The 114237-nt window shown below is 73.9% G+C and carries 99 protein-coding genes and 1 pseudogene; 53 read left to right on the top strand and 47 right to left on the bottom strand.

Translation table 11 applies throughout. From position 1 onward, the window contains the following. Positions 1-585 precede the first annotated feature (585 nt). From guaA to ABT238_RS19610, 3 genes and pseudogenes are all read left to right on the top strand, one after another. The gene (guaA, locus tag ABT238_RS19620; RefSeq protein WP_350570602.1) at positions 586-2181 is read left to right on the top strand and encodes a glutamine-hydrolyzing GMP synthase; all 1596 of its coding nucleotides are present in this window, start codon (positions 586-588) and stop codon (positions 2179-2181) included. Between the two features lie 197 nt (positions 2182-2378). Then, positions 2379-3002: pseudogene (locus ABT238_RS19615) on the top strand (DoxX family membrane protein); the annotation flags it as partial. A gap of 42 nt (positions 3003-3044) precedes the next feature. Then, a complete protein-coding gene (locus tag ABT238_RS19610; RefSeq protein WP_350570612.1) occupies positions 3045-3479 on the top strand; it encodes a QcrA and Rieske domain-containing protein in 435 nt (144 codons plus the stop codon). Positions 3480-3491: 12 nt separating this feature from the next. On the opposite strand, the gene ABT238_RS19605 is transcribed toward ABT238_RS19610, so the two are convergent. Both ABT238_RS19605 and ABT238_RS19600 read right to left on the bottom strand, forming a co-directional pair. After that, positions 3492-3710: a hypothetical protein gene (locus ABT238_RS19605; protein ID WP_350570600.1), complete on the bottom strand. Its 219-nt coding sequence runs from the start codon at positions 3708-3710 to the stop codon at positions 3492-3494. Continuing rightward, positions 3707-5233 carry a PspC domain-containing protein gene (locus ABT238_RS19600; RefSeq protein WP_350769700.1) on the bottom strand — a complete coding sequence of 509 codons (1527 nt, stop codon included), beginning with the start codon at positions 5231-5233 and terminating at the stop codon, positions 3707-3709. The genes ABT238_RS19605 and ABT238_RS19600 overlap by 4 nt, the downstream gene beginning before the upstream one ends. 285 nt (positions 5234-5518) lie before the next feature. Between ABT238_RS19600 and ABT238_RS19595 the strand changes: the two genes are divergently transcribed. From ABT238_RS19595 to pcrA, 3 genes are all read left to right on the top strand, one after another. Then, positions 5519-6883, top strand: coding sequence for an ATP-binding protein (locus ABT238_RS19595; RefSeq protein ID WP_350570610.1), 1365 nt, complete (start codon positions 5519-5521; stop codon positions 6881-6883). Continuing rightward, positions 6876-7553, top strand: a complete 678-nt coding sequence (locus ABT238_RS19590; protein ID WP_350570597.1) for a LuxR C-terminal-related transcriptional regulator — start codon at positions 6876-6878, stop codon at positions 7551-7553. Before ABT238_RS19595 ends, ABT238_RS19590 begins: the two co-directional genes overlap by 8 nt. A gap of 83 nt (positions 7554-7636) precedes the next feature. After that, positions 7637-10273, top strand: coding sequence for a DNA helicase PcrA (gene pcrA / locus ABT238_RS19585; RefSeq protein WP_350769696.1), 2637 nt, complete (start codon positions 7637-7639; stop codon positions 10271-10273). Positions 10274-10304: 31 nt separating this feature from the next. Here the strand turns inward: pcrA and ABT238_RS19580 are convergent, their stop codons facing one another. Beyond that, positions 10305-11174 carry a M23 family metallopeptidase gene (locus ABT238_RS19580; protein ID WP_350570594.1) on the bottom strand — a complete coding sequence of 290 codons (870 nt, stop codon included), beginning with the start codon at positions 11172-11174 and terminating at the stop codon, positions 10305-10307. Between the two features lie 312 nt (positions 11175-11486). Here ABT238_RS19580 and icmB point away from each other — a divergent pair, with 312 nt between their 5' ends. After that, complete coding sequence (gene icmB / locus ABT238_RS19575; RefSeq protein WP_350570593.1) at positions 11487-11894, top strand: coenzyme B12-dependent isobutyryl CoA mutase small subunit; 408 nt, start codon at positions 11487-11489, stop codon at positions 11892-11894. A 93-nt stretch (positions 11895-11987) separates the two neighbouring features. On the opposite strand, the gene ABT238_RS19570 is transcribed toward icmB, so the two are convergent. Both ABT238_RS19570 and ABT238_RS19565 read right to left on the bottom strand, forming a co-directional pair. After that, entirely contained in the window at positions 11988-13610 is a 1623-nt protein-coding gene (locus tag ABT238_RS19570) for a DUF5691 domain-containing protein (RefSeq protein WP_350769677.1), read from the bottom strand. Between the two features lie 60 nt (positions 13611-13670). Further along, complete coding sequence (locus ABT238_RS19565; RefSeq protein WP_350769670.1) at positions 13671-14996, bottom strand: SWIM zinc finger family protein; 1326 nt, start codon at positions 14994-14996, stop codon at positions 13671-13673. A gap of 200 nt (positions 14997-15196) precedes the next feature. Here ABT238_RS19565 and ABT238_RS19560 point away from each other — a divergent pair, with 200 nt between their 5' ends. The 5 genes from ABT238_RS19560 to sucD all read left to right on the top strand — a co-directional run bounded on the left by ABT238_RS19560 (position 15197) and on the right by sucD (position 22446). Next, the gene (locus ABT238_RS19560; protein WP_350570590.1) at positions 15197-16291 is read left to right on the top strand and encodes an ATP-binding protein; all 1095 of its coding nucleotides are present in this window, start codon (positions 15197-15199) and stop codon (positions 16289-16291) included. Between the two features lie 73 nt (positions 16292-16364). After that, positions 16365-18716 (top strand): DUF5682 family protein, encoded by a 2352-nt coding sequence (locus ABT238_RS19555; protein WP_350769654.1) that lies wholly within the window; start codon positions 16365-16367, stop codon positions 18714-18716. A 68-nt stretch (positions 18717-18784) separates the two neighbouring features. Beyond that, positions 18785-19990, top strand: a complete 1206-nt coding sequence (locus ABT238_RS19550; RefSeq protein WP_350570587.1) for a VWA domain-containing protein — start codon at positions 18785-18787, stop codon at positions 19988-19990. 379 nt (positions 19991-20369) lie between these two features. Next, positions 20370-21542, top strand: coding sequence for an ADP-forming succinate--CoA ligase subunit beta (gene sucC / locus ABT238_RS19545; RefSeq protein WP_350570585.1), 1173 nt, complete (start codon positions 20370-20372; stop codon positions 21540-21542). A gap of 19 nt (positions 21543-21561) precedes the next feature. Then, the gene (gene sucD, locus ABT238_RS19540) at positions 21562-22446 is read left to right on the top strand and encodes a succinate--CoA ligase subunit alpha (RefSeq protein ID WP_350570583.1); all 885 of its coding nucleotides are present in this window, start codon (positions 21562-21564) and stop codon (positions 22444-22446) included. Positions 22447-22526: 80 nt separating this feature from the next. Here sucD and ABT238_RS19535 read toward each other — a convergent pair whose 3' ends face one another. Beyond that, the gene (locus ABT238_RS19535) at positions 22527-24788 is read right to left on the bottom strand and encodes a LuxR C-terminal-related transcriptional regulator (protein ID WP_350769616.1); all 2262 of its coding nucleotides are present in this window, start codon (positions 24786-24788) and stop codon (positions 22527-22529) included. Positions 24789-24923: 135 nt separating this feature from the next. Between ABT238_RS19535 and ABT238_RS19530 the strand changes: the two genes are divergently transcribed. After that, the gene (locus ABT238_RS19530; RefSeq protein ID WP_350769602.1) at positions 24924-26345 is read left to right on the top strand and encodes a cell division protein PerM; all 1422 of its coding nucleotides are present in this window, start codon (positions 24924-24926) and stop codon (positions 26343-26345) included. Positions 26346-26452: 107 nt separating this feature from the next. Here ABT238_RS19530 and ABT238_RS19525 read toward each other — a convergent pair whose 3' ends face one another. Beyond that, positions 26453-27106 carry a hypothetical protein gene (locus tag ABT238_RS19525; RefSeq protein WP_350570578.1) on the bottom strand — a complete coding sequence of 218 codons (654 nt, stop codon included), beginning with the start codon at positions 27104-27106 and terminating at the stop codon, positions 26453-26455. 379 nt (positions 27107-27485) lie between these two features. Between ABT238_RS19525 and purN the strand changes: the two genes are divergently transcribed. Both purN and purH read left to right on the top strand, forming a co-directional pair. Continuing rightward, the gene (gene purN / locus ABT238_RS19520) at positions 27486-28145 is read left to right on the top strand and encodes a phosphoribosylglycinamide formyltransferase (protein WP_350570577.1); all 660 of its coding nucleotides are present in this window, start codon (positions 27486-27488) and stop codon (positions 28143-28145) included. Further along, positions 28142-29722: a bifunctional phosphoribosylaminoimidazolecarboxamide formyltransferase/IMP cyclohydrolase gene (purH, locus tag ABT238_RS19515; protein ID WP_350570575.1), complete on the top strand. Its 1581-nt coding sequence runs from the start codon at positions 28142-28144 to the stop codon at positions 29720-29722. Before purN ends, purH begins: the two co-directional genes overlap by 4 nt. A gap of 61 nt (positions 29723-29783) precedes the next feature. Here purH and ABT238_RS19510 read toward each other — a convergent pair whose 3' ends face one another. Beyond that, on the bottom strand, positions 29784-30545 hold the full coding sequence (locus ABT238_RS19510; protein ID WP_350570573.1) for an RDD family protein: 762 nt from the start codon (positions 30543-30545) through the stop codon (positions 29784-29786). Positions 30546-31097: 552 nt separating this feature from the next. Between ABT238_RS19510 and ABT238_RS19505 the strand changes: the two genes are divergently transcribed. From ABT238_RS19505 to ABT238_RS19480, 6 genes are all read left to right on the top strand, one after another. After that, complete coding sequence (locus ABT238_RS19505; RefSeq protein WP_350570571.1) at positions 31098-31952, top strand: bifunctional methylenetetrahydrofolate dehydrogenase/methenyltetrahydrofolate cyclohydrolase; 855 nt, start codon at positions 31098-31100, stop codon at positions 31950-31952. 44 nt (positions 31953-31996) lie between these two features. Then, on the top strand, positions 31997-32416 hold the full coding sequence (locus tag ABT238_RS19500) for a DUF3017 domain-containing protein (RefSeq protein ID WP_350570569.1): 420 nt from the start codon (positions 31997-31999) through the stop codon (positions 32414-32416). A 203-nt stretch (positions 32417-32619) separates the two neighbouring features. Beyond that, complete coding sequence (locus tag ABT238_RS19495; protein WP_350570568.1) at positions 32620-33612, top strand: malate dehydrogenase; 993 nt, start codon at positions 32620-32622, stop codon at positions 33610-33612. Between the two features lie 142 nt (positions 33613-33754). Next, positions 33755-35080: a hemolysin family protein gene (locus ABT238_RS19490; protein ID WP_350570567.1), complete on the top strand. Its 1326-nt coding sequence runs from the start codon at positions 33755-33757 to the stop codon at positions 35078-35080. A 30-nt stretch (positions 35081-35110) separates the two neighbouring features. After that, complete coding sequence (gene trpS / locus ABT238_RS19485; RefSeq protein WP_350570566.1) at positions 35111-36151, top strand: tryptophan--tRNA ligase; 1041 nt, start codon at positions 35111-35113, stop codon at positions 36149-36151. 56 nt (positions 36152-36207) lie between these two features. Next, entirely contained in the window at positions 36208-36702 is a 495-nt protein-coding gene (locus ABT238_RS19480; RefSeq protein ID WP_350570565.1) for a 2'-5' RNA ligase family protein, read from the top strand. 66 nt (positions 36703-36768) lie between these two features. Here ABT238_RS19480 and ABT238_RS19475 read toward each other — a convergent pair whose 3' ends face one another. Both ABT238_RS19475 and ABT238_RS19470 read right to left on the bottom strand, forming a co-directional pair. Beyond that, the gene (locus ABT238_RS19475; RefSeq protein WP_350769546.1) at positions 36769-39288 is read right to left on the bottom strand and encodes a CDP-glycerol glycerophosphotransferase family protein; all 2520 of its coding nucleotides are present in this window, start codon (positions 39286-39288) and stop codon (positions 36769-36771) included. 196 nt (positions 39289-39484) lie between these two features. Then, complete coding sequence (locus tag ABT238_RS19470; protein ID WP_350570562.1) at positions 39485-43060, bottom strand: bifunctional glycosyltransferase/CDP-glycerol:glycerophosphate glycerophosphotransferase; 3576 nt, start codon at positions 43058-43060, stop codon at positions 39485-39487. A gap of 148 nt (positions 43061-43208) precedes the next feature. Here ABT238_RS19470 and ABT238_RS19465 point away from each other — a divergent pair, with 148 nt between their 5' ends. Together ABT238_RS19465 and ABT238_RS19460 are read left to right on the top strand one after the other, a co-directional pair. After that, on the top strand, positions 43209-44207 hold the full coding sequence (locus ABT238_RS19465; protein WP_502884373.1) for a glycosyltransferase family 2 protein: 999 nt from the start codon (positions 43209-43211) through the stop codon (positions 44205-44207). A gap of 90 nt (positions 44208-44297) precedes the next feature. Further along, on the top strand, positions 44298-45290 hold the full coding sequence (locus ABT238_RS19460) for a YihY/virulence factor BrkB family protein (protein WP_350769536.1): 993 nt from the start codon (positions 44298-44300) through the stop codon (positions 45288-45290). Positions 45291-45315: 25 nt separating this feature from the next. On the opposite strand, the gene ABT238_RS19455 is transcribed toward ABT238_RS19460, so the two are convergent. Continuing rightward, the gene (locus ABT238_RS19455; protein ID WP_502891449.1) at positions 45316-46539 is read right to left on the bottom strand and encodes a D-alanyl-D-alanine carboxypeptidase family protein; all 1224 of its coding nucleotides are present in this window, start codon (positions 46537-46539) and stop codon (positions 45316-45318) included. A 141-nt stretch (positions 46540-46680) separates the two neighbouring features. Between ABT238_RS19455 and ABT238_RS19450 the strand changes: the two genes are divergently transcribed. Next, positions 46681-46938: an SCO4848 family membrane protein gene (locus tag ABT238_RS19450; protein ID WP_350571179.1), complete on the top strand. Its 258-nt coding sequence runs from the start codon at positions 46681-46683 to the stop codon at positions 46936-46938. 105 nt (positions 46939-47043) lie between these two features. Beyond that, positions 47044-48702 (top strand): hypothetical protein, encoded by a 1659-nt coding sequence (locus ABT238_RS19445; RefSeq protein WP_350769526.1) that lies wholly within the window; start codon positions 47044-47046, stop codon positions 48700-48702. Between the two features lie 67 nt (positions 48703-48769). Here ABT238_RS19445 and ABT238_RS19440 read toward each other — a convergent pair whose 3' ends face one another. The 4 genes from ABT238_RS19440 to sdhC are packed head-to-tail and all read right to left on the bottom strand — an operon-like array spanning position 48770 to position 52221. After that, on the bottom strand, positions 48770-49543 hold the full coding sequence (locus tag ABT238_RS19440) for a succinate dehydrogenase iron-sulfur subunit (protein ID WP_350554621.1): 774 nt from the start codon (positions 49541-49543) through the stop codon (positions 48770-48772). Further along, positions 49543-51285, bottom strand: coding sequence for a succinate dehydrogenase flavoprotein subunit (gene sdhA / locus ABT238_RS19435; RefSeq protein WP_350571175.1), 1743 nt, complete (start codon positions 51283-51285; stop codon positions 49543-49545). The genes ABT238_RS19440 and sdhA overlap by 1 nt, the downstream gene beginning before the upstream one ends. Before the next feature lie 55 nt (positions 51286-51340). Further along, positions 51341-51832: a succinate dehydrogenase hydrophobic membrane anchor subunit gene (locus ABT238_RS19430; RefSeq protein ID WP_030300556.1), complete on the bottom strand. Its 492-nt coding sequence runs from the start codon at positions 51830-51832 to the stop codon at positions 51341-51343. A gap of 8 nt (positions 51833-51840) precedes the next feature. Continuing rightward, complete coding sequence (sdhC, locus tag ABT238_RS19425; protein ID WP_093861779.1) at positions 51841-52221, bottom strand: succinate dehydrogenase, cytochrome b556 subunit; 381 nt, start codon at positions 52219-52221, stop codon at positions 51841-51843. A gap of 266 nt (positions 52222-52487) precedes the next feature. Here sdhC and ABT238_RS19420 point away from each other — a divergent pair, with 266 nt between their 5' ends. Next, complete coding sequence (locus tag ABT238_RS19420) at positions 52488-53276, top strand: hypothetical protein (protein ID WP_350769506.1); 789 nt, start codon at positions 52488-52490, stop codon at positions 53274-53276. Between the two features lie 26 nt (positions 53277-53302). Here the strand turns inward: ABT238_RS19420 and ABT238_RS19415 are convergent, their stop codons facing one another. The 3 genes from ABT238_RS19415 to ABT238_RS19405 all read right to left on the bottom strand — a co-directional run bounded on the left by ABT238_RS19415 (position 53303) and on the right by ABT238_RS19405 (position 56637). Then, entirely contained in the window at positions 53303-53788 is a 486-nt protein-coding gene (locus ABT238_RS19415; RefSeq protein ID WP_350571172.1) for a 2-oxo-4-hydroxy-4-carboxy-5-ureidoimidazoline decarboxylase, read from the bottom strand. Between the two features lie 345 nt (positions 53789-54133). Continuing rightward, positions 54134-55801, bottom strand: coding sequence for an alpha/beta hydrolase (locus ABT238_RS19410; protein WP_350769496.1), 1668 nt, complete (start codon positions 55799-55801; stop codon positions 54134-54136). Positions 55802-55878: 77 nt separating this feature from the next. Further along, entirely contained in the window at positions 55879-56637 is a 759-nt protein-coding gene (locus tag ABT238_RS19405) for an SDR family oxidoreductase (protein WP_350769488.1), read from the bottom strand. A gap of 105 nt (positions 56638-56742) precedes the next feature. On the opposite strand from ABT238_RS19405, the gene ABT238_RS19400 reads away from it, so the two are divergent. From ABT238_RS19400 to ABT238_RS19365, 8 genes are all read left to right on the top strand, one after another. Continuing rightward, positions 56743-58359 carry an acyl-CoA mutase large subunit family protein gene (locus ABT238_RS19400; RefSeq protein ID WP_350571169.1) on the top strand — a complete coding sequence of 539 codons (1617 nt, stop codon included), beginning with the start codon at positions 56743-56745 and terminating at the stop codon, positions 58357-58359. 232 nt (positions 58360-58591) lie between these two features. Then, positions 58592-59845: an amidohydrolase gene (locus ABT238_RS19395; RefSeq protein ID WP_350769478.1), complete on the top strand. Its 1254-nt coding sequence runs from the start codon at positions 58592-58594 to the stop codon at positions 59843-59845. Positions 59846-60123: 278 nt separating this feature from the next. Continuing rightward, positions 60124-61185, top strand: a complete 1062-nt coding sequence (locus ABT238_RS19390) for a BMP family lipoprotein (protein WP_350571166.1) — start codon at positions 60124-60126, stop codon at positions 61183-61185. A 214-nt stretch (positions 61186-61399) separates the two neighbouring features. After that, positions 61400-63061, top strand: a complete 1662-nt coding sequence (locus ABT238_RS19385; protein WP_350571165.1) for an ABC transporter ATP-binding protein — start codon at positions 61400-61402, stop codon at positions 63059-63061. A gap of 5 nt (positions 63062-63066) precedes the next feature. After that, positions 63067-64224, top strand: a complete 1158-nt coding sequence (locus tag ABT238_RS19380; RefSeq protein WP_350571163.1) for an ABC transporter permease — start codon at positions 63067-63069, stop codon at positions 64222-64224. Further along, complete coding sequence (locus tag ABT238_RS19375; RefSeq protein WP_350571162.1) at positions 64221-65486, top strand: ABC transporter permease; 1266 nt, start codon at positions 64221-64223, stop codon at positions 65484-65486. The genes ABT238_RS19380 and ABT238_RS19375 overlap by 4 nt, the downstream gene beginning before the upstream one ends. Beyond that, positions 65486-65881 (top strand): cytidine deaminase, encoded by a 396-nt coding sequence (locus ABT238_RS19370; protein ID WP_350769449.1) that lies wholly within the window; start codon positions 65486-65488, stop codon positions 65879-65881. The genes ABT238_RS19375 and ABT238_RS19370 overlap by 1 nt, the downstream gene beginning before the upstream one ends. A gap of 117 nt (positions 65882-65998) precedes the next feature. Next, entirely contained in the window at positions 65999-67276 is a 1278-nt protein-coding gene (locus ABT238_RS19365) for a thymidine phosphorylase (RefSeq protein ID WP_350769440.1), read from the top strand. 30 nt (positions 67277-67306) lie between these two features. Here the strand turns inward: ABT238_RS19365 and ABT238_RS19360 are convergent, their stop codons facing one another. Together ABT238_RS19360 and ABT238_RS19355 are read right to left on the bottom strand one after the other, a co-directional pair. Beyond that, a complete protein-coding gene (locus tag ABT238_RS19360) occupies positions 67307-67861 on the bottom strand; it encodes a Uma2 family endonuclease (RefSeq protein ID WP_350571158.1) in 555 nt (184 codons plus the stop codon). A gap of 554 nt (positions 67862-68415) precedes the next feature. Beyond that, a complete protein-coding gene (locus ABT238_RS19355; RefSeq protein ID WP_350571156.1) occupies positions 68416-69714 on the bottom strand; it encodes an MFS transporter in 1299 nt (432 codons plus the stop codon). 105 nt (positions 69715-69819) lie between these two features. Between ABT238_RS19355 and ABT238_RS19350 the strand changes: the two genes are divergently transcribed. From ABT238_RS19350 to ABT238_RS19340, 3 genes are all read left to right on the top strand, one after another. Beyond that, complete coding sequence (locus ABT238_RS19350) at positions 69820-70773, top strand: LysR family transcriptional regulator (RefSeq protein WP_350571181.1); 954 nt, start codon at positions 69820-69822, stop codon at positions 70771-70773. A 170-nt stretch (positions 70774-70943) separates the two neighbouring features. After that, a complete protein-coding gene (locus ABT238_RS19345; protein WP_350571155.1) occupies positions 70944-72092 on the top strand; it encodes an adenosine deaminase in 1149 nt (382 codons plus the stop codon). A 209-nt stretch (positions 72093-72301) separates the two neighbouring features. Further along, on the top strand, positions 72302-72661 hold the full coding sequence (locus tag ABT238_RS19340) for an ATP-binding protein (protein ID WP_350769423.1): 360 nt from the start codon (positions 72302-72304) through the stop codon (positions 72659-72661). A gap of 82 nt (positions 72662-72743) precedes the next feature. Here ABT238_RS19340 and ABT238_RS19335 read toward each other — a convergent pair whose 3' ends face one another. After that, positions 72744-72926 carry a PspC domain-containing protein gene (locus ABT238_RS19335; RefSeq protein WP_350571153.1) on the bottom strand — a complete coding sequence of 61 codons (183 nt, stop codon included), beginning with the start codon at positions 72924-72926 and terminating at the stop codon, positions 72744-72746. 977 nt (positions 72927-73903) lie between these two features. Further along, positions 73904-74827, bottom strand: a complete 924-nt coding sequence (locus tag ABT238_RS19330) for a quinone oxidoreductase family protein (protein ID WP_350571151.1) — start codon at positions 74825-74827, stop codon at positions 73904-73906. Positions 74828-74924: 97 nt separating this feature from the next. On the opposite strand from ABT238_RS19330, the gene ABT238_RS19325 reads away from it, so the two are divergent. After that, a complete protein-coding gene (locus tag ABT238_RS19325; RefSeq protein ID WP_350571150.1) occupies positions 74925-75359 on the top strand; it encodes a MarR family winged helix-turn-helix transcriptional regulator in 435 nt (144 codons plus the stop codon). 3 nt (positions 75360-75362) lie between these two features. Here ABT238_RS19325 and ABT238_RS19320 read toward each other — a convergent pair whose 3' ends face one another. Further along, positions 75363-76193, bottom strand: a complete 831-nt coding sequence (locus tag ABT238_RS19320) for a MerR family transcriptional regulator (protein ID WP_350769409.1) — start codon at positions 76191-76193, stop codon at positions 75363-75365. Between the two features lie 122 nt (positions 76194-76315). Here ABT238_RS19320 and ABT238_RS19315 point away from each other — a divergent pair, with 122 nt between their 5' ends. Beyond that, positions 76316-76789: an Lrp/AsnC family transcriptional regulator gene (locus ABT238_RS19315; RefSeq protein WP_350571147.1), complete on the top strand. Its 474-nt coding sequence runs from the start codon at positions 76316-76318 to the stop codon at positions 76787-76789. Positions 76790-76843: 54 nt separating this feature from the next. Here the strand turns inward: ABT238_RS19315 and ABT238_RS19310 are convergent, their stop codons facing one another. The 3 genes from ABT238_RS19310 to ABT238_RS19300 are packed head-to-tail and all read right to left on the bottom strand — an operon-like array spanning position 76844 to position 77561. Continuing rightward, a complete protein-coding gene (locus ABT238_RS19310) occupies positions 76844-76966 on the bottom strand; it encodes a hypothetical protein (protein WP_350571145.1) in 123 nt (40 codons plus the stop codon). Further along, positions 76963-77199 carry a hypothetical protein gene (locus ABT238_RS19305; RefSeq protein WP_350769396.1) on the bottom strand — a complete coding sequence of 79 codons (237 nt, stop codon included), beginning with the start codon at positions 77197-77199 and terminating at the stop codon, positions 76963-76965. Before ABT238_RS19305 ends, ABT238_RS19310 begins: the two co-directional genes overlap by 4 nt. Continuing rightward, complete coding sequence (locus ABT238_RS19300) at positions 77196-77561, bottom strand: ATP-binding protein (protein WP_350571142.1); 366 nt, start codon at positions 77559-77561, stop codon at positions 77196-77198. Before ABT238_RS19300 ends, ABT238_RS19305 begins: the two co-directional genes overlap by 4 nt. Positions 77562-77787: 226 nt before the next feature. On the opposite strand from ABT238_RS19300, the gene ABT238_RS19295 reads away from it, so the two are divergent. The 5 genes from ABT238_RS19295 to ABT238_RS19275 all read left to right on the top strand — a co-directional run bounded on the left by ABT238_RS19295 (position 77788) and on the right by ABT238_RS19275 (position 81635). Continuing rightward, positions 77788-78681 carry a helix-turn-helix domain-containing protein gene (locus ABT238_RS19295; RefSeq protein WP_350571140.1) on the top strand — a complete coding sequence of 298 codons (894 nt, stop codon included), beginning with the start codon at positions 77788-77790 and terminating at the stop codon, positions 78679-78681. A 10-nt stretch (positions 78682-78691) separates the two neighbouring features. Then, positions 78692-78892 (top strand): DUF397 domain-containing protein, encoded by a 201-nt coding sequence (locus tag ABT238_RS19290; protein ID WP_350571139.1) that lies wholly within the window; start codon positions 78692-78694, stop codon positions 78890-78892. Between the two features lie 28 nt (positions 78893-78920). Further along, complete coding sequence (locus ABT238_RS19285; RefSeq protein WP_350571138.1) at positions 78921-79319, top strand: hypothetical protein; 399 nt, start codon at positions 78921-78923, stop codon at positions 79317-79319. 467 nt (positions 79320-79786) lie between these two features. Continuing rightward, positions 79787-81124, top strand: coding sequence for an AAA family ATPase (locus tag ABT238_RS19280; RefSeq protein WP_350769368.1), 1338 nt, complete (start codon positions 79787-79789; stop codon positions 81122-81124). A gap of 4 nt (positions 81125-81128) precedes the next feature. Beyond that, on the top strand, positions 81129-81635 hold the full coding sequence (locus tag ABT238_RS19275; RefSeq protein WP_350571136.1) for a hypothetical protein: 507 nt from the start codon (positions 81129-81131) through the stop codon (positions 81633-81635). A 6-nt stretch (positions 81636-81641) separates the two neighbouring features. Here ABT238_RS19275 and ABT238_RS19270 read toward each other — a convergent pair whose 3' ends face one another. After that, complete coding sequence (locus tag ABT238_RS19270) at positions 81642-82532, bottom strand: FAD-dependent oxidoreductase (protein WP_350769355.1); 891 nt, start codon at positions 82530-82532, stop codon at positions 81642-81644. Between the two features lie 330 nt (positions 82533-82862). On the opposite strand from ABT238_RS19270, the gene aspS reads away from it, so the two are divergent. Further along, on the top strand, positions 82863-84152 hold the full coding sequence (gene aspS / locus ABT238_RS19265) for an aspartate--tRNA(Asn) ligase (RefSeq protein ID WP_350769351.1): 1290 nt from the start codon (positions 82863-82865) through the stop codon (positions 84150-84152). An 86-nt stretch (positions 84153-84238) separates the two neighbouring features. Here the strand turns inward: aspS and ABT238_RS19260 are convergent, their stop codons facing one another. After that, complete coding sequence (locus ABT238_RS19260; RefSeq protein ID WP_350571972.1) at positions 84239-84754, bottom strand: hypothetical protein; 516 nt, start codon at positions 84752-84754, stop codon at positions 84239-84241. 324 nt (positions 84755-85078) lie between these two features. Between ABT238_RS19260 and ABT238_RS19255 the strand changes: the two genes are divergently transcribed. Genes ABT238_RS19255 through ABT238_RS19245 form a run of 3 tightly spaced genes read left to right on the top strand, consistent with a single transcriptional unit; the run spans position 85079 to position 87696 of the window. Further along, a complete protein-coding gene (locus ABT238_RS19255) occupies positions 85079-86734 on the top strand; it encodes a hypothetical protein (RefSeq protein ID WP_350571971.1) in 1656 nt (551 codons plus the stop codon). After that, on the top strand, positions 86731-87375 hold the full coding sequence (locus ABT238_RS19250; RefSeq protein ID WP_350571970.1) for a PhzF family phenazine biosynthesis protein: 645 nt from the start codon (positions 86731-86733) through the stop codon (positions 87373-87375). The genes ABT238_RS19255 and ABT238_RS19250 overlap by 4 nt, the downstream gene beginning before the upstream one ends. A gap of 6 nt (positions 87376-87381) precedes the next feature. Then, positions 87382-87696: a ribosomal protein L7/L12 gene (locus ABT238_RS19245; protein ID WP_350571969.1), complete on the top strand. Its 315-nt coding sequence runs from the start codon at positions 87382-87384 to the stop codon at positions 87694-87696. Here the strand turns inward: ABT238_RS19245 and ABT238_RS19240 are convergent. The 4 genes from ABT238_RS19240 to ABT238_RS19225 all read right to left on the bottom strand — a co-directional run bounded on the left by ABT238_RS19240 (position 87659) and on the right by ABT238_RS19225 (position 91090). Continuing rightward, positions 87659-88252, bottom strand: a complete 594-nt coding sequence (locus tag ABT238_RS19240) for a VanZ family protein (RefSeq protein WP_350571968.1) — start codon at positions 88250-88252, stop codon at positions 87659-87661. The genes ABT238_RS19245 and ABT238_RS19240 overlap by 38 nt on opposite strands. A 178-nt stretch (positions 88253-88430) precedes the next feature. Further along, positions 88431-88832, bottom strand: coding sequence for a hypothetical protein (locus ABT238_RS19235; RefSeq protein ID WP_350571967.1), 402 nt, complete (start codon positions 88830-88832; stop codon positions 88431-88433). After that, a complete protein-coding gene (locus tag ABT238_RS19230; RefSeq protein WP_350571966.1) occupies positions 88829-90343 on the bottom strand; it encodes an ATP-binding protein in 1515 nt (504 codons plus the stop codon). The genes ABT238_RS19235 and ABT238_RS19230 overlap by 4 nt, the downstream gene beginning before the upstream one ends. A 69-nt stretch (positions 90344-90412) precedes the next feature. Further along, complete coding sequence (locus ABT238_RS19225; RefSeq protein WP_350553901.1) at positions 90413-91090, bottom strand: response regulator; 678 nt, start codon at positions 91088-91090, stop codon at positions 90413-90415. Positions 91091-91392: 302 nt separating this feature from the next. Between ABT238_RS19225 and ABT238_RS19220 the strand changes: the two genes are divergently transcribed. Further along, positions 91393-92367 (top strand): SigE family RNA polymerase sigma factor, encoded by a 975-nt coding sequence (locus ABT238_RS19220; RefSeq protein WP_502891448.1) that lies wholly within the window; start codon positions 91393-91395, stop codon positions 92365-92367. Between the two features lie 248 nt (positions 92368-92615). On the opposite strand, the gene ABT238_RS19215 is transcribed toward ABT238_RS19220, so the two are convergent. From ABT238_RS19215 to deoC, 4 genes are all read right to left on the bottom strand, one after another. Next, positions 92616-93254: a uridine kinase family protein gene (locus ABT238_RS19215; RefSeq protein ID WP_350571965.1), complete on the bottom strand. Its 639-nt coding sequence runs from the start codon at positions 93252-93254 to the stop codon at positions 92616-92618. A 208-nt stretch (positions 93255-93462) separates the two neighbouring features. Further along, entirely contained in the window at positions 93463-94365 is a 903-nt protein-coding gene (locus ABT238_RS19210) for an aldehyde dehydrogenase family protein (RefSeq protein WP_350571964.1), read from the bottom strand. Then, positions 94358-95857, bottom strand: a complete 1500-nt coding sequence (locus tag ABT238_RS19205; protein ID WP_350769269.1) for an aldehyde dehydrogenase family protein — start codon at positions 95855-95857, stop codon at positions 94358-94360. Before ABT238_RS19205 ends, ABT238_RS19210 begins: the two co-directional genes overlap by 8 nt. A 5-nt stretch (positions 95858-95862) precedes the next feature. Then, complete coding sequence (gene deoC / locus ABT238_RS19200; protein ID WP_350571962.1) at positions 95863-96849, bottom strand: deoxyribose-phosphate aldolase; 987 nt, start codon at positions 96847-96849, stop codon at positions 95863-95865. Between the two features lie 130 nt (positions 96850-96979). Between deoC and ABT238_RS19195 the strand changes: the two genes are divergently transcribed. Next, entirely contained in the window at positions 96980-97666 is a 687-nt protein-coding gene (locus tag ABT238_RS19195) for a PH domain-containing protein (RefSeq protein WP_350571961.1), read from the top strand. 73 nt (positions 97667-97739) lie between these two features. Here ABT238_RS19195 and ABT238_RS19190 read toward each other — a convergent pair whose 3' ends face one another. The 6 genes from ABT238_RS19190 to ABT238_RS19165 all read right to left on the bottom strand — a co-directional run bounded on the left by ABT238_RS19190 (position 97740) and on the right by ABT238_RS19165 (position 105981). Next, complete coding sequence (locus ABT238_RS19190; protein WP_350769253.1) at positions 97740-99464, bottom strand: phospho-sugar mutase; 1725 nt, start codon at positions 99462-99464, stop codon at positions 97740-97742. Between the two features lie 283 nt (positions 99465-99747). Further along, a complete protein-coding gene (locus ABT238_RS19185) occupies positions 99748-100569 on the bottom strand; it encodes a purine-nucleoside phosphorylase (RefSeq protein ID WP_350571959.1) in 822 nt (273 codons plus the stop codon). A 124-nt stretch (positions 100570-100693) separates the two neighbouring features. Next, on the bottom strand, positions 100694-101788 hold the full coding sequence (locus ABT238_RS19180; RefSeq protein ID WP_350769248.1) for an NlpC/P60 family protein: 1095 nt from the start codon (positions 101786-101788) through the stop codon (positions 100694-100696). A gap of 21 nt (positions 101789-101809) precedes the next feature. Further along, positions 101810-102292, bottom strand: coding sequence for a poly-gamma-glutamate biosynthesis protein PgsC/CapC (locus ABT238_RS19175; protein ID WP_350571957.1), 483 nt, complete (start codon positions 102290-102292; stop codon positions 101810-101812). Continuing rightward, positions 102289-103692, bottom strand: coding sequence for a poly-gamma-glutamate synthase PgsB (pgsB, locus tag ABT238_RS19170; RefSeq protein ID WP_350769244.1), 1404 nt, complete (start codon positions 103690-103692; stop codon positions 102289-102291). The genes ABT238_RS19175 and pgsB overlap by 4 nt, the downstream gene beginning before the upstream one ends. A gap of 9 nt (positions 103693-103701) precedes the next feature. After that, the gene (locus ABT238_RS19165; RefSeq protein ID WP_350769240.1) at positions 103702-105981 is read right to left on the bottom strand and encodes a HAMP domain-containing protein; all 2280 of its coding nucleotides are present in this window, start codon (positions 105979-105981) and stop codon (positions 103702-103704) included. Positions 105982-106207: 226 nt separating this feature from the next. Between ABT238_RS19165 and ABT238_RS19160 the strand changes: the two genes are divergently transcribed. After that, positions 106208-107179 carry a hypothetical protein gene (locus tag ABT238_RS19160; RefSeq protein WP_350769237.1) on the top strand — a complete coding sequence of 324 codons (972 nt, stop codon included), beginning with the start codon at positions 106208-106210 and terminating at the stop codon, positions 107177-107179. Positions 107180-107189: 10 nt separating this feature from the next. Here the strand turns inward: ABT238_RS19160 and ABT238_RS19155 are convergent, their stop codons facing one another. Further along, on the bottom strand, positions 107190-107627 hold the full coding sequence (locus ABT238_RS19155) for a gamma-glutamylcyclotransferase family protein (RefSeq protein ID WP_350571953.1): 438 nt from the start codon (positions 107625-107627) through the stop codon (positions 107190-107192). Positions 107628-107705: 78 nt separating this feature from the next. On the opposite strand from ABT238_RS19155, the gene ABT238_RS19150 reads away from it, so the two are divergent. Continuing rightward, positions 107706-109160 carry an NAD(P)H-quinone dehydrogenase gene (locus tag ABT238_RS19150; protein WP_350571952.1) on the top strand — a complete coding sequence of 485 codons (1455 nt, stop codon included), beginning with the start codon at positions 107706-107708 and terminating at the stop codon, positions 109158-109160. 236 nt (positions 109161-109396) lie between these two features. Next, positions 109397-110365 (top strand): DeoR/GlpR family DNA-binding transcription regulator, encoded by a 969-nt coding sequence (locus ABT238_RS19145; protein WP_502884408.1) that lies wholly within the window; start codon positions 109397-109399, stop codon positions 110363-110365. Between the two features lie 146 nt (positions 110366-110511). On the opposite strand, the gene ABT238_RS19140 is transcribed toward ABT238_RS19145, so the two are convergent. The 4 genes from ABT238_RS19140 to mmpB all read right to left on the bottom strand — a co-directional run bounded on the left by ABT238_RS19140 (position 110512) and on the right by mmpB (position 114216). Then, on the bottom strand, positions 110512-112284 hold the full coding sequence (locus tag ABT238_RS19140) for an acetyl/propionyl/methylcrotonyl-CoA carboxylase subunit alpha (protein WP_350769230.1): 1773 nt from the start codon (positions 112282-112284) through the stop codon (positions 110512-110514). Positions 112285-112527: 243 nt separating this feature from the next. Beyond that, the gene (locus tag ABT238_RS19135; RefSeq protein ID WP_350769227.1) at positions 112528-113304 is read right to left on the bottom strand and encodes a hypothetical protein; all 777 of its coding nucleotides are present in this window, start codon (positions 113302-113304) and stop codon (positions 112528-112530) included. 141 nt (positions 113305-113445) lie between these two features. Next, on the bottom strand, positions 113446-114045 hold the full coding sequence (locus ABT238_RS19130; protein ID WP_350572558.1) for a nucleoside triphosphate pyrophosphatase: 600 nt from the start codon (positions 114043-114045) through the stop codon (positions 113446-113448). 45 nt (positions 114046-114090) lie between these two features. Then, entirely contained in the window at positions 114091-114216 is a 126-nt protein-coding gene (gene mmpB, locus ABT238_RS19125; protein ID WP_350572557.1) for a morphogenic membrane protein MmpB, read from the bottom strand. Positions 114217-114237 lie beyond the last annotated feature (21 nt).

The following is a 114237-nucleotide window of genomic DNA, read 5'->3' as shown; positions in this document are numbered from 1 at the left end:
GGACGCCGGGGCGGTCGGCGGAGGGCGGCGGCGATGATCACGGTGTGTAGCGGCGCTGGCCGGAGTGCACGGGGGACGCGCACGGGGGACGCGCACGGTGGCGCGGGGACGGTGAACGGGGTGCGCCGGGATCGCGGCGGGTGCGGCGGCCGGCTCCGGGCGTCCCCGGCGGCCGGCCGCCCCACCTCCCTGGTCCAGTCGCGGCCGGGTTCGCTGTCCCCTGCTGGCCGGCCGCAGCACCCGCGCGCGGTCCCACGGCGCGTCGCTCCCCGGCCGGGGCCGGTTCTCCGCGACGACGCCACGCGCGCCGGTGGACTGGGGTGAGCTCCACGCGTGGTCCTGCAGTGCCGTACGGAGGCGCCCTGGCCGGGGCGGGGCGACGCGTCTGGCGGGCGCGGCACGGTCGTACGGTCTGTCCGGAGCAACGAACCGGCCGCCGCGACGGTCACGGTCGCCGGGGCGGGCAGACGAGTGAAACCGGCCAGCCCGGTAGACTCGGTGGCAGACCCCCGCCCGTCGCCCGCCGTGCACCTTCCGTAGGGCGCGCCGCGCGACACCTTTCGTACCGCTGCCGGAAGGCCGTCTGTGTCCTCTGCTACTCCCGTCCAGTCCGTACCTGAGACCGACACCGTCCTGGTGGTCGACTTCGGTGCCCAGTACGCCCAGCTCATCGCCCGTCGGGTGCGTGAGGCCCGGGTCTACAGCGAGATCGTGCCGAGCAGCATGCCGGTCGCCGAGATGCTCGCCAAGAACCCGAAGGCGATCATCCTCTCCGGCGGTCCCTCGTCGGTCTACGAGCAGGGCGCGCCGCAGCTCGACCGCGCGATCTTCGAGGCCGGCGTGCCGGTCTTCGGCATGTGCTACGGCTTCCAGCTGATGGCCAAGACGCTCGGCGGCACCGTCGACAACACCGGCGCCCGGGAGTACGGCCGCACCCCGCTGACCGTCTCGCGCACCGGCTCGACCCTGTTCGAGGGCGTCCCGGCCCAGCACTCGGTGTGGATGTCGCACGGCGACGCCTGCTCCGCGGCCCCCGAGGGCTTCACCGTCACCGCCTCCACCGACGTGGTGCCGGTCGCGGCCTTCGAGAACGACGAGGCCCGCCTCTACGGCGTCCAGTACCACCCCGAGGTGCTGCACTCCGACCACGGCCAGCAGATCCTGGAGCACTTCCTCTACCGCGGCGCCGGCATCGCCCCCACCTGGACCACCGGCAACGTGGTCGAGGAGCAGGTCGCGGCGATCCGCGCCCAGGTCGGCAACAAGCGCGCGATCTGCGGCCTGTCCGGCGGCGTGGACTCGGCGGTCGCCGCCGCCCTGGTCAACAAGGCCATCGGCGACCGGCTGACCTGCGTCTACGTCGACCACGGCCTGATGCGCAAGGGCGAGACCGAGCAGGTCGAGAAGGACTTCGTCGCGGCCACCGGCGTGCAGCTGAAGGTCGTCGACGCGCAGGAGCGCTTCCTGGACGCGCTGAAGGGCGTCAGCGACCCTGAGGAGAAGCGCAAGATCATCGGCCGGGAGTTCATCCGGGTCTTCGAGCAGGCGCAGGCCGAGATCATCGCCGAGGCCGGCGAGCACGGCGAGTCGGTCGACTTCCTCGTCCAGGGCACCCTGTACCCGGACGTCGTGGAGTCCGGCGGCGGCACCGGCACCGCCAACATCAAGTCCCACCACAACGTCGGCGGCCTGCCCGAGGACCTGCAGTTCGCGCTGGTCGAGCCGCTGCGCAAGCTGTTCAAGGACGAGGTCCGGATGGTCGGCCAGGAGCTGGGCCTGCCGGAGGAGATCGTCCAGCGCCAGCCGTTCCCGGGCCCCGGCCTGGGCATCCGGATCGTCGGCGAGGTCACCAGGGACCGCCTGGACCTGCTGCGCGAGGCCGACGCGATCGCCCGCGAGGAGCTGACCGCGGCCGGCCTGGACCGCGAGATCTGGCAGTGCCCGGTCGTCCTGCTCGCGGACGTCCGCAGCGTCGGCGTCCAGGGCGACGGCCGCACCTACGGTCACCCGATCGTGCTGCGCCCGGTGTCCTCCGAGGACGCCATGACCGCCGACTGGTCGCGTCTGCCGTACGACGTGCTGGCCCGGATCTCCACCCGGATCACCAACGAGGTCCGCGACGTCAACCGCGTGGTGCTGGACTGCACCAGCAAGCCGCCGGGCACCATCGAGTGGGAGTGAGCACTCCCCGTCCCGGCCGGTCCTGACCGGTTCTGAACACCCGCGCCGTCGTCCCCGTACCAAGGGGGCGACGGCGCGGGTGTTCGGGTTCACGGGGAGGGCCCTCCGTGGGCCCTCCCACCGAAAGCGCGCATCAGCGGGCAGAATGCGTCCGGACCTGTCAGGCGGTGGCGGGCCGGTGAGGGAAGGTGTGGGGAATGGCGGAGGCCAGCAGCTCCGTGGCGGCCGGGTCGGGAACGGCCGCCGGAACCGGGGCCGGGACCGCGGGTGACGGCGCGGCCGGGTCGGGTGCGGCCGGGCCGTCCACGGGCCCTTCGGACGGCGCGGGCCCGGCTGGCGCGGCCGCCCGGATCGCCGCCTGGAAGGCGGCCGGCTCGCGGCTGGCGCTGCTGCCGCTGCGGCTCTTCCTCGGCGTCACCTTCGTCTACGCGGCGCTCGACAAGCTCTCCGACGGCCACTACCTGGCCGGGGCCGTCGACCCGGCCTCGTTCGTCTCGCAGACCCGGGCGGTCAAGGGCTCCAGCCCGATCGACTTCCTGCTCGGCCCGGCGCTGGACCACCCCACCCCGTTCGCCCTGCTGGTCGCCTTCGGCGAGCTGGCGGTGGGCCTGGGCACCCTGCTCGGCCTCTGGGGCCGGCTCGCCGCCGTCGGCGGGGCCCTGATCAGCCTCACCCTCTGGCTCACCGTCAGCTGGAGCGTCTCGCCGTACTACCTCGGCAACGACCTCGTCTACCTGATGGCCTGGACGCCGCTGGTGCTGGCCGGCACCCCGTACCTCTCGGTGGACGGCTACCTCGCCCGGCGCTCCGCCCGGGACCGCCGCCGCGGCCTGAGCGAGGACCACGTCCGGCGCCGGGCCCTGATGGACGGCGGCATCGCGGCCGTCGCGATGGGCGGCGCCGGGCTGCTCACCGGCTCGCTGACCGCCACCTTCGGGCGGGACAGGCCCACCGCGAAGGCGAAGCAGTCCGCGGCGCCGGCCGCGGCGCCGGTCACGGTGGACGCCGCGAGCGTCCCGGTCGGCGGCTCGGCCCAGGTCAAGGACCCGGCCAGCGGCGACGCCGTCTACGTGGTGCAGCCCAAGGCGGGCCAGTACTGCGCGTTCTCCTCGGTCTGCACCCACTCCGGCTGCGCGGTCGACGCACCGAAGGACGGCAAGCTCTACTGCCCCTGCCACGGCTCCCGGTTCGACGCGGCCACCGGCGCGGTGCTGAACGGCCCGGCCACCAGGCCGCTGCCCAAGTACCGGGTCACCAAGGAGGGCGACAAGCTGCACCTGGGCCCGCTGGAGGCCTGACCCCGGGAGGGCCTAACCCTCCCGCCCGGGCTCCTCGGGCCGGGAGCGCCGGACCGCCGCCGCCACCGCCCCGGCCAGGCCTCCCAGGCCCAGGACGATGAAGGTCACCGGGATGACGATCCGGCCGTTCACCGAGACGTCGTTCACCGCCGCCACCAGGTAGAGCACCGCGATCGCGGTGAACAACCCGCCGGCGATCAGCGAGAACAGGTCGAGCTGGTGCTTCCTCACTGCTGGACCACCTTGATGCTGCCGAGCCCGACCTTCAGCGTGAGGTCGAGCGTGCCCTTGGATGTCTGTCCGTTCACCGGGAGCAGCTGGTAGCTGCGGTCTCCCGGGCCGTCGTCGGACGGCTCGCGGTCGGCGAGGCGGACCTCGACCAGGCCGATCTCGCTGCGCACGTTGACCGTGACGCTCGACGGCACCGTTACGGTGAGGTCGCCGACGCCCAGCTCGACCGTGGTCGCCAGGGCCGTGCCGGCCGGGTCGAGCGTGCCGAGGTCCAGGTGCGCCGAGCCGACCCCCAGCGTGTACTTCGGCTGCAGCTCGGCGGTCGTGGCGACGGTCCAGGTGCGGTCGCCCGCGAAGTTCCGGGGCGAGACCGAGGACTGGCCGACCGCGGTCAGCGCGACGGTGAGCAGCAGGCCCGGGACCACCAGCCGGCGGGCCCGGCCGAACTTCGCGCCGACCAGCAGGGTCAGTCCGATCACCAGCAGCGCGGTGGCCAGCACGCTGCCGGCCCGTACCGTCGCCCCGCCGTCGGTCGAGGCCGACCAGACGGCGCTGGCCGCGCCCACCGCCAGCAGCAGGCCGATCAGGCCGAGCGGGGAGCGCTCGCGCCGGTGCACCACCACGGGCGGGCGCGGCGCGGCCGGCGGGACGGGCCCGGCCTCCTTGCGCAGCGGGTCGCCCTGCGGCAGGTCGGTGCGCTGCCACCACGGCCGGGCCGGGGCACCGGGCGGCGGGGTCGCGGCGCCGTCGTACGGGTTGCGCTCGGGGTGGCGCGGGTCCCACAGGTAGCCGGACGGGCCGGGGTGCGGGGTGTCGGCGGGGACGGTGCCGGCGGCGCGCGCGGCGGCGTGCCGGGCGCGGGCCTCGTCGTCGGCGGCCGGCTCCTCGCGCGGCCAGCGGTAGCCGCTCGCGGCGCTCCCGGCGGTCGCGGCGGGGCCCCCGGCGGCAGCGGGGTCGTCCGGGAAGTACCGGTCGTACGGGCCGCCCTGCGGCTGGCCGTAGCCGTGGACGTGGCCGTGGGGGTGGTGGTGCCGGCGGCGGCCGCGGACCCGGCCGCCGCGCCGGCGCTCGGGGTCGTAGCGGACGGCGAGGAAGACCAGCCCGGCGAGCAGCAGCAGCGGGAACAGCTGGCCGCCGTCGCCCATCGAGGAGAAGAAGACGCCGGTGCCGATCACGGTCAGCAGCACCGCGCCGACCGACTGGCCGTCGACCCGGCCGGTGAGCACCCGCTGGAGCTCGGTGCGGCCGGAGCGGGCGGCGCCCTTGCCGTCCGTGCCCGGCTCGGTCGGCACGATCAGCCAGGCCAGGCCGTACAGGAAGAGGCCGAGGCCGCCGGAGAGGCAGAGCACGACCGTCACGACGCGGAACACCACCGGGTCGATGTCCAGGTGCCGGCCGAGGCCGCCGCAGACGCCGGCCACCACGCGGTGGTGCTCGGCCCGGGTCAGCGGGGGTCGGTCCGGCGCGGGTGGGGCGCTCGTCCCGGCCTCGTGGAGCTCCTCTGCGCGGTGGTCTTCGGTCATGCCACCATCCTGGTGGGTGCCGCGCCCCCGCCCCAACCGGTCCCGTCCCTGCTCGGACCCTGACTTGTCCCTGAGAAGGGTCAGGGTTCCCGCACGGGCAGGGCCGGGCGTGCCCGCGGGGGGACCCTTAGGGCCACACCCTGATGCGTCCGGGTCCGCCCGCGTGGAACCATCGGTGCCGTGGCAGCACCCGGTTCCGACTCCCGCCCCCTCGCCCCCGAGCCCGCGCCGCCCGGGGGTGGCGACCCGACCGCTCCCGCCGACGGGAAACCGCCCTACCGCCGGCTGTACCGCAGCCCGCAGGGGCGGATGCTCGGCGGTGTCGCGCACGGGCTCGCCGTGCACCTCGGACTGCCCGTCAGCTGGGTGCGGATCGCCTTCGTGATGCTGTTCTTCGCCCAGGGCCTCGGCGGGCTGCTCTACGCGGCGTTCTGGTTCGTGGTGCCGATCGGCATCGGCGAGCCCGCCCGGCGGGGCGGCGCGCACTGGGTGTACGTGAACGGCGCCTTCGTCCCGGTCGGCTCCTGGCAGGCGGGCGGCGGCGGGGAGCTGAGCAAGGACGGCCGGCGCGGCGGGTGGATCGGCCGGCTGCGCGAGGTGCTGCAGCACGCCCTGCGGGGCGAGCCGGTCGAGGCGGGCGAGGGGTCCGGCGCGTCCGGCGCCGCCGCGGGCCAGCGGCAGGGCGGGCTGGGCCAGCTGGCCGCGCTGGTGATGCTGGTGATCGGCGTGATCGCCCTGCTCAACGCGCTCAACGTGCAGACCGCCAAGCCCTACACCTGGCCGCTGCTGGCGATCGGCGTCGGTGTGGCGCTGGTCTGGCGGCAGGCCGACGACTCCCGCTGGCAGCGCTGGTTCGGACTGGAGGAGGGCGAGAAGCGGCGCGGCGCCTACACCCGGGTCGGCGCGGGCGTGCTGCTGGTGGTGGCGGGCATCATCGCCTTCCTGGCCACCCAGGGCGGCGGCTCGACGATCGGCTCGGTGATCGAGGCCTCGCTCGCGGTGCTGGCCGGCGTGCTCGTGCTGGTCGGCCCGTACGCGCTGCGGATGTGGCAGGACCTCGGCGCCGAGCGCACCGCCCGCATCCGCGCCCAGGAGCGCGCCGAGATCGCCGCCCACGTGCACGACTCGGTGCTGCACACCCTGACCCTCATCCAGCGCCGCGCCGAGGACCCCAAGGAGGTCCTGCGGCTGGCCCGGGCCCAGGAGCGCGAGCTGCGGCTGTGGCTCTACCGCCCGGAGGCGGTCGCCGAGCAGGCGCCGGACACCATGGCGGAGAGCCTGCGGGCGGTGGTCGCCGAGGTCGAGGACCGGCACGGCGTCCCGGTCGAGGTGGTGATCGTCGGCGACTGCCCGATGGACGAGCGGATCGCGGCGCAGATGCAGGCCGCGAGGGAGGCGACGGTCAACGCGGCCAAGTACGGTGGCGGGGGACCGGTCCAGGTCTACGCCGAGGTCGAGGGGAGGACCGTGATGGTGTTCGTCCGCGACCACGGCCCGGGCTTCGACCCGGACACGGTGCCCGAGGACCGGATGGGCGTACGCGAGTCGATCCTCGGCCGCATGAAGCGCAACGGCGGCACCGCACGGGTGCGGCCGGCGCCGGACGGCGGGACCGAGGTCGAGCTGGAGATGGAGAGAGCGAATGACTGAGGCAGCGCCGGAGCGCCGCGCGCGGGTCGTGCTGGTCGACGACCACCGGATGTTCCGGACGGGGGTACGGGCGGAGATCGGGCGCACCGAGGCGACCGGGATCGACGTGGTCGGCGAGGCCGACGACGTGGAGTCCGCGGTCCGGGTGGTCGCCGAGACCCGGCCGGACGTGGTGCTGCTGGACGTCCACCTGCCCGGTGGCGGCGGCGTCGAGGTGCTGCGCCGCTCGGCCGGGCTGATGGGGGACCCGGGGGGAGTCAGGTTCCTGGCGCTCTCGGTGTCGGACGCGGCGGAGGACGTGATCGGCGTGATCCGCGGCGGCGCCCGCGGCTACGTCACCAAGACGATCACCGGGACCGACCTGGTCGACGCGATCTTCCGGATCGCCGACGGGGACGCCGTCTTCTCGCCCCGGCTGGCCGGCTTCGTGCTGGACGCCTTCGCCGCCACCGACACCCCGCCGGTGGACGAGGACCTGGACCGGCTGACCCAGCGCGAGCGCGAGGTGCTGCGGCTGATCGCCCGCGGGTACGCGTACAAGGAGATCGCCAAGCAGCTGTTCATCTCGGTCAAGACGGTGGAGAGCCACGTCTCGGCGGTGCTGCGCAAGCTCCAGCTGAGCAACCGGCACGAGCTGACCCGCTGGGCCACCGCGCGCCGGCTGGTCTGACCGGCGCGTCCGCGACGAGCCCGCCCGGCCCCGCCGAGGGCCGGACGGGCTTGTCGGCGGGTGGCCATAGACTCGTCAGTGCCATGAGTAGCCTCTTTGACGACCTCCCGCTCCCCGGTTTCGAGGCCCCCGCCGCCGGGTCGAAGCAACCCGCGCCGCCGATCGACGAGGAGCCGCCGCCGTACGAGGACGACGTCCCGTACGACGCCTTCGAGGAGGCGATCCCGGACGGGCTGTTCCACACCGACCACGCCGCCGAGGCGGAGCGGGACGCCTGGTACCGCAACGGCGCCGCCCGGCCGGTGATCGACCCGGCCGCGCTGCTGGAGGGCATGAACGACCCGCAGCGCGAGGCCGTGCTGCACGCCGGCTCGCCGCTGCTGATCGTGGCCGGCGCCGGCTCGGGCAAGACCAGGGTGCTCACCCACCGGATCGCCCACCTGCTGGCCGCGCGCGGCGTGCAGCCGGGCGAGATCCTGGCGATCACCTTCACCAACAAGGCGGCCGGCGAGATGCGCGAGCGCGTCGAGCAGCTGGTCGGCCCGCGCGCCCGGGCGATGTGGGTCTCCACCTTCCACAGCGCCTGCGTGCGGATCCTGCGCCGCGAGTCCAAGCTGCTCGGCTTCACCTCGTCGTTCTCGATCTACGACGCCGCCGACTCGCAGCGGCTGATGGCCCTGGTCTGCCGCGACCTCGACCTGGACCCCAAGCAGTTCCCGCCGAAGTCCTTCACCGCGAAGGTCAGCAACCTCAAGAACGAGCTGATCGACGAGGAGACCTACGCCGACCAGGCCGCCAACCCGACGGAGAAGAAGCTCGCCGAGGCGTACTTCCTCTACCAGCGGCGGCTGCGCGAGGCCAACGCCCTCGACTTCGACGACATCATCATGACGACGGTGAACCTGCTCCAGGCCTTCCCCGACGTCGCGGAGCACTACCGGCGGCGGTTCCGGCACATCCTGGTCGACGAGTACCAGGACACCAACCACGCCCAGTACACGCTGGTCCGCGAGCTGAGCGGCGGCGCGGCGGCCGACGCCCCGAAGCGCACCGTCGACGGCGACTGGGTCGACCCGGCGGCCGGCCGGCTCGCCGAGGTGCCGCCCGCCGAGCTGTGCGTGGTCGGTGACGCGGACCAGTCGATCTACGCCTTCCGCGGCGCGACGATCCGCAACATCCTCCAGTTCGAGGAGGACTACCCGAACGCCACCACGATCCTGCTGGAGCAGAACTACCGCTCCACCCAGACCATCCTGAGCGCGGCCAACGCCGTCATCGAGCGCAACGCCAACCGGCGCGAGAAGAAGCTCTGGACGGCCGGCGAGGACGGCGAGAAGGTCGTCGGCTACGTCGCGGACGACGAGCACGGCGAGGCCCAGTTCATCGCCGACGAGATCGACCGGCTCACCGACGCGGGCACGGCCAAGCCCGGCGACGTCGCGATCTTCTACCGCACCAACGCGCAGTCCCGCGTCTTCGAGGAGGTGTTCATCCGGGTCGGCCTGCCGTACAAGGTGGTCGGCGGGGTGCGCTTCTACGAGCGCAAGGAGGTCAAGGACGTCCTGGCCTACCTGCGGGTGCTGTCCAACCCGGAGGACACCGTGCCGCTGCGCCGGATCCTCAACGTGCCCAAGCGCGGCATCGGCGAGCGGGCCGAGGCGATGGTCGACGCGCTGGCCGCGCGCGAGCGGATCTCCTTCGCGCAGGCGCTGCGGCGGGTCGACGAGGCGTACGGCATGGCCGCGCGCTCGGCGAACGCGGTGAAGAAGTTCAACGCGCTGATGGCCGGGCTGCGCCAGGTCGTCGAGTCCGGCGCGGGCCCCGCCGCGGTGCTGGAGGCGGTGCTGGAGGAGACCGGCTACCTCGCCGAGTTGCAGGCCTCCACCGACCCGCAGGACGAGACCCGGGTGGAGAACCTCCAGGAGCTGGCCTCGGTCGCCCTGGAGTACGAGCAGGACCCGGGCGAGCGCCCGGACGCGGGCGAGGACGGCGCGCCGCCGGTCGGCTCGCTGGCCGACTTCCTGGAGCGGGTGGCGCTGGTCGCCGACTCCGACCAGATCCCGGACGAGGACGAGGAGGGGCAGGGCGTCATCACCATGATGACCCTGCACACCGCCAAGGGCCTGGAGTTCCCGGTGGTCTTCCTGACCGGCATGGAGGACGGCATCTTCCCGCACATGCGGGCGCTCAACCAGGTCAAGGAGCTGGAGGAGGAGCGGCGCCTGGCGTACGTCGGGCTGACCCGGGCGCGGCAGCGGCTCTACCTGACCAGGTCGGTGCTGCGCAGCGCCTGGGGGCAGCCGTCGTACAACCCGGCCTCGCGGTTCCTGGAGGAGATCCCGGAGACGCTGGTGGAGTGGAAGCGCACGGGGGCGGCCTCGGCGCCGGCCTCCCGGGGCTTCTCCTCGGGGTCCTCCTGGGGCGGGAGGTCCTCGGCCGGGGGCGGCTCCTCGCGCGGGTCGGCCCAGGGCTCGCGCGGGTCGGCCGCCGGGGCCTCGCCGAAGGCGGGCTGGGGGCAGTCGGCGCGGCGTTCGGGCGCGGCGGTGGAGCGGGAGGCGGTCGCGCTGGCGGTCGGCGACCGGGTCACCCACGACACCTTCGGGCTGGGCACCGTGGTGGCCACCACCGGCGTCGGCGACAAGGCACAGGCCACCGTGGACTTCGGCTCGGAGGGGCGCAAGCAACTGCTGCTGCGCTACGCGCCGGTCGAGAAGCTGTAGGGCCCCGGGCCGGTCGGCCCGCGCTGTCCGTTCAGCGCGGGTCGAGGCCCTGGGCGAGGAACCAGGGCAGCGGGTCGACGGGCGCGCCGCCGCCGGCCGGGCGGATTTCGAGGTGCAGGTGCGGGCCGGTGCTGTTGCCGCTGCTGCCGACGAAGGCGATGACGTCGCCGGCCTTCACCGTGCCCTTGCGGATCTTGTACGAGCGCAGGTGGCAGTACCAGACCTCGGTGCCGTCGGCGGTCTTGAGGATGGTCATGTAGCCGTACGACGGATTCCACTGCGTGCGGATGGTGCCGTCGGCGACGGCCATCACCTGGGTGCCGCCGTCCACCGGGAAGTCGATGCCGGTGTGCCGCTTGGCCCAGTGGGTTCCGGCGGCGCCGAAGGCCTCGCCGACGCCGTGCTGGGCGACCGGCATCGAGATCGCGGGGCGCTGGGGCGCGGGCGGCTGGTCGGTGGCGGCGGTCTGCGCGGACGGCTGCCCGTTCGGGCCGTTCCGGCCCGCCGGGTCGGCCGCGCCGTCCTGGGTGCCGGCGAGCGGCTGGCGGGCGTCGCCGCGGGAGGCGGTCTGGTCGGCCTCGCCGGCGGCCAGCGCCTGCTGGGCGGCCTGCGCGGCCCCGGTCTGCGCGGCCCCGGTCTGCGCGCCGTCCGGGGCATCGGCGGCGGTGGCCTGCTCGGGGACCCGGCCGGCGGCCTGGGCGCGCTGCTGGTCGGCCTCGCCCTGGACGGTGACGGCCGCGGCGGCGGCGACGCCGAGCGCGGCCACCGAGGGCAGGGCGACCCGCAGCAGCGCGGTGCGGGTGGCGGCCTTGGCGGCGTCACGGCGCTGCGCCCGGGACTGCTCGCGGGCGGCGAGGCGCAGTTCCGCACGGGTCGGGCGAGCGGCTGCTTCGGGAGCCATCGCGGCTGCCTCCTCGGTGGGCCTCGGGCGCGTCGGCGGGCGGGTAGCGGGGGGTAAACGACCGTGACTGTAGCCGGAAGCCCGACATCCGGACAAAAGTCCGGTTGTCAAGGGGCTGGGGGTGTGCGGTTGCGGGGTAGAAGAGAGGAGGGGCGGTGGGCGGTCCTGTGATTTTCCCCTCGTCTTGAGGGGCGGTGCGGCCAACCGCGGCGGGTGACGCTACCCTCCCCTCAGATTGGTTATTGCTCGTTAACCTCGCCCGTGCCCCACAAGGTCCGGTGGGGGATGGACGACGAGGTCCGGGAGGCAGTGATGGGTGTGTCAGGACCGATCCGCGTGGTGGTCGCCAAGCCGGGGCTGGACGGCCACGACCGCGGCGCCAAGGTCATCGCGCGCGCCCTGCGCGACGCCGGTATGGAGGTCATCTACACCGGTCTGCACCAGACGCCGGAGCAGGTCGTCGACACCGCGATCCAGGAGGACGCGGACGGCATCGGCCTGTCGATCCTGTCGGGGGCGCACATGACGCTCTGCGCGCGGGTGCTGGAGCTGCTGAAGGAGCGCGACGCCGAGGACATCAAGGTGTTCTGCGGCGGGATCATCCCGGACGAGGACATCGTCGAACTGAAGGCGATGGGTGTCGCCGACATCTTCACCCCGGGCACGCCGACCGGCGACGTGGTCGCCTGGGTCGAGGCCAATCTGCGCGCCGCCGGCTGACAGCCGCCGAGGGGCCGGTGCCGGACGACGTCGCCGTCCGGCACCGGCCCCTTCGTCTGCGGGCCTCTTGGCGGTCCTCCGCGCGTCGTCCGGTCAGGCCGCCAGTTCGGCGAGCATCGCCTCGCGGAAGCGCAGCGTCCCGGCCAGCCGGGCGAAGGTCTCGCCCCAGGCGGTGGCGGGCGCGGCCCCGGCGGCCAGTGCCTCGACCGCCTCCGCGCTCTGCGGGGAGAGCGCGCGCTCGGTCATGCCGAGCACCCCGCTGTGGCTCCACGGGTAGGCGCCGGAGGCGGCGGCCCGGGCCAGCGCCTCGACCACCGCGGTGGACAGCGGCGGCGTCCAGGGGGTGGCGCAGGCACCGAGCAGCTGGAAGGAGTCGCCGAGGCCGTGCGCCTCGATGAAGGCGGCCGTCCAGGCGGCCCGTTCGGCGGGCGGGAGCACCGCGAGCAGCTTGGCGGGGGCGCCGGTGGTGCGGGCGGGGCGCCCGGGGCCGGGGACCGGCGCGGGGCCGAGCAGGGCGCGCGCCCAGCCGGCGTCCTGCTGGCGGACGGCGGCCCGGGCCCAGGCCTCGCGCAGGTCGTCCGCCCAGGTGCTGCTGGTCTCGTCGATGGCGTCGCCGACCCGCAGGGCGAGCAGCCGCTCGGGCGTCAGGCCGGTGTGCCCGGACCAGAGGGAGAGCGGAGCGGCGGCGATCACCTCGCCGAACCACCACGCCCGTTCGCCGCGCCCGGTGGGCGACTTGGGCGGTATGCCGTCGCGCTGCATGGCCGGGTCGCAGGAGGCGGGCGGGGTGACCAGCAGGTGCGTGCCATGGCCGGAGAGGCGCACGGCGGCGCGGGCGCGCTCGGCCATCCGGGTAGCCAGCGCGGAGCCGGGCAGGGTGGAGAGCAGTTCGGCGGCGGTGGCCCGGACGTTCTTGCTGCGGTCGCCGAGCGCGGCCTCCAGGAAGTCCTCGTCGGCGAGCGAGAGGCCCTCCTGGAGGGCGTCCAGGAACAGCAGCCGGTCCTCGGCGCGCTCGGTCGGCCAGGTGCCGCGCAGCAGCGCGAGGCCGGCCGCCGGGTCGCGGCGGCGGAGCAGGGTGAGGTGGGTGACCCGCTCGGCGAACAGGCCCTCGTGCCACAGGTGGTCGCCCTCGGCGGGCGCGGCGTCCTGCGTGCCCGCGGCGTCCGGGGCCTCCGGGGCGGGCACGGGCTCCTGCGCGGGCACGGGCTCCTGGGCGGCGCGCTGCACGAAGCGCCAGTCGGCGTTGCGCTCGGCGAGCCAGCGGCCGAGCGGACCGGCCAGCGCCACCGCGTCGGGCCGCAGTTCGCTGCGGGCGCGGGCGGCGTCCAGCAGGGCCGGGACACTGGCGGCGGGCACCCGGTAGCCGCGCTCGCGGGCGGTCGCGAGCCACTGCGGGAGCAGCTCGCCGACGTTGGCGAGCACGCCGTTGCCGCCGCGGGTGGAGAGCAGCAGCGAGAGCCGGCGCGCGGCGGCGGGCGGCAGTTCGGGGCGCGGGTCCTCGGCGGCCGGCCGGTCGGCCGGGGCGGCGGCCGGGGCGGGCAGCGCGCCGGCCCGGCGGCGGACCGTCTCCAGGGCGGCGAGTTCGAGCAGCGCGGCGGCCGGGTCGGCACGGTCGACGGCGCCGTCGTACGGCGCGGCCGGGCCGGGCGCGGGGAGCGGGCGGCGGTCGGTGCCCAGCAGGGCGGTGGTCTGCAGGGACTCCCAGGGGTCGGGCACGGGGCCTCCTCCTCCGGTGGAACGGGTGTGGGGTGGACGTCGGGCGGGGACGGGGCCGGCTCAGGCCGTGGTGAGGCCGATCGGGCGGCCGTCCCGCCCCCAGGCGGTGACCGGCGCGAAGCCGCGGTGGCCGTACTCGCCGAAGACGGTGAGCGGGCGGCCGGTGGAAACGGCGGCGAGCCGCCAGAGCGCGGCCTCCGGGACGGCGGCGCGGTGCAGCGGCACGGTGTGCCGGCCGTCGGTGAGGTGCCAGCCCTCCTCGGAGAGCACCGGGACGACCTCGGTGAGCACCGTCGGCCAGGCGTCCAGCCACGGGTCGTCGGCCACCGCGGTGCCGTAGCCGGCCACCGCCTCGGCGACGGACAGGCCGGGCGGCAGGCCGTCGGGCACCGGCGCGGGGGCGCCGTGGCGGGTGCCGAGGACGGCCCGCAGCGGGCGGGCGCCGGGGTGGAAGGCCAGCTCGGCCTCAACCACCTGGCCGGTGGGCAGGGCGAGTTCGGGGGCCTGCCCGGGGCGGCCGAAGGCGATCAGCAGGGCCGGGCGGCCGGTCTTGGCGCCGCGCAGCCAGAGCCGGCGGGTGGTCAGCCTCTCGTCCGTGCCCCCTTCCATGGGAGACGTGCGGCTGCCGAGGACCTGCCAGCGGTCCCGGACGGTCGGGCCGGCCAGCAGCTCGGCGGTCTCGGTGGTGTAGCCGACCCGGGCGCGGACCGTCGCGGCGAGCGGCGCGGGCAGCTCGTCGAGGCGGGTCGCGGCGGTGGCGAGCAGATGGAGCATCGCGTACTCCGCCAGCAGCCCCTGCTGCGGCACCGCGTCGAGTTCGCGGACCCGGGTGGCCAGCCCGGGTGCCTGGGCGTCGACCATGCGGGCCGCGACCTCCTCCCACGGGCCGGCGGTGGACTGGTCGGCGAGGCCGTGCCGGACCCGGTCGGCGAGCCGCAGCCGCAGCTCGGCGGCGCCCGCCGCGACCCGGGCCGAGCGCTTCTCGGCCCGGCGGCGGGCGGCGGCCGGGTCGGCCGGGGCCTCGGCCCGCACGGCCCGCTGCTCGGCGCGGTCCTGGCGGCCCTTCAGCCACGCGGCGGCCCAGTCGGTGGGCTCGGCGCCGTCGGGCACGGAGCCGGGCGAGCCGCTCCAGAGCAGCAGCAGCCCCAGGGCGTGCTTGCAGGGGAACTTCCGGCTCGGACAGGTGCACTGGTAGGCGGGCGTGGCGAGCTCGACGACCGTGCGGTACGGCGTGCTGCCGCTGCCCTTGCACTCGCCCCAGACCGCGTCGCCGTCGGTGCCCGCGGCGGACCAGGGCGCGGGCGCGGACAGCTTGGCGGCGGCCTTCTTCGAGGCGGCGTCGGGCGCCAGGGACAGGACGTGTTCGGTGCTCCAGCGTTCCTCCATGGCCACGACGGTAGGCGGCGGCACTGACAGTCGGTCCGGCCGTCGCGCCGCCGCCGGGGAGACCGAACTGAGGTCCGGTCAGGATTGTCAGTGGTCCGGTGCATGGTGGTTTCCACAGGCCGGGACGCCGGCCTGGCTCCCCCCGATCACCCCGTCGCCCGGGCATCCGTGTGCCCGGCGGCCGACCCGAAGGAGCCCCGATGACCGACGTCGTGACCGATGTCCTGCGGCAGCACGCCGAGGACGCGTTCGCCGCCGAGCTGACCGCGCTGGCCGCCCAGGACGACCGTCCGCGCCCGGAGCGCTGGAAGCTCTCCCCGTGGGCCGTCGCCACCTACCTGCTCGGCGGCGAGCTGCCCGACGGCACCGTGATCACCCCCAAGTACATCGGCCCGCGCCGGGTGGTGGAGGTCGCCGTCACCACCCTCGCCACCGACCGGGCGCTGCTGCTGCTCGGCGTGCCGGGCACCGCCAAGACCTGGGTGTCCGAGCACCTCGCCGCGGCGATCAGCGGCGACTCCACGCTGCTGGTGCAGGGCACCGCCGGCACCCCCGAGGAGGCCGTGCGCTACGGCTGGAACTACGCGCAGCTGCTCACCAACGGGCCGAGCCGGGAGGCGCTCGTCCCCTCCCCGCTGATGCGGGCGATGGCGGACGGCCGGATCGCCCGGGTCGAGGAGCTGACCCGCATCCCGGCGGACGTCCAGGACAGTCTGATCACCATCCTGTCCGAGAAGACCCTCCCGATCCCGGAGCTGGGCACCGAGACCCAGGCCGTGCGCGGCTTCAACGTGATCGCGACCGCCAACGACCGCGACCGGGGCGTCAACGAGCTGTCCAGCGCCCTGCGCCGCCGGTTCAACACCGTGGTGCTGCCGCTGCCCGGCTCGCTGGAGGAGGAGGTCGAGATCGTCAGCCGCCGGGTCGAACAGCTCGGCCGCTCCCTCCAGCTGCCCGAACTGCCCGGCGGTGCCGAGGAGATCAGGCGCGTGGTGACCGTCTTCCGGGAGCTGCGGGCCGGCATCACCACCGACGGCCGGACCAAGGTGAAGACCCCCAGCGGCACCCTCTCCACCGCCGAGGCCATCTCGGTGGTCACCAACGGCATGGCGCTCGCCGCCCACTTCGGCGACGGCGTGCTGCGGGCCGGCGACGTCGCGGCCGGCGTGATCGGCGCGGTGGTCCGCGACCCGGCCGCCGACCAGCAGGTCTGGCGCGAGTACGTCGAGGGCGTGGTCCGCGAGCGCGACGGCTGGAAGGACTTCTACCGCGCCGCCCGTGAGAACGCCCGCTGAACGGCACCGCCGTGCACCGCACGACCGTGCACCGCACGACCGCAAGCTCGGAAGACCCGGGAGGGAGAGCGCGATGAGCGCAGAGGTGACGCTGCTCGGCGTCCGGCACCACGGGCCCGGCTCGGCCCGCTCGGTGGCCGCCGCGCTGGAGCGGCTGCGACCGGACGCGGTCCTGGTGGAGGGGCCGCCGGAGGCCGACCCGATCCTCGGGCTGGCCGCGGAGAAGGACATGGTGCCGCCGGTGGCCCTGCTGGCCCACGCGGCCGACGACCCGGCCCGCGCCGCGTTCTGGCCGTACGCCGAGTTCTCGCCGGAGTGGGTGGCGATCCGCTACGCCACCGACCTCGGCGTCCCGCTCCGCTTCATCGACCTGCCGGCCGGCTTCACCTTCGCGGACGCCGCGCAGGCGGACGGTGACGGCGGCGCCGACGGGGAGGACGGCGCCGACGGGGAGGACGGCGACCTGCCGCGCGACCCGATCGCCCGGCTCGCCGAGGCCGCCGGCCACGACGACCCGGAACGCTGGTGGGAGGACGTGGTCGAGCACCGCCGCCCCGGCGGCGACGAGGACCCGCTCGCGCCCTTCGCGGCCGTCGCCGAGGCGATGACGGCGCTGCGCGAGGACGGCGGCGCGAGCCGGCGCGACGAGCAGCGCGAGGCGTACATGCGCCAGCAGATCCGCGCCGCCCGCCGGGCCGGCCACCAGCGGATCGCCGTGGTCTGCGGGGCCTTCCACGTCCCCGCGCTGGCCGCCATGCCGACCGTCGCGCACGACCGCGCACTGCTCGCCGAGCTGCCGAAGAAGGTGCGCACCGAGATCACCTGGGTGCCCTGGACGCACCGCCGGCTCTCCCAACTCACCGGCTACGGCGCGGGGATCGTCTCCCCGGGCTGGTACCACCACCTGCACCGCACGGACGGCGACCCGCTGCCCGGCTGGCTCACCCGGGTCGCCGGCCTGCTGCGCGCCGAGGACCACCCGGTCTCCTCCGCGCACGTCATCGAGGCCGTCCGGCTGGCCCGCACCCTCGCCGTGCTGCGCGGCCGACCGCTGGCCGGCCTCACCGAGACGCTGGACGCCGTCCGCGCGGTGATGTGCGACGGCTCGGACGTCGCCCTCGCGCTCGTCCGGGACCGGCTGGTGATCGGCGACGCGCTCGGTCAGGTGCCCGACGCCGCGCCCGCCGTCCCGCTCCAGCGCGACCTCGCCAGGCTCCAGCGGACCCTGCGGCTCAAGCCCGAACCCACCGCGCGCGACCTCGACCTCGACCTGCGCAAGGAGACCGACGCGGCCCGCTCCCGGCTGCTGCACCGGCTGCGCCTGCTCGGCGTCGACTGGGGCGCGCCGACCCGCTCCGCGGTCGGCTCCACCGGCACCTTCCGGGAGAGCTGGCGGCTTTGCTGGCAGCCCGAGTTCGCCGTCCGGATCGCCGAGGCCGCCCAGTGGGGCACCACGGTCGAGCGGGCCGCCGTCGGCAAGGCGGTCGGTACCGCCCGGGCCGCCGTCGAACTCGCCGAGCTCACCGGGCTGGTGGAGAGCTGCCTGGTGGCCGGGCTGGCCGAGGCGCTGCCCGCCGTGATGCGGGTGCTCGCCGACTGCGCCGCCCTGGACACCGATGTCGCCCACCTGGCCGGCGCGCTGCCCGCCCTGGTGCGCGCGCTGCGCTACGGCGACGTCCGGGGGACCGACCACGGCGCCCTCGGCGAGGTCGCCGGCGGCCTCGCCGACCGGATCTGCGTCGGCCTGCCGCCCGCCTGCACCGGCCTGGACGCCGCCGGGGCGGCCGCGATGCGCGGCCACCTCGACGAGGTGCACGGCGCGATCGGCCTGCTGGACGGGCCGGACGGCCCCGCCGCCGGACTCGCCGACCGCTGGGCCGCCACCCTGCGGGCGCTCGCCCGGCGCGAGCCCTCCGGCGGACCGGCCACCGGGGTGCCCGGCCTGCTGCGCGGGCGCGCCGTCCGGCTGCTGCTGGACGACGGCCGGCTCGACTCCGCGGAGGCCGGACGGCGGCTCGGCCTGGTGCTGTCCGCCGCCAACAGCCCGGCGGACGCGGCCGGTTGGATCGAGGGCTTCCTGACCGGCGGCGGCGCGCTGCTGCTGCACGACCCCCGGCTGCTCGGCCTGCTCGACGGCTGGCTGACGGGTGTTCCGGCGGAGGTCTTCACGGACGTGCTGCCGCTGCTGCGGCGGACCTTCGCCACCCTGGAGGCCGGGGTCCGGCACACCGTCGGCAGCCGGGTGGCGGCCGGCCCGCTCGGCCCCGGCAGTGCCGAACCGGCCGGGGAGGGCGTCGAGTTGGACCGGGTGCGGGCCGACGCCGCACTGCCCGTGGTCGCCCTGCTGCTCGGGCTGCCGGGCGGGACGGCGGAGCCGGGCGGGCACCTGCGGATCCCCCGGCAGGCCGAGGGCCGCGACACCTGACGGAGGCGGCCGTCCCGTTCCGGCCGCCTCTCCCTTCCGACCACAGACCACACGCAGAGGAGCCCCCGATGGCAGTCACCACCCCCGGCGCCGCGTCCGCCACCGACCCCGGCACCTCCGCCGACGAGCGGCTGCGCCGCTGGCGGCTGGTCCTCGGCGGCGAGGCGGACGGCACCGGCCGCACCCTGGGGGGCCGGGACGCCGCGATGGACGGCGCGCTCGCCGCGCTCTACCGCGGCGCCGGCGAGGACGGCCGGGCCGGGCAGCCGCGCTCCGGCCGCCGCGGCGCCGGCCTCGGCGGCTCGGCCCCGCAGGTGGCCCGCTGGCTGGGCGACATCCGCGAGTACTTCCCCTCCACCGTCGTCCAGCTGATGCAGCAGGACGCGATCAGCCGGCTCGGGCTGGAGCAGCTGCTGCTGGAGCCGGAGATGCTGGAGGCCGTCGAGCCGGACGTCCACCTGGTCGGCACGCTGCTCTCGCTCAAGCACGCGCTCCCCGAGACCACCCGGGAGACCGCCCGTGCGGTCGTCGGCCGGGTGGTCGCCGACCTGGAGCGCCGGCTCGCCGACCGCACCCGGGCCACCCTGGGCGGCGCGCTGGACCGCAGCGCCCGGGTCAACCGCCCGCGCCACCGCGACATCGACTGGGACCGCACCATCCGGGCCAACCTGAAGAACTACCTGCCCGAGCACGGCACGGTCGTCCCCGAGCGGCTGGTCGGCTACGCCCGCGCCCAGCGCGCGGTGAAGAAGGACGTCATCCTCTGCATCGACCAGTCCGGTTCGATGGCGCCGTCCGTGGTGCACTCGGCGGTGTTCGGCGCCGTGCTCGCCTCGATGAAGAGCCTGGACACCCGGCTGGTGGTCTTCGACACCTCCGTGGTCGACCTCACCGAGCAGCTCACCGACCCGGTCGACGTGCTGTTCGCGACCCAGCTCGGCGGCGGCACCGACATCAACCGGGCGCTCGCCTACTGCCAGTCCCGGATCACCCGGCCGGCCGAGACGATCGTCGTGCTGATCAGCGACCTCTACGAGGGCGGCATCCGCGACGAGATGCTCAAGCGGGTGGCCGCGATGAAGGCGGCCGGCGTCCAGTTCATCGCCCTGCTGGCGCTCTCCGACGAGGGCGCGCCCGCCTACGACCACGCGCACGCCGCCGCGCTGGCCGCGCTCGGCGCCCCGGCCTTCGCCTGCACCCCCGACGTCTTCCCGGAGATCATGGCGGCGGCGATCGAGAAGCGCCCGATCCCCGTCCCGGACCAGGGGGTGTGAGACGGGGCACGGGGCCGGGACTGTGAACGGAGCTGTCGGCCCGGCCGTCAACGCGACGGAGCCAGCCTCACCCGGACGGCGGAACCCGGGGCGCGGCCGGGCGGGGACGCCCGTCCGGGCGCCCGGCGTACGCCCCCTAAACTGTCCTGTGACGGTTCTCACCAAAGACGGGCAGGCCTCGGGCGAAACACGCCCGTCGTACGGGGATAACCTGCCAGACGGACGTGACGCGCGTGTTGATTGACGTGTGCGCCCGTGGCTGTGTGGGCCGCAAGGCCGTACTTCTGCGTACCCGCACCGCCCCGACGACCCGCAGCGAAGATCCTGCCGTGGCACGCTCGTAGAGACACAATCCGCGACCACGAACAAGGACAAACACGTGGACCTGTTCGAGTACCAGGCGAGGGACCTCTTCGCCAAGCACGGCGTGCCCGTGCTTGACGGCGATGTCATCGAGACCGCCGCAGACGCTGCCGCCATCGCGGAGCGCTTCGGCGGCCGCGCCGTCGTCAAGGCTCAGGTGAAGGTGGGTGGCCGAGGCAAGGCCGGCGGCGTGAAGCTCGCCGCCGACCCGGCGGACGCCGTCGCCAAGGCCGAGCAGATCCTCGGCATGGACATCAAGGGCCACACCGTGCACAAGGTGATGCTGGCCCAGACCGCGGACATCCAGGAGGAGTACTACGTCTCCTACCTGCTCGACCGCGCCAACCGCACCTTCCTGGCCATGGCCAGCGTCGAGGGCGGCATGGACATCGAGGAGGTCGCGGCCACCAAGCCCGAGGCCCTCGCGAAGATCGCGGTCGACGCGAACGAGGGCGTGACCGAGGCCAAGGCCCGCGAGATCGTCGAGGCCGCGAAGTTCCCGGCCGAGGTCGCCGACCAGATCGCCGATGTCCTGCAGACCCTGTGGACCGTCTTCATCAAGGAGGACGCCCTCCTGGTCGAGGTCAACCCGCTGATCAAGTCCGGCGACGGCAAGATCATCGCGCTCGACGGCAAGGTCTCCCTGGACGAGAACGCCGACTTCCGCCAGCCGGAGCACGAGGCGCTCGAGGACAAGGCCGCCGCCAACCCGCTGGAGGCCGCCGCCAAGGCCAAGGGCCTCAACTACGTCAAGCTCGACGGCGAGGTCGGCATCATCGGCAACGGCGCGGGTCTCGTCATGAGCACCCTCGACGTGGTCGCGTACGCCGGTGAGAAGCACGGCAACGTCAAGCCCGCCAACTTCCTCGACATCGGTGGCGGCGCCTCCGCCGAGGTCATGGCGAACGGCCTGGAGATCATCCTCGGCGACACCGACGTCAAGTCGGTCTTCGTCAACGTCTTCGGCGGCATCACCGCGTGCGACGCGGTCGCCAACGGCATCGTGCAGGCCCTCGCCCTGCTCGAGGAGAAGGGCGAGGCGGTCACCAAGCCGCTGGTCGTCCGCCTCGACGGCAACAACGCCGAGCTGGGTCGTCAGATCCTGACCGACGCCAACCACCCGCTCGTCGAGCAGGTGGACACCATGGACGGTGCGGCCGACCGCGCCGCCGAGCTGGCCAACAAGTAAGGAAGGGGACTTTCACACCATGGCTATCTTCCTTACCAAGGACAGCAAGGTCATCGTTCAGGGCATGACCGGCTCCGAGGGCATGAAGCACACCCGCCGCATGCTCGCCTCCGGCACCCAGATCGTCGGCGGTGTCAACCCGCGCAAGGCCGGCACCACCGTGGACGTCGACGGCACCGAGGTGCCCGTCTTCGGCACCGTGGCCGAGGCCATCGAGAAGACCGGTGCCGACGTCACCGTCATCTTCGTGCCGCCGGCGCACACCAAGAGCGCCGTCGTCGAGGCCATCGACGCCGAGATCGGCCTGGCCGTCGTCATCACCGAGGGCGTCCCGGTGCACGACACCGCCGCCTTCTGGGCCCACGCCGGCTCGAAGGGCAACAAGACCCGGATCATCGGCCCGAACTGCCCCGGCCTGATCAGCCCCGGACAGTCGAACGCCGGCATCATCCCGGCCGACATCACCAAGGCCGGCAAGATCGGCCTGGTCTCGAAGTCCGGCACCCTGACCTACCAGCTCATGTACGAGCTGCGGGACATCGGCTTCACCTCGGCCGTGGGCATCGGCGGTGACCCGGTCATCGGCACCACCCACATCGACGCCCTCAAGGCGTTCCAGGAGGACCCGGAGACCGAGCTCATCGTCATGATCGGTGAGATCGGTGGCGACGCCGAGGAGCGCGCCGCGGCCTTCATCAAGGAGAACGTGACCAAGCCGGTCGTCGGCTACGTCGCGGGCTTCACCGCCCCCGAGGGCAAGACCATGGGCCACGCCGGCGCCATCGTCTCCGGCTCCTCGGGCACCGCGCAGGCGAAGAAGGAGGCCCTTGAGGCCGCCGGCGTCAAGGTCGGCAAGACGCCGTCCGAGACCGCTCGCCTGGCCCGTGAGCTGATCAAGGGCTGACGCCCTCCCCGCTCGCACACCACGGCGCCCCGTCCGGGAATCCGGGCGGGGCGCCGTGCTGTCCGGTCGCGCGGCGGCTTTCAGCCGGTGGCCGGGCAGGGGTGCAGGGACCAGGGCGGCGCGCAGCCCTGCGGTTCGGCGGCCACGATCCGTGGCGGGGGGAGCGCCTCGGCGGCCCGCCCGCCCGTCGGCGGCCGGTACGGCCCGTCGCGGGGCGGCGGCGGATCCAGCACGACCGGCTCCAGCCCCGGCGTCGGCGAGCACCAGAGGCTGCGGATCCCCGACGGCGGACCGTCCGCCAGCAGGGGCAGCGGCGCGTCCGGATCGGTCGCCGAGGTGGGGAACGGCGCGCAGAGCGAGGGCGGCGGCGGACCGGGCGGCCGGAACAGCTCACCCGGCCCCCCGCCCGCCAGCGTCGCCACCACCGCGCCGCCGACCGCGGCCGTCAGCAGCGCCGCCGCCCCCGTCCGGCCCGCGTTCGCCAGCCCGTGCCGGGCCCGCAGCAGCGGCACCGGCGCCCGGTGCGGCTGCGGCGCCCCGCGCACCGCCGCCCGGTGCATCAGCGCGCAGAGCCGGTCGGCGAACCCGTCCGCCGCCGGATCCGGCCCGACCAGCTCGGGCACCCACCGCACCAGCGCCGCCCGCGCCGCCCACACCCGCCCCTCGGCGGCCGTCACCGTCGACTCCACCTCCACCGCCACGGCGGCGGCCGGCATCCCCAGGCCGTCGTGCAGCACCAGCGCCCGCCGCCGCGGCCGGGACAGCCGGCGGAGCGCCTTGAGCAGCGCGCGGTCGTGGTCGGTGAGGCGGTCGTGGTCCGGCAGCACCGCCTGGGCCTCGTCCGCCGGGCGCACCTTGATCCGGCGGTGCGGCAGCCGCCAGACGTGCGTGCGCCGCGGCCCGCCCCGGTGCCACGGCGACAGCGCCAGCTCGAACGCCCGCGCCCGCACCCACGCCTCCGGATCGCCGCCCGCGACCGCCGCCGCCCACCGCCGCCGCGCCTCGCCGAACGCCCGGCCCACACAGTGCACGGCCCGGTGCCTGCACGCGGTGAGCAGGAACACCTGCTGCACCAGCCGGGTGTGCGCCGCCTCGTACACCTCCTCGAACCCCGTCCCCGGCCCGTCGCCGCGCCCGGTCGCCGCCCGGTCGCCGCCGGTCCCGCCGGCCGGCCCCGGCGCGTCCGGTCGTCCGGCGGTCGCGGCGGCCGGCTTCGCGGCCGCGCGAGTGCGTCCGGCCGTCGCCGACCCGGGTGCGGTCTTGCGGTCCCGTCCCGGCGGCGTCGGCCCGCCGGTGGCCGCCGTGGCCGACTCCTTCGCCGTCGCCCGGCGGTCGTCGCGTTCTGCCGATCCGCGACCGGCGTCGGCCGCGCGCTCGGCGGCCTCGCCGCCGTCTCGCCCCGCAGTCGACGGCTGCCCTGTCATCGCCTGCCCGGCGGACACGGTCCGCGGCTTGCCCCCGCCCCCGGCCGTCCGACGCGCGGTCGGGTCCTTGCCAATCAGGCCGGGGTCGCGGACGCCCCGCGGTCGGTTGGTGCCGGCGGCGTCCGCCTCCGGACGGTGGGTGTCCTCCTGCCGTGTCGGCGAGGCCATGGCGACCGGGCCCGTGCCGGGCGGGGCCGCCGCCTCGGCGCGGCCCGTTCGCGCGTCGGCCGAGGCCGGGCCGCCCGGCGTGGCGGCTGCGGTGTCCCGGCCCGGTGTGTGCGTCGGGGCGGGTGCGCCGGGCGTGTCGCGGAGGGCCCGTTCGCCGTCGGCCGGGGTGCCCGGTTCCGTCCTGCCGTCGACCCCGGTCGTTGCCGGGGTGTCGGTTCTCGCGCGGGCGGCGGGGTCGCCCAGTGCGGCGGCTGCCGCAGCGCCCCGCTCGGGGGATGGCCGTTCGCCGTCGGCCGGGGGCCTTGGCTCCGCCCGGTCGCCGGTCCTCGCGGCGCCGCGTCGCGGCTTTGCGTCGGCGGAGTTCGGGCGGGCCTCGTCGGTGGCGTCCGGGGTGGACAGCAGGGCGGCGAGGGCGGTGATCTCGTCCTGGGTGCGGGTACCGAGCTTGCGCAGGGCCCGGTGCTGGTAGCTGCGGGCGGTCGTGGTGGTGACACCGAGGGCGGCGGCGGTCTCCGCGAGGTCCCGGCCGGCCGCCAGGTGGGCGAAGGCCTGGGCCTCACGTGCCGTCAGCCGGCGCAGCAGGCCGGCGGCCGCGTCCTGCCCGGGCGGTGCCTGGCCCTTCCCGGCGGGGGCGGCGGTGCCCCGGCCGTGTCCGGACCCGGCCTTGGCGGGGCGCCCCTTCCCGCTGCGGCTCTGCGTCGCGGGCGCGGGCTGGTTGCCGGGGTGTTCGACGGTCGGGGGCTTGGTCATCAGACGCTCCTGGCCGGGTCGGTCGCGGCGGCGAAAGGGCATGGTCTGAAAATGCGCATAAACCCATAATCTGGGACACCCCGGCGGTTTGCCTCTTCATGGAGCATGGCGAGTCGCCTTGGCACGATGTGGGCCATGACGCAGCTGACGGGTCGTCCGATTCTGGAAGCGCCGGGCGAACTGGGTGCCAGGCCCGGGCTGTCCGCCCTGCTCGCCGGGGTCCGGACGGCCCTGCTGGGGCTCTGCGCCGTCACCGTCCCGGTGCTCGGGCTCTGGGTGGTGACGCCGTACGCGGACGGGGGCGCGTCCGGGGCGCTGCGGCTGGTGGCGGCGCTGTGGCTGCTCGGGCACGGCGCGCCGGTGCTGCGCGGGGCGGCCGAGGCGCCGTTGACGGTCACCCCGCTGCTGCTCGGTCTCCTGGCGGTGGGCCAGTTGGCCCGGACGGCGGGCCGGGTGACGGCGCGGAACGCGGGACGGCCGGGGCGCGGCGGGGCTCCGGCGGTCTGGGCGGGGTACTGCGCGGTGGCGTGCGGGGTGGTGGTGCAGTGCGCGGGGCCGGGGGACTTCCGGGCCCGGGTGCTGCCGGACCTGGTCGCGGTCGCGCTGGTGGCGGGGCTGGCGGTGGCGGCCGGGGCACGGGGGTGCGGCGCGGCCGGAGCGGTGACGGGCCTGCTGGAGCGCGGGCTGGCGCGGCTGCCGGGGCCGTTGCGGCCGGTGGGCGGCGCGCCGGTGGTCCGGGCGGCGGTGCTGGCGGCCGGGAGCGGGCTCCTGGCGGCCGGCGGGCTGGTGGTGGCGGGGGCGGCGGTGCTGGCCACGGTGGGATCGAGCGGCGCGCCGGAGGTGTTCACGGGCGGGCCCGCGGCGGTGGTGGGGGTGCTGCTGGTGAGCCTGGCACTGCTGCCGAACGCGGTGCTCTGGGGTGCGGCGTACGCGCTCGGCCCGGGGTTCGCGGCGGGGGAGGGGACGGTGGTGTCGCCGGCGCGGACGGTGCTGGGGCCGGTGCCGGACTTCCCGCTGTTCGCCCTCCTCCCGGAGCCGGGTGCGGGCGGCTGGCGGCTGGTGGTGTGCGTGCTGCCGGCGCTGGCGGGCGTGGTGCCGGGGCTGCTGCTGGGCCGGGCGGCCGCCTTCGGCGGCGGGCGGGCCGCCGGCCGGGCCGGCCCGCGCGCCCCGTGGCCGCTGCCGGCCACCGCCGCGGCGGCGCTGGCGGCGGCACTGCTGGCCGGGGTCGCGGCAGCGGGGCTCGGCGGCCTCTCCGGCGGGGCGGTGGCGGCGGGCCGGATGGCCTGGCTGGGGCCGGTGCCGTGGTGGACGGGCCTGGCCGCGACCGCCTGGGTGGCGGCCGTCGCGACCCCGACCGCCCTGCTGACCCGCTTCCGCCTGCTCCGCCCGGCCGCCGGCCGCGGGTCCCTCGTCCCCAGGGCGCTCGCTCTGCCCGCGCGCCGGGGCGCACTCCTGCTGCGCGCCCGCGCGCACGCGGCCGTCACCCGCCTGTCGGGAACCCCGGCCGGAACGCCCGACGGCGCGGCCGGCGCGGACGGTGCCGGCCCGGCCCGCTGACCGGATCAGGGCCGGATCAGGGTCGGACCAGGGCCGGACCAGGGCCGGACGAGGGGCGGGCCGGGCACGCCCGGCACGCCCGGCGCCGGGTCTGCTCGCCCCGGCGCCTACTCGCTCGGCTTGGTGATGTCCACGTACCACTGCGGCGCGAGGCGCTCGCAGCCGTCGGCGCCGCTGGAGGTGAGGGAGTCCCGGACACAGGTGATGTAGTCGTTGTAGTACAGCGCCAGGCCGAGGACGGAGGAGACGAAGACCACCGTCATGGCGCCGGTGAGGATGCCGGCCAGGGCGGCCGGGGTGAGCGGGTTCGGTGCGGTGGGGCCGCCGGGCGCAGCGGCGGCCGGGGCGGCCGTGGCGTCGGCGGTGGCCGGCTTGGGGGCGCGCATGGCGGAGACGCCCCAGGCGATGGCGAGCGCGCCGAGGAACAGGGCGACGTAGTGCAGCGTCGCGAAGGCGCAGACCAGCGCGCCCATGCCGGCCAGCGCGGCGTTGCGGGCCTTGCGCTGGGCGGGGTCGGTCGGGTCGAGCCGGGGCGGCTGCGGCGCGGACGGGCGGGGGTGCCAGCCGCCGCCCTGGTAGCCGGGGCTCCAGGGGTGCGGCGGCGGGACGAGCGGGCGCTCGTCCGGGTCGCCGTCCTGGCCCTCGGGGCCCTCGGAGCCGTCGGAGGGGCGGGGAGCGCGCGGTCGCCACGGCTGGTCGGGGGCATCCGCCGGCGGCGGCGCGAAGGGGTTGCGCTCGCCGGTGTCGTCACCGCTGCTCATGGTTCAGCCATTCCTTCTCGGTCGGTGGGGCGGGTGCCCGCGCCACCCTATGATCCCGCAGGCCCTTGTGGGGGCTCCGGGCGCGTCCGGGGTGGGCCGGTCGTCGGCGGCCCGCCGGGTCCGGTGGGACCGGCGGGACGCCCGGGGACGGCCCGGCGAGATCCCCGTCTCAGCTACGCGCGTAGCCCTCGACGGTGTTTCGGAGGCCGTCCGACCAGCCGTTATGGTGGTGACGGTCAGCAGCTCCCACGGGTTCCCCGGGTGCCCGCGTCGCGGCGGGTTGGCCAGGAGTTCCCCCTCGCTCGACCTGCCGTTCGTAGTGGCCCCACCGCCGGTGGACGTACCAGCGCACGGCGCCCGACCTACGGAGAATCGCGCAGTGGCCGCCGCCCCCGCCCAGCTCTTCCCGCCCCGCACGCCCGGACCGGCCCGCCTGGTGGTGCTGGTCTCCGGCTCCGGCACCAATCTCCAGTCGCTGATCGACGCCGCCGCCGACCCCGCGTACGGCGCGGAGATCCTCGCCGTCGGCGCGGACCGCGACGGCATCGCCGGCCTGGAGCGCGCCGAGCGCGCCGGCCTGCCGGTCTTCGTGCACCGGGTGAAGGACCACCCGGACCGCGCGGACTGGGACCGCGCGCTGACCGCCTCCGTGGCCGGGTACGAGCCGGACCTGGTCGTCACGGCCGGCTTCATGAAGATCCTCGGCCCCGAGTTCATCGCGGCCTTCGCCGGACGGATCGTCAACACCCACCCCGCGCTGCTGCCCTCCTTCCCCGGCGCCCACGGCGTCACCGACGCGCTGGCGTACGGGGTGAGGGTCACCGGCTGCACCGTCCACCTCGTCGACGCCGGCGTCGACACCGGGCCGATCATCGCGCAGGGCGTCGTCGAGGTCCTCGACGCCGACCACGCCGATGGCGGCGAGGCGCTGCACGAGCGCATCAAGACAGTCGAGCGCAAGCTGCTCGTCGACGTCGTGGGCCGGCTGGCCCGCGAGGGTCACCGCATCGAGGACCGAAAGGTATGGATTCCGGCATGAGCGCCGCCCCCACCACCACTCCCGTCTCCGAGAACGTCCGGCCGATCCGGCGCGCCCTGATCAGCGTGTACGACAAGACCGGTCTGGAGGAGCTGGCCCAGGGCCTGCACGCCGCCGGGGTCGCCATCGTCTCCACCGGGTCCACCGCCGGCCGGATCGCCGCCGCGGGCGTCCCGGTGACCGAGGTCTCCGAGCTGACCGGCTTCCCCGAGTGCCTGGACGGGCGCGTGAAGACGCTGCACCCCCGCGTGCACGCCGGCGTGCTCGCCGACCTGCGCCTGGAGTCGCACCGCGCGCAGCTGGCCGAGCTGGGCGTCGAGCCCTTCGACCTGGTCGTGGTGAACCTCTACCCGTTCAAGGCCACCGTCGCCTCCGGCGCCACCCCGGACGAGTGCGTCGAGCAGATCGACATCGGCGGCCCGAGCATGGTCCGCGCCGCCGCCAAGAACCACCCCTCGGTGGCCGTCGTGGTCGACCCGGCCCGCTACCAGGACGTGCTCGCCGCCGTCGGGCAGGGCGGCTTCGACCTGCTGACCCGCAAGCGGCTGGCCGCCCAGGCCTTCGCGCACACCGCCGCCTACGACGTCGCGGTGGCCAACTGGTTCGGCGAGTCCGGGTACACCGGGACCGAGGAGGCCTTCCCGGCCTTCCTGGGCTCCGCCTACGAGCGCCAGAACGTGCTGCGCTACGGCGAGAACCCGCACCAGGGCGCCGCGCTCTACACCGACGGCAGCGGCGGCCTGGCCGGTGCGCGGCAGCTGCACGGCAAGGAGATGTCGTACAACAACTACGTCGACACCGACGCCGCCCGCCGCGCCGCCTACGACCACGCCGAGCCGGCCGTCGCGATCATCAAGCACGCCAACCCGTGCGGCATCGCGACCGGCGCCGACGTCGCCGAGGCGCACCGCAAGGCGCACGAGTGCGACCCGGTCTCGGCGTACGGCGGCGTGATCGCCGTCAACCGCCCGGTCACCGTGGAGCTGGCCGAGCAGATCGCCCCGATCTTCACCGAGGTCGTGGTGGCCCCCGGTTACGAGGACGGCGCCGTCGAGGTGCTGGCCCGCAAGAAGAACCTGCGGGTGCTGCTGGCCCCCGGGGCCCCGGCCAACCGCCAGGAGGTGCGCCCGGTCTCCGGCGGCGTGCTGCTCCAGGACGCCGACCGGGTGCACGCCGAGGGCGACGACCCGGCGACCTGGACGCTGGCCACCGGCGAGGCGCTGCCCGAGGCCGAGCTGGCCGAGCTGGCCTTCGCCTGGCGGGCCTGCCGGGCCGTCAAGTCCAACGCGATCCTGCTGGCCAAGGACGGCGCCTCGGTGGGCGTCGGCATGGGCCAGGTCAACCGGGTCGACTCCTGCAAGCTCGCGGTCGAGCGGGCCGGTGAGCGGGCCAAGGGCGCGTACGCGGCCTCCGACGCCTTCTTCCCGTTCGCGGACGGCCCGGCGATCCTGATCGCCGCCGGTGTGCGGGCGATCGTCCAGCCGGGCGGCTCGATCCGCGACGAAGAGGTGATCGCGGCCGCCGCCGAGGCCGGGGTGACCATGTACCTCACCGGCACCCGGCACTTCTTCCACTGATCCGACGACAGAGCGGCCCGGTCCCCTCCACCGAGGGGGCCGGGCCGCTCCGCCGTGCGCGCTACTTCTTGATCACCAGGGTGCCGGCGGCACGGTCGTGCCAGCCCTGCAGCTTCCCGGAGTTGTCGAAGAACGGCGACAGGTAGACCAGCAGCGTGCCGATGTAGCAGAGGAACGCGCCCACGACCGGGATGATGAAGCGGATGAAGCCGCCGCCCAGGCCCGGGGTCCGGCCGGTGTTCTCCTTGACCACGCGCAGGCCCAGGGCCAGCTTGCCCAGGGTCGCGCCGGCGAAGGAGACCATCAGCCACTCGTAGAGCAGGTTGAACACCGACAGCACGCAGATCATGATCATCATGGTGGCGAAGAGGCCGGCCGCGGCGTCGTTCTGCTGCTGGATGCAGTCGTTGTAGCTGATGGTCCCGTAGTTGTACTGGCTGCAGTCGTCGGCGTCCTTGACGATGCCGAGCGCACTGGCCAGACCGAGGGCCATGACCAGGGTGAGGACCGCGGTGATCGCCAGGGCGTCGATCAGGCGCGCCAGGAAGCGCTGGCCCATGGTCGCGATCTTCACGGTGCCGAGCTGGGCGATGTTGATGTAGCCGTTGTTCGCCTGGATGGTGCCCGGCATCGGCTGGTACCCGTACGCCTGCGGCGGCTGCTGCTGGGGGTAGCCGTACCCGGCCGCCTGCGGCTGCTGCGGCGGCTGCTGGGGGTAGCCGTAGCCGGCGGCCGGCGGGGCCTGCTGCGGGTAGCCGTACCCGGGCTGCGGCGGCTGCTGGGGCTGGTTGTACGGGTTGTTCGGGTCGGGCGGGTAGCTCATCGATGACTCCGTGCGGATGGGAACACGTGGGGACGGGACAGCGGAGGGCCCGGAACAGGCCGGCGGGTCGGGCGGCCGGTCGGACGGGACGTCAGCGGAGCGCACTGGCGCCGGGCGCGGACGCGGACCGGGGGCGGACTACCGCTCAGGGCCGTGGGAAAGGTGAGGACGGGAGTCGGGACGGCCTGCCGGTGCGGGGCGTGCCGCGGCGGCGGCGATCGGTCGTCGGCGCGGTGCGGTCTGGTCGGCTCACTTCGTTCTTCCCCCGGGTACGCCCCCGCCGGTCTTCCGTCGGCCCGTCACCGGGCCGGATGCGGCGGGGAATGCCCTCGTATCGTCGACCGCCCGGCGGGGCCCTGTCCAGCCGGGCCCGCGCGTCGGACCGGACTGTGGCGCAAACGCAATACGACCCGGACGTTCCGTATCCGCCCGTCCACCCCCCGTACGTCCCACCAGGGGCCCCGCGCCGCTCCCGTCCCCTCCCGCCACCGGCCCCTTCCCGGCCCGGGACCGGTGGCACGCGAGCCGGTCCGGATCCGGGAGAATGGGGTCATGACTGCCCAGATTCTCGATGGCAAGGCCACCGCGGCCGCGATCAAGTCCGAACTCGCCGCCCGAGTGGCGGCCCTCCAGGCGAAGGGCGTCGTGCCCGGCCTCGGCACCGTCCTGGTCGGCGACGACCCGGGCAGCCGCTGGTACGTCAACGGCAAGCACCGGGACTGCGCCGAGATCGGCATCGCCTCGATCCAGCGCGAGCTGCCCGCCACCGCCACCCAGGAGGACGTCGAGAACGTCGTCCGCGAGCTCAACGCCGACCCCGCCTGCACCGGCTACATCGTCCAGCTGCCGCTGCCCAAGGGCCTCGACCAGAACCCGGTCCTGGAGCTGATGGACCCGGACAAGGACGCGGACGGCCTGCACCCGACCTCGCTCGGCCGCCTCGCGCTGGGCATCGAGGGCCCGCTGCCCTGCACCCCGCTCGGCATCGTCGAACTGCTGCGCCGCCACGGCGTGGCGATCGACGGCGCCGAGGTGGTCGTGGTCGGCCGCGGCGTCACCGTCGGCCGCTCGATCGGCCTGCTGCTCACCCGCCGCAGCGAGAACGCCACCGTCACCCTCTGCCACACCGGCACCCGCGACCTCGCCCACCACCTGCGCCAGGCCGACATCATCGTGGCCGCCGCCGGCGTGCCGCACCTGGTCAAGCCGGAGGACGTCAAGCCCGGCGCGGCCGTGCTGGACGTCGGCGTCAGCCGCAGCGAGGGCAAGATCGTCGGCGACGTCCACCCGGGCGTGGCCGAGGTGGCCGGCTGGATCTCCCCGAACCCGGGCGGCGTCGGCCCGATGACCCGCGCCATGCTGCTCAACAACATCGTGGTGGCGGCCGAGCGCCGCGCCGGCCTCTGACCCACCCCCGATCGACGAACGACGATCCCGAAGGACGGGAAGCCATGACCGAACCGCGGCGGACCCGGCGCAGGCCGGTCAAGACCACCGGCACGCTGCCCCCCGAGGGCTCGGCGGCCGCGCTCGGGCGCGACCACGCGCTGCCGGTCCGGCAGTGGCCGATAACCGTGGTCCTGCTGGTGGTCGGCGCCGGTCTCGCGGTCACCTGGTTCGCCGACTTCCAGGACGGCTTCAAGTACGGGCTGCTGGTGATCGGCGGCGGGGTGCTGCTCGGCGCGCTGCTGCGGCTGGTGCTGCCGGAGGTCGGCATGCTGGCGGTCCGCAGCCGGTTCACCGACGTGATCGTGCTGACCTTCCTGGGCGTCTCGATCGTGCTGCTGACCCTGATGGCCCAGCCCAACCCGTGGCTGGAACTCCCGCTGCTGGACAACATCGGCCAGCTGATCGGCCGCCCGCGCCGGTAGCCGGCCGGACGATGACGGCCCCCGCCCGGGACCCGGGCGGGGGCCGTCATCGTCTGTGACCAACCAGTCACGACCTCGCCCGAGGCGTACGCTTCCCTTTGCGATACCCTGACGCCGGTTCTCTCGATGTCGAGAGACCGTCCGCGGCTCCGGCGCGCCGAACGTGCCTGGGGCACCTGGCGATCTTGCTGGAGAAGGTAGAAATGACCCGCACCCCCGTCAACGTCACCATCACCGGAGCCGCCGGCCAGATCGGCTACGCGCTGCTCTTCCGCATCGCCTCGGGCCACCTGCTCGGCGCCGACGTCCCGGTGAACCTGCGCCTCCTGGAGATCCCGCAGGGCCTCAAGGCCGCCGAGGGCACCGCCATGGAGCTCGTCGACTGCGCCTTCCCGCTGCTGCGCGACATCACCATCACCGACCAGCCGAACGTGGCCTTCGACGGCGCCAACGTCGCGCTGCTGGTCGGCGCCCGTCCGCGCACCGCCGGCATGGAGCGCGGCGACCTGCTGCAGGCCAACGGCGGCATCTTCGGCCCGCAGGGCAAGGCCATCAACGACCACGCCGCGGACGACATCAAGGTCCTGGTCGTCGGCAACCCGGCCAACACCAACGCCCTGATCGCCCAGCGCAACGCCCCGGACGTGCCGGCCGAGCGCTTCACCGCGATGACCCGTCTGGACCACAACCGCGCCCTCGGCCAGCTCTCGGCCAAGACCGGCGCCCTGGTCTCCGACATCAAGCGCGTCACCATCTGGGGCAACCACTCCGCCACCCAGTACCCGGACATCTTCCAGGCCGAGGTCGCCGGCAAGCCGGCCTTCGAGGCCGTCGGCAGCGACCAGGCCTGGCTGGAGAACGACTTCATCCCGACCGTCGCCAAGCGCGGCGCGGCCATCATCGACGCCCGCGGCGCCTCCTCGGCCGCCTCGGCCGCCAACGCCGCCATCGACCACGTGCACACCTGGGTCAACGGCACCGCCGAGGGCGACTGGACCTCCATGGGCGTCGTCTCCGACGGCTCCTACGGCGTCCCGGCCGGCCTGATCTCCTCCTTCCCGGTCACCACCAAGGACGGCGCGTTCGAGATCGTCCAGGGCCTGGAGATCTCCGACTTCTCGCGCGGTCGCATCGACGCCTCGGTCAAGGAGCTGACCGAGGAGCGCGACGCGGTCCAGGAGCTCGGCCTCATCTGAGCCGACGCGCCCCGAGCGCTTCACGACGGCCCGCCGTCCCCGTTTCCCGGGGGCGGCGGGCCGTCTCCGTCGGGGGACCGGGGCAGCCGGGGGCGGCGTCGCGACGCCCTCCAGGTGCCGGCCGGTCCTACACTGACCCGCTGTGAACGAAACCCTCGAGGACGCCGCGCTCGTCCTCGTCTTCATCGTCCTGGGCGGTCTGTTCAACGTCGCCGAGATCTCGCTGATCTCGCTGCGCGAGGGCCAGATCCGGACGCTGGAGGCCCGCGGCACCCGGCGGGCGGCCCGGGCCGCGCACCTCGCGGCCGACCCCAACCGCTTCCTGGCGGCCGTCCAGGTCGGCGTCACCTGCATGGGCTTCCTCTCGGCCGCCTTCGGCGCCGACACGCTGGCCGGCAAGGTCGCCCCGCTGTTCGTGCGGGCCGGGCTCTCCGAGGGCGTCGCCGACGCCACCGCCCTGGTCGGTCTCACCCTGGTGATCAGCTACGTCTCGCTGGTGCTCGGCGAGCTCACCCCCAAGCGGATCGGCCTCCAGCGGGCCGACGCCATCGCCGTGCTGGCCGCGCCGGTGGTCGACGTCATGTCGGTGGTGCTGCGCCCGGCGATCTGGCTGCTCGGCCGCTCCACCGACCTGATGGTCCGGCTGCTCGGCGGCGATCCGAGGGCCGGGCGGGGCGCGATGAGCTCCGAGGAACTCCGCGGCCTGGTCGCCGCCAATACCGAACTCGGCAGCGACGAACGGGCGTTGATCGCCGACGTGTTCGCCGCCGGGGACCGCCGGCTGCGCGAGGTGATGGTCCCGCGCACCGAGGTGACCTTCCTGGACGCCGAGCGCCCGCTCGCCGAGGTCCGTGCCCAGGCGGACTCCTCGCCGCACTCCCGCTACCCCGTGGTCGAGGGCAGCTACGACGCGGTGACCGGCTTCGTGCACGTCCGCGACCTGTACGGGGCGCGCGGCGAACGGGCCGCCAAGGTCCGCGACCTGGCCCGCCCGGTCAAGCTGCTGCCCGCCTCCAAGCGGGTGCTGGAGGCGATGGGCGAGATGCGCCGCGAGGGCCACCACCTGGCGATCGTCGTCGACGAGTACGGCGGCACCGCCGGCATCGTCACCCTGGAGGACCTCGTGGAGGAGGTGATCGGCGAGATCCGCGACGAGTACGACACGCCCGAGCCGCCCCCCACCCGGCGGCTGGCCGGCGGCGGCATGGAGCTCGACGGCCTGCTCAACCTGGCCGACTTCGCCGAGGAGACCGGCGTCACCCTCCCCGAGGGCCCCTACGAGACGGTGGCCGGCTGCCTGGTGGCCGCGCTCGGCCGGCTGCCCGCCGACGGCGACCGGGTGCGGATCCCGGCCGGCCCCGGCGAGGAGGTGCGGCTGACGGTGGCCAAGCTGGAGGGCCGGCGGATCGCCCGGGTGGGGGTGAGTGCCGTCACACTGGCTCAACCGCCGGGGCCGGAGGTTTCCTGACCGGTCGGTGGAACTGGAACAATGGCGCGCATGGTCAACGCAGCGGTCACTGGTCCGGTCAAGGACCGTCCCCGGGTGCTCTCCGGCATCCAGCCCACCTCCGGCTCGTTCCACCTCGGCAACTACCTGGGCGCGGTGCGCCAGTGGGTCGACCTGCAGGAGGAGAACGACGCCTTCTACATGGTCGTCGACCTGCACGCGATCACCGTCGAGCAGGACCCGGCGACGCTGCGCCAGAACACCCGCATCTCCGCCGCCCAGTTGCTCGGCGCGGGCCTGGAGCCCGAGCGCTGCACCCTGTTCGTCCAGTCCCACGTGCCCGAGCACGCGCAGCTCGGCTGGGTGATGAACTGCCTCACCGGCTTCGGCGAGGCCTCCCGGATGACCCAGTTCAAGGACAAGTCGGCCAAGCAGGGCACCGCCGGCACCTCGGTGGGCCTGTTCACCTACCCGATCCTCCAGGTCGCCGACATCCTGCTGTACCAGGCGGACGCCGTCCCGGTCGGCGAGGACCAGCGCCAGCACGTGGAGCTCACCCGCGACCTCGCGGAGCGCTTCAACACCCGCTACAGCCCGACCTTCACGGTCCCCAGGCCGTACATCCTCAAGGAGACGGCCAAGATCCAGGACCTCCAGGACCCGGCCGTCAAGATGAGCAAGTCGGCGTCCTCCACCAAGGGCCTGGTCAGCCTGCTGGACGAGCCCAGGACCAGCGCCAAGAAGTTCAAGAGCGCCGTCACCGACACCGGCACCGTGGTCTCCTACGACGAGGAGCAGAAGGCCGGCGTCTCCAACCTGCTGCGGATCCACTCCGCGCTCAGCGGGCAGTCGATCGAGCAGCTGGTCGCGCACTTCGAGGGCAAGATGTACGGCGCCCTGAAGACCGAGCTGGCCGACCTGTTCACCGAGTGGGTGACGCCGTTCCAGGAGCGCACCAGGAGCTTCCTGGACGACCCGGCCGAGCTGGACCGCGTCCTCGCGCTGGGCGCCGAGAAGGCCCGCGAGGTGGCGTCCGAGACGCTGGCCACGGTGTACGACCGGATCGGCTTCCTCCCGGCCGCCAAGCGGTGACTCCGCTGACGAGTCTGCCCGGTGGTGAGGGTCTCCCGCAGACCCTCACCATCGGTGTGTCCGTCAGCGTCCCGGATCCGTACGGCGCGGCGATCCAGGACGCGCGGGCCGGGCACGGCGACCCGCTGGCCCGGTCGATACCCACGCACGTCACGCTGCTGCCGCCCACCGAGGTGCCGGCCGAGGCGCTGCCGAAGATCGAGGAGCACCTGGCCTCGGTGGCCGCCGCGCACCGGCCGTTCCGGATGGTGCTGCGCGGCAGCGGCAGCTTCCGCCCGGTCTCCCCGGTGGTGTTCGTCCGGGTCGAGGAGGGCGAACGGGAGTGCCGGCTGCTGGAGGCGGACATCCGCTCCGGTCCGCTGGCCCGGGAGCTGGCCTTCCCGTACCACCCGCACGTGACGGTGGCGCACGGGCTCGCGGACGACGTGCTGGACCAGGCCCACGAGCAGGCCCGGTCCTTCCACGCGGCCTTCCCGGTGCCCGGGTTCGGCCTCTCCCGGTTCGACGCCGACGAGGTCTGGCGCCCCTGGCGGGCCTACCCGTTCGGCTGAGCCGCCGCGCCGTCCGAGCCGCCGCGCCGTCCGAGCCGTCGCGCCGTCCGGGCAGTCCGTCCCGGGCTACCCGTCCGCCCGGCCGAGCTCCAGCATCCGGTCGGCCACCCGGCGGGCGGCGCCGCCGTCGTCCAGCGCGCAGTGCACCTGCCGGAAGTGCCGGTATCGCTCGGCGTACCCGGCGGGCACGGCGCCCCCGGTGTCGGCGAGCTCGCGCAGCGCCGCGACCAGCGCCGCCGAGTCGTCCAGCAGCGGGCCGGGGGCCTGCGCCTCGAAGTCGAAGGCGAAGCCGCGCAGGCTGTCCCGGTAGTGCGCCAGGTCGTAGGTGAAGAACAGCACCGGGCGGCCGGTGATGGCGAAGTCGAACAGGATCGACGAGTAGTCGGTCACCAGGACGTCGGCGACCAGCAGCAGCTCCTGCACGTCCGGGTAGTCCGCGCAGTCGACGGCGAAGCCGTCCCCGGTGCCGGTCAGCGGCTCGCGGACGTGCGCGTGCGGGCGCAGCAGCAGGACGTGGTCCCCGCCGAGCGCCCGCCGGGCCCGGTCGAGGTCGAGCCGCAGGTCGAGCCGGAAGCCGTCGCCGTCCGGGCGCGGCCGGTCCTCGCGCCAGGTCGGCGCGTAGAGCACCACCCGCCGGCCCTCGGGGATGCCGAGCCGCCGGCGGACGGCGGCCGCCCGCCGCGGGTCGGGGCGGGCCAGCACGTCGTTGCGCGGGTAGCCGGACTCCAGGATCTCGCCCCGGTAGCGGAAGGCCCGGCGCAGGATCGGGGTGGCGAAGGGGCTGGGGGAGACCAGCAGGCTCCAGTGCGGGGTCTCCCGGTCGAGGGCGGCGAGGTAGCCGTGGTCGGCGAGCCAGGGGTTGTCGACGTCGTGGGCGATCCGCTTGAGCAGGGCGCCGTGCCAGGTCTGGACGACGACCTGGCCGGGGCGGCGCTGCAGGAAGTCCGGGAAGTGGGTGTTGCCGACGAGGTAGCGGCTGGTGGCCAGCGCCCGGTACCACTCGGGGCTCCAGACCCGCACGGCGCGCACCCCGGGCGGCAGCTCGGCCTGGGCGTCGTCGACCACCCACAGGTGCTCCAACGGCGTGCCGCGCCGGGCGAGTTCGGCGTGCACGGCGCGCGGGGAGTCGGCGTAGCCGCGGCCGCCGAAGACGTCGTACAGCACGGCCTCGCGCAGCGGCTCGCGGCGGGCGGCGGGGTAGCCCGCGGTGCGCTGGCGGGCCTGGGTCCAGGCGCTGCGCTCGGTGGCGCTGAGGACCGGGGTGGAGTCCAGCAGCAGGGTGTCGTGCCAGCGGCGCTCCAGCACGATCCGCTTGCCGCCGACCGGGGTGGCGGCGGGCAGCGCGGCCAGGACGGCGGGCGCGGCGGTCAGCGGGCGGGCCGGGCCCGGCCCGTCGGCGGGGTGCAGCGCGGCCTCCCACAGGCCCTTGCGCAACGGCAGCGCGGTGCCGTCGGAGCCGGTGCGGGTGGCGGGCAGCCGGACGGTGAACCAGCCGTCCGGGCCGTGCTCGACCGGGTGGCGGACCTCGGTGCCGCTGCCGCTGTGCCGCAGCACCAGGGCGAGCGGGCCGGGCGCGGGGCAGTGGCCGGTGAGGTCGAAGCCGCCGGCCCGGGCGGTGATCCGCTCGACCCAGCCGGCGGCGGGCCGCACGCACAGCTGGAGCCGGCCGTCGGCGAGGTGCTTGAGGTGCAGCACCCGGTCCTCGGCGCCGGGCAGCGGGTGCTGGCCGGCGACCGGTTCGGCGCGCTCGTCCAGGACGAGCGGGGCGGCGGCGCCGTCGGGGTCGACCAGGTCCACGTCCCAGTGCTCCAGCTCGCCGGTGCCGCGCCCCTGGGCGGTGAACAGCGGGTACGGCAGTCGGGCGGTGACGGTCCGTCCGGTGCGGACGGCGGGCTCGGTCAGCACGGTGCCGCTCTCCCGGTGGCGCAGCCGCAGCACGGTGCGGGCCTGGCCGGGGTCGGCGGTGGTGAGGTGCAGGCCGATGCCGTCGGGGGCGGGCACCGCCCGGGTGAGGCGGACGTCGGGGCGTTCGAGCCGCAGGGCGAGCCGGCCGTCGGCGAAGCGCGGCTGGAGGCGGATGTCGTGGTCCACCCAGCGGGCGGGCGGGTACTCGCCGGAGCCGCACCAGTGCGGGGCGAGGCCGCCGTACTGGCGGCGCAGCCGGGCGGGGCGGGCGAGGGTGAACAGGGTGACTTCGACGTTCCAGTCGCCGAGCAGCCAGCCGTCGGCGCCGCGCAGCCGGCGCGGTTCGACGAGGGCGGTGAAGCCGGCCCAGTCGTGGTTGTGCTCGGGCTGGGCGCTGTCGTCGGTGACCTCGGGGAGCCGGCGGGGCCGGGTGGGGACGTGGACGGGCTCCTCGCGGTCGTCGCGGCGCAGGCTGAGCCAGGTCCAGGCGGAGCCGGGGAGGGCGGTGGACCGGTCGTCGGGGCGGGCGAAGCCGGTGAGTTCGAGGCCGCGGCCGGTCCAGCGGGCGCGCAGCAGTCCGAAGGCGGCGTTCTCCTCCTCGCTCGGCAGCGGGGCGCCGAAACGGGGGTCGCCGAAGCGCGGCGCGGCGTGCGGGAGGACGAACCGGGTGAGGACAGCCATTTCCACGGACCTTTCTGGCGAGAATTTCCATCTCACCGGGAAAAGCATCCGAGGTCAATTTGGGAATGTCCTGGAAATTAGCTGAGGAGTTCCCTTCGGAAACGCCAGTTCGAAATTCCTGAATTTCGGGCCGGAAACGCCGGAGGCGCCCGGCGCGGTGTTCGCGTCGGGCGCCTCCGGGCCGGCGTCGGGCCGGTCAGGCCTCGCGGCTCAGCATGGCGTCCACGGCCCGGGCGGCGGCGTGGCCGTCGTCCAGGTCGCAGTACTTCGCACGGAACGCCGCGTACTTCCCGGCGTACTCGGCGGCGACCTCGTCCACCCGGCCGAGCGCCGAGACCAGCTCCCCGGAGGTGGCCAGCAGCGGGCCGGGCGCGTCCGCCTCGAAGTCCAGCGAGAAGCCGCGCAGGTTGTCGCGGTAGTGCGCCAGGTCGTAGGTGAAGAACAGGATCGGCTTGCCGGTCGCCGCGAAGTCGAAGGTCGACGCCGCGTAGTCGGTCACCAGCACGTCGGCGACCAGCAGCAGCTCGGCCATGTCCGGGTAGCTGCTGACGTCCCAGACGTAGCCGTTGCCGGCCTCGGCGATCTGCTCGCGGACGGTGGAGTGCCGGCGGACCAGCAGCACCTGGTCGTCGCCGAGCGCCTCCCGGGCCGCGGCCAGGTCCAGCTGGAGGTTCAGCTGGTAGCCGCCGTAGTGGCGGCGCCGGTCCTCGCGCCAGGTCGGCGCGTACAGGACGACCTTCTTGCCCTCGGGCAGACCGAGCCGCTCGCGCACCCGCTCGGCGGTCTTCTCCTTGTCGGCGGAGAAGAGCACGTCGTTGCGCGGCAGGCCGCTCTCCAGGATCTCGCCCTTGAAGTCGAAGGCGCGGCGCAGCACCGGAGCAGCCCAGGTGCTGCCGGCCAGCAGGATGCTCCAGTTCGGAACCTCCTTGGTCAGGCCCTTCAGGTAGTGCGCGTCGGTGAACCAGACCTTCTCGAAGTCGTGGCCCAGCTGCTTCAGCGGCGAGCCGTGCCAGGTCTGCAGGACGATCTGGCCGGGCCGGCGGACGAAGAAGTCCGGCAGGTGCGCGCTGGTGACGACGTACTTCGCGGTGGCCAGCGCCTCGAACCACTCCGGGCTGTAGAGCCGGACGGCGCCCGCCGACTGCGGCAGGTCCGCCTGCAGGTCGTCGCTGCCCCACAGGTGCTCCAGCGGCAGGCCGCGGCGCACCAGCTCCTCGTGGATCGCCCGCGGCGAGTCCGCGTAGAGGCCGCCGAGCGCGACGTTGTAGAGCACGGTGTCGCGCAGCGGCAGCCGGCGGGCGGCCGGGTAGTCGACCGTCCGCAGCTGGCGCTGGCGCCAGCCGCTGCGCTCCTCCGGAAGCAGTATGTTCTCCGCCTCCAGCTGCAGGCCGTCGTGGTGGCGGCGCTCCAGCACGATCCGCTTGCCGCGGGCCTCCACCTCCAGCGGCAGCGCGTTCCAGCACTCCGGGGAGATCAGCGCGTAGGAGGCCATGTCCGGGTGGAAGACGGCGCCGACCGGGCGGAACGAGATGTTCCAACCGCCCTGCGCCAGCGGCACGTTGCCCGCGAAGGACGCGGTCGGCACGGCGGGCAGCGCGGTACGGAACCGGCCGTCCGCGATCTCCACCGGGTAGAGGTGCTGCTCCTCGCCCCAGTGGTGGCGGACCACCATCTCCCAGCGGTGGGTGCCGGGCAGCGGGAAGGTGCCGCTGAGCAGGAAGCCGTCCGCGCCGCGCGCGGTGACCTCGTGCACGACCGGCTGCAGCAGCTGGTCCAGGAACTGCAGGTACCCGCCGGGGGAGGGCTTGGTGTACAGGGCGCGCCGCTGCTCGGGCTCGGCGTCCGCGTTGAGGACCAGGTTGAGCTGCTCCGGCGCGTTCCGGTCGTCCCAGGCGAGCGGCACGGTGGTGTCGTCGCTCAGCACCAGATGGGCGTCCCAGCGGTCGCGGGCGCGCTCCTCGGCGATCGGGTCCAGCTCGGCCCAGCTCTCGCGGACCTCGGTCAGCTCGGGGATCGGGAAGGAGGCGTGGAACGACTGCAGGCTGCCGACCGGGGTGCCCGCGGACACCGGGAAGAACAGCTCGCGCTCGGACTCGACGTGGGTGAGCCGCAGCCGGGCCCCGGCCAGCCGGACGCCGGAGCGGGCCGCGCCGGACACCTCGACGGTGTCGCCCTGTGCGGCGAGCCCGGTCACCCGGATCCGCACGTTCTCCACCCGCAGGTAGACGCTGCCGTCCCGGACGAACGGGACGATCCGCACGTCCGGCTCGACCCAGTGCGAGGGCAGGTAGATCGCGCTGTCCGCCCAGCCGGCCCAGATCCGGCCCTTGTAGACGCCGCCCTTGCCGGCGCCGGCGACCAGGACGCGCCAGTTGCCGTCCTTCCACTGGCCGCGGTGCTTGAGCTTCTCGGGGTCGACGGCGACGGTGAAGCCGGCCCAGTCGCAGTTGTAGAGGTCGTGGTGGTTGGAGGCGGTGGCCTCGGGGCTGTACACGGTCTTCATCGGCACCGCGATGACCCGGCGGCCCTTGGCCTCGCGCAGCACCAGCGTGCGGACCATGTCGTGCTTGTTGGCCGCGCCCAGCTGCTCCGGGTACGCGTGGCCGGTCAGCCGCAGCCGGCCGCCCTCCCAGCGCGACTCGTAGAGCCGGCTGCGGATGACGGTCGAGTTGCGCAGGCTGAGCAGGCCCGGCGGCACGCTCTTGCGGCCGCCGCGCAGGAACGGGTAGTCGGCGTACGGGCGCAGCAGCCCCTTGGCGATGACGCCGCCGTTGCTCTCGCCCTCGTACTTGATCTGCTCGACGAACTCGTCGATCCGGCCCTGCAGGGTCAGGTGGTACTTCAGGCGCAGCGGCGCGCGCAGCTTCTTGACCTGCTCGGGGCCGATCGCGCGCAGCAGCCGGCTGACGCAGCGGATGTAGGCGTCCCGGTACTCCTTGTCGCCGTCCACGACGGACCAGAAGAACATCGGGATCTCCTCGACGAGGGTGTTCTCGTCGTAGGACCTCAGGTACTCGGCGAAGCGCGGCTCGGTCTGCTTCTTCAGCCAGTTGCGGACCAGCTCGACCGAGGTGACGCGGTCGATCAGGCCCTTGGGGTTGGTGCGCATCTGGGTGATCGACATCTCGCCGACCTCGCGCTCGCGCCAGTGGTAGATCGGCTCGGAGAGCACGTCCACGCTCTTGGCGAGGTAGTGGTGCGGCACGCTGACCGGGGCGTCCTCGTACAGGATGCCCTCGGGGTAGAGGATGCCGGCCGCGTCGAAGAAGGAGCGGCGGTACATCTTGTTCCACGCGGTGCGGTCGGTCACCAGCGAGGGGATCTCGGTGACGTGCGTCTTGAGCACGGTCTTGGCGAACGGACGGCTGTGGCCACCGGACTGGTAGTAGCCGATCGCGCGGAACCGTAGCACGTTGCCGGTGGCGAAGTCCGAGCCGGTCTCGTCCAGCGTGTTGATCATCAGCTCGTACGCGCTGGGCGGCATCGAGTCGTCGCTGTCGACGAAGCAGAGGAACTCGGCGTCCGGGTCGATGTGCCGGATGCCGGTGTTGCGGGCCGCGCCGAGGCCCTTGTTGACCTGGCGGACCAACCGGAACCGGGAGTCCTTGGCGGCGTACGCCTCGGCGAGGGCGGCGCTGTTGTCCTTCGAACCGTCGTCGACCATGACGCACTCGAAGTCCGTGAAGGTCTGGGCGGCGATCGAGTCGAGGCACTCCACGAGGTAGCGCTCGACGTTGTAGATCGGGACGACGATGGAGAGGCGGGGAGCCATCGGCTACGCAGGCCTTTCTCTGGAGGAGCGTGGCAGCCCGGTTCGGGGTCTGACCGCACTTTGATCGGTGCGTACGTGCCAGTCGATCCTACCGTCCGGCCCAAGGCCCCCCGGGGCCGCGGTCCGGCACCCCCACTACCCTGGGGCCATGCCCCGCTTCAGTGTGATCGTCCCGGTCTACCGGGTCGAGGAGTACCTGCCCGAGTGCCTCGCCTCGGTGCTCGGCCAGGACGGCCCGGACTTCGAGCTCGTCGCGGTGGACGACCGCTCCCCGGACGGCTGCGGCGCCCTGCTCGACGAGGCCGCCGCCCGCGATCCCCGGGTGCGGGTGCTGCACCTGCCGGAGAACGTCGGCCTCGGCCGGGCCCGCAACGCCGGTCTGGAGGTCGCCACCGGCGACTACGTGCTCTTCCTGGACAGCGACGACACCCTGACCCCCGGTCTGCTGAAGGCGGTGGACGACCGGCTCGCGGCCGGCGGCGACCCGGACGTCCTGGTCTACGACTACGCCCGCACCTACGCCGACGGCCGGATCGTCCGGGCCGCCTCGGCCAAGGTCTTCGGCGCCCCCTCCCGGGAGGTCTTCGACCTCGCCGACCGCCCGGACCTGCTCGAACTGCTCCAGGTGGTCTGGAACAAGGCCTACCGCCGCGACTTCGTCACCGCCCAGGGCCTGACCTTCCCGGCCGGCTACTACGAGGACACCCCCTGGACCTACCCGGCGCTGCTCGCCGCCCGGAGCATCACCCTGCTCGACCGGGTCGGCGTCCACTACCGCCAGCGCCAGGAGGGCGGCAACATCCTGGCCACGGCCGGGCGCAAGCACTTCGACGTCTTCGGCCAGTACGACCTGGTCTTCGCGTTCCTGGACGGCCGCCCCGACCTGGACCGCTGGCGCCCGGTGGTCTACGGCCGGATGCTGCACCACCTCAACACCGTGGTCTCCCGGCCGGGCCGGGTGCCGCCCGGCGACCGCCGGGAGTTCTTCCGCCGCGCCGCCGAGCACTGCGCCCGGCTCCGCCCGGCCGGCTACCGTCCGCCCGGCGGGGCGGACGGGCTGCGCACCGAGCTGCTCGGCCACGGCCGGTACACCGCGTACCAGGCGGTCCGGGCGCTGGCCCGGGCCCGGCGGATGGTGCGCCGCTGAGCGCTCCGCCGCCGGGGGCCCGCGCGCCGGGTGCCCCGTTCCCGGCCGAGCCTGACGGCCGTTCGGGCGACGCGCGGGTATAACCGGACGGTGGACTTCCTGACCCGCCTTCCGGTGATCGGCCCGCTCGTCGCCCGGGTGCTGCGCAGCCGCCCGTACCGCGCCTACGAGCACTTCACCGCGCTGCGCGGCAACCGGCTGGCCGGCGCGGTCACCTTCTTCGGCTTCCTCGCGCTCTTCCCGCTGCTGACGGTCGCGCTGGCGATCGCCGTCGCGACCCTCAGCGACAGCCGGGTGGAGGACCTCCAGCACCGCATCTCCGACCAGCTGCCGGGCATCTCGGACGCGCTCAACCTGCCCTCGCTGGTGGCCAACGCGGGCGCGGTCGGCCTGGTCAGCGGAGTGCTGCTGGTGCTGTCCGGGCTCGGCTGGGTGGACACCATGCGGACCTCGATCCGGGACCTGTGGCAGCTGCCCGACGAGGAGGGCAACCCGCTGCTGCGCAAGGCCTGGGACTTCGTGGTGCTCGGCGGCCTGGGCGCGGTCTCGCTGCTCTCGCTCGCCGCCTCGGCCGCCGGCACCACGCTGGCGGGCCGGATCGCCGACTGGGCGGGCCTGGGCAGCGCCGGCTACCTGCTCACCGCGGCCGGCCTGCTGATCGCGGTGGCCTCGGACATGCTGCTCTTCGCCTACCTGCTGGCGCCGTTCCCGCGGATCGGCCACCAGCACCGGCGGGACGTCCTCAAAGCCGCGCTGATCGGCGCGGTCGGCTTCGAGCTGCTGAAGATCCTGCTCTCCTCGTACCTCGGCTCGGTCGCGGGGCGGAGCCTGTACGGCGCCTTCGGCGTGCCGGTGGCGCTGCTGCTCTGGATCAACTTCGTCTGCCGGCTGCTGATGTTCTGCGTGGCCTGGACCGCCACCGCCGACCCGGCGGCCGCCCGGGACCGGGCCCGGGAGCGCGCCCGGGCGATGGTCGAGGCGGCCGACGAGGCGGCCGGCGAGGCGGCCTGCGAGCGGGCCGGCGGGGAGGGCCCCGGCGGGCCGGAGCGGGGTACGACGCGGGCCCGGCCCCAGGACGGCTGAGACCGGGCCCCGGGCACTCGCCGGATCACCCGCCGGCGGCGCGCCGCCGGTTGAGCAGCAGCACGACGCCCGCGCCGCCCGCCGCCAGGGCCAGCCCGACGGCGGCCCAGCCGGCCGGTCCGAACCCGGCGTCCTGCCCGCCCCCGTCCGCGCGCGCGGACGCCGGGGCGTCCGGGGCGGTGGCGCTCGGCGTGGGGTGCGGCGGCGGGGCGGGCGCCCCGGCCGTGCCGCCGGCCTGGCCGGTCGGCGCCGGCGCGGCGACCTCGCCCTCCTCGACCAGCTTCCCGACCGGGGTGACCTTGCCGGCCGCCGCGAACCCCCAGTCCAGCAGCGCGGCCGTCTCGTCGTACACCTTCTGGTAGCTGGACGGGTGCATGACCGTCACCAGCAGGGTGCGCCCGCCGCGTTCGGCGGCGCCGACGAAGGTGGAGCCGGCGTTGGTGGTGAAGCCGTTCTTCACCCCGATCAGGCCGGGGTACTTGCCGAGCAGCCGGTCGGTGTTGGCGATCCCGAAGCTGCCGCGCTGCCCGGTGTTCTTGTCCACCGCGCCGGGGAACATCGCGTCCCGGGTCGCGCAGTACACCCGGAAGTCCGGGTTGCGCAGTCCCGCCCGGGCGAACAGCGTGAGGTCGTACGCCGAGGAGACCTGGCCGTCCGAGTCGTAGCCGTCCGGCGAGACCACCCGGGTGTCCCGGGCCTGGAGCGCCTCGGCCCGCGCCTGCATCTCGGCGACGGTTCGCTGCACGCCGCCGTTCATGTGCGCGAGGACGTGCACCGCGTCGTTCCCCGAGCTCAGGAAGACCCCGCGCCAGAGGTCCTCGACCTTGTACTCCAGGTCCTCCTTGATGCCGACCAGGCTGCTGCCCGCGCCGATCCCCTGGATCTCCTCGGGCGCCACCTTGTGCACCGTGTCGCGGTCGAACTTGGGCAGCACGGTGTCGGCGAACAGGATCTTCAGGGTGGAGGCCGGGGCGAGGCGCAGATGCGCGTTGCTGGCCGCCAGCACCTCTCCTGACGCCGCGTCGGCCACGATCCAGGACTGTCCGGTGAGGTCCCCCGGCAGCGCGGGGGCGCCCGCCAGCGGGCTCACCTGGACCCCCGCGAGGCCCAGTCTCTCCCCGCCGACCGCGGCCGGCGGCGGCGGCTCGTACGGGGCCGCGACGGCCGCCGGGGAGGCGATCAGGAGCGGGAGCGCCGCGGCGGACGCGGCGAGCAGGCGTGCGAGCTTCGAGCAAGTGGGCACCACCAGACGGTACCCAGTCCGGGCCCCCGCCGTCCGCCCCCGTGCCCCGCCGAACCGCACGAGGGGTCCACCGTACGCCGAACGGACGCCCCCGCATACTGGGAGGGCACACCGCCTTCACCTCCCCGCCGCACCGAGGACCACCCCATGAAGCTCAGCCGCCGCACCTCCTGGTTCCTGACCGCCTTCGGCGTCTGGTCCATGATCATCTGGACCACCTTCGTCAAGAACCTCTGGAAGGACTCCGGGGGCCAGGCCTTCACCGACGGCGACCACTCGCAGCCGACCGCCTTCTTCTGGGTCCACCTCCTGCTCGCCGTGACCTCCTTCGTCCTCGGCGTCGCGATCGGCGGCATCGGCATCCGCGGCCTGCGCGCGGCCCGGCGGGAAACCGCCGCCGGCTGACGCGTTTTACCTGGTTGCCGGGCACGGGGCGCCCTGGCAGGATCCCTGTCGATCGACCGCGATCGAATCTTCGTGCGATCGCGTTGACGACACAGGGGGTACTCCATGAAGCCTGCCCAGCTCCGCCGGATCGGCGGCGCCGTCGCCGTCGCGCTGACGGCCGGCCTGTTCGCCGTACCGGCCGCCGTCGCCGACGGCACCGGCCTCCGGGTCACCGGGACCACCGCCTCCCCGCAGCCCCGCGACCTCTCCGCGGGCACCACCGGCGACGCCTGCGACCAGACCACCGCGCCCGGCTGGATCGGCCTGACCTCCGGCGGCCCGACCCTCCGGGCGGACGTCGCCTCGGACACCTACGGCGGCCTCTCCGCCTCCTTCGCGGTCCGCGACCTGACCACCGGCACCGCCGCCTTCGACGGCACCGGCCAGGCCGACGGCGGCATCGCGACGACCACCGTCCCCGGCCTCGCCGACGGCCACGCGTACGCGTGGAACGCCCGCGCCCTCCAGGACGGCGCGACCTCCGCGAGCTCCCCGGACTGCCACTTCAAGCTGGACCTGAGCCGCCCCCAGGCCACCGTCTCCTCCACCGACTTCCCGCCCTCGGGCTCGGGTCAGACGTCGACCAAGTACGCGGGCCAGACCGGAACCTTCGTCGTCGGCGGCACCGACCTGGCCCCGGCCGGCGGCGAGGCCTCGGGCATCGCCTGCTTCCTGTACGCCTTCGACGTCTACCGGCTGGGCGGTGACTGCGACGCCGACAGCGTGAAGCCCGGCCCGGACGGCACCGCCACCATCCGCACCAAGGTGCGCCAGTGGGGCACCAACACCCTCTGGGTCGTCGCGGTGGACAACGCGGGCAACCAGAGCTACAAGGTCGGCTACACCTTCTACGCCCCGTCCAACCCCAGCCCGCCGAGCTCGCCGGGCGACGTGGACGGGGACGGCGTCGTGGACATCCTGCTGCCGGACGCGCAGGGCAACCTGCAGTACATCAGCGCCTCGGCGAACGACACCACGCCGAACTGGTCCGTCCGGGCACTGGCCGCCCCGAACGCGCAGCGCAGCTGGACGCCGCTGCAGGTCGCCCACCGCGGCTGGGACTCCTCCGCCCACGCGCCGATGGACGACCTGTTCATCCACGAGCCGGGCAGCGGCTGGCTGAGCATGTACCAGAACTCCGACTACGGGGCGCTCGAGGGCTACACCATCGGGGCGAACCGGCCGGAGGAGTGCGAGGACGCCACCGGGGCCGTCGTCCCGTGTCCGGCGGACTTCGCGGGCAACTGGTCGAAGGCGGACCAGCTGCTCGCGTTCGGGCCGCTGGGCGACGGACCGGAGCCCTCGCTGCTCACCCTGGAGGGCGGTGACCTCTGGCTGCACACCGGCGACCTCGCGTACTCCTTCGACCTGAGGAGCCGCCGGCTCACGACCGGTGGTGGCTGGACCGGCTACGACCTGGTCGCCCCCGGCCGCGACGCCGCCGGCAACCTCGCCCTGTGGGCGCGCGAGCGGGCCACCGGCGCGCTGCACGCCTACGCGATCCCCAGGCAGACCGGCGGCGGCTTCGACTTCAGTGCCCTCGCCGACCCCTCGGCGGGTGTGGTCGCCACCGGCTTCACCGTGGACGCCTACCCGGTGCTCGGCAGCTCCGGTGACGGCGACGGCGACGCCGTGCCCGACCTGTGGGCCGTCACCGCCGACCGGCACCTGCTGACCTACCGGGGCCTCGCCGACCCCAAGGACCTCGGCGTCCTGCGCTGAGCCCGCGCAGCCCGAAGGCCCCCGTCCACGGCGGACGGGGGCCTTCGTCGTACGGGGTGCTCCGGGATCAGAAGCGGCGGGTGACCAGCGCCCGCTTCACTTCCTGGATCGCCTTGGTGACCTCGATGCCACGCGGGCAGGCCTCCGAGCAGTTGAAGGTGGTCCGGCAGCGCCAGACGCCCTCACGGTCGTTCAGGATCTCCAGACGCTGCTCCGCACCCTCGTCGCGCGAGTCGAAGATGAAGCGGTGCGCGTTGACGATCGCGGCCGGGCCGAAGTACTGGCCGTCGTTCCAGAACACCGGGCAGGACGACGTGCACGCGGCGCACAGGATGCACTTGGTGGTGTCGTCGAACCGCTCGCGGTCCTCGGCGGACTGCAGGCGCTCGCGGGTCGGCTCGTTCCCCTTGGTGATGAGGAACGGCATGACGTCCTTGTACGCCTGGAAGAACGGGTCCATGTCCACGACCAGGTCCTTGAGGACTGTCAGGCCCTTGATGGCCTCGATCGTGATCGGCTTCTCCGGGTTGACGTCCTTGATCAGGGTCTTGCACGCCAGCCGGTTGCGGCCGTTGATCCGCATGGCGTCGGAGCCGCAGATGCCGTGGGCACAGGAACGGCGGTAGGTGAGGGTGCCGTCCTGCTCCCACTTGATGGTGTTGAGCGCGTCCAGGACGCGCTCCTTCGGGTCCATCTCCAGCTGGTAGTCGACCCACACCGGCTCCGGGTGCTCCTCCGGGTTGAACCGGCGGATCCGGAAGGTGACGGTGATCAGCTTGGTGCCACCGGCCTCGACCGCGTCCAGAGCGGCCGAGTGCTTCTCCACGGTCGGAGTGCTCATCAGTACTTACGCTCCATCGGCTGGTAGCGGGTCTGCACGACCGGCTTGTAGTCAAGGCGGATGGAGGTGCTGCCGTCCTCGGCGACCTCCTGGTACGCCATGGTGTGCTGCATGAACTTCACGTCGTCACGGGTCGGGAAGTCCTCGCGGTAGTGACCGCCGCGCGACTCCTCGCGGGCGAGCGCGGAGACCGCCAGGACCTCGGCCAGGTCGAGCAGGTTGCCCAGCTCGATGGCCTCCAGCAGGTCCGTGTTGTAGCGGAAGCCCTTGTCCTGGATGGCGACGTTCTTGTAGCGCTCCTTCAGCGCGGCGACGTCCTCGACGGCCTGCTTCAGGGTGGCGCCGGTGCGGTACACCATCGCGTTGGTGTCCATGCTCTCCTGCAGTTCCTTGCGGATCTGCGCCACGGACTCGGTGCCGGTGGCCTCGCGCAGGCCGTCGACCAGGCCCTGGACCAGCTGCTCGGGGTTCTCCGGCAGCGGCACGAACTCGTTGTTCTCGGCGAACTCGGCGGCGGCGATGCCGGCGCGGCGGCCGAAGACGTTGATGTCCAGCAGCGAGTTGGTGCCCAGGCGGTTGGCGCCGTGCACGGACACGCAGGCGACCTCGCCGGCCGCGTACAGGCCGGGGACGACGTCGGTGTTGTTGCGCAGCACCTCACCCTCGACGTTGGTCGGGATGCCGCCCATGGCGTAGTGCGCGGTGGGCTGGATCGGGATCGGGTCCGTGTAGGGCTCGATGCCGAGGTAGGTGCGGGCGAACTCGGTGATGTCCGGGAGCTTGGCGTCCAGCTGCTCCGGCGGCAGGTGGGTCAGGTCCAGGTAGACGTGGTCGCCGTCCGGACCGCAGCCGCGGCCCTCGCGGATCTCGGTGTAGATCGCGCGGGAGCAGACGTCACGGGACGCGAGGTCCTTCATGACGGGGGCGTAGCGCTCCATGAAGCGCTCGCCGTCCTTGTTGCGCAGGATGCCGCCCTCGCCGCGGGCGCCCTCGGTGAGCAGGATGCCCATGCGCCAGATGCCCGTCGGGTGGAACTGGAAGAACTCCATGTCCTCCAGCGGCAGGCCGCGGCGGAAGGCCACCGCCTGGCCGTCACCGGTGAGGGTGTGGGCGTTCGAGGAGACCTTGAACATCTTGCCGGTGCCGCCGGAGGCGAACACCACGGCCTTGGCCTGGAAGACGTGGATCTCGCCGGTGGCCAGCTCGTAGGCGACGACGCCGGCCGTGCGGCCCTCGTTGATCAGCAGGTCGAGGACGTAGAACTCGTTGAAGAACTCGACGCCGTGCTTGACGCAGTTCTGGAACAGCGTCTGCAGGATCATGTGGCCGGTGCGGTCGGCCGCGTAGCAGGAACGGCGGACCGGGGCCTCGCCGTGGTTGCGGGAGTGGCCGCCGAAGCGGCGCTGGTCGATGCGGCCCTGCTCGGTGCGGGAGAAGGGCAGGCCCATCTTCTCCAGGTCGAGGACGGCGTCGATGGCCTCCTTGCACATGATCTCGGCGGCGTCCTGGTCGACCAGGTAGTCACCGCCCTTGACCGTGTCGAAGGTGTGCCACTCCCAGTTGTCCTCCTCGACGTTGGCCAGGGCGGCGCACATGCCGCCCTGGGCCGCGCCGGTGTGGGACCGGGTCGGGTAGAGCTTGGTCAGGACGGCGGTGCGGCTGCGCTGCGTCGACTCGATGGCGGCGCGCATGCCGGCGCCGCCGGCGCCGACGATGACGGTGTCGTACTGGTGAATCTGCATGGGGGTTCTAACTCGCCTCTGGCCTCTGCCGATGTCCGGATGGGATGCTGTCGGCTCAGATGTTGGGGTCGAAGGTGAAGATCACCAGGGTGCCGAGCAGCACGGTGAAGACCGTGGCGGTACCCATGAGGCCCTTCAGCCAGAGCCGGGTGGAATCCTTCTCGGCGTAGTCGTTGATGACCTGGCGCATGCCGTTGGCGCCGTGCAGCATGGCCAGCCAGAGCATGGTGAGGTCCCAGACCTGCCAGAACGGCGAGGCCCAGCGGCCGGCCACGAAGGCGAAGCCGATCTTGGAGACGCCGCCGTCGAGCACCAGCATGATCAGCAGGTGGCCGAGGATCAGCACCACCAGGACGATGCCGGACAGGCGCATGAACAGCCAGGCCAGCATCTCGAAGTTGGTGCGGGTGCGGCGGGGGGTCTTCTTGGTCCGCTGCCGGGCCGGCTCGATCACGAAGGCGTCGGCCGGGTTGCCGGTGCCGAGACCCTTGCCGGTGTGCGCCTGGGCGGAGGGGACCACCACAGCGTCGGAGATTTCCGTGGACATGTCTCAGATCACTTCCCGAACCAGGAGGTCAGCGTGTGCTGCAGGATCGGGTAGAAGGCGCCGGCCATCAGGACGACCCAGACTCCGACCACGGACCAGAGCATCTGCTTCTGGTACTTCGGGCCCTTCGACCAGAAGTCGACGGCGACGACGCGCAGGCCGTTGAGGGCGTGGAACAGGATGGCGGCCACCAGGCCGTACTCCATCAGGTTCACGAGCGGCGTCTTGTACGTCTGGATGACGGTGTCGTACGCCTCGGGAGACACCCGCACCAGCGCGGTGTCCAGGACATGGGCGAACAGGAAGAAGAAGATGAGGACGCCGGTGACTCGATGAGCCACCCAGCTCCACATGCCTTCCCGGCCGCGGTACAGCGTTCCAGCCGGCACGGAAAAACCCTCCGGAAGCGATTGGGGGCTCGGCCGGCTTCGGTGTCGGTCAGCCCGGCCGGGTACGGTCCACCGGCCGCGAGCATCCTATCGACGCGTTGTCGGGAACCGCCTCCGGGGGCCCGCTGTGTGATCAAACAGGCACTTCTGGCCTAGCTGGACGGGAACCGGGGAGCGAATTGCGACGCTGGGTGACCGTTCGCTCGCACAAAGTCGCGCTACGGTGGGCGACCCCCGTCCGCGCCGACACCCCCGCCGAGGCCCCCGTGCCGCATCCCGTTCCGTGCCCGCCGCGCCCCCTGCTGCTGGCCGTCGCCCTGCTCCTCGCCGCCGGCTGTGCCGCCCCCGCCGCGGACTCGGCCGACCGGGCGTCCTCCGGGGCCCCGCCCCGCGAGCTGTCCGCCGCCGAGCTGCGCGCCGCCGCGGTCACCGAGGCCGACCTCGGTCCCGGCTTCACCGTGACGGTGGTCGTCCCCGGCCCGGGGGAGACCGGCCCGGACGGCGGCCGGGAGGCCGCCGACAAGCCGGCCTGCCAGCCGCTGCTGGACGCGGTGGCCCCGGCGGCCGCCGCCGCCCGGGCGGGTTCGGCGGCCTCCGCCGCGCCGGTCCCGGTGGTGCCGTACGCGGAGACCGATCTGAGCGTGGCCCAGGCCGCCGACCCGGCGGGCAGCCTCTACGGCGGGCTGCTCGGCTACCGGGGCGACCGGGCGGCCCGGCTGCAGGAGGAACTGGAGGGGCTGTTCGGCCCGTGCGCCGAGTTCGTCTCGACGGCGCCGCCGCCCCCGTCGGAGAAGGGCCGGGGCGAGACCCGCACCCGGCACCGGCTGAGCCGGCACGACACGCCCACGCCCGAGGGAGCCGACGCGGCGACGGGTTTCACCCTGACGAATGAATCGGGCTCGGTGGTGCTCGCGCAGCGCGCCGTCCTGGCGCGGGTCGGCCCGGCCCTGGTGGTGTTCAGCACGGTGGGCGTCGGCGCCGAGCCGGCCCCTGCGCCGGACGAGCGGGTCGTCCGGCGGCAGGTGGCCAAGCTGCGTGCGGCCCAGCGGGGCTGAGCGCCGGGGTCCGGCGCGCCCGGTTCTCAGCGGGCCCCGGCCCCCGAATGGGTGGCGACCAGGTGCTCCAGACGGGTGAGGGCGATCCGGCGCAGCTCGTCGGCGGCGACCAGGCGCTCCTCGTCGGGGTCGTTGGCGAGGCGGGTGCGGATCGAGCCGAGCACGGCGTCGAGCATCTCCTCGGGGTCGATGCCTTCCAGGCAGACCACGAAGACATGGCCGAACCGTGCCTCGTAGGCGGCGTGGGCCGCCCGCAGCGCGGTGTGCGCCGCCTGGCTGCCGGGTGCGCGCATGCCGAGGAGCGGCTGCGGCATCCAGCTCTCGTCCGCCAGCGCCTCGGCCAGGTCGGCCGGACGCAGGTCGTACGAGGCCTCGCTGGCGGCGGCGAGCAGGGACTCTATGTCGGGGTAGGGCCGGTGCGCGGTGAGCCGCAGGGCCCAGCGGTGGCTGCCGCAGCAGGCCAGCAGGGCCTCTTCCGCGGCTCCGGCGTCGGCCTCGTTGAATCGGTGCAACCCGAGGAGGGTCGGTTCGTCCCGGGGATCGGGCCTCGGTGACGGGATGTCGCTGGCCAGCGGGTCCTCCTCGTGAGGGCGGGAAGGTGCCGGTGAAGGGGGCGGGTGGAGTGGTGGGTGAAGCGGCGGTGAAGCCAGGTGAAGTATGAGGCTGCGGAACGGCGTCCAACGGCCCGTCCGGCTGTTGCCCAACGGTAGTTGAGCGCTCATCAGTTGGGGAGGGCGCACGCGGATTTCATCCGAACGAGCTATCAAGTTGTGACGTTGACACCTCGGTGTCAGCGCCCTCCCCATCCTCATCTGCTACGACGCACCGTCTCCGGCGCCCCTCGCGTCAGCGCCGCGTCACTCGCACTTCGTCCCGGCGGCCGGCATCGTGCCGTCGGTGAGGTAGGCGGCGTAGGCCGCGTCGATGCAGCCGTTGCCCTGGCCGAAGGCGCCGTGGCCCTCGCCCACCCGGGTCAGCAGGGTGGCGTTGGCGAAGCCCTTGGCCAGCGACTCGGCGGCGGCGTACGGGGTGGCCGGGTCGCCGGTGCTGCCGACCACCAGGATCGGCGCCGCGCCCTCGGCCCGGACGGTGTGCGGCTTCTCCGGGGTCTTGAACGGCCAGTTGGTGCAGGAACCCTCGCTGAAGTCCTCGACGGTGACGCCCTTCGTGAGCAGCGGGGCCTCCTGCTGGAGCTTCTGCACCGCCTGCTGGGCCTGCTCGGCGGTCGGCGCGGGAGAGGCGCCGTCGGCGCAGTGGATCGCGACCAGGGCGTCCGACTCGGGGGAGTAGTGGCCCTTGTCGTCCCGGCCGTTGTACACGTCGGCGAAGCCGAGCAGGCCGTCGCCCTGGCCCGCCTTCATCGCCAGGGTGAGCGACATCCGCAGGTACGGCCACATGGTCTTCTCATCGCCGTAGAGCAGGGCGAAGACACCCGTCCAGCCGAGGTCGCTGCCGACCTTGCGGCCGTCCTTGGTGGGCAGGGGCTTCGCGCGCAGCCCGTCGAGGAAGTCGGCGGCCTTCTTGGCGGCCTTGTCGCTGCTCTTGCCGAGCGGGCACTCGTCGGCGTGGTTCTGGACGCAGTCCACGGCGAAGCGCTCGAAGGCCTTCTCGAAGCCGATGATCTGGCCGATGCTCTCGTCCAGCCCCTGCGCGGCGGGGTCGACGGCGCCGTCGAGGATCATCCGGCCGACGCTCTTCGGGAACTCCTCGGCGTAGAGCGCGCCGAGGTAGGTGCCGTAGGAGATGCCGAGGTAGTTGAGCTTCTGGTCGCCGACGGCGGCGCGCAGCACGTCCAGGTCGCGCGCGGTGTTGCGGGTGCCGACGAAGGGCAGCAGCTTGCCGGACTTGGCCTGGCAGGCGGCGATGAAGTCGGCGGCGTGCTTCTCGCCCTGGGCCTTCGCCTCGGCCGGGTCGAGCGGGCTGTCCTCGGCGTTGAGCGCGTCGCGCTGCTTGTCGTCCAGGCAGTGGACGGGGGAGCTCTCCCCGGTGCCGCGCGGGTCGAAGCCGACCACGTCGAAGCGGTTGTGCAGGGTGCCCTCGAACTGCGTCTCGCCGTACTTGACGGTCTCCACGCCGGAGGCGCCGGGGCCGCCCGGGTTGATGATCAGCGAGCCGAGCTTCTGGTCCTGCTTGGCGGCCGGGTTCTTGATCAGCGCGAGGTCGATGGCCTCGGCCGACGGGTTGGTGTAGTCGAGCGGCACGCGCAGCTTGCCGCACTTCATCAGGGAGAGGTCGATCTTCTGCTCGGCGGCCTTGGCGTCCGGCGCGCAGGCGGCCCAGGTGATCTGCTGGCCGTAGAACGGCTTGAGCGCCGGGTCGTCGGCGCCGGTGGGCTTCACCGTCGGGGTGGGCGTCGGCGTCGCGGTCGGGGTCGCGGCGGCGGTGGCGGCGGTCTCCGACGGTGTGGCGGCGGCCTGGTCCTGGGCCGGCTTCTTGTCTCCGCCGCAGGCGGTCGCGAGGAGAAGGCTGCCGGCCGCGAAAGCGGCCAGCAGGAGGCGCGGGCGGGTGGCCCGATGAATCTTCATCGCACGTATGTACCATCCCGGGGTGACCGTTCGGATACTGACCCCGGCCGGACGGCCCGCCCGCGGCTCCCGGCGGCTCAGAGCTCCCGATGCACCTTGTGGTTGGCGGCCTGGGCGCGCGGGCGGACCACCAGCAGGTCGATGTTGACGTGCGAGGGCCGGGTGACCGTCCAGGCGACGGTGTCGGCGACGTCCTCGGAGGTGAGCGGCTCGGCGACGCCCGCGTACACCGCGGCGGCCTTCTCCTCGTCGCCGCGGAACCGGGTCACCGCGAAGCCCTCGGACTTCACCATGCCCGGGGCGATCTCGATCACCCGGATCGGCTCCCCGCACAGCTCCAGCCGGAGCGTCGCGGCGATGGTGTGCGCCGCGTGCTTGGCCGCCACGTAGCCGCCGCCGCCCTCGTACGCGGCCAGCGCGGCCGTCGAGGAGAGCACCAGGACGGTGCCGTCGCCGCTCGCCCGCAGGGCCGGCAGCAGCGCCTGGGTCACGTGCAGCACGCCGAGCACGTTGACCTGGTACATGGCCAGCCAGTCGGCCGGGTCGCCGCTCTCCACGCTCTCCGCGCCGATCGCCCCGCCGGCGTTGTTCACCAGCACGTCCACCCGGCCGACCCCGGCGGCGAAGGCGTCGACGGCGGCCCGGTCGGTGACGTCCAGGGTGACCGCCCGCGCCGCACCCCCGCGCCCGGCGATCTCCTCGGCCAGCGCCTCGATCCGCTCGGTGCGGCGGGCGGTCAGCACCACCTCGAAGCCCTCGTCCGCCAGCCGGCGGGCGGTCGCCGCGCCGATCCCGCTGCTGGCACCGGTGACGACGGCCACCTTCTGCTCGGTCATTGCCACTCCTGAGATATCCCGGTCGGTTCAGCCGATCATCTCAAGGCCCCCGGCGTTACATTGCGAGAGGAGTGGACCCGCCCGCCGAACCCCGCGGAGGACCCCGTGACCGCCGACCCGCCCGCCGGACCGCGCCGCACCGAGTCCGGCTTCCCGTTCGAGCCGGTGTACGGCCCCGAGGCCCTGGCCGGCCGGGACCCCGACGAGCGGCTGGGCCGTCCGGGGGAGTACCCGTTCACCCGGGGGATCCACCCGACCATGTACACCGGCCGGCCGTGGACGATGCGCCAGTACGCCGGCTTCGGTACCGCCGCCGAGTCCAACGCCCGCTACCGGCAGCTGATCGCCGGCGGCTCCACCGGCCTCTCGGTCGCCTTCGACCTGCCCACCCAGATGGGCTACGACTCGGACGCCCCGCTCGCCGCCGGCGAGGTCGGCAGGGTCGGGGTGGCGATCGACGGCGTCGAGGACATGGCCGAGCTGTTCGAGGGCATCCCGCTCGGCGAGGTCTCCACCTCGATGACCATCAACGCGCCCGCCGCCGTCCTGCTGCTCCTCTACCAACTGGTCGGCGAGGCCCGGGGCGTGCCGCCGGCCCGGCTCACCGGCACGGTGCAGAACGACGTGCTGAAGGAGTACATCGCGCGCGGGACGTACATCTTCCCGCCGCAGCCCTCGCTGCGGCTGGTCGCCGACCTCTTCCGGTACTGCCGGGCCGAGATCCCGCGCTGGAACACCATCTCGATCTCCGGCTACCACATGGCCGAGGCCGGGGCCACGCCCGCGCAGGAGATCGCCTTCACCCTGGCGAACGGGATCGCCTACGTGCGCGCCGCGCTGTCCGCCGGGCTGGCGGTGGACGACTTCGCGCCCCGGCTCTCCTTCTTCCTCGTGGCCCGCAGCACCCTGCTGGAGGAGGTCGCCAAGTTCCGTGCCGCCCGCCGGATCTGGGCCCGGGTGATGCGCGAGGAGTTCGGCGCCCGGGACCCGCGCTCGCAGCGGCTGCGCTTCCACACCCAGACCGCGGGCGTCCAGCTCACCGCCCAGCAGCCCGAGGTGAACCTGGTCCGGGTCGCCGTGCAGGCGCTCGCGGCGGTGCTCGGCGGCACCCAGTCGCTGCACACCAACTCCTTCGACGAGGCGCTGGCGCTGCCCACCGAGAAGGCCGCCCGGCTCGCCCTGCGCACCCAGCAGGTGCTCGCCCACGAGACCGACGTGACCGCCACCGTGGACCCGTTCGCCGGCTCCTACGCGGTGGAGGCGCTGACCGACGAGGTGGAGGCCGCCGCGCTCGCCCTGATGGCGCGGGTCGAGGAGCTGGGCGGGGCGGTGGCCGCGATCGAGGCCGGCCACCAGAAGGCGGAGATCGAGCGCAGCGCCTACCGGATCCAGCGGGAGACCGAGACCGGCGCGCGCACGGTGGTCGGGGTCAACCGGTTCCGGCTGGGGCCCGGGGAGTTGGCGGCCGAGGAACCGTACCGGCCGCTGCGGGTGGACCCGGCGATCGAGGCGCGGCAGGCCGGCCGGCTGGCCCGGCTGCGGGCGGAGCGGGACGGCGCCGCGGTGGGCCGGGCACTGGGGGAGCTGCGCCGGGCCGCCGGGGGCCGGGACAACGTGCTGTACCCGATGCGCGAGGCGCTGGCCGCGCGGGCCACCGTCGGCGAGGTCTGCGACGCGCTGCGCGAGGTGTGGGGCCGGCACGTCCCGGTCGAACGCTTTTGAGCCAATGTTCCGGGCGTCCGGAACCCGGCCGGAGCCGTCCGGACGGCCGTCAACCGGCCGGTCCAGCATGCCGTGACCGTGATCGCCGATGGTCGTTGCACAGGGCAGGCACCACGGGGAAGGCGGCTGAAACAAGATGTCATACCCACCATCGCGGCCGGTATGCGCCCATCCGGGCACTTCTTTGCGGGAACTCGGGCCAAATCCCCCCAACAGGCCTACCCTTGTTGAGATGAACCGTCGTGAGTCCGCCCAGTCGGCCGTCACCCTCACCGCTGCCCGCCCCGCCGCCGGTCTCCGCGACCGGGTACGCGAGCTGGAGCCCGAGCTGATCGCCTTCCGGCGGGACCTGCACCGGCACCCGGAGCTGGGCCGCCAGGAATTCCGTACCACCGGCCTGCTGCGCGACCGTCTGGTCGCCGCCGGCCTCGCCCCCCGGATCCTCCCGGGCGGCACCGGAATGCTCGTCGACATCGTTCCCGAGTCCGCCCCGCGCGGCGCGGAGTTCCTCGCCTTCCGCGCCGACATCGACGCCCTGCCCATCGACGACGCCAAGACCGACGTCCCCTACCGTTCGAGCGTCCCCGGCAGGGCCCACGCCTGCGGCCACGACGTGCACACCTCGGTGGTCCTCGGCACCGCGCTGGTGCTCGCCGAGGCCGCCCGCGGCGGTGAGCTGCGCCGCCCGGTCCGGATCGTCTTCCAGCCCGCCGAGGAGGTCATGCCCGGCGGCGCGCTGGACGTGATCGCGGCCGGCGGCATGGAGGGCGTCGGCCGGATCTTCGCCGTGCACTGCGACCCCAAGGTGGAGGTGGGCCGGATCGGCCTGCGGGTCGGGGCGATCACCTCGGCCTGCGACCGCCTGGTGCTCCACATGGACGGCCCCGGCGGCCACACCGCGCGCCCGCACCTGACCACCGACCTGGTCACCGCGGTCGCCCGCACCGCCTCCGAGCTGCCGGCCGCGCTGGCCCGGCGGATGGACCCGCGCTGGGGCGTCTCGCTGGTCTGGGGCCGGATCGCCGCCGGCTCCGCGCCGAACGTCATCCCGCAGCACGCGGAGCTGGAGGGCACCGTCCGCTGCCTGGAGCTGGCCGGCTGGCGGGAGGCGCCGGACCTGCTGCACGAGCTGATCGCCCGGCTCGCCGAGACCTACCGGGCGAAGTGGACGCTCGACTACCACCGGGGCGTGCCGCCGGTGGTCAACGAGGCGGTCTCGGTGGGGCTGTTGGAGGCCGCCATGACCGCGCGCTTCGGGCAGGACGGCGCCGAGGTGGTCGAGGACACCGAGCAGTCGCTCGGCGGCGAGGACTTCTCCTGGTACCTGGAGCACGCCCCCGGTGCGCTGGCCCGGCTCGGCGTGCGGGGCCCCGATGACACCACCGTGCGCGACCTGCACCAGGGCCGCTTCGACGTGGACGAGCGCGCGATCGCGATCGGCGTGGAGCTGTTCACCGCCCTCGCCCTGGAGCCCGGCACGCTCTGACGCCGTCGCCTCCCGCACCGGCGCACCGATCGGAACCGGACGCCCGCCAAGGGTGTCCGGTTTGATCGTCTATCAACCCTTTTCGCGAGTTCCGTACACTGGGCTGCGCCAGTTCCCGCCACCGCCCGTGCAGGGCAAAGGGGCGCCGGGGCGACGGTGAGACCACGGTTTGGTAACAACCCGAATGCTCCGGCGGCCCGTAACACAACCGTGTTCTACGCGCGTTACGGTGGCGTCCGACCACGCTAAACGGGTGCGTGTGAGAAGGAGAAACTCCCTTGCGCCGTTCTACTAAGCTCGCCGCGGTTGTGCTCTCGGGTTCCCTGGGCATCGCCTCGCTCGCCGCTTGCGGCGCAAAGAGCAACGACACCAACGCCTCCTCCGGTTCGTCCGAGGGCGGCCTGAAGGTCGGCATGGCCTACGACATCGGCGGCCGTGGCGACCAGTCCTTCAACGACTCCGCGGCCCGCGGCCTGGACAAGGCCAAGAGCGAGCTGGGTGTCGCGGTCACCGAGGCCGACGCCAAGACCGGTGAGGCCGAGGCCGACAAGGAGACCCGCCTCAAGAACCTGGTCACCGCGGGCTACAACCCGATCATCGCGGTCGGCTTCGTCTACCAGGCCGCCGTCGAGAAGGTCGCCAAGGAGAACCCGAACACCAAGTTCGCGATCATCGACTCGGCCTCCGAGACCCAGCCGGCCAACGTCACCTCGCTGACCTTCTCGGAGCAGGAGGGCTCGTACCTGGCCGGTGTGGCCGCCGCCCTCAAGTCCAAGAACAAGCACGTCGGCTTCATCGGCGGTGTGCAGTCCGAGCTGATCAAGAAGTTCGAGGCCGGCTACCGCGCGGGCGTCAAGTCCGTCGACCCGAACATCCCGGTCGAGGTCACCTACCTGACCACCCCGCCGGACTTCTCCGGCTTCGCCGCCCCCGACAAGGGCAAGGAAGCCGCGCAGGGCCAGCTCGACAAGAAGGCCGACGTCATCTACACCGCCGCCGGCTCCTCCGGCAACGGTGCCATCGAGGCCGTCGCCAACGCCGGCGCCCTGGCCATCGGCGTCGACTCCGACCAGGCCGCGCAGCCCGCCCTGGCGAAGTACAAGAACAGCATCATGACCTCGATGGTCAAGAACGTCGACAACGCCGTCTTCGCGTACATCGAGTCCGCCAAGAAGGGCCAGCCCTTCACCGGTGTGAAGAACTTCGACCTCAAGGCCGACGGTGTCTCGCTCGCCACCACCGGCGGCAAGATCGACGACATCAAGGGCAAGCTCGACGAGGCCGCCAACGCCATCAAGAGCGGCCAGACCACCATCCCGACCGACCCGTCGAAGCTGTAAGGCTCCCGGGCTCGACCGGACGTCGCTGCCGCTGCCGTCTGCCCGGCAGCGCCATGATGGACGCTGCATAGGGAGGGGCCCGGAAGGGTGCGCTCAGTGCGTACCCCCGGGCCCCGTCCCGTCCCCTCTCCCTTTTCCGCTTTTGGCCCTCCAGCGCAACGACGCGCCTCCAGACCACCAGGAGACCGCCATCACCGCATCCGACCCCGCCCCGATGACGGGCGGTAACCCCAGCGCGGGGACGGCGACACCGGCCGTCGAACTGCGCGGAATCACCAAGCGATTCCCCGGCGTCGTGGCCAACCACGACATCAACCTCACCGTCCGCACCGGCACCGTGCACGCCCTGATGGGCGAGAACGGCGCCGGCAAGTCGACGCTGATGAAGATCCTCTACGGCATGCAGAAGCCGGACGAGGGCACCATCGCGATCAACGGCGAGCAGTGCGAGTTCAACACCCCGGGTGACGCCATCGCGCGCGGCATCGGCATGGTGCACCAGCACTTCATGCTCGCCGACAACCTCACCGTCTGGGAGAACGTCGTCCTCGGCGGTGAGCACCTGTACGGCATCGGTGCCAAGGCCAAGGCGAAGATCAGGGAGATCTCCGACCAGTACGGTCTGGGCGTGCGCCCGGACGCCCTGGTCGAGGACCTCGGCGTGGCCGACCGCCAGCGCGTCGAGATCCTCAAGGTGCTCTACCGCGGCGCCAAGATCCTCATCCTCGACGAGCCCACCGCGGTGCTCGTCCCGCAGGAGGTCGACGCCCTGTTCGACAACCTGCGGGAGCTGAAGTCCGAGGGCGTCACCGTCATCTTCATCTCGCACAAGCTGCACGAGGTGCTCTCGGTGGCCGACGCGATCAGCGTCATCCGCCGCGGCACCACCGTCGGCGACGCCGACCCCAAGAGCGTCACCGCCCGCCAGCTGGCCGAGCTGATGGTCGGCACCGAACTGCCCTCCCCGGAGAGCCGCGAGTCGACCGTCACCAGCACCGAGATGCTGAACGTCGAGGGCCTGCGGATCGCCAAGACCGACGCCGAGGGCATCGAGCGCGTCGTCCTGGACGACATCTCGCTGCGCATCCACAAGGGCGAGATCCTGGGCATCGCCGGTGTCGAGGGCAACGGCCAGGCCGAACTGGTCGAGGCCATCATGGGCATGCTCCCGCTGGACGCCGGCACCGTCACCCTGGACGGCAAGGACCTCTCCGGCACCCTGACCCGGGCCCGCCGTGAGGCCGGCATCGGCTACATCCCCGAGGACCGCCACCGGCACGGCCTGCTGCTGGAGGCCCCGCTCTGGGAGAACCGGATCCTCGGCCACGTCAGCGAGCGCCCCAACTCCAAGGGCGTGCTGCTCGACCCGGCCGCCGCCCGCAAGGACACCCAGCGGATCGTCGAGGAGTACGACGTCCGCACCCCCGGCATCGAGGTCACCGCGGCCTCCCTCTCCGGCGGCAACCAGCAGAAGCTGATCATCGGCCGCGAGATGAGCCACGACCCCAAGCTGCTGATCGCGGCCCACCCCACCCGCGGCGTGGACGTCGGCGCCCAGGCGCAGATCTGGGAGCACATCCGGGTCGCCCAGCGGGCCGGCCTCGCCGTGCTGCTGATCTCCGCCGACCTGGACGAGCTGATCGGCCTGTCCGACACCATCCGGGTGATCTACCGCGGCCGGCTGGTCGCCGACGCCGACCCGGAGACCGTGACCGCCGAGGACCTCGGCACCGCGATGACCGGCGCCGCCGGCGGCCACATCGAGTCCGAGCCGGAGGCGGTCGCCCAGGCGCAGGCCCTCGCGGCCGAGGGCACCGGGTCCGCGCCGTCCGACACCCCCACCGACACCGCCGACGACCAGCAGGCGGGGGAGTAGCCCACATGACCAGTCCCAAGCCCGCCGCGAAGCCCTCGTCGGCCAAGCGGTTCGACGGCGAGAAGATCCTGCTCGCCCTCGCCGCGCCGGTGCTCGCCGTCGTGCTGTCCGTCGCGATCTGTTCGGTGCTCCTGGCGACCTCGGGCAAGAACCCGTTCGACGCCTGGAACGTGATGATCACGTACGGCACCAAGTCGGACGGCCAGGTGGCCATCCTCAACCGGTCCACCACGTACTACCTCGCCGCCGCGGCCGCCGCCTTCGGCTTCCGCATGAACCTCTTCAACATCGGTGTCGAGGGCCAGTACAAGGTCGCCGCGCTGTTCGCGGCCTTCGTCGGCAGCCAGGTCGACCTGCCGTCGTTCATCCAGATCCCGCTGCTGCTGGTCACCGCGATGCTGGTCGGTGGTCTGTACGCGAGCATCGCCGGTCTGCTCAAGGTCTTCCGCGGCGTCAGCGAGGTCATCGCGACCATCATGCTGAACGCCATCGCGGTGGCCATCGTCGGCCTGCTGCTCGTCCCCGGCATCTTCGCGCCGGAGAAGAGCGGTTCCAGCAACGCGATCCAGACCGCCCCGGTCTCGGAGTCCAGCCACTTCTTCGCGATCGACACCGACGGTGGGCCGCTCTACGGCTTCCTCTTCATCGCGATCCTGGTCGGCGTGGCCTTCCAGTTCACCCTGAACCGCACCCGCTTCGGCTTCGACCTGCGTGCCACCGGCCGCTCGGAGAGCGCGGCGACCGCGTCCGGTGTGAACGTCAAGCGCATGGTCGTCACCTCCATGGTGGTCTCCGGCGCGCTGGCCGGTCTGATCGGCCTGCCCGAGCTGCTGCAGAACTCCTACAACTTCGGCCAGAGCTTCCAGGCGGGCCTCGGCTTCCTGGGCATCTCGGTCGCGCTGCTCGGCCGCAACAGCCCGATCGGCATGGCCTTCGCGGCCGTGCTGTTCGCCTTCCTGGACTCCACCGGCTCCCAGCTGCCGCTCCAGGGCGGCTTCCCGTTCGAGATCGTCCCGGTCATGCAGGGCACCATCGTCATCTGCGTCGTCGTCGCCTACGAGCTGGTGCGCCGCTACGGCCTCAAGCGCCAGCAGCAGAAGGTCGGCGCCGAGCTCGCCGCCCAGGCCGCCGCGGCCGCCGAGAAGAAGGAGGTGTCCGCATGAGCACGGCCACCGCAGCCCGCGCCAAGGCGCCGGGTGCTCCCGCCAAGAAGCGCAAGATGACCTGGCCCGTGGTGCTGCTGCTGATCGCGGGCGCCCTGGTCCTGTTCTCCGCCGTCGGCATGATCACCGACAACCACTCGCTGACCTCCTCCGGGCAGGTCACCGCCGCGCTCAGCGCCGCCGTGCCGATCGGCATGGCGGGTCTGGGCGGCCTCTGGTCCGAGCGGGCCGGCGTGGTCAACATCGGCCTCGAAGGCATGATGGTCGCCGGCACCTTCTGCGGTGCCTGGGGCGGCTACCTGGTCAACCCGTGGTTCGGCCTGGTGGCCGGCATGATCGGCGGCGCCCTGGGCGGCCTGCTGCACGCGGTCATCACGGTGACCTTCGGCGTCGACCACATCGTGTCCGGTGTCGGCGTCAACCTGCTGATCCCCGGCATCTGCGCGTACGTCAACCGGATCTACTACCAGGACTACATCTCCGCCGGCGCCGGCGCGAACCAGTCCCCGCCGGCCGACCCGCTGCCGTACATCACCATCCCCGGGCTCTCCTCGGGGCTGAAGGACATCGAGGCGCACCACTGGTTCCTGGTCTCCGACGTGGCCGGCGTGGTCGGCGGCCTGGTCACCAACATCTCGGTGGTCGTGCTGCTGGCCGGCGCGCTGATCGTGGTCAGCTACTTCGCGCTCTGGCGCACCGTGTTCGGCCTGCGGCTGCGCTCCTGCGGTGAGAACCCCACCGCGGCGGAGTCGCTGGGCGTCAACGTCTACAAGTACAAGTACCTCGCGGTCATCACCTCCGGTGCCTTCGCGGGCCTCGGCGGCGCGTACCTCTCGCTGGTCGCGGCGCACTTCTACAAGGACGGCCAGACCAACGGCCGCGGCTTCATCGGCCTCGCGGCGATGATCTTCGGCAACTGGATGCCGGGCGGCCTCGCCATGGGCGCCGGCCTGTTCGGCTTCACCGACAGCCTCCAGCTGCGCGACCCGGAGTCGGTGCACGTGCTGATCCTGGTGGTCGCCATCGCGATGGTGCTGCTGGCCGCCTGGCACCTGTACCGCCGCAAGTACACCGCCACGGTGATCACCCTGGTGGTCTCGGCCGGCCTGTTCGTCTGGTACTTCACCACCGACGAGGTGCAGCGTCCGCTGATCGTCGCCACGCCGTACGTGATCACCCTGGTGGTGCTCTCGCTGGCCTCACAGCGGCTGCGGCCGCCGAAGGCCGACGGCCAGATCTACCGCAAGGGGCAGGGCAAGTGATGCCGGGCGCCGAGGCGGTGGACTGGGCCGCGCTGCGGACGGCGGCGCGCGAGGCGATGGGCCACGCGTACGCGCCGTACAGCAAGTTCCCGGTCGGCGCCGCCGCGCTGGTGGACGACGGCCGGGTGGTCACCGGCTGCAACGTCGAGAACGCCTCGTACGGGCTCGCGCTGTGCGCCGAGTGCGGCCTGGTCTCCGCGCTGCACGCCAGTGGCGGCGGCCGGCTGACCGCGTTCACCTGCGTGGACGGCTCCGGCGCGCTGCTGATGCCGTGCGGGCGCTGCCGCCAGCTGCTGTACGAGCACGGCGGGCCCGACCTGCTGATCGAGCTGCCGTCCGGCGTGCGGCCGATGAGTGACGTCCTGCCCGACGCGTTCGGGCCGGAGCGGCTCTAGCACTGCCGTTTGTTACGCGCGTAGAGTGTCGCGAGCGGGGCCCGGCAGGCCCCGCTCGCGACACTCTTCGCCTTTCTGCGAACCCTTCTTGACCCCTCTTGGAGCAATGGAGCAACCATGGACGCCATCTCCGTCATCAGGACCAAGCGCGACCGCGGAGAGCTGAGCGACGCTCAGATCGACTGGGTCATCGACGCCTACACCCGCGGCGAGGTCGCCGACGAGCAGATGTCCGCCCTGGCCATGGCCATCCTGCTGAACGGCATGAACCCGCGCGAGATCAGCCGCTGGACGGACGCGATGATCCGCTCCGGCGTCCGGATGGACTTCTCCTCGCTGGCGCGGCCCACCAGCGACAAGCACTCCACCGGCGGCGTCGGCGACAAGATCACCCTGCCGCTCGCCCCGCTGGTCGCCGCCTGCGGCGCCGCCGTCCCGCAGCTGTCCGGCCGCGGCCTCGGCCACACCGGTGGCACCCTGGACAAGCTGGAGTCCATCCCCGGCTGGCGCGCCCTGCTCTCCAACGAGGAGATGCTGGACGTCCTGCGGGGCACCGGCGCGGTCATCTGCGCGGCCGGCGACGGCCTCGCCCCGGCCGACAAGAAGCTGTACGCGCTGCGCGACGTCACGGGCACCGTCGAGGCGATCCCGCTGATCGCCTCCTCGATCATGTCCAAGAAGATCGCCGAGGGCACCGGCGCGCTCGTCCTGGACGTGAAGGTCGGCTCCGGCGCCTTCATGAAGAACATCGACGACGCCCGCGAGCTGGCCCGCACCATGGTCGGCCTCGGCACCGCGGCCGGCGTCAACACCGTCGCCCTGCTCACCGACATGTCGACCCCGCTCGGCCTCACCGCGGGCAACGCGCTGGAGGTCCGCGAGTCCATCGAGGTGCTGGCCGGCGGCGGCCCCGCCGACGTCGTCGAGCTCACCCTGGCGCTGGCCCGCGAGATGCTGGCCGCCGCGGGCGTGCACGGCAAGGACCCGGCCGACGCGCTGCGCGACGGCTCCGCGATGGACCACTGGCGCCGCATGATCGCCGCCCAGGGCGGCGACGTCGACGCCCCGCTGCCGGTCGCCCGCGAGCAGCACGTCATCCCGGCCCCGGCCTCCGGCGTCCTCACCGCCCTCGACGCCTACGCGGTGGGCGTCAGCGCCTGGCGCCTCGGCGCCGGCCGCGCCCGCAAGGAGGACCCGGTGCAGGCCGGCGCCGGCGTCGAGATGCACGCCAAGCCCGGCGACACCGTGGTGGCCGGCCAGCCCCTGCTGACCCTGCACACCGACACCCCCGAGCGCTTCGACTACGCGATCGAGGCCCTCGCCGGCGGCATCGAGGTCGCCCCCGCGGGCACCCCGTTCACCCCGGCCCCGATCGTCCTGGACCGCATCGCCTGACGGTCCGCAGGTCTGCTCGCGTACGCCGCCTCAGGCGTACGTGAGCAGACCGCCGGTGTCGATGGTCCACGGGCCGACGGCGATCTCGTCGCCGAAGACGAACTTCTCACGGTTCGTGTAGCCGAGTTCGGAGTGCACGATGCCGGTACCCGTGCGGGGGTCGATGATCAGGTAGAACGGAATGCCCATCGCCGCGTAGTCGTGGACCTTGTCGCGGTAGTCGTTCTCGGGGTTGGACTTGGAGACGACCTCCACGACGAGCAGCACCTCGTGCGGCAGCACCGCCGACTGTTCACCCTCCAGGGTGGCCTCGGGGAACACCATCAGATCCGGGTTCCGCAGTCGGCCGAGCCCGGTGTCCTCCAGATCGGCGCCGTGGTAGGCGATGTGGTCGGGGTGCGTGGTCGGCAACTGGGCGTTGAGCTGTCGGGCGATGCGCAGCACGGCGAGTTCGTGGCGCTTCACCGGTGACATCATCATGACGATCTCGCCATCGGCGATCTCGATCTTCCCTATCCCGGGCACCTGCGGCAGCTGACCCGCGATCTCGCGCAACCGGGCGTACGCAGCAGGGTCGATGCTCATATTCCGGAGTGTAGCGACGGCAACCGACAGCCGGGCGTTCCTCACCTGCCGCGGTGAGGATGAGCTTGAGGAACTCCTCGGGGACCTCGTGGACGAGGTCGTGGCCGGTGGGGAAGGTGTGGCCGCCCCGCCGCCCGCCGCCGCGCCGACCACGCCGTCCCGCACGTGGGTGTCGAGGTCGATCCCGCCCGCCGCTCCGACGTGCCCGCGCTCGCTCACCCCGGTCGGCGTCACCGGGTGCACCTCGTGCCCGGCGGCCCGCAGCCCCTCGGTGATCGGCCGGTACCACCGACCGCCGTGCAGGGCGCCGGGGATGAGGACGAAGGCGGCCATGGCGCGTTCCTCTGTTCGCGCGGTACCGGTGGGACGCGAGGAAAGCTACGGGGGATACCTGACAACGAGCGTCAGGTATCCCCCGGCCCGCGGTCTTCGGCGTGGTGCTTGATCTCTCCCAGGTCGACCTCGGCCTCCTTGCTCTGCCAGGCCGGACTCCGGAACCGTTCCTGGTCCTCCGGAACGGCGGATGCCGGCTCCTGAGCTTCCACGGGGGAGAGCTACCGGGCGGAAAGTCTGCCCGGCAGGCGTTCGGCCCGGCGGGTGGCGGTGTGGGCCTGACGGGTGGCGTAGAGGGTGACGGCGGCGGCGAGGGCCATGGCGGTGAGGCCGATGGTGGCGGCGCCGGGCCAGCCGGTGGCGTGGTAGGCGTCGGCGCCGGTGGTGCCGCCGAGGCTGTTGCCCAGGTAGTAGGCGATCAGGTAGAGCGCGGAGGCCTGGGCGCGGCCCTCGGTGACGGTGCGGCCGACGGCGGCGGAGGCGGTGGCGTGGCCGGCGAAGAAGCCGGCGGTGATCAGCACCAGCCCGAGCAGGGCGAGGGCCAGGGAGTCGGCGAGCGAGAGCAGCAGCCCCAGGGTGGTGGTGCCGATCGCGGCGTACAGCGCGCCGCGCCGGCCGAGCCGGGCGGAGAGCCGGCCCGCGGCGGCGGAGGTGCCGGTGCCGACCAGGTAGACCACGAAGATCGAGGCGGCGATCGACTCCGGCAGGTGGAAGGGCGCGGCGATCAGCCGGTAGCCGACGGTGTTGTAGACCGCTCCGAACACCGCCATGAACAGCAGACCCAGTGCGTACAGCCGCAGCAGCAGCGGGTTGCGCAGGTGCCGGCCGACGGTGCGGGCCAGGGCGCGGGCGTCCACCGGGGCCGGGGTGAAGTGCCGGGCGGCGGGGATCAGCAGCCGGAAGGCCAGGGTGGCCAGCAGGGCGAGGACGGCGGAGGCGGCGAGCCCCCAGCGCCAGCCGAAGCCGGCCGCGACCCAGCCGGAGAGCAGCCGTCCGCCCATGCCGCCGATGCTGTTGCCCGCCACGTACAGGCCCATCGCGGAGGCCAGCGCGGAGGGGTGGACCTCCTCGGCGAGGTAGGCCATCGCGGTGGCGGGGAGGCCGGCGAGCGCGGCGCCCTGGAGCACCCGGAGCACGACCAGGGTGGTGAGGTCCGGCGCGAACGGCAGGGCGAGCGCGAGGGCGGAGGCGGCGAGGGTGGAGGCCGTCATCACGGCGGTGCGGCCGTACCGGTCGGAGAGCGCGCTGGCGGGGAGCAGGGCGAGCGCCAGGCCGAGGGTGGCGGCGGAGGCCGTCCAGCTGGCCTGACCGGGGGTGAGGCCGAGGTCGTCGGAGAGGACCGGCAGCAGGCCCTGGGTGGAGTAGAGGAGGACGAAGGTCGCGACGCCGGCCGCGAAGAGCGCGAGGTTCGCGCGCCGGAAGGAGCGCTGGCCGGGACGGTGGCGGTCGTCTCGGCGGGGCATCGGCTGGGTGAGGGCGTCCGGCAGGGTCGCGGACGCCCCGGTACTGGAGGGCTGCATGACGTCGACGGTAGAACCGCCGCGCTGATGCGTCCAATGCATGAACCGGCGACAATCGATGCGTCGGTGCATGAGCGCAGCAAGGGGCAGGGGATGGAGAACGTCATGGCCGCCGGGACCGAGCCGGCCCGGCTCGCGGAGCTCGGACCGGACCTTCCGGCGGTGCAACTCGCCCCGCTGCTGGCCCAGTTCGCGGCGGTCGCCCGGCTGGAGCACGTGACCCAGGCGGCGGCGCTGCTGGCGATGCCGCAGCCGACGCTGTCCCGGGCGGTGGCCCGGCTGGAGGCGGAGCTGGGCGTCGACCTGCTCGCCCGGCAGGGCCGCACGGTCCGGCTGACCCGGGCGGGCCGGCTGCTGCTGGCCTCGGTGGAGCGGGCGCTGGCCGAGGTCGAGCGCGGCGCCGAGGCGGCCCGGGCGGAGGCCGACCCGGAGACCGGGCGGGTGGCGTTCGGTTTCCTGCACACCATGGGGACGGACGCGGTGCCGGCCCTGCTGCGGGACTTCCGGGCGGCGTACCCGTTGGTGCGCTTCCAGCTGGTGCAGGACTACGTGGGCGCGATGCTGGACCGGCTGCGGGCGGGGGAGCTGGACCTGTGCCTGGTCGCGCCGGTCCCGGACGACGATCCGGCGCTGGTCGCCCGCCGGCTGGACGAGCAGCGGCTGCACCTGGTGGTCCCGGCGGACCACCGGCTGGCCGGGCGGCGCCGGATCCGGCTGGCGGAGGTGGCCGAGGAGCCGTTCGTCGGGCTGGAGCCGGGCTACGGGATGCGGGCGATCACGGACGGCTTCTGTGCGGAGGCGGGGTTCGTGCCGCGGATCGCGTTCGAGGGGGAGGAGACCGAGACGCTGCGCGGGCTGGTGGCGGCGGGGCTGGGGGTGGCGCTGCTGCCCCCGGCGCTGGTGCCCCGGCCGGGGGTGGTGGAGCTGGAGGTGACGGCGCCGCGCACCCGGCGGGCGATCGGGCTGGCCTGGGCGGCGGGGCGGCCGCTGACCCCGCCGGCGGTGGCGTTCCGGGACTTCGTGCTGTCGCGGCGGGGGCGGCTGCTGGCGCACGACTGAGGCGGTGGGGGCGGTGTCCGGCCGGAGCGGCTGGCGCGGTCGGCGTCCGGGAGGCTGACTGGCGAGTAGGTTGCCCGGATCGTCCCTTTGGTGGAATTCCCGGTGGACATTGGACGATTCGGCCCAGCGGACGGTGGCCTGTCTACGCGCGTAGGAGCTACACTCCCGCAATGGAGAAGCAGATCCCCGTCACCACCGCGGGCACCGGCCCCCGGATTCCCACCCCCGAGCAGATCGCCCGCGCGCCGAAGGTGCTCCTGCACGACCACCTCGACGGCGGCCTGCGCCCCGAGACCGTGGTCGAGCTGGCGGCCGCCGTCGGCTACGAGGGCCTCCCCAGCACCGACCCCAAGGCGCTCGGCGAGTGGTTCCGCGAGGCGGCCGACTCCGGCTCGCTGGTCCGCTACCTGGAGACCTTCGCCCACACCTGCGCCGTCATGCAGACCCGTGAGGCCCTGATCAAGGTCGCCGCCGACTGCGCGGAGGACCTCGCCGCGGACGGCGTCGTCTACGCCGAGGTCCGCTACGCCCCCGAGCAGCACCTGGAGCGCGGCCTGACCCTGGACGAGGTCGTCGAGGCCGTCCAGGAGGGCTTCCGGCTCGGCGAGGCCAGCGCCCGCGCCGCCGGCCACCGGATCCGGATCGGCACCCTGATCACCGCGATGCGGCACGCCGCCCGCTCGTCGGAGATCGCCGAACTGGCCAACCGTCACCGCGACGCCGGCGTCGTCGGCTTCGACATCGCCGGCGCCGAGGCGGGCTACCCTCCCACCCGCCACCAGGCCGCCTTCGACTATCTCAAGGGCGAGAACAACCACTTCACCATCCACGCGGGCGAGGCCTTCGGCCTGCCGTCGATCTGGGAGGCCCTGCAGTGCTGCGGCGCCGACCGCCTCGGCCACGGCGTGCGGATCGTCGACGACATCACGGTCGAGGGGGACGGCACCGTCACGCTGGGCCGCCTCGCCGCGTACGTGCGCGACAAGCGCATCCCGCTGGAGATGTGCCCCACCTCCAACCTGCAGACCGGCGCGGCCACGTCGTACGCCGAGCACCCGATCGGGCTGCTCAGCCGGCTGAAGTTCCGGGTCACCGTGAACACCGACAACCGGCTGATGAGCGGCACCAGCATGAGCCGCGAGTTCGCGCACCTGGTCGAGGCCTTCGGCTACACGCTGGGGGACCTGGAGTGGTTCACCGTGAACGCGATGAAGTCGGCCTTCCTGCCGTTCGACGAGCGGCTCGCGATGATCAACGACGTGATCAAGCCGGGCTACGCCGAGCTCAAGGCGGAGTGGCTGTTCAGCGCCGGCAGCTGAGCCCCTCCGGGATGACCGGATGAACGCCGCTCTCCGCCACGGGAGTTGGCGTTCATCCGACTTCTCGCTCGGGCGGGTGAACCGCCATTGAAGCGCGTGCGGTCCCCTCACTACGGTGTGCCCGTCATTGCCGACCAGCCGTGGCGGCGGGCCCCGTCGCGTCGGCCCCGTGTGTCGGCCACCGACGAGGACCCAAGGGGACGAACCACATGAAGCAGGCCACTCTCAAGGCCGCCGGCACCGCCGTGCTCGGCATCGCGATCGCCGCGGTGGGTGCCGGCGGCGCGTCCGCCGCCCCCGCCACCGCCACCGGTGGTCTCGGGCTCCCGACCAACCTGCTGACCAACCCGGCGACCGCCAAGGCCCTCACCGACACCGCGGGCAAGCTGCCGGTCGCCGACAAGGTCAGCAGCACCCTCGGCACGCTCGCCCCGAGCGCGGGCGAGGCCGCCGCCCCGATCGCCGGGGTCACCAGCAACCGGGGCGCCCTGCCGACGGTGCCGGGTCTCGACAAGACCCCGCTCGGCGGGCTCACCCAGACCCTCCCGCTGCCGGGCCTGACCGGCTGACCCGTCCGCCGCGCAGCACGCCCGAAGGGGCCGCCCGCTCTCCTCCCGGGGAAGCGGGCGGCCCCTTCGGCGTCCTTGGGCGTCACGGCTCCTGGGGGAGCAGCAGCCAGAGCGCCAGGTAGATCAGGAACTGCGGGCCGGGCAGCAGGCAGGAGGCCAGGAAGATGGCCCGCACGGTCCACGGCGTGAGCCCGAAGCGCTCGGCGATCCCGGCGCAGACGCCGGCGATGACACGGTTGTGGCGGGGGCGGGCGAGGCGGCTCATGGTGAACTCCAGGGGCAGTGGTGACGCCGTCGGCCGGTCCCTCCGGCTGGCGTACTTCCATGCTCCGCCGCCGTCCCGCCGAAAGCCTCACCCCGCAAGCCGATCCCGCCCCTGACCTGCGTCATCGTCCGGCAGGACGTCTTCTCGGGGTTGCGCTCAGGGTCGGCCCGGAGATTGGCGGGGCGGTGGAGCGGGAAGTCGGCCCGGCCGACTTCCCACTCCGGCGCGCCCGGCTGGCGGCGCGGCCCCGCGAAGGTGCCGGACCGTGCCGGACCGTGCCGGACCGCGCGGTGGACGGTTCCGGCCAGGGACGGTTCCGTCCAGCCGGCCGGCCTTCCGTGCGCCGACTCCTCGGGGAAGACTGATGCTCGCCGCTGGTGGACGCGACATCGGCGGGCCTCGGACCCCGCGAGCGGCCGGACCGCTCACCGACCGGGCGCTGCTCGGAACACGGGCCGTCCCACCGGTCGTGCGGGTTCTCCTCCCCTTCCACCGCCGGGGGTACTGCCGTGCCCGCGAAGCCCTCCCGTCTCGTCCGCCTCGCCGCCGCCGGTCCGGTGGCCGCCTCCGGGTCCGCCGTCGACGGCTGGACGTCCCGCTCCGAGGTGCCGGACCGAGCCCAGTCCCGGGTGAAGCGCCCTGTCAGGCGCGCTGCGGCAGCCAGCCGTTCTGCACGGCCCGCACGCCGAACCGGAGGTGGATGTGCCCCCCCGGGGGGGCGGTCGTGAGGTCCGTGCGGAACGGTGCGGTCGTGAAGGACGTCACGGGCGCCGACGCGACGGTGTACGTGACGGCGGGCGGTCAGGCCGTTCCGCTGAGCGCTGTCGACTTCGCGGGTCCGGGTGATGACAAGCCTGGGCGGACTTCGGGCCGGGAAGTACGGCTTCGACGACGTGGTCAGCGTCCTGACCGCCCTGACCGTCGGGCTCCCGACCGTCTCCGCCTGAGCCGGTGACCCGGTGACCCGGTGGCGCGGGTCACGGCACCAGGACCACCTTGCCGAGATTGCGGCGCTGCTCGACGAGGGCGTGGGCGCGGGCGGCCTCGGCGAGGGGGATCTCGCCGTGGACGGCGGGGCGCAGGGTACCGGCGGCGCGCAGCCGCCAGAGGTCGTCGCGCCAGCGGGCGTAGAGCTCGGGCCGGCCGGTGGCGACGGCGCGGATCTGGAAACCGATCAGCGAGGCGCCGCGCAGCAGGAGTTCGTACGCCTCGACCGTGCCGCCGCCGGAGCTGTAGGCGACCAGCCGGCCGCCGGTCGCCAGGGCGCGGACGGCGCCCGGGAGGAGGTCGCCGCCGACGCCGTCGAGGATCGCGTCGTACGGGCCGCCCCGGGCGAGGTCCTCGTAGAGCACCACCTCGTCGGCGCCGAGGGAGCGGACGAAGCCGGCCTTGGCGGCGCTGCTCACGGCGGCGACGACGCGGCCCGCGCCGCCGGCCCGGGCGTACTGGAGGGCGAGCGTGCCGACCCCGCTCGCGGCGGCGGTGACGAGGACGCGCTCGCCCGGTTCGAGACGGGCGGCCTCGTGGGCGCCGCGGGCGACGAGGCCGCTGCGGACCAGGGCGACGGCCTCGACGGCGGTCGCGTCGTCCGGGACGTGCGAGGCCATCGCGGTGGGCAGGACGGCGAACTCGGCGTAGGCGTCGGCGAAGCAGAGCCCGGTGACGCGGTCGCCGGCCGCGAAGCCGGTGACGCCGGGGCCGGTGGCGGCGACGCGCCCGGCGATCTCGCCGCCGAGGGCGAGGGGCTCTCGGCTGTCGCGGAGCCTGCGGACGGTGGGAAGGGTGACGCCGACGGCCTCCACCCGGACGAGCAGGTCCCCGGCGCCGGCCTCCGGTACCGCGGCCTGCTCGGCCCGCAACAGCCCGGGACCACCGTCGGCCTCATGACGGACACGCAGCACGGGACCTCCCCGATCCGGCCATGGAATCATTGGACACTCCAACGATAATGGGGGAATCGTTGGAGTATCCAATGAAAATCGGAGTAGGCTGGGACCCGTGACCACGCCGCTCCAGCACATCCAGTCCCTGCCGAGCTGGCTCGTCGGGCGCGTCGCGGCGCGTGGACGGGGCCTGGTCGCCGACGCGATCGCGGCCCAGGGGCTGAAGCTCCTCCAGCACGCCGTGCTCGCCGCCGTGGCCGAGTACGGGCCGGTGGCGCAGGCCGAGTTGGGGCGGAGGCTCGCCGTCGACCCCAAGGACATGGTCGGCGTGCTCAACCACCTCCAGCGGGCCGGCTACGTCCTGCGCGCGCCGGATCCGGCCGACCGGCGGAAGAACGCCGTCACCGTCACCCCGGAGGGCGTCGCCGTCCTCGCCCGGTGCGCGGAGCTCGCCGAGTCGGCCAATGAAGAGCTGCTGGCCCCGCTCACCCCCGGCGAGCAGCGGCAGCTGATGGCGCTGCTCGGGCGGCTGCACGAGGCGGGGGTGTAGCCGCTACGCGGCCGGGCGGGGGCGGAACGGGACGGCGACGTCCGCGATGTGCTCGCCGTCGGCGGCGGTCAGGTGGTTCGGGTAGTACACCTCGCGATTGGACGCGCTGCGGGCGTAGCCGTGCTCGCCGAGCCAGGCGACGACGGCGTCGTGGACGGTCGCCATCGCGGCGAAGCCCGGGTGGGCCCTGGTCAGCTCGGTGTACGCCTCGCGGTGCGCCGGCTCGATGCGGACGCCGATCGGGCCGGCCGGTTCGACGGTGTTCGCCGTCGGTGCGCAGACCTCGACCGGGCCGTCGGAGTCCTCGCTCACCACGCCGTGGTAGATCGCGAAGAGGGGGCCGGACAGGCATGCGTCCGTGCTCCGCAGGTGCGCGAGCAGCTGCTCGCTCGCCTCGCCGAGGAAGGCGGGCAGGTCGGCGATGGTCACATGGCGCCGGGTGAACAGCACCTTCTGCTCGGGCACGTCGCGTTCGGCGATCTCGTACACGGTGGGGCTCCTTCCGGTGAGCACTGCTCGGGCGTAGCCCGCCGCCTCCCGGCGGGCCGTGTGCGTGCGTTCCTGCTCGCGCCAGTAGGCGTCGAGCAGGCGCGCGGACTCGTCGCCGTCCGCGTCGAGCGCGGCCGCGATCAGGGCCAGCGGCATGCCGACGGCGCGCAACAGCGCGATCCGGCGGGCCCGTTCGACCTGGGCGAGGCCGTAGCGGCGGAACCCGGTGTGCGGGTCGACGTGGGCGGGCGGCAGCAGCCCGCGCTCCCCGTAGAGGCGCAGCGCCTTGGGGCTGAGCCTGGTGAGGGCGGCGAGCTCGCCGATGGTGATCAAGTCCTCGTGCACGGGGAACACTCTGCGCCTTGCCCCAGGGAGAGGGGCAAGCGACCGTGTCGGCTGGATTGACTGGTGTGACATCCCCCGGTTGAGGGGTTGTTCCGCCGTGGAATCACCGGCAATCTGGGCTCATGACCGAGATTCTTGACGCGACGGACTGGGCGATCCTGGCCGAGCTCCAGGAGGACGGGCGGATCGCGTTCACCGAGCTGGCGCGGCGGGTGAACCTGAGCGCGTCGGCGACGACGGAGCGGGTGCGGCGGCTGGAGACGGCGGGGGTGATCACCGGCTACCGGGCCGAGGTGGACCTGGAGCGCACGGGGTACCCGGTGACGGCGGTCGTACGGTTGAAGTACCCGGGACCGGCGGCGCGGCACGAGCCGCTGCGGCGGCTGCTGGAGGAGCGCTCGGAGATCCTGGAGTGCCTGCGGACCACCGGGGACGACTGTTATGCGCTGAAGATCGCGACGACGTCGATGGGTCACCTGGAGGAGATCGTCGACGAGCTGGCCCAGTTCGGGAGCACCACGACCAATCTCGTCCTGAGCCGCCCCCTCACGCCCCGGGGCCCCGCGGTGCCCCGCGTGGGGGCGGCGGAGCAGTAGCAACACTGCTCCCATTCGAGTTGACGGCGGCTGGGGCGGCAGCCGCCGTAACGTTCAGCAGTTGTGCTCGTTTTCCTCGTTGCCGTGGACCTTGAGAGCGGTGACGACGCCGGTGATGACGGTAGCGATGGCGAGGGCGAGAAGGACGGCGAAGGCCGTGCCGATGAGGAAGTTCACGGCGTCCTGAGCCCTTCGCGGAGGAGGGTGAGGAGGTTGAGGAGGGTGGCGACGGAGGTGTCGCCGAAGTCGACGAGGAGGCGGCCGTCGATGGTGGCGCCGTTGACGGCGGCGGAGCCCCACTGGATGCCGAACGGCTTGCCCCGCTCGTGGAGTTCACGGATCAGGTCGGTCACCTCAGGCTCGGTGTAGGTGCGGAGGATCTTGTCGTGGGGTTCGAGCGGGACGTTCACGCGGCGGCCTCCAGCTCGAACCAGACCACCTTGCCGGACTTGGTGGGGGTGGCGCCGAATCGGTGGGTGAGGGCGCGCACGAGGTGGAGACCGCGCCCGGAGAGCGCGTAGAGGTCGGTGGGGATGAGGGGCTCGGGCAGGTCCGGGCTGTCGTCGCAGACCGAGACCCGCAGCGTACGGGGGCAGAGGGAGACGATGACGTGGGGCGCCCGCGTGCCCGCGTGCGTCCAGGCGTTCACGAACAGCTCGTGAAGGGCGAGTTCGGCGTCGTGGACGGCGTCGGGGTGCCAGCCGGCCGTGGTGAGGAGGGTGCGCAACTCGTGACGGACGACGAACCAGTCGGGAGGGTTGGGGGCACACATGGGGGACCTCCATGAGGTGGGGAGGAGTGAATCACCGACGGAGGATCAGTCTCTAAGAAGACAAAGGTGACTGACGATCCGTCGCGTGATCGGTGCAACACCGAGAGTAGGATGCAAAGTCAAAACGTTGCAACTGATGCGACAAGGTTGACCCTTGTGGGTGATGCTTGACCGGTGGCGTCGGATCGAGCCGATGCGGAACACTCGGGGAGAGGGAAGGAACGCTGTGGGGCTCAGGGGAGAGATCAGCCAGCGGCAGCGCCGCTTCGGCGAGGAGTTGCAGCGCCTGCGGTTGGCGGCGGGCTTGTCCGCTCCGGAGGCCGGCGCACTGGTGGGGATGAAGAGTCCGGCCGTCAGCCATACGGAGGCGGGCCGAACGGGCCTCAATCAGGAACGGCTGGGGATCTGGCTCGACGCTTACGGCTGTGAGGATCCGGTCTATCGGGCCAAACTCGCGGACATGGGGCGGCGAACGGGCAAGGGGTGGTGGTCGGAGTTCGCCGATCGCGTGCCGGATCTCGCGCTCGACCTGGCCGAGGCCGAGGACAGCGCGGCTCTGGTCGACAACTACGAGACGTTCTACGTGCCCGGCCTCCTGCAGGTGCCCGCATATGCCGAAGCGATCTACGAAGACGCTCATCGCGACCGCAAGCTGAATGCGGAAGCGGAGATCGAGTTCCGGCTGAAGCGGCAGCGGATCCTGACCGATCTCCCGCGGCGGGAGTTCAGATTCGTGATTCATGAGACGGCGCTGCGCCTGCGGTTCCCCGGCGATGAGGTCATGAGGGCTCAGCTGGCGCACCTGCTTGAGGTCTCCGAGCTTCCCAATGTGACCATCCAGGTCTTCCCCTTCACGGCGTTGCAGAAGCCGCCGCACACCAGTCAGTTCTTCCTTCTGGACCCGGGATCAGCGGCTCTCTCCACCGTTGTTGTGGATCACCCAAGCCACACCGAGTATCTTGGCGACCGGCAGTCGATCGAGACGTACCGCAGGACCTTCAACAAGTTGAGCGATCTTGCGCTGCCTCCGATCGACACCGGCCAGTCGTCCCTCGCGCTCTCGTCGTCGCGTGACTCGTGGGGGCTCATCCGACATCTTCTCTACCTGCTCCAAACGTGAAGGGCGCCTGATGCCAGAACTGCGTTGGCAGAAGTCATCGTTCAGCGGCTCAAACGCGGGCGGCAACTGCGTTGAACTTGCCGCGGGCACGGCGGGCCTTCGTCATCTGCGGGAGTCCGATGACCCGGAGAGTGTTCTGGTCATTGACGTAGCGAAGCTCGGTTCCTTCCTGCTGGCCGTCAAGGCCGGCGAGTTCGACCATCTCTCCTGATCAGCCCAGCTCCGGAGGACCTCCAGCGATGAACGCCAAAGCCTGGCGTATCCAGCTCATCGTTCGCACCACCCAGGTCGGCGTCATCGGCGGGGCCCTCTGGGGCGCCCTGGTCGCGCTCGTCGCCTTCCACTACACCTCGGTACCGCTCGGGGCCATGGTGGGCCTCCTCTTCGGGACCTTCGTCTCCATACCCACCGGCTCCCTCCTCTCCGCCCTCCCCGAACGGCTCGCGTTCCACCGATGGTCCGCCCCCGTTCTCGGGGCCCTCCTCACCGCATCCGCCGGCTACCTCGTCCTCGCCCGGATCCTCCGCGAACCGCACGCCCTCCTCCACCTCGGCATCGCCCTCCTCTTCCTCCTCTCCACCACCCTCACCGCCGCCGCCTTCTTCCTCGCCGTCCGCAGCCTCCGCCCGACCGCCTGACAACGCGCAGAGGCCGGGCGCGGACGACCGTCCGTGCCCGGCCACCGTGCCGATCACCGTCTGACGTCACCGACCACGCGCCCGGGCCCGTCCAGCCACGCGTGCTATCGATCGGGTCGGCGACCACGGCACAACCTGGTCCGCGAGCACGAAGGTGAACGATTTCGCCGTGTCGAACAGCATCGCCTGCCAGTCGTCATGGCGAGCAGGAAACAGCCGAACTCGGACGCCGACGCTTCCAACGCCCTCTCTCCGGATCACTTCCGGAGGTCGCGGAGCAGTCGGGCCAGGTCGGTCCCGTTCTCACCTGACAGACCTCGAAGGGTGCCGGGCCCGGCAGTGGGGTGGGAAGTCGGATCCGCCGACTTCCCACCCCACCGGTGGAGGACGGCGGGAACGGTGACGAGCCCGCGTAGGCTTGCTGTCGCTGCACAGCCTGGGCCGGGACGAGCGAGAGAGGGTGCTGGGTGGAGACTCCCCGTCTGGTGGAGGTGCGCCTGACCTCCTTCAAGAGCTTCACGGGCCAGTGCCTGCCGCTTCAGGACCTGACGGTGCTGATCGGCCGCAACGGCAGCGGCAAGTCCAACGCCCTGGACGGCCTGATGGTGCTGTCCCGCCTTGCCCTGGGCGAGCCGGTGCGCGATGCGCTGGACGGGCTGCGGAGCGGTGGTGAGGAGCCCATCCGTGGCGGGGCCGAGGGCTGTGCGCCGCTGGGGGCGGACAGCTTCGCCCTCGGGTGCCGCGTGCAGTCGGGCCAGGCGGTCTTCGACCTGGATGTGGAGATCGCGGTCCGTCCCGAGGTGAGGGTTCTGCGGGAGACCCTGACGGCGGTGGAGGGGGCGCTCTACGGGGGCCGCCGGCTCGCGGCCGGCCGGTCCCTGCTGGCCAGCGACACCCCGGACCCGAGCCGCACCGACCTCAAGGTCCGCTACTTCAACGGCTTGCGGGGAGTGGACCCGGGAGTCCCCTTCGCCGCCGATCGACTCCTCACCGGTCAGGTGCCGGTTCGGCTTCCCGCGACCACCGAGGCGACCAAGCTCGTCCACCGGGCCGCGCAGGACGTGCTCGCCGTCCTGCGCGAGGTCTTTCTGCTCGATCCGGTCCCGCACCTCATGCGGCAGTACGTCAACGCCCGTGACACCGAGCTCAGGCGCAGCGCCGACAACCTCAGCGCGGTGGTGGAGCACCTGCGCGGGACCGACAGGTCGGCCTTCGCCCGGTTGACGGAGCTGGTCGCGGGGATGCCCGAGTTTCCCGTACGCGGTATCACCAGCGTCGACACGAGGCTCGGTGACGTCCAGCTGGTGCTCCGCGAGTCCGGCTACCACGGCAAGGACCACGCCGTCCCCGCCAGGCTCCTCAGCGACGGCATGCTGCGGTTCCTGGCCTTCGGGACCGCGCTGCTCAGCGCACCCGTCGCCGACGGCGACGAGGCGGCGCTGCCGGCCCAGCGGCACCTGGTGATCGAGGAGATCGAGAACGGCCTCTATCCGACGCAGGCGGCCCGCGTGCTGCGTCTGATGAAGGAGGAGTCGGAGCGGCGCAGCATCGACGTGTTGTTCACCACGCACAGTCCGGCGCTTCTGAACTCGCTCGACGCACAGGACCACTCGGGTGTCGTCGTGTGCAGCCGGGACCCGGAGTCGGGTGAGAGCACGCTGGCCCGCCTGACCGATCTGCCCGGTTACATCGACCTCCTGGCGGCGGGTGACCTCGGGGATGCGATCAGCAGGAACCGCCTCGCGGACGCGCTGCGTCCGCGAGGCGGCGTGACCAGCGTCGAGGACTTCCTGAGGAGCCTGTGAATCCGTGAGCGGACAGCGCCGGTCCGGGCTCCGGTTGCCCGTCGTCGACTTCCTGGACACCTCGGTCTTCGTGGAGATCCTCGATGTGCCCCACATGAACGGTCACCGTGCCGAGGTGGTGTCGGAGATGCTCAGCCGGGAGAAGGCCGGGGTCCACTTCATCCTTCCGACCGCGACGATCATCGAGACCGGGAACCACATCTTCCAGATCAAGGAAGGCTCGGCGCGCCGCGGACGGGCCACGGTGTTCATGAACCTGCTGGAGAAGACCGCCAGAGGTGAAGCCCCGTGGAGGCTGCATCAACGGGTCTGGGATTCCGTCTTCCTGGCCGACCTCTGCCGTGGCGGAGCCACCGCGATGGACCTGGCCGAGCACGCCGTGCGTCAGCAGCTCGGCGCCGGTGACCTGAGCATCGTCGCCGAGCGGGACTTGTACGCCTCGCGGGTCCAGGCAGAGGTTCGGATCTGGACGCTGGAGGCGACGATGCAGACCTGGGCCGAACTTCCCTAGCCGCCGTCAACCGCGCAGGCGGAGGGCGTAGTAGGCGTGGAGGGCGGCTTCGGCGCCGGAGCCGGTGGCGGTCATGATGCGCTGGGCGCGGGGGGAGCGGAGGTCGCCGGCGGTGAGGAGGCGGGGGTGCTGGCGGTCGGGCGGGCAGTAGCCGTCGGGGGTGGTGGTCAGGGTGCCGGGGAGGGCGGCCGGTCGGACGCCGAGGTTGACGAAGACGGCGTCCGGGGCGAAGGTGCCCAACTCGCCCGCGGTGACCTGGCCTTCGGGGGAGCGGTGGAGGGCGAGGGCGTCGAGCCGGACGAGGGTGACGCGCGGGTCGGTGCGGACCTCGTCGGCCTTGTAGGCGTCCGCGGACGGGTGGGGGACGACCAGGTCGAGCGGGGCCCCGGGGTGGGCGCGCAGCAGGGTGCCGAGCGGGCGGTCGGCGCCGAGGACGAGGGTGCGGCGGCCGGCCAGGCGGGCGGCGTTCGCCTCCCAGAGGGGCGGCGGGGCGTCGACGGCGGAGGTGAGCCAGCCGGCCTCGTGCGGGAGGGCGGCCCGTACGCCGGTGGCGGCGATCGCGTAGCGGCCGCGGACGGCGGTCCCGGAGGCGAGGAGGACGGTGACGCCCTCGTCGTCGGCGCGCAGTTCCGTCGCCGGGGTGCCGAGCAGGACGTCGCAGGAGTCGGCGACCCGCCGGACGTCCGCCGCGACGGCGTCGGCGAAGGCCGTGCCGGTGGCGAAGCCGAGCACGTTGCCGACCGCCGGGACGCGCCGCAGGGTGGCGCCCAGTTCGCGCCGTTCGACGAGCGCCGAGCGCAGGCCGACGCTCGCGGCCATCACCGCCGCCGCGCAGCCGGCCGGGCCGCCGCCGACGATCACCAGGTCGTACGGCGCGCTGGACGTCCGGGTCACCATGGCTCGCCAGCGTAGCGGCCACCGGGAGGAAAAGCCGTTGCCGGGGCGGCCGGTGGCGTCCTAGCCTCGCCCCAACACGTCGACGGAGACGAGTACCTCCGGGCCCCGCGAGCCGAGAGAGCCGCCGGCTGCTGTGAAGGCGGCCTCGCGTCCGGGAGGGAAGACACTCCCGAGTGCGGGGAGGAAATGCCCCGCCGGCCGGCCCCCGTCACCGGGCCCGATCGAGGCCGCCGCCCGCTCCGGCGACGGCGGCGAAAGTGCGGTGGCACCGCGAGTCCCCTTCTCGCCCGCACTCCCAAGGGATCACCACGACGCCCCCGGAGGGCCGCGATGATCCACCCCCGTACCACCGACACCGCCCGCGTCCTGGCCGCCGACCTGCCCGGCCACGTCGGCGCGAGCGTCGAACTCGCCGGCTGGCTGCACCGCCGCCGCGCGCTGAAGTCCGTGACCTTCCTCGTCCTGCGCGACCGCTCGGGCCTCGCCCAGGTGGTCGCCCCCGCCGGGACGGCCGACCTGCCGGAGGAGACGGTGCTGCGCGTCCGGGGCACCGTCACCGCCAACCCCCAGGCGCCGAGCGGAGTGGAGCTGACCGGGCCGGAGATGGAGGTGCTCTCCCGCCCCGCCGCCGCCCCGCCGTTCGACCTCTTCCGCCCGGCCGTCCCCGCCGCGCTGCCGGTGGTCCTGGACGGCGCGCCCGTCACCCTGCGCCACCCCCGGCTGGCGGCGCTGCACCGCGTCTCGGCGGCCTCCGTGCACGGCTTCCGGGCGGCGCTCGACGGCCTCGGCTTCACCGAGATCCACACGCCGAAGGTCGTCTCCTCGGCGACCGAGTCCGGAGCGAACGTCTTCGCGCTGGACTGGTTCGGGCGCGAGGCGTACCTGGCGCAGTCGCCGCAGTTCTTCAAGCAGGCGATGGTCGGCGTCTTCGAGCGGGTCTACGAGACCGGGCCGGTGTTCCGGGCCGAGCCGCACGACACCGCCCGCCACCTGGCCCAGTACACCAGCCTGGACGCCGAACTCGGCTTCGTCACCGACCACCGGGACGTCATGGCCGTGGTGCGGGCCGCCCTCGCCGGGATGGTGGCGGCGGTCGCCGAGCGGGCCGGGGACGCCCTCGCGACCCTGGGCGTCGAGCCGCCCGCCGTCCCCGGGGAGATCCCGCAGCTGCACTTCGCGGAGGCGATGCGGATGCTGGGCGCCGACGAGCCGGACCTCGCGCCGGCGCACGAGCGGTGGCTCGGCGCCTGGGCGCAGCGCGAGCACGGCAGCCCGTTCCTGTTCGTGACCGGGTACCCGATGCGCAAGCGGCCGTTCTACACCCACCCCGAGCCGGGCCGGCCGGAGTACTCGAACAGCTTCGACCTGCTCTTCCGCGGGCTGGAGCTGGTCACCGGCGGCCAGCGGCTGCACCGCCACGAGGACTACCTCGCGGCCCTCGCCGCCCGCGGCGAGCCGGCCGGGCCGTACGAGGGGTACCTGCGGGCCTTCGTCCACGGCATGCCGCCGCACGGCGGGTTCGCGCTCGGCCTGGAGCGCTGGACGGCGCGGCTGACGGGGGAGGAGAACGTCCGGCGCACGGCGCTCTTCCCGCGCGACGTGCACCGGCTGACGCCGTGAGGTGAGGGCGCCGGACGCCGGTACGCCTCCGGGCGGCGCTCCCGTTCCCCGGGGCGCCGCCCGGAGGCGGACGGGCGGACGGGTGCTCAGCCCTGCTGCGGGCCCTGCGGCGCCTGCGGAGCCTGGTACGCCTGCGGGTACGCCTGCGGCTGGTACGGCGACGGCTGCGCCTGCGGGTACGCCTGCCCCTGCGGAGCCTGGTACCCCTGCGGCTGGTACGGCGAGGCCTGCGGCACCGGGGCACCCTGCCCGTACGGGGCGGCCGGCTGCGGCTGGTACGGCGAGCCGGCCGGCACCGGCGGCGCGACCGGCGCGGCCGGTTCCTGGGAGCGCGTGACCAGCGCCTTCACCGCGTTGGCTATCAGCGCCACCGGCAGGATGAACGCCTTGAAGAACAGCGTGTACGTGCCGCCCTCGAAGACGAACGCGAGGTAGTACGCGTAGCCGGTGAAGCCCAGGCCGACGAGCACGTTGAGGATGCGCCAGCCGATCTTCAGCCCGCCGAGGTTGACGGCGCCGAGGACCAGCAGCGCGAGGCCGCTGATCGCGAGCAGCACGACGTACCAGGAGAAGAGCGGCTCGGCGTCGAAGTCGAGGTTCACGAGTTTTCCCTGTGGTTCTGGTGAATGAGCGGGCACGCACGGGGCGGCCGGTGGGGACGAGAGCGCACAGTACTGGAGCCCGCCGACATCCGTCCGCACGATTTCGTCACGGTGTCATCGCCGAATCCGCCCGGCGAACCTCCCTCCCACCCCTTGAAAACTCCTCAGGAAGCGTCCGCGCGTTCGGATATGATGCCGCCGTCGCTGGTGGTTGGGGGGCGAAGCAGCGACCCGGGTGAGAGTCCCGGAGCGGCCCCCCACCTCGGCGAGCCGCCTGCTGCCGGGTTCGTCGGGTTCGCCCGCCTTTATTCCGTGAGGTCTCCCTTGCGTACTCAGCACCGCAGATCCCTGGCCCTCGCCGCTGCCGCGACCCTGGTCTCGGGCGTGGCCCTGACCGCGGCCGCCCCCGGCGCTTCCGCGCTGCCGCGCTCCGGGGGGACCACCGGGACGGTGCGGCCGGCCGTGGACCAGGGCACCCCGGGGCCGGGCGGCGGCCCGCAGGCCCCGCGCGGCCCGGTGACGGTCAGCCTCGCCGGCTTCCCCGGCACCCTCACGGCCGGCGGGCCCGCCGCCGAGTTCACCGCCACCCTGCGCAACTCCGCCGACCACGCGGTCGACGTCACCACCGGCTTCACCGTGGCCAACGTCGACTCCGGCGTCCGCGAGACCCAGCTCCGGCTGGACCACCAGGCCCCCGGCGGCGGCGCGTGGAAGGCCGCCGCGCTCAACCAGGGCGCCCGCGTCGGCGCCACCTGGAACCTGGACACCTTCGCCACCCGGCTGAGCCTGCCCGCCGGCGCCTCGGCGACCTACCGGCTGCGGCTCGCCGTCACCGCCGACGCGCCCGCCGGACGGGCCACCGGCGGGTTCACCGCGGTGGTCTCCGACCCGACCCTGCCGCCCGAGAGCCGCACCTCCGAGGCGCTCAGCCCGCACCAGGAGTTCACCACCGTCGCCGCCGGCCCCACCGTCGCGCCGACGTCCGCCCCCGCGCCCGGCGTGCCCTACCTCGGCCTGGACGCGGTGCCCGGCTCCTTCACCGCCGGCGGCGAGGCCAGGCCGTTCCGGCTGACGCTCACCAACCGCAGCGGCAAGGACGTCGCCTTCCTGCCCGAACTCACCCTCCGGGGTGCGGCGCTGCCCGCGGCCGGGGCGGCCGGGCTGGACTTCCAGGCCCCCGACGGCCAGTGGTCGGCGGCCGTGCCCGACGCCGGCCGGACCGCGCCCGGCGCGCTCACCCTCGTGCTGCGCACCCCGGACCAGGAGGCCTCCCCGGTCCGGCTGCGCGACGGCGAGTCCCGCACGCTCAACGTGCGGCTGGCGTTCGGCCAGGACGTCCCGGCGGGCGTCGTGTCGGTGCAGTTCGCCGGGAGCAGCCTGCCCCTCGGCGGGGGCGGCGCGGCGGTGCCGGCCACCAGCTCGGCGGTCGACGTGACCGTGGCCGCCGCCGCGCAGGTCACGCCGAGCGCCGCACCGAGCACGTCGGCCGCGGACGGCGGCGCCACGACTCCTCCCGCCGAGCCGTCGGCCACCGCGCCGAGCGCGACCGGCAGCGGCGGCCCGGCGGTCGGCCTCGCGGCGATCGTCCCGACCGCGCCGGAGCCGAGCGGCACGGCGGGAGCCGTCCCCGCGGCGCAGACCACGCAGACGCCGGAGGGCGGGCCCGTCGCCCCGGTGCCGGCCGTCACCGTGACCGTGGCGGCCCCGGCGCCGTCCGTCGACCTCGCCTCCACCGGCGGCTCCTCCAGCAACGCCCCGATGGCGATCACCGGCGCCACCTCGATCGCGATGGGCATCGGCACGCTGGTGGTGGCCCACCGCCGGCAGAAGGCCCGCCCGGCCCCGGCCGTACCGCCCCGCCCGGCCGGAGGCCCGGTCCCGGGTGCCGGCCCGGGCCCGGTGGCCCGCCCGGGGGCGAACCCCGCTCCGCGGCCCGCCCGCGGTCCGGCGCCGCGGCCGAAGGGGGCGAGCGAGGGATGACCGGCCACGAGGTGTTGCGCGTGTTCTGCGGCCCGGACGGCGCGCACGGCAACGCGCTGGGCGTCGTCCGGGACGGTGCCGCCGTCCCCGGCGAGGCCGGCCGGCAGGCGATCGCCCGGGAACTCGGCTTCAGCGAGACGGTGTTCGTCGACGACCCGGAGCTCGGTGCCATCGACATCTACACCCCCGGCCTGCGCCTGCCCTTCGCCGGCCACCCGTGCGTCGGCGCCGCCTGGCTGCTCGGCGTGGACCGACTGGTCACCCCGGCCGGCGTGGTCGGCGTCCGCCGCGACGGGGAGTTCACCCGGATCGCGGCGCCCGCCGCCTGGGCCCCGCCGCGCACCCTGCGCCGGCACGCGACGCCCGCCGAGGTGGACGGCCTGGCGGTGCCGCCGCCGGGTGAGTGGATCTACGCCTGGGCCTGGCAGGACGAGCCGGCGGGCACCGTCCGCGCCCGGGCCTTCCCCGGCCGGGACGACGGCATCGACGAGGACGAGGCCACCGGAGCCGCTGCCATCCTGCTGACCGCCGAACTGGGCCGCCCTCTGACGATCACCCAGGGGCGCGGCTCGCAGCTCGTCACGGGCCTCACGGCCGACGGCCTGGTCGAGGTGGGCGGCCGGGTGCGCCGCGCGGGCTGAGGGGCCGTGGAGGACACCGAGGCCGACGTCGTCGTCACCTCTGTCGGGGAGCGCCGGATCGAGGTGGTCCGTGCCCTCACCAGGCTCACCGCACTGAGCCTCTGGCGCAGCGGACGGGTACTGGCGCACGTGCCGATGACCGTCTTCCGGCACCAGCTGGAGCCGGCCAGGCGGGCGGCCGACCGGTTGCGCGAGGCCGGTGCCGCCGTGGAGCTGTGGTGCGTGGAGTGCGACCGACGCGGGCCGGAACGGGGTGAGTCGCTGGACCCGGGGCCGTGCGCGCTCAACCCCTGCCTGACGTGCCCGGCGAGCCGAGGCTGAGGAAGGGCTCGACGGCGGGGGCCGAGGGCTTCGGTGCCGCCGGTGCCTGGGCCGCCTGGGCCGTCACAGACGCCGGGGCCTTCGCCGGGGCCTTGGGGGCCGTGGCGCGGCGCAGCAGGAAGGACCGGCCGGCCGGGACCAGGGCGAGGTGGGTGGCCGCGACGCCGACGACGGCGAGCAGGATGTGGTCCACGTTGAGCACATGGCCCGGGGTCCAGGAGGAGAGGAACTCCAGCGCGGTGGCCAGCAGCGCCGAGGCGCCGGCGGTGCGCAGGAAGGACGGCAGCCAGCGGGTGGTCAGGCGGCCGCCGGCGAGCGGGAGGAGGAGGCCGAGCGGGGAGAGCAGCAGCAGTTCGCCGAGCAGTTGGCCCGCGGTCGAGGAGCGGAGCGAGGCCAGTGGTGTCAGGTTGGCGTCGTAGACCCAGGCCACCGGCAGTGGTCTCAGCACCATCCAGCCCACCAGCAGCAGGTGGACGGTGAGGCCGATCAGACCCACCACCCGCAGTGGACGCTGGGAACGCTGGACGGCCGTCGCCCGTCCGGTCTCGGTCCGCACGCCGGCACGCTCCTCGCGTGGCCTGGTGCCATCTCGCTGCACGGGGGGTAGGACGTGCACCGGCGGCGTGACGGTTCCCTGCCCGGTGTGAACTTCCCGTCGCGCGCCGGGGGTCCGGCAGGGACCGCGGGGGAGCCGCCCGGTGAACCCGGCGGCCCCGGCCCGGCGGCTCCCCGGCTCAGCGGCAGGGCGGCGTGGTGGGGGCGGTGGGCGAGGGCAGCGCGCCGAACACGTTGTCCGCCGGGGCCGTCGGCGACACCACGACGGGCGACGGCGACGGCGAGAGCGAGGGCCGCGACGACGGCGCCGCGGACGCCGCGCCGGCCCGCGCCGGAGCGGCCTGCGCCGAGGGCTGGGCGGCCGCGCCCGCGCCTCCGCCGGTCCCGGCGGTCCCGGCGGCCGGGGACGGCGCGCTCGGTGCCGTGGGTATCCGCGCCACCGTAGGACAGGCGGTCCGGCTGGCCGGCGCGCCCGCGTCCACCGGGACGGCGGTCGGGCGGATGCCGCAGCCGGCGGCCAGCGCGGCCAGCCCCAGCAGTGCGGCGGCGGCGAACGGCTGCCGTCGGCGGAGACGGTTCACTGGGCACTCTCCTGGGAGGCGGTGTCGGCCGGCGGCGCGGGCGGCGGCGTCCGCGGCAGGGTCAGCGTGAACACCGCGCCGCTCTCGCCGTTCGCGGCGGTGATGGTCCCGCCGTGGATCTGCGCGTTGGCCATCGCGATGGACAGGCCGAGGCCGCTGCCCTCCGAGCGCGCCCGCCCCTTGTCGGCCTTGTAGAAGCGGTCGAAGACGTGCGGCAGCACGTCCTCCGGGATGCCCGGACCGCTGTCCGACACCTCGACGACCACGCTGTCCCCGTCCTCGCGCACCCGCACCCGCACCGGCGAGCCGCCGTGCTTGAGCGCGTTGCCGATGAGGTTGGCGAAGACGACGTCCAGCCGGCGCGGGTCGACCACCGCCCGCACCCCGCGCGGCGCGTCCACCTCCACCGCGTCGTACCAGGCCCGGCCGTCGATGCAGGACATGATCAGGTCCGCGATGTCCACCTCGTCGGCGACCAGCTTGGCCGTGCCGGCGTCGAAGCGGGTCACCTCCATGAGGTTCTCCACCAGGTCGGACAGCCGGCGGGTCTCGCTGACCACCAGCCGCACCGCCGGCTCGATCATCGGGTCCAGCGACTCCGCCTCGTCCTCCAGGATGTCCGTGACGGCGGTCATCGCGGTCAGCGGGGTGCGCAGCTCGTGCGACATGTCGGCGACGAACCGCCGGCTCTGCGCCTCGCGCGCGCTCAGCTCCTCGACCTGCTCGTGCAGTGACTCCGCGGTCCGGTTGAAGGTCCGCGCCAGGTCGGCGAGTTCGTCCGAGCCCTCGACCTCGAGCCGGGTGTCCAGATGGCCCTCGCCGAGCCGGCGGGCCGCGTCGCCGAGCCGCCGCACCGGCCGCAGGACCGTCGCCGAGGCCGCCTGCGCGAGCAGCGCCGAGCCGATCAGCGCCAGCAGCGTGGCGATCGCCAGCGACCAGCCGAGCGTGTTGAGGTCGGCCCGCTCGTTCTCCAGCGACTTGAACATGTACGCGGTCGGCCCGGTCGGCACCACCTTGGTGCCGCCGATCACGAACGGCCGGCCGTCGAGGTTCTGCCGCTGCCAGTACAGGTGGTAGGTGTACGGGTTGGACTCGGTGATCTCGCGCGGCTTGCCCACCTGGGTCTGCAGCGGCGTCGGCACGTTGGCGAGCGTGTACTGCGTGGGGCTGGAGGAGGCGATGCAGTCCGGCAGCGCCGGGTCCGTCACCACCACGTCGTAGCTGAGCCCGGAGCTGGCGACGGTGCTCGCCAGCGCGTTCAGGTCCTCGCAGGTCGCGCTCAGCGGCAGGCTCGACACGTTGCGGCTGAGCGAGACCCGGAAGTCGTTGAGCGCGGTGTCCTGCGCGCGCTTGAGCACCGCGTCGCGGTTGAGCCAGTACGCGATGCCGGAGGCCGAGACGGCGGTGAGCAGGGCGACCGCGGCGAACACCGCGATCAGCCGCACGCGCAGCGAGCGCAGCCGCCGCCACGGGCCGGAGGAGAACCGGGCCGTCGTCTGATGGTCAGTCACAGGAGCCTGTCGTTGCGGAAGGTCAGCGCGCGCGGCGGGATATCGCCGGCGCCGGACGGAGGGTGGCGGTCACGCCGGGGGGTCCAGCCGGTAGCCGACGCCGCGCACCGTGCGGATCAGCGTCGGGGCCGAGGGCACGTCCTCGACCTTGGCCCGCAGCCGCTGGACGCAGGCGTCCACCAGCCGGGAGTCGCCCAGGTAGTCGTGCTCCCAGACCAGCCGCAGCAGCTGCTGGCGCGACAGCGCCTGGCCGGGGCGCCGGCTGAGCTCCAGCAGCAGCCGCAGCTCGGTGGGGGTGAGCTGGAGGTCCGCGCCGTCCTTGGTGACCGTCATCGCCGCCCGGTCGATCACCACGCTGCCGTAGACCGAGGAGTCCGAGCTCTCCCGCTCGCCGCGCCGCAGCACGGCCCGGATCCGGGCGTCCAGCACCCGCGGCTGCACCGGCTTGACCACGTAGTCGTCCGCGCCGGACTCCAGGCCCACCACCACGTCGATGTCGTCGGAGCGGGCGGTCAGCAGGATGATCGGCAGCTGGTCGGTGCGCCGGATCCGGCGGCACACCTCGAAGCCGTCGATGCCGGGCAGCATCACGTCCAGCACGATGAGGTCCGGCCGCTGCTCCTTGAAGAGCCTCAGACCGTCCTCACCGGAGGCGGCGGTGGCCACACGGTGACCCTGGCGGGTGAGGGCGAGTTCGAGGCCGGTGCGGATGGCGTCGTCGTCCTCGATCAGAAGGAGGAAAGGCACGGCCTCATTCTGGCTCACCCGGAGCGGCGAATCACCCCCCACCGCCCGCCCGGGGCCGCGCGGGGGCCCGGACGCCGTCCGCGCGGGAACCGGAACTCCCGCCACCGGCGTCCGTCAACGGCGGGAGGGCGCACGGGACGAAAGGCCCGGCCCTGTGACAGCCCTGTGACAGTCGACGGACAGCGCCATCACAACCGGCGGGCAGGATCTTCCATGTCGCCGCAGGACAGCGGGCCGATCGGCCCGCCGAGGCGGCGACAAGGAACCGCTCGAACCGACCAAGGGGGCGCACGATGAACGCCATGCTTCAGACCCGGACCAACCCGGCTGTCCGCACCGCGCGTTCATCGGCCACCGCCCTCCGGACCCGCCTGGAGGGCGGGACCGAGGAGACCTCCGGTGCCGTGATCGCGCGGGGGTGCGCGCACAGCACCGGTGGAAACACTGCCGGCCGCCGGGTGAGCGGCGGCGGCAGGACGGGGGAGCTGTACGGGATCGGCCGCCGGGGGAACGCGGCCGACTCCGCCGGCACCTTGACGCTGCGGGGGATCCTCCCCGTCCGCGTCGAGGGCAAGGACGCCCCGGGGGGGAACCGGGGCATCGGGGGGACCGGCCTGCGGAAGGCCGACTCGGGGGAGTCGGCCGGCCGCGAGGCCGCCGGTGCGACGCTGCTGCGGCTGAGCCCCGTGGCGGCGCCCGCCACCGAGGTGCAGCGGGACGGGGCGCAGGGGGAGCGCCCCGCCGTCACCGAGGACCACGTCACCGAGTTCACCGCGTACGTGCGCGAGCGCCGCGCCTCCCTGTACGCCACCGCCTACCACCTCACCGGTGACCGCTACGAGGCCGAGGACCTGCTGCAGAGCGCGCTCTTCAGCACCTACCGCGCCTGGGGCCGGATCACCGACAAGGCCGCGGTCGGGGGCTACCTCCGCCGCACCATGACCAACCTGCACATCTCCGCCTGGCGGCGCCGCAAGGTCAACGAGTACCCGACCGAGGAGCTGCCGGAGACGGTCGGCGACACCGACGCGATGGGCGGCACCGAGCTGCGCGCCGTGCTCTGGCAGGCGCTGGCCAAGCTGCCGGAGAACCAGCGCACCATGCTGGTGCTGCGCTACTACGAGGGCAAGACCGACCCGGAGATCGCCGACGTGCTCGGCATCAGCGTCGGCACGGTCAAGAGCAGCATCTGGCGCGCGCTGCGCCGGCTGCGCGACGACGAGCAGCTGAACACCTCGGGCGACACGCTGCGGGCGTTCGGCGAGCTGGTCGCGTAGCGCGATCGAGACGTTCCGGTCCCCCGTGGGGGTGGGTCCGGACGGGGCTCCCGTCGGGGGACGGGTAGCAGGACGGACGCGGTACGGGTGGCGCCGGCTCGGGGGAGCGGCGGCACCGGAGGGGGCCGCGGACGTCCGGGGAAGGCGGCGGGCCCGGTGCGGGGGAGACGCACCGGGCCCGCCGTTCCGTGTTCTCGGGCGCCGTCGTGGTTGTCCGGCGGCCTCGCGCAGGGCCCGCCGCGCGCCGCTCAGACGGCGGACAGCTCCCCGGCGGCGGCCACCGCCCGGATCCGCCGCCCGGCCTCGGGCCCGGCGCACGGGTGCGCGCCCAGCGCGACCTGCCGCCCGACGATGCCGCGCTCGGCCCGCATCAGCCGCCAGCCGCGGCGCAGCAGCACCGGCAGCGACTTGCGCCCCTCGCGCACGTCCCGGCGCAGCCGCCACCAGGCGGTGGTGAGCGCGCCGTTGCGCAGGCACAGGGCGTCGCCGAGCAGTTCCCCGGCGGCGCAGTCGGCGGTGATCTCGGCGGCGAAGATGCCCTCGGCGACGAACGCGCCGGCCCCGCCGAGCTCCAGCACCCGGGTGGTGACCCGGCCGTTGTCCGGGATCGAGTACACCGGCACCTCGGCCCGGCCGGTGGTGCACAGGGCGCGGATGGCCGCGACGGCCTGCTCGCGGTGCCAGGACAGCGGGGAGTCCCAGTCCACCGAGCCGTCGGGCAGCAGCGGCAGGGTCGGGTCGTCGCCGTCCTTGTAGAAGTCGTCGAGCTGGAGCACCGGCAGGCCGCTGCGCTCGGCGAGCGAGGACTTCCCCGATCCGGAGGGCCCGGCGAGCAGGACCACCCGGGCGCGGGCTATCGGCACAGGGTTCAGCGGGGAGTCACTCACGGGACACCAGTCTGACGTATCCGGGCCCGATGCCGAAACCGGCCGGAACGGGGAAAAGTCGACGGACCCGCGCCAGGGGGGGAGAGGCGCGGGTCCGTCCTGTGACCGTCCGGGCCCTGGGGGGGAGAGGGCACGGGGGACGGCCAGTCTGTGGAGTTGTGTCACCAACTCGCGGTTACGGAGTGTAGCCGCTGCGGGGACCTGGTGGTCAGATACCCATCGGGTGCCAGACCGTCTTGGTCTCCAGGAACGAGAGTAGCCGGTCCGTTCCGGGAGCATTGGTCCAGTCCTGGGCGAACGGGTCCAGCTCCGGGCGGATCACCCTCTTCAGGGTATCCGCGGCGAGCGCCTCCAGCGCGCCCGCCGCGCCGGGACCGTCGGCGGCGATCGCGCCGGTGAGGTCCAGGGCGTTGACGTCCTGGTGCGAGGCCAGGGTGGGCGCGATGTCGGCGGTCCGGCCGGACAGCACGTTGACCACGCCGCCCGGGACGTCGGAGGTGGCCAGCACCTCGCCCAGCGACAGCGCGGGCAGCGGCGCGTCGGCCGCGGCCGCCACCACCACGGTGTTGCCGGTGGCGATGACCGGGGCGATCACCGACACCAGGCCGAGCAGCGAGTGCCCGTACCCGGCCTGCGGGGCGACGACGCCGACCACGCCGGTCGGCTCCGGGGTGGAGAGGTTGAAGTAGGGGCCGGCGACCGGGTTGGCGCCGCCCGCGATCTGGGCCACCTTGTCCGTCCAGCCCGCGTACCAGACCCAGCGGTCGATCGCCGCGTCCACCAGGGCGGCGGCCTTCTTCGGGCCGATGCCCTCGGAGAGCGCCACCTCGGCGGCGAACTGCTCGCGCCGGCCCTGCAGCATCTCGGCGACCCGGTACAGCACCTGGCCGCGGTTGTACGCGGTGGTGCCGGCCCAGCCCTTGACCGCCGCGCGGGCGGCCACGACCGCGTCGCGGGCGTCCTTGCGGGTCCCGAGCGGGACGTTGGCCAGCCACTCGCCCTTCGCGTCCGTCACCTCGTACACCCGCCCGCTCTCGGAGCGCGGGAACTTCCCGCCGACGTACAGCTTGTAGGTCTTGAGGACATCAAGACGGCTCACGACATCAGACATCTCGGGCCTCGACATTCAGGTAGGGCTCCAGACCGTGCCGGCCACCCTCGCGGCCGTAGCCCGACTCCTTGTAGCCGCCGAACGGCGAGGTCGGGTCGAACTTGTTGAAGGTGTTGGCCCAGACCACGCCCGCCTTGAGCCGGTTGGCCGTCCAGAGGATGCGCGAGCCCTTCTCCGTCCAGATGCCGGCGGAGAGGCCGTAGGGGGTGTTGTTGGCCTTCTCGACCGCCTCGGCGGGGGTGCGGAAGGTCAGCACCGACAGCACCGGGCCGAAGATCTCCTCCTGGGCGATCCGGTGGGCCTGGCTGACGCCGGTGAAGACGGTCGGCCGGAACCAGAAGCCGGTGCCCGGCAGCTCGCAGGCGGGCGACCAGCGCTCGGCGCCCTCGGCCTCGCCGGCGTCGGTCAGCGCGGTGATCCGGGCCAGCTGCTCGGCGGAGTTGATCGCGCCGATGTCGGTGTTCTTGTCCAGCGGGTCGCCGACCCGCAGGGTGCCCATCCGGCGCTTCAGCGCCGCCAGCAGCTCGTCCTGGACCGACTCCTGGACCAGCAGGCGCGAACCCGCGCAGCAGACGTGGCCCTGGTTGAAGAAGATGCCGTTGACGATGCCCTCGACGGCCTGGTCGATCGGCGCGTCGTCGAAGACGATGTTCGCGGCCTTGCCGCCCAGCTCCAGCGACAGCTTCTTGCGGGTGCCGGCCACCTGCTTGGCGATCGCCCGGCCGACCGGGGTGGAGCCGGTGAAGGCGACCTTGTTGACGTCCGGGTGCGCGGTGAGCGCGGCGCCGGTGCGGCCGTCGCCGGTGACGATGTTGACGACGCCCTTCGGCAGACCGGCCTGGCGGCAGATCTCGGCGAAGCGCAGCGCGGTCAGCGGGGTGGTCTCGGCCGGCTTGAGCACGACCGTGTTGCCGGTGGCCAGCGCCGGGGCGATCTTCCACGCCAGCATCAGCAGCGGGAAGTTCCACGGGATGACCTGGCCGGCCACGCCCAGCGGCTTCGGGTTCGGGCCGAAGCCGGCGTAGTCCAGCTTGTCGGCCCAGCCCGCGTAGTAGAAGAAGTGCGCGGCGACCAGCGGCAGGTCGACGTCGCGGGTCTCGCGGATCGGCTTGCCGTTGTCGATCGACTCCAGCACGGCCAGCTCGCGGCTGCGCTCCTGGATGATCCGGGCGATCCGGAACAGGTACTTGGCGCGCTCGCTGCCGGGCAGCGCGGACCAGTCGGCGAAGGCCCGGCGGGCGGCGGCGACCGCGCGGTCGACGTCCTCCTCGGTGCCCCGGGCGAACTCGGCGAGCACCTGCTCGGTGGCCGGGTTGACCGTCTTCAGCGCCTCGCTGCCCGAGGAGTCGACGAACTCGCCGCCGATGAAGTGGCCGTAGGAGCTGGCGATGTCGCCGGCCGCGGCGGGCGACTCGGGCGCCGGGGCGTACGTGAAGAGGCCGCCCGCCGGCTTCTGGGCCACGGGCTCCTCGGTGTTCTTCTTCTTGGCCATGGTGATCAGTCCACCGTCACGTAGTCGGGGCCGGAGTACCGTCCGGTGGTCAGCTTCTGGCGCTGCATCAGCAGGTCGTTGAGCAGGCTGGAGGCGCCGAAGCGGAACCAGTGCGGGGTCAGCCAGTCGTCGCCGAGGGTCTCGTTGACCATCACCAGGTACTTCATGGCGTCCTTGGTGGTGCGGATGCCGCCGGCGGGCTTCACGCCGACCTGGACGCCGGTGGCCGCGCGGAAGTCGCGGACCGCCTCCAGCATCAGCAGGGTGACCGGCGGGGTCGCGTTGACGGCGACCTTGCCGGTGGAGGTCTTGATGAAGTCGGCGCCGGCCAGCATCGCCAGCCAGGAGACCCGGCGCACGTTGTCGTACGTCTGCAGCTCGCCGGTCTCGAAGATCACCTTGAGGTGGGCGTAGCTGCCGTCGGCCCGGCGGCAGGCCTCCTTGACGGCGACGATCTCCTGGAAGACGTCCAGGTAGCGGCCGGAGAGGAAGGCCCCCCGGTCGATGACCATGTCGATCTCGTCGGCGCCGGCGGCGACCGCGTCAGCGGTGTCGGCCAGCTTGACCGGCAGCGCGGCGCGGCCGGCCGGGAAGGCGGTGGCGACCGAGGCGACCTGGATGGCGGTGCCCCGCAGCGCCGCCTTCGCGGTGGCGACCATGTCCGGGTAGACACAGATCGCCGCGACGCGGGGGGCGGTCGGGTCGGTCGGGTCGGGGTTGCGGCCCTTGGTGCACAGCGCGCGCACCTTGCCGACCGTGTCCGCGCCCTCGAGCGTGGTCAGGTCGATCATCGAGATGGCCAGGTCGATGGCGTACGCCTTGGCCGTGGTCTTGATCGAGCGGGTACCGAGGGTGGCGGCACGCGCCTCCAGGCCGACCTGGTCGACACCGGGCAGGCCGTGCAGGAAGCGGCGGAGCGAGGCCTCGGACGCCGCGACGTCCTCGAGACCGCTGCCCGCGATGCCTGGGGCGTTGGCTGCAAGAGTGGACATAGTCACCACACCAGCATATCTACGCGCGTAGTCAACCGCTAGGGCCCGCACGCATCGATGCCGGACCGAGACCTGGGGGTGTGATCGCCGCCCCTGTGGAGAGCGGGGGGGATGGGGCAGAATCGTGGGCATGACCGATTCCGACGGCCGGCCCGACCGGGCCCCGGCCGGCTCCGATGGGGAGCCCGTGTACGCCGACCGCGTGTACCGCTCCGTTCCCGGCGTCATCTCCGGGGTGCTGTTGCTGGCCGTCGCCGCCTGGCTGATCGGGGACGCGGCGCTGAACGGCACCGGCAAGACGCCGTGGGTGTCGCTGGCCGCCGTCCCGGTCTTCGCTCTCCCGGTGGTCGCCTACACCCTGCGTCCCGCCGTCCGCGCCAACGAGCGCCGCCTGGTGGTCCGCAACCCGCTGCGCACCATCACCGCGCCCTGGGCCGCCGTCGACGCGCTGCGCGCCGGGTACTCGGTGGAGCTGCTCGCCGACGGCAAGAAGTACCAGGTGTGGGCGGTGCCGGTGTCGCTGCGCCAGCGCAAGCGCGCGGCCCGCGTCCGGGACCGCGGCGGCCGGCCGCAGCACACCTCCCGGCTGGGCATGGTCTTCGGCCAGGGCAACGCCCCGGCCGGCCCCGGCGTGCAGGGCTCGTCGGACCCCACCCGGGCCTGGTCGGACCAGGTGGTCGGCATCCTGCAGGAGATGGCCGAGCGCAACGCCTCCCGCCCCGAGGCCGCCGGGCCGATCGAGGTCCGCTGGTGCTGGTGGATCATCGCCCCGACCCTGGCCGGGCTGATCGCCCTGATCACCGTGATCGCGGTCTGAGCCGTCCGGACACGACGGAACGCGCGGAAGGGCCCGCCGGGAACGGCGGGCCCTTCCGTGTGCCGGGGCGGCGTCAGGCGGTGATGCCGGCGGCTTCGGCCAGGTCGCGCTTGATCGTGGTGAGGATCTCGGCGGCCCGGGTGCGGGCGGTGGCCAGGTCGGCGGCGGAGGCGACCGGGAGGACGACCTCCAGGTAGCACTTGAGCTTGGGCTCGGTGCCCGAGGGGCGGACCACGATGCGGGCCGAACGGACGGCCTCGCCGGCCAGGCGGTAGCGCAGGCCGTCGGTGGGCGGCAGGTCGGCGGAGCCGGCGGTGAGGTCGTCGGCGCGGGTCACCGCGAGGCCGGCCAGCACGGTGGGCGGCTGCTCGCGCAGGGTGCGCATGGCGTCCGCGATCAGCGAGAGGTCCTCGACCCGGACGGAGAGCTGGTCGGTGGCGTGCAGGCCGTGCTCCAGCGCCAGGTCGTCCAGCAGGTCGGACAGGGTGCGCCCGGAGCGCTTGAGGGTGGCGGCGAGCTCGGCGACCAGCAGGGCGGCGGTGATGCCGTCCTTGTCGCGCACGCCCTGCGGGTCGACGCAGTAGCCGAGCGCCTCCTCGTAGCCGTAGCGCAGGCCCTCGGCGCGGGAGATCCACTTGAAGCCGGTGAGGGTCTCCGCGTAGCCGAGCCCGGCGGCCTCGGCGATCCGGCCGAGCAGGGTGGAGGAGACGATGGTGGTGGCGAAGGTGCCTTCGGCCTTCTTGGCGACCAGCGCGGCGCCGAGCAGCGCGCCGACCTCGTCGCCGCGCAGCATCCGCCAGCCGTTGGCGCCCTGCCCGCCGCCGGCGGCGTTGCCGTTGGCGGGGACGGCCACCGCGCAGCGGTCGGCGTCCGGGTCGTTGGCGATGACGATGTCCGGCCCGGTCGAGGCGGCGGTGCGGAAGGCGAGGTCCATCGCCCCCGGCTCCTCCGGGTTGGGGAAGGCGACGGTCGGGAAGTCCGGGTCCGGCTCGGCCTGCTCGGCGACCACGGTGGGGGCGGGGAAACCGGCCCGGTTCAGGGCGGCGAGGAAGGTGTCGCGGCCGACGCCGTGCATCGGGGTGTAGACGACGTCGAGGTCGCGGGCGCTGTGCGGGTCGAGGATGGAGACGGCGCGGTCCAGGTAGGCCTCGACCACCGACTCGTCCACCGTCTCCCAGCCGCTCCCGGCGAGCGGGACCTCGGTGAGCGAGCCGATCGCGTCGATCTCGGCGGCGATGCCCGCGTCGGCCGGCGGCACGATCTGCGAGCCGTCGCCCAGGTAGACCTTGTAGCCGTTGTCCTGCGGCGGGTTGTGGCTGGCGGTGACGGTCACGCCGGCGGCCGCGCCGAGGTGGCGGACGGCGAAGGCGAGCACCGGGGTGGGCAGCGGGCGCGGGAACAGCGCGGCGCGCAGCCCGGCGCCGACCACCACGGCGGCGGTGTCGCGGGCGAAGTCGTAGGACTTGTGGCGGGCGTCGTAGCCGATGACGACGAGGTCGCCGAGGCCCTGCTGCTTGACGTAGGAGACCAGGCCGGCGGCGGCCCGGATCACCACGGCGCGGTTCATCCGCATCGGCCCGGCGCCGAGTTCGCCGCGCAGGCCGGCGGTGCCGAACTGCAGGCGGCCGGCGAAGCGCTCGGCCAGCTGGGCCCAGGCGATCTTGGCGGTCGCCTCCGCCTCGGGGGTCTCGGCGTCGGCGAGCAGCGCGGCGAGCTCCTCACGGGTCTGCGGGTCCGGGTCCTCGGCGAGCCAGGTGCGGGCCCGGGCGAGGAGGTCGGTGGTGGTTGCCTGCGTCATGGCTGCGGCTCCATCGGGAAGTGCGTCGGTGGTCGGCCGGGGAGGGTGCCCCGGCCCGGGCCCGGTGGGACGGGCGGGTGCGGTGGGACGGGCGGAAGGGGACGGGCGGGGCGCGAGGCCGGGACGGGGCGAACCGTACGGCGCGGTGGCGGCGCGGCGCCCGGCCGGATGGGGCGTGTCGGACCGGCGGACGCGGACGCGGACGGGGCCCGGGGCGGGTGTGATCCGGTGGTCACACCCGCCCCGGGCCCCGTCGCTCATGCCGTCCGCGCCCGCTCCGGCGTCAGATCCGCTCCAGGACCTTGGCCAGCAGCGCGCCCATGCGCTCGGCGGAGGCCTTGCCGGCCTCCAGCACCTCGGCGTGGTTGAGCGGCTCGCCGGTCATGCCGGCGGCCAGGTTGGTGACCAGGGAGATGCCCAGCACCTCGGCGCCGGCCTCGCGGGCCGCGATGGCCTCCAGGGTGGTGGACATGCCGACCAGCTCGCCGCCGATCACCCGGGCCATGTTGACCTCGGCCGGGGTCTCGTAGTGCGGGCCGCGGAACTGGACGTAGACGGCCTCGTCCAGGGTCGGGTCGACCTCGCGGCACAGCTCGCGCAGCCGCTTGGAGTAGAGGTCGGTGAGGTCGACGAAGTTCGCGCCGACGATCGGGGAGTCGGCGGTCAGGTTGATGTGGTCGCTGATCAGGACCGGCTGGCCGGGCACCCAGCTGGGGCGCAGACCGCCGCAGCCGTTGGTCAGCACGATGATCCCGCAGCCGGCCGCGGCGGCGGTGCGCACGCCGTGGACGACGGTGGCGACACCGTGGCCCTCGTAGTAGTGGTTGCGGCCGAGGAAGATCAGCGCGCGCTTCTCGCCGATCTTCACCGAGCGGATCGTGCCGGCGTGCCCGGCCACGGCGGGGGCGGGGAAGCCCGGCAGGTCGGTGACCGGGAACTCCGCCACGGTCTCGCCCAGGGCGTCGGCGGCCGGCACCCAGCCGGAGCCCATCACCAGGGCGACGTCGTGGCGCTCGGCACCGGTCAGCTCGCGCAGGCGCTCGGCGGCGGCCTGGGCGGCGGCGTAGGGGTCGGCGGGGACGACCGACTGAGGAGATGCGTTCACGTGTCCGAGGATAGTCGGGAAACGGCTACGCGCGTAGAAGTTCCTGGTACGACGTGCCGGATCGTTACCCGGATGGCCCGCACCCGCACCTGCGGCGCCGCGCGCCCGTCCGGTCGGCAGCCGTTCAGAGCCGCTTCGCGCTGCGCAGGCCCTTGGCGTACAGCCCGTTGTCGTCCAGCCGCGCGGTGCCGCCCTTGTCGCCGAAGGTCGGGCCGTCCGCCTCCTCGCGGCTGGAGAGGTACCGGGGGTGGCCGTCGGTGTCCAGGCCCAGGTAGATGCCGGTGTGGTCGAGCCGGGCGCCGGTGCGGGCGTCGATCTCGAAGAAGACCAGGTCGCCGGGGAGCAGCGGATCGGTCGAGGCGGGCCGCACCGTGGTGTCCGAGCCGGGCACGGTGGTCAGCGGCAGCACCGGCACGCCCGGTCCCGTCCGGGCCAGGCCGTTGGCGGTGCGCGGCAGGCCGGGGCCGGGCGCGTCCTTGGACAGCAGCGGGTAGCCGGAGCGGTAGCCGTACACCATGCGGACGAAGCCGGAGCAGTCGAACGCGCCGTAGCGGGTCCGGTCCGGGCGCTTGGTGACCTTGTCCGCGAAGGTGTACGGGACGCCGAGGTAGTCCAGGAAGTCGGTCTGCTCCAGGCGCAGGTCGTTGCCGGACGAGCCGTCGGGGTTGAGCGGGCCGAACGAGGCGTCGCCCCGGAAGCGGACGCCCTTGCCGTCCCGGGCCTCCGGCGCGCCCGCCAGGTACTGGGTGGCGACGGCGAGCACGTCGTCCTCGGTGGAGCCGAGGTACCGGCCGAACCAGGTGCGGAACCAGGCCTCGTCCTCCGCCCCGGCCTTCCAGGGCTGCGGCATCAGCCGCACCCAGCTGTCGCCGGTCAGCACCGCGCTGGTGGTCCCCGGTTCGGTGAAGGTGCGGCTGGGGCCGGTCAGCACGGCGGTGCGGGCCCCGTCGGTGAGGGTGGCGAGCACGCCGCCGCGGGTGTCGCGCACCACCGTGCGGTCGGGGCCGGTGAGCCGTTCCCAGCGCGGGCCGGCCGGCGCGGCGGCGGTGCCCGCGGTTCCGGCGGCGGGCGTGGCGGGAGCGGTGAGCAGCGGCGCGGTGGCCCCGACCGGGGCGGGCTGCCGCTCGCGCTCGCGCAGCTGGACGGTCAGGTAGCCGCCGGTGACCAGCAGGGTGGCGGCGAGGCCACCGCTGAGCAGGGATTTCCGGGTGACGGGCATGGCGGTTCGGGCTCCGGGGGATCAGGTGCCGGGCAGGGCGCCGAGCAGCACGCCGGCGGTGAGCACCACGTAGGTGGCGAGGGTGACGGTCGTGGTCGCCATCAGGGTGGCCGCCCGGGGCTGGCGGACCAGCTGGTAGGCGATCAGGCCGGGGACGATGAAGCCCAGCGTCTGGTTGGCGTAGAGGGTGGGCAGCTCGTGCTGGAGGACCAGCGTCACGGTGGCCTGGAGCAGGACGCCGATCAGCACCACGGCGGCGAACAGCCGCTTGCCGTAGAGGATCACCAGCTTCTGGACCACCCGGGTGGCCAGGTAGGCGAGCACGGTGACGCCGGCCACGATGGCGACCCGCTGGAGGTCCTCGACCAGGGTCAGGGCCAGCCAGCCGGGGGTGATCATGCCGCCGGGGGAGAGGTTGGTGGTCAGGTAGCAGACCAGCGAGAAGACCAGCCCGAGCGCGATGCCGAGGGCGGCGATCTCGGGGGTGAGCTCGGTGGGGATCACGGCTGGTCTCCGTAGCGGCGGTGGTGGGGGTCGTCGTTCGGGTCGTACGGGCCATAAGGGTCGTACGGGTGGTACGGGTGGTACGGGTCGTACGCCTGGGAGGGGACGGCGGGGGCGGTGGCCGGCTCGAACCAGGAGTCGGGCAGCGGCTCGGGGACGTACGCGGGCTCGTGCACGGGCTCGTAGGCCGGTTCGCGGAGCCCGCCGGCCTCCGGTTCGTCGTCCGGGGCGAGCCGGGCCAGCTCCTCCAGGAACAGCTCGCCCTGCCCGTGGATGTTGCCGATCGCGACCAGCGAGGAGTCGGGGCCGAGCGCGTCCAGCAGGTCGGCGGTGAGCCGCGCCGGGTCCCGCCGGTCGCCGCCGAGGTCGACCACCCGCCCGGACCAGCCGGCCGGGACGGCGTCCCGGGCGCTCCTGGTGGGGTGGCCGATCAGGAAGAGCGTGTCCGGGTCGAGGTCCGGCACGATCTGGCCCATCTGGCCGTTGCGCTCGACCCGGTCCGGCCGGCAGTTGACCACCACGTGCAGCGGCCGGTGGATCGCTCCCAGGCCCTCCAGCTGGCGGACGTTCATCAGCGTGGACTCGGGGTCGTTGGCGGCGAAGACGTTGGCGAACCGCAGCCGCTTGCCGTCCGCCGTCCGGTACCGCTCGACCGAGAGCACCCCGGGGTCCGGCGGCGCCGCCCACATGCCGCGCAGCGCCGTCTGCCGGTCCACCCCGAGGAGTTCGGCGACGGCCAGCGCGATGGCCACGTTCTCCTTGAAGGTGAACCAGCTGAAGCCGCGCAGCTCCTCGTCGCTGACCGACTCCGGGTCGACCACGATCAGCTCGCAGTCCCGCTTGGCGGCCTCCTCACGCAGGATGTGCGCGCGCTCCCGCTCGGCGGTGACGCAGACGCCGCCGACCGGCATCGAGCGCGACAGCGAGCGGGCGACGTCGTCCAGGGTGGGCCCCATCTCGGCGAGGTGGTCCTCGCGGACGTTGCACAGCACGCCGATGGTGGAGCGGATCAGCTTGGTCTGGTTGACCTCCTGGAGCGCCGGCATGACGGCCATGCACTCGATCACCAGCGCGTGCGGCCGGTAGGTGGCGGCCCGGCGGACGATGCCGATCTGCTCGACCACGTTGGCGATGCCGAACTTGCGGTAGACCGGCTCCTCGGTGGCGTCCGGGTGGATGAACCGGGCGGCGGTGCCGGTGGTCTTGGCGACGGTGACCAGGCCGCCGCCGCGCAGCGCGCCCGCGCACAGCCGGGTGATCGAGCTCTTGCCGCGGATGCCGTTGACCAGCACCCGGGTGGGGATCTGGTCCAGCGCGGCGAAGTGCCGGCGCTGTTCGACGATGCCGGCCACCAGCAGGACGGCGCAGCACACCAGCAGCACGAGGTAGAGGAAGAGCACGGGTCCCTCTCAGAAGGCGGTGGCGGCGGGGGCGTGGTGCCCGGCCCGCGCGCGGTCGGTGCGTTCGCGCTCGGCGCGCTCCAGGTCCTGGCGGATCAGCTCCAGGCTGCGGGCGACGGCGCCGACCTCGTCGTGGTGGACGGGGAACAGGACGGTGCGGCGGTCCCCGGCGGCCAGCGCCTCGGCGCTCGCGGTGAGCCGGCGCAGCGGCAGGCCCACGGCGACGTACAGCCAGCCGAGGCAGAGCGCGGCGGCGGCCAGGCCGAGCATCCCGGCCAGGACGGCGCGCCGGTCGGCCCGGTTCTGGTCGAGGTGCAGCCAGGACACCGGGTGGGCGCTGACGACGGACCAGCCGAGCCGGGCGACGGCGCCGCGGCCGCCGAGCGGGGCGGCGGCGAGCAGCACCGGGTCGCCGCCGGTGCGCACGACGTCGGCGGCGGCGTGCTTGGCGGCGCCGCCGGGCGGGGTGCCCGCCGAGGTGTCAAGGACGGCCCGGGCGCGGCCCTCGGGGAGTTCGCCGAAGGAGGCGTAGGCCCCGTTGGCGGCGAGCACCCGGCGGCGGTCGTCGAGCAGCCAGACCCGGCCGAGGCCGGGGCGTTCGAGCAGGCCGCCGAGGAAGTCGGTGCGGAACTCGCCGACCAGCACCGGGCCCGGTGCCTGCGCGTCGTCCGGGACGGCGTCCGCGGCGTCGGCGGCTCCGGCGGCCGCGGGGGCGGCGAGCGGTGTCCGGGCGGCGATCCGGGGCTCCTTGCCGGAGCTGTTGAGCAGCAGCACGCCGCCCGGGCCGAGCGCCCCGGGCCCGGTGCGGTGCGGCTCCTCGCCGGCCCGGGCGAGCACCTCGCCGCCGGGGCCGAGCACGTACAGCGCGCGGTAGCGCTCGTGCCGGGCGAGGGCGGTGCGCAGCAGCGTCCGGGCGGTGCCGACATCGGCGGCGGCGAGTTCGGGGGCGAGCGCGCGCAGGTCCGCGTAGCCCTCGTTGAGGGCCTGGCGCAGCCGGTCGGCGGCGTTGTCGGTGCGGTCCCGCTGGCCGGCCACCACCTGGGTGGGGACGCGGACCTCGCCGTCGTTGCCGCCGAGCAGCAGCAGCGGGGCGGACCAGCCGAGCACGACGGCGGCGCTCAGGCCGAGCGGCAGCGCGGCGCCCGGCCGGCGGCGCCGGGGCGCGGGTACGGGGGCGGCCGGCGGGCGGGCGGGGTCGAGGAGCTGGCGCCGCAGCTCCTCCAGGGCGCGGGCGATCCGGCCGGCCTCGCCGCGCCGCGGGCCGCGGACCGGCCGGTCCAGCTCGCCCCGGGTGAGCCGGCGGGCGTCCAGGAAGAGCCGCAGCAGCGGGCGCTGGAGGGTGCGGCGCAGGAACAGGGCGAGCAGCAGGGCGAGGGCCAGCAGGGCGCCGGCGGCGGACAGGCCGAGGGCCGGGTGGCGCAGGCCGGCGGCCTTGCCGTCGACGGTGCCGGTGGAGACGACGGTGAGTCCGAGCGCGGTGGCCGGGTCGTGCGCGTCGGCGCCGGCGACGGACGCCCAGCCGGCCACCCGGCGCACGCCCCCGGGGTCGGCGCCGCCGGCCGGGCTGCCGGAGGCGGCCCCGGTCGGGGCCTGCCCGGGGAGGGTGCCCCGGACGGTGGCGGCCAGCTGCCGGGCGGCCTCGTCGGTGAGCGCGGCGCCGGCGGTGTCGAGCACGGTGCCGTCGGCGCCGAGGACCTGGATGGTCTGGCCGTCGCGGGTGGCGAGGGCGGGCAGCCGCAGGTTGTCGGAGGCGACCAGCAGCGCCCGGCCGTCGTGCGCGGTGGTGACCAGCGCGAAGGTCAGCAGCCGGGTGCCGGCGGCGGAGGGGACGAGCAGCGGCGCGGGCGCGGTGTCGGTGACCCGGCCGAGGTCGAGGCCGGCCAGCGGGACGGTCTCGCCGCGGGCGGCGAGCAGCCGGCCGGTGTCCGGGCGGACGATCACCGTGCCGCGCCACTTGCGGTACGCCGAGCCGAGCGCGGCCAGCACCTCGGTGGGCTCGGCGGGCGCCCGGTCGTAGCGGGCGGCGGAGCGCAGCAGGTCGGAGCTGTTCTCCCGCAGGCCCGCCCGCAGCGACAGGGCGGTGTCCTCGGCGGCGTACTGGTGGGACTCGCGGACCGCCTGGGGGGTGTCGTCGACCCGCAGGCCGCCGACGGCCAGCGCGGTGATCGCGGCGACGGCCGACAGCAGGACGAGCAGCAGGGCGATCGGCGGGCGGATGCCCCCGAGCAGCGGCATGTCGGCCCGGCGGCGATAGCGGTGCTGCCGCGGAGGGGTGGGGGCCGTGCTCACGGGTAGGGGCCTCGTCGGGAGTCGGGTCGGGTCCGGGTGCCTCGGGCGGCAGTGCGCCACCCACCCCTGGAGCCCCACCGCGAACCGGGCGGGCCCGGCCGAAGCCTCAAAAGCGTACGAAGAGGTTCCGGTTATCCCGTCTCGTAACGGTCTCGGATCGGGGAAGGTTCGATCACGATCGATGTCGATCATGGAGTCGCTGTTGCGCGCGGTAGGTTCTCCCCTCGTGGAGAGACGGGGAACGCGACGCGCGGTGCGGTGGCCGGTGGCGGTGCTGGCCGTCCTGGCGGCCCTCGCCGCCGGGCTGACCCTGGCCGCCCGCGGTCCCGCGCGGCACCCGGCGGCCCCGGCGGCCTCCGCCGCGCCGGCCCCCGCGAGCCCGGACGGCCCGCGCCCGGTGGACCTCGCCGCCCGGGTGGACGCCTACACCGCCGCCTTCGCCGTCGGCACCTACACCGCCCCGGACCCCGCCCAGCGGCGGGCACTCGCCGACGCGGTCCTCCAGGCCGTCGACGGCCGACTCGGGCAGGCCGACCGGACGCTGGCCGGCGTCGGCTACCGGCTCACCGAGTTCACCGAGGCGGTCAGCGGACGGCGCACGGCCGAGATCGCCGACGCCTCCGGGGCGGACCCGCGCGGCTGGGGCCGGATCTACCTGGACCTCTCCGCCCGGACCGGCTGGACCGTCCAGGTCCCGCACCCGGTGGCCGACCTGCGCACCGAGACGCTCGGCGCCGCACTCCTCCAGCGGGCGCCCGGCGGCGTGCTCGTCCTCGCCGGCGCCCACCGGCGGGCCGGCACCGACGGGGCGGCGGACGCCGCGCACCGCGACGACACCGTCTTCGCCGCGGTCGTCGGGGCCCTCACCGAGCGCGGACTGCCCGGCCTCCAGTTGCACGGCTTCGACGAGGACAGCCTGCCCGGCACCGACGCCGTGGTCTCCGCCGGCGCCGGGGCGGCCGGCCGGGACGCCGAGCGGACCGCCGACGGGCTCGGCGCGGCGGGACTCGCGGTCTGCCGGGCCTGGCAGGAGAAGTGCGGGCGGCTGGAGGGCACCACCAACGTCGAGGGCCGCTTCGCCGCGGGCCTGGGCGTCACCTGGCTGCACGTCGAACTGGCCGCCCCGCAGCGCACCGACCCGGCCCGCCGCGCGGCGCTCGCCGAGGCCCTGGCCGCGACGGTCGGGCCCTGGAGGTAGCGCAGGCGCCTCAGCAGGGGCGGCGGCGCAGGTCCAGCACGTAGTCGTCGGGGGCGCCGGCGCTCTCCGCCGCGTCCGCGATCAGGCCCAGGTAGCGGGCCGCGGGCAGGCCGCCCTCGTAGTCGTTCAGCACGTACGTCCAGACCGGCACGTCGCCGTCCAGGGTCTGCGCCCGCAGCTTGATCTTGCGGTAGATGCCGAGCTGGACGCCCTCCCAGCGGTCCAGCCCCTCCTCGTCCATCGGCGCCACGTCGTACAGCGAGACGAAGACCTGCTCCTTCTCGTCCTCCACCACCGTGGCCAGCGAACCCTCCCAGCCGAGGTGCTCGCCGCCGAAGGTGAGCCGCCAGCCGGACAGCCACCCGGTGCCGCGCAGTGGCGAGTGCGGGGCGCGGCGGGTCATCTGCCGGGCATCGAGGTTCGTGGCATACGCGGCGTAAAGGGGCATGGGGGGAAGCCTACGTTCACCGGCCGATCCGACAGAAGCCCCGACCCCGGCGTGGCAGTGCTCCCGGCGTGCGGGACAATGGTTGACGTGACTCGGATCGTGATCATCGGTGGCGGACCCGGCGGCTACGAGGCGGCGCTCGTCGCCGCTCAGCTCGGCGCGGAGGTGACCGTCGTCGACCGCGACGGCCTGGGCGGATCGGCGGTGCTCACGGACTGCGTGCCGTCGAAGACGCTGATCGCGACGGCGGAGGTGATGACGACCTTCGACAGCTCGTACGAGGAACTCGGCATCATCGTCGCCGACGACACCCCGCACATCGACAGCCCGGCCCGGGTGGTCGGCGTCGACCTGGGCAAGGTCAACCGGCGTGTGAAGCGCCTGGCCATCGCGCAGTCCCACGACATCACCCAGTCCGTCACCCGCGCCGGCGTCACCGTGCTGCGCGGCCGCGGCCGGCTGGGCACCGGCGGGCAGGCCGTGGACGGCTCCCGCGAGGTGCTGGTGGACGCCCCCGACGGCAGCGTCCAGTCGCTGCGCGCCGACGCCGTGCTGATCGCCACCGGCGCCCACCCCCGCGAGCTGCCCGACGCCCAGCCCGACGGCGAGCGGATCCTCACCTGGACCCAGGTCTACGACCTGGAGGAGCTGCCGCGCGAGCTGATCGTGGTCGGCTCCGGCGTCACCGGCGCCGAGTTCGCCGGCGCCTACCAGGCGCTGGGCTCCAAGGTCACCCTGGTCTCCTCGCGCGACCGGGTGCTGCCCGGCGAGGACCCGGACGCCGCCGAGGTGCTGGAGGAGGTCTTCCGCCGCCGCGGCATGAACGTGATGAGCCGCTCGCGCGCCGAGAGCGTCAAGCGGATCGGCGACACCGTCGAGGTCACCCTCTCCGACGGCACGGTGATCGAGGGCACCCACTGCCTGATGGCGGTCGGATCCATCCCGAACACCGCCGGCCTGGGCCTGGAGGAGGCCGGGGTCAAGCTCAACGACTGGGGCCAGATCCAGGTCGACCGGGTCTCCCGCACCACCGCCCCCGGCGTGTACGCGGCCGGCGACTGCACCGGCGTCTTCATGCTCGCCTCGGTGGCGGCCATGCAGGGCCGGATCGCCATGTACCACGCGCTGGGCGACGCGGTGCAGCCGCTGAACCTCAAGACGGTGGCCTCCAACGTCTTCACCGACCCCGAGATCGCCACCGTCGGCTACACCGCCGCCGACGTGAAGTGCGGCAAGATGGACGCGGTCGAGGTCAAGCTCCCGCTGCGCGGCAACCCGCGCGCCAAGATGCAGGGCATCCGCGACGGCTTCGTGAAGCTCTTCTGCCGCCCCGGCACCGGCATCGTGGTCGGCGGCGTGGTGGTCGCCCCGCGCGCCAGCGAGCTCATCCACCCCATCTCGCTGGCGGTGGACGCCAATCTGACGGTCGAACAGGTGGCCAGCGCCTTCACCGTCTACCCGTCGGTCTCCGGCTCCACCGCCGAGGCCGCCCGCCAGCTCCACATCCGCAAGCGCGACGAGGGCGAATCCTGAGCCCAGGGCGCTCAGTTGGGGGCGGTCGCCGTTCGGCGGCCGCCCTCCGCGCGTTCCCGGCCGTCACTCGGACGGCGGGCGCAGTTCCGGATCGCCGACGGCGCGCATTGTACGGTCACGCGCCGCTCCGGCGTGAGCAATTCCCGCTACTAGCAGCAAACGCCTGAAAGCAGACGGTCACGCAGGTTACCGTCGGTTCTGTGTTTGCAGCAGAACGTCGCCAGTTGATCCTCGAAATGGTGCGCGCCAACGGAGCGGTCTCGCTCCGGGAGTTGGCCCGCGTCGTCCAGACCTCCGAAGTGACCGTGCGCCGCGACGTGCGGGCCCTGGAGGCAGAAGGGCTCCTCGACCGCCGGCACGGCGGCGCGGTGCTCCCCGGCGGCTTCAGCCGCGAACCCGGCTACCCGCAGAAGACCCACCTGTCCGCCGCCGAGAAGAGCGCCATCGCCGATCTCGCCGCCGGTCTGGTGGAGGAGGGTGACGCCGTGGTGGTCGGCGCCGGCACCACCACGCAGGAACTCGCCCGGCGCCTGGCCCGGGTGCCCGGGCTGACGGTGGTGACCAACTCGCTGCTGGTCGCCCAGGCGCTCGCGCACGCCAACCGGGTCGAGGTGGTGATGACCGGCGGCACCCTGCGCGGCTCCAACTACGCCCTCGTCGGCAGCGGCGCCGAACAGTCCCTGCACGGGCTGCGGGTGACCAAGGCCTTCGTCTCGGGCAGCGGACTGACCGCCGAACGCGGCCTGTCGACCTCGAACATGCTCTCCGCGAGCGTGGACCGGGCCCTGGTGCAGTCGGCCGCCGAGGTGATCATCCTCGCCGACCACACCAAGCTCGGCGCGGACAGCATGTTCCCGACCGTCCCCACCGACACCATCACCCGCCTGGTCACCGACGAGCTGGCGACCGCCGACGACGCCACCGCCCGCGAACTCGACGCGCTCGCCGACTGCGGCGTGCAGATCGACCTCGCGCCGCTCGGCGCCGCGCCGTCCGGCGACGCCCCGGTGCACGGCACCGGCAGCGGGCCCGTCCACCAGACCCAGCCCGGTCCGATGGCCCGCCGCGCCGTCCCGCCGCCCCCCGGCGGCGCCGCCCCGCTGCCCGGCCAGCGCCGGCCGGGCGTGCACGGCCCCGGCGGGCCGGGCGGCCCGGGACCGCTGCCGGCCAGGCTCGCCGAACTCGGCCTGCCGCGCGGCCGCTGAGCCCCCCGGCGGCCGCGGGCACCACCCGGACCGCCCGCACCACCGCTGTCGCCCGCAGCACCGGTACCGCCCGCACCACCGCCGACAACACGACCGGTCCGCACACCCGTAGGTGTACGGACCGGCGGCGGAAGACGCGGGAGGCGTCAGTCCTTGATCTCGCAGAGCGCCGCGCCGCTGGAGACGCTCGCCCCCACCTCGGCCTTGAGGCCGACGACGGTGCCCGCCTTGTGCGCGTTCAGCGGCTGCTCCATCTTCATCGCCTCCAGGACGACGATCAGCTCGCCCTCCGCGACGACCTGGCCCTCCTCGACGGCGACCTTGACGATGGTGCCCTGCATCGGCGAGGCCAGCGTGTCACCGCTGACCGCCGAGCCGGCCTTCTTCGCGCCCACCCGGCGCTTGGCCTTCGCGGCCCCCGCACCGGCCGCCGGAGCGGTCGAGACGCCCAGCGAGGACGGCAGCGAGACCTCGATCCGCTTGCCGCCGACCTCGACGACCACGGTCTCCCGGCCCTCGGCCTCCTCGCCCTCGCCGGCCGCACCGGCGAACGCGGGGATGGTGTTGTTGAACTCGGTCTCGATCCACCGGGTGAAGACCTTGAACGGCCCCTCGCCGCCGTGCACCTCCGGCGCGAACGCCGGGTCGGTGACGACCGCCTGGTGGAACGGGATGGCGGTCGCCATGCCCTCGACCTTGAACTCCGCCAGCGCGCGCTTCGCCCGCTCCAGCGCCTGCTTGCGGTCGCGGCCGGAGACGATCAGCTTCGCCAGCAGCGAGTCCCACGCGGGGCCGATGACCGAACCGGTCTCCACACCCGAGTCCAGCCGCACGCCCGGCCCGGACGGCGGCGCGAACAGCGTCACCGTGCCCGGGGCCGGCAGGAAGTTGCGGCCCGGGTCCTCACCGTTGATGCGGAACTCGAACGAGTGGCCGCGCACCTCCGGGTCGTCGTACCCGAGCTCCTCGCCGTCCGCGATCCGGAACATCTCGCGGACCAGGTCGATCCCGGTGACCTCCTCGGTGACCGGGTGCTCCACCTGCAGACGGGTGTTGACCTCCAGGAAGGAGATCGTGCCGTCCACCGCCACCAGGAACTCGCAGGTGCCCGCGCCCTGGTAGCCGGCCTCCTTGAGGATGGCCTTCGACGCCCGGTAGAGCTCGGCGTTCTGCTCCGGGGTCAGGAACGGCGCGGGCGCCTCCTCCACCAGCTTCTGGTGCCGGCGCTGCAGCGAGCAGTCACGGGTCGAGACGACCACCACGTTGCCGTGCTTGTCGGCCAGACACTGGGTCTCCACGTGCCGCGGGTTGTCCAGGTAGCGCTCGACGAAGCATTCGCCGCGCCCGAAGGCGGCGACCGCCTCGCGCACCGCGGAGTCGTACAGCTCCGGGATCTCCTCCAGCGTGCGGGCGACCTTCAGGCCGCGGCCGCCGCCGCCGAACGCCGCCTTGATGGCGACCGGCAGGCCGTGCTCCCGGGCGAACGCGACGACCTCGTCGGCACCCGAGACCGGGTCCGGCGTACCGGCCACCAGCGGGGCACCGGCGCGCTGCGCCACGTGCCGGGCGGTCACCTTGTCGCCGAGGTCGCGGATGGCCTGCGGCGGCGGGCCGATCCAGGTGAGGCCCGCGTCGATCACGGCCTGGGCGAAGTCGGCGTTCTCCGACAGGAAGCCGTAGCCGGGGTGGACGGCGTCCGCGCCCGAGTCGGCGGCGGCCTGGAGGACCTTGGCGATGTCCAGGTAGCTGGTGCCGGGGGTGTCGCCGCCCAGCGCGTAAGCCTCGTCGGCCGCGCGGACGTGCAGCGCATCCCGGTCCGGCTCGGCGTAGACGGCGACGCTGGCGATACCGGCGTCCGAGCAGGCACGGGCGACGCGGACGGCGATTTCCCCGCGGTTGGCGATGAGCACCTTGCGCACTGTGGCTCCCTTCTTGAACCTCGTTGAGTTTATGGATTCCTGGGCGGTACCGGCGAGTAGCCCCAGGTTGTGAACTATCCCACACGGAGGGTGATGCGCCCGGACGGGTGGTGGGCGGCCCGACGGGAGTCCTCGCAGGTGGTGGTGGGTGCGATGGTGGCGGCCCGGCGTTCGCGCTCGGTGACGGGGGCGGCGTGGCGCGGCGGTGGCTTCGGCCACACCCCAGCCGTTCGCGAGTCGGACTCAAGCGGTGGCGGCGGACGCGGGGGCCGGGGCGGCCGGTGCGGGCGCGCCCGGCGGGGCCGGCGCGCGCTCCAGGGCCCGCTCGGTGACGTCGGCGACCTGCTCGACGACGTCGGGGCCGTAGGCGGCCGGGTTGACCACCTTGAGCAGCAGCGCGAAGGTGCCGTCCGTGCCGTACCGGCGGGCCAGCCGGCGGTGGTGGGTCACCAGGTGGCGGACCCCGGCGTGGTTGGCGACGCCGGTCTGTCCGGAGACGAGGAAGACGGGGCGGCCGTCCCCGGGGGTGGCCAGCCGGGCCAGCAGGACGTACTCCCCGGCCTCCGCGTCGGCGGTGTAGGACCGGTCGCCGACGGTGACGGTGTTGTCCAGCACGGCGTGGTCGCCGGAGAACGTCACCCCGGGCAGGCCCCAGGCGAGGTGGGCGGCCATCCGCTCGTTGGAGACGGGGCCGCCGAAGCAGAGCTCGGTCCTGGTGCCGAGGCCGCGCGGCGCGGCGTCGTGCGCGACCAGGTCGGCGTGCGCGCCGCACTCCTTCACCAGGGCGGCCAGCTCCATCAGCGCGTAGGCGTCGCGCCGGGTGACCGTCCGGGGGTGGGCGCCGGTGCCGATGCTGCGGTTGACCACGATCAGGCACTCGCTGCCGGCGGGCAGGCCGAGGAAGGCCCTGGCCCGCTCCAGCCGGCGTCTTCGGCGCAGGCTCTGGCCGAGCCAGCCGAGCGCGGCACTGATCGCGCTGGCCAGCAGGCCCAGCAGCACGTTGAGCAGACTGTCGGTCATCCGCTCGCCACCTCCCCCGTCGCTCCGGAGCGCCGACGTCCGGACGCCCTTCCAGCGTGCATCAAATGAGGTTATCAACGGGTTCGTTGGCGACAATTGGGCCGCTGTTTGGCGCACCGGCGACGGTAGCCGGCGGGGCGGTCAGGTCCAGAGGTCGGTGATCCGGACGTCCAGCTCGGCCAGCAGCGTGCGCAGCAGCGGCAGCGAGAGGCCGATGACGTTGCCCGGGTCGCCGTCGACGCCCTCGACGAACGGCGCCGAGCGGCCGTCCAGGGTGAACGCGCCCGCCACGTGCAGCGGTTCGCCGGTGGCGATGTAGGCGGCGACCTCGGCGTCGTCCGGGGTGCCGAAGCGCACCGTGGTGGAGGCGGTGGCGGAGGACCGCCGGCCGGTGGCGGTGTCGATCACGCAGTGGCCGGTGCGCAGCACACCGGCCCGGCCGCGCATCGACTGCCAGCGGGCGAGCGCCTCGGCCTCGTCGGCGGGCTTGCCGAGGGCCAGGCCGTCCAGCTCCAGGACCGAGTCGCAGCCGACGACCAGTTCGCCGTCGGTGAGGCCGGCGGCGACGGCGTCGGCCTTGGCCTCGGCGAGGACGAGCGCGAGTGCGGCGGGGGTTTCGGCGGTGAGCGCGTCCTCGTCGACGCCGCTGACCACCACCCGCGGGTCGATGCCCGCCTGGCGCAGCAGCCCGAGCCGGGCGGGGGAGGCGGAGGCGAGGACGAGCGTGCGGCGGTCGGTCATGCCCACCAGGGTAGAGGGCCGCCCGGGGCGGCCGTCCGGTGATCCTCAGATCATCAGCAGAACGGCGATCAGGAGGGAGAGCACGGCGAGCACATGCCCGGCCCGGCGCAGCTTGCGCTGCAGCCGCCGGGCTTCCGGGGAGGGCTCGTCGCGGGGGTCTGACCAGAGCATCGTTCCAGGATGCTCCGGCGG

The organism is Kitasatospora sp. NPDC001527 (assembly GCF_040298605.1).
In the GTDB taxonomy this organism is placed as follows: domain Bacteria; phylum Actinomycetota; class Actinomycetes; order Streptomycetales; family Streptomycetaceae; genus Kitasatospora.
This window is presented reverse-complemented; position numbering and strand designations above follow the sequence as displayed.

Excerpts from the sequence above, each read along its gene's own strand:
- ABT238_RS19610 (WP_350570612.1), top strand. The coding sequence starts at position 3,045 with ATGGACGGCGGCATCGCGGCCGTCGCGATGGGCGGCGCCGGGCTGCTC.
- ABT238_RS19600 (WP_350769700.1), bottom strand. The coding sequence starts at position 5,233 with ATGACCGAAGACCACCGCGCAGAGGAGCTCCACGAGGCCGGGACGAGC.
- ABT238_RS19590 (WP_350570597.1), top strand. The coding sequence starts at position 6,876 with ATGACTGAGGCAGCGCCGGAGCGCCGCGCGCGGGTCGTGCTGGTCGAC.
- pcrA (WP_350769696.1), top strand. The coding sequence starts at position 7,637 with ATGAGTAGCCTCTTTGACGACCTCCCGCTCCCCGGTTTCGAGGCCCCC.
- ABT238_RS19580 (WP_350570594.1), bottom strand. The coding sequence starts at position 11,174 with ATGGCTCCCGAAGCAGCCGCTCGCCCGACCCGTGCGGAACTGCGCCTC.
- icmB (WP_350570593.1), top strand. The coding sequence starts at position 11,487 with ATGGGTGTGTCAGGACCGATCCGCGTGGTGGTCGCCAAGCCGGGGCTG.
- ABT238_RS19565 (WP_350769670.1), bottom strand. The coding sequence starts at position 14,996 with ATGGAGGAACGCTGGAGCACCGAACACGTCCTGTCCCTGGCGCCCGAC.
- ABT238_RS19560 (WP_350570590.1), top strand. The coding sequence starts at position 15,197 with ATGACCGACGTCGTGACCGATGTCCTGCGGCAGCACGCCGAGGACGCG.
- ABT238_RS19555 (WP_350769654.1), top strand. The coding sequence starts at position 16,365 with ATGAGCGCAGAGGTGACGCTGCTCGGCGTCCGGCACCACGGGCCCGGC.
- ABT238_RS19550 (WP_350570587.1), top strand. The coding sequence starts at position 18,785 with ATGGCAGTCACCACCCCCGGCGCCGCGTCCGCCACCGACCCCGGCACC.
- sucD (WP_350570583.1), top strand. The coding sequence starts at position 21,562 with ATGGCTATCTTCCTTACCAAGGACAGCAAGGTCATCGTTCAGGGCATG.
- ABT238_RS19535 (WP_350769616.1), bottom strand. The coding sequence starts at position 24,788 with ATGACCAAGCCCCCGACCGTCGAACACCCCGGCAACCAGCCCGCGCCC.
- ABT238_RS19530 (WP_350769602.1), top strand. The coding sequence starts at position 24,924 with ATGACGCAGCTGACGGGTCGTCCGATTCTGGAAGCGCCGGGCGAACTG.
- ABT238_RS19525 (WP_350570578.1), bottom strand. The coding sequence starts at position 27,106 with ATGAGCAGCGGTGACGACACCGGCGAGCGCAACCCCTTCGCGCCGCCG.
- purH (WP_350570575.1), top strand. The coding sequence starts at position 28,142 with ATGAGCGCCGCCCCCACCACCACTCCCGTCTCCGAGAACGTCCGGCCG.
- ABT238_RS19510 (WP_350570573.1), bottom strand. The coding sequence starts at position 30,545 with ATGAGCTACCCGCCCGACCCGAACAACCCGTACAACCAGCCCCAGCAG.
- ABT238_RS19505 (WP_350570571.1), top strand. The coding sequence starts at position 31,098 with ATGACTGCCCAGATTCTCGATGGCAAGGCCACCGCGGCCGCGATCAAG.
- ABT238_RS19500 (WP_350570569.1), top strand. The coding sequence starts at position 31,997 with ATGACCGAACCGCGGCGGACCCGGCGCAGGCCGGTCAAGACCACCGGC.
- ABT238_RS19495 (WP_350570568.1), top strand. The coding sequence starts at position 32,620 with ATGACCCGCACCCCCGTCAACGTCACCATCACCGGAGCCGCCGGCCAG.
- trpS (WP_350570566.1), top strand. The coding sequence starts at position 35,111 with ATGGTCAACGCAGCGGTCACTGGTCCGGTCAAGGACCGTCCCCGGGTG.
- ABT238_RS19475 (WP_350769546.1), bottom strand. The coding sequence starts at position 39,288 with ATGGCTGTCCTCACCCGGTTCGTCCTCCCGCACGCCGCGCCGCGCTTC.
- ABT238_RS19470 (WP_350570562.1), bottom strand. The coding sequence starts at position 43,060 with ATGGCTCCCCGCCTCTCCATCGTCGTCCCGATCTACAACGTCGAGCGC.
- ABT238_RS19465 (WP_502884373.1), top strand. The coding sequence starts at position 43,209 with ATGCCCCGCTTCAGTGTGATCGTCCCGGTCTACCGGGTCGAGGAGTAC.
- ABT238_RS19450 (WP_350571179.1), top strand. The coding sequence starts at position 46,681 with ATGAAGCTCAGCCGCCGCACCTCCTGGTTCCTGACCGCCTTCGGCGTC.
- ABT238_RS19445 (WP_350769526.1), top strand. The coding sequence starts at position 47,044 with ATGAAGCCTGCCCAGCTCCGCCGGATCGGCGGCGCCGTCGCCGTCGCG.
- ABT238_RS19440 (WP_350554621.1), bottom strand. The coding sequence starts at position 49,543 with ATGAGCACTCCGACCGTGGAGAAGCACTCGGCCGCTCTGGACGCGGTC.
- sdhA (WP_350571175.1), bottom strand. The coding sequence starts at position 51,285 with ATGCAGATTCACCAGTACGACACCGTCATCGTCGGCGCCGGCGGCGCC.
- ABT238_RS19430 (WP_030300556.1), bottom strand. The coding sequence starts at position 51,832 with ATGTCCACGGAAATCTCCGACGCTGTGGTGGTCCCCTCCGCCCAGGCG.
- ABT238_RS19410 (WP_350769496.1), bottom strand. The coding sequence starts at position 55,801 with ATGAAGATTCATCGGGCCACCCGCCCGCGCCTCCTGCTGGCCGCTTTC.
- ABT238_RS19405 (WP_350769488.1), bottom strand. The coding sequence starts at position 56,637 with ATGACCGAGCAGAAGGTGGCCGTCGTCACCGGTGCCAGCAGCGGGATC.
- ABT238_RS19395 (WP_350769478.1), top strand. The coding sequence starts at position 58,592 with ATGAACCGTCGTGAGTCCGCCCAGTCGGCCGTCACCCTCACCGCTGCC.
- ABT238_RS19385 (WP_350571165.1), top strand. The coding sequence starts at position 61,400 with ATGACGGGCGGTAACCCCAGCGCGGGGACGGCGACACCGGCCGTCGAA.
- ABT238_RS19380 (WP_350571163.1), top strand. The coding sequence starts at position 63,067 with ATGACCAGTCCCAAGCCCGCCGCGAAGCCCTCGTCGGCCAAGCGGTTC.
- ABT238_RS19375 (WP_350571162.1), top strand. The coding sequence starts at position 64,221 with ATGAGCACGGCCACCGCAGCCCGCGCCAAGGCGCCGGGTGCTCCCGCC.
- ABT238_RS19370 (WP_350769449.1), top strand. The coding sequence starts at position 65,486 with ATGCCGGGCGCCGAGGCGGTGGACTGGGCCGCGCTGCGGACGGCGGCG.
- ABT238_RS19365 (WP_350769440.1), top strand. The coding sequence starts at position 65,999 with ATGGACGCCATCTCCGTCATCAGGACCAAGCGCGACCGCGGAGAGCTG.
- ABT238_RS19360 (WP_350571158.1), bottom strand. The coding sequence starts at position 67,861 with ATGAGCATCGACCCTGCTGCGTACGCCCGGTTGCGCGAGATCGCGGGT.
- ABT238_RS19355 (WP_350571156.1), bottom strand. The coding sequence starts at position 69,714 with ATGCAGCCCTCCAGTACCGGGGCGTCCGCGACCCTGCCGGACGCCCTC.
- ABT238_RS19350 (WP_350571181.1), top strand. The coding sequence starts at position 69,820 with ATGGCCGCCGGGACCGAGCCGGCCCGGCTCGCGGAGCTCGGACCGGAC.
- ABT238_RS19345 (WP_350571155.1), top strand. The coding sequence starts at position 70,944 with ATGGAGAAGCAGATCCCCGTCACCACCGCGGGCACCGGCCCCCGGATT.
- ABT238_RS19340 (WP_350769423.1), top strand. The coding sequence starts at position 72,302 with ATGAAGCAGGCCACTCTCAAGGCCGCCGGCACCGCCGTGCTCGGCATC.
- ABT238_RS19335 (WP_350571153.1), bottom strand. The coding sequence starts at position 72,926 with ATGAGCCGCCTCGCCCGCCCCCGCCACAACCGTGTCATCGCCGGCGTC.
- ABT238_RS19315 (WP_350571147.1), top strand. The coding sequence starts at position 76,316 with ATGACCGAGATTCTTGACGCGACGGACTGGGCGATCCTGGCCGAGCTC.
- ABT238_RS19300 (WP_350571142.1), bottom strand. The coding sequence starts at position 77,561 with ATGTGTGCCCCCAACCCTCCCGACTGGTTCGTCGTCCGTCACGAGTTG.
- ABT238_RS19290 (WP_350571139.1), top strand. The coding sequence starts at position 78,692 with ATGCCAGAACTGCGTTGGCAGAAGTCATCGTTCAGCGGCTCAAACGCG.
- ABT238_RS19285 (WP_350571138.1), top strand. The coding sequence starts at position 78,921 with ATGAACGCCAAAGCCTGGCGTATCCAGCTCATCGTTCGCACCACCCAG.
- ABT238_RS19270 (WP_350769355.1), bottom strand. The coding sequence starts at position 82,532 with ATGGTGACCCGGACGTCCAGCGCGCCGTACGACCTGGTGATCGTCGGC.
- aspS (WP_350769351.1), top strand. The coding sequence starts at position 82,863 with ATGATCCACCCCCGTACCACCGACACCGCCCGCGTCCTGGCCGCCGAC.
- ABT238_RS19250 (WP_350571970.1), top strand. The coding sequence starts at position 86,731 with ATGACCGGCCACGAGGTGTTGCGCGTGTTCTGCGGCCCGGACGGCGCG.
- ABT238_RS19220 (WP_502891448.1), top strand. The coding sequence starts at position 91,393 with ATGCTTCAGACCCGGACCAACCCGGCTGTCCGCACCGCGCGTTCATCG.
- ABT238_RS19210 (WP_350571964.1), bottom strand. The coding sequence starts at position 94,365 with ATGTCTGATGTCGTGAGCCGTCTTGATGTCCTCAAGACCTACAAGCTG.
- ABT238_RS19205 (WP_350769269.1), bottom strand. The coding sequence starts at position 95,857 with ATGGCCAAGAAGAAGAACACCGAGGAGCCCGTGGCCCAGAAGCCGGCG.
- deoC (WP_350571962.1), bottom strand. The coding sequence starts at position 96,849 with ATGTCCACTCTTGCAGCCAACGCCCCAGGCATCGCGGGCAGCGGTCTC.
- ABT238_RS19195 (WP_350571961.1), top strand. The coding sequence starts at position 96,980 with ATGACCGATTCCGACGGCCGGCCCGACCGGGCCCCGGCCGGCTCCGAT.
- ABT238_RS19190 (WP_350769253.1), bottom strand. The coding sequence starts at position 99,464 with ATGACGCAGGCAACCACCACCGACCTCCTCGCCCGGGCCCGCACCTGG.
- ABT238_RS19180 (WP_350769248.1), bottom strand. The coding sequence starts at position 101,788 with ATGCCCGTCACCCGGAAATCCCTGCTCAGCGGTGGCCTCGCCGCCACC.
- ABT238_RS19155 (WP_350571953.1), bottom strand. The coding sequence starts at position 107,627 with ATGCCCCTTTACGCCGCGTATGCCACGAACCTCGATGCCCGGCAGATG.
- ABT238_RS19150 (WP_350571952.1), top strand. The coding sequence starts at position 107,706 with ATGGTTGACGTGACTCGGATCGTGATCATCGGTGGCGGACCCGGCGGC.
- ABT238_RS19145 (WP_502884408.1), top strand. The coding sequence starts at position 109,397 with ATGGTGCGCGCCAACGGAGCGGTCTCGCTCCGGGAGTTGGCCCGCGTC.
- ABT238_RS19135 (WP_350769227.1), bottom strand. The coding sequence starts at position 113,304 with ATGACCGACAGTCTGCTCAACGTGCTGCTGGGCCTGCTGGCCAGCGCG.
- ABT238_RS19130 (WP_350572558.1), bottom strand. The coding sequence starts at position 114,045 with ATGACCGACCGCCGCACGCTCGTCCTCGCCTCCGCCTCCCCCGCCCGG.
- mmpB (WP_350572557.1), bottom strand. The coding sequence starts at position 114,216 with ATGCTCTGGTCAGACCCCCGCGACGAGCCCTCCCCGGAAGCCCGGCGG.